The organism is Enterobacter sp. 22499 (assembly GCF_052044815.1).
Taxonomy (GTDB): domain Bacteria; phylum Pseudomonadota; class Gammaproteobacteria; order Enterobacterales; family Enterobacteriaceae; genus Enterobacter; species Enterobacter bugandensis.
Genome location: NZ_JBQENR010000002.1, coordinates 574388 through 689730, shown reverse-complemented (window position 1 = coordinate 689730; position 115343 = coordinate 574388). Strand labels below are relative to the sequence as shown.

General features: G+C 57.2%; 103 protein-coding genes and 1 pseudogene (2 of these 104 running past the window's edge). 78 read left to right on the top strand and 26 right to left on the bottom strand.

Annotated elements, in window-relative coordinates; all coding sequences use genetic code 11:
* The 6 genes from lepB to acpS all read left to right on the top strand — a co-directional run.
* Nucleotides 1-850, top strand: the 3' portion of a protein-coding gene (lepB, locus tag ACTJI7_RS11085; protein WP_136431148.1) for a signal peptidase I. It extends 125 nt beyond the left edge of the window; only the last 850 of its 975 coding nucleotides appear in the window; its start codon lies off the left edge, out of view; the stop codon is at nt 848-850.
* Between the two features lie 222 nt (nt 851-1072).
* Nucleotides 1073-1753 carry a ribonuclease III gene (gene rnc, locus ACTJI7_RS11080; RefSeq protein WP_003860711.1) on the top strand — a complete coding sequence of 227 codons (681 nt, stop codon included), beginning with the start codon at nt 1073-1075 and terminating at the stop codon, nt 1751-1753.
* The gene (era, locus tag ACTJI7_RS11075) at nt 1750-2655 is read left to right on the top strand and encodes a GTPase Era (protein ID WP_028014097.1); all 906 of its coding nucleotides are present in this window, start codon (nt 1750-1752) and stop codon (nt 2653-2655) included. Before rnc ends, era begins: the two co-directional genes overlap by 4 nt.
* Nucleotides 2656-2673: 18 nt before the next feature.
* Nucleotides 2674-3381, top strand: a complete 708-nt coding sequence (gene recO / locus ACTJI7_RS11070; protein WP_028014096.1) for a DNA repair protein RecO — start codon at nt 2674-2676, stop codon at nt 3379-3381.
* A gap of 33 nt (nt 3382-3414) precedes the next feature.
* Nucleotides 3415-4146 (top strand): pyridoxine 5'-phosphate synthase, encoded by a 732-nt coding sequence (pdxJ, locus tag ACTJI7_RS11065; protein WP_041908673.1) that lies wholly within the window; start codon nt 3415-3417, stop codon nt 4144-4146.
* Nucleotides 4146-4526, top strand: coding sequence for a holo-ACP synthase (gene acpS / locus ACTJI7_RS11060; RefSeq protein ID WP_023294331.1), 381 nt, complete (start codon nt 4146-4148; stop codon nt 4524-4526). Before pdxJ ends, acpS begins: the two co-directional genes overlap by 1 nt.
* Here acpS and ACTJI7_RS11055 read toward each other — a convergent pair.
* Together ACTJI7_RS11055 and ACTJI7_RS11050 are read right to left on the bottom strand one after the other, a co-directional pair.
* Entirely contained in the window at nt 4523-4783 is a 261-nt protein-coding gene (locus ACTJI7_RS11055) for a YfhL family 4Fe-4S dicluster ferredoxin (RefSeq protein WP_028014093.1), read from the bottom strand. The two genes, acpS and ACTJI7_RS11055, sit on opposite strands and share 4 nt — an antisense overlap.
* 46 nt (nt 4784-4829) lie before the next feature.
* Complete coding sequence (locus tag ACTJI7_RS11050; protein WP_028014092.1) at nt 4830-5678, bottom strand: MurR/RpiR family transcriptional regulator; 849 nt, start codon at nt 5676-5678, stop codon at nt 4830-4832.
* A 118-nt stretch (nt 5679-5796) separates the two neighbouring features.
* Between ACTJI7_RS11050 and murQ the strand changes: the two genes are divergently transcribed.
* The 4 genes from murQ to tadA are packed head-to-tail and all read left to right on the top strand — an operon-like array spanning nt 5797 to nt 9266.
* Entirely contained in the window at nt 5797-6690 is an 894-nt protein-coding gene (murQ, locus tag ACTJI7_RS11045; RefSeq protein WP_047364180.1) for an N-acetylmuramic acid 6-phosphate etherase, read from the top strand.
* An 11-nt stretch (nt 6691-6701) separates the two neighbouring features.
* Nucleotides 6702-8063 (top strand): PTS transporter subunit EIIC, encoded by a 1362-nt coding sequence (locus ACTJI7_RS11040; RefSeq protein WP_028014090.1) that lies wholly within the window; start codon nt 6702-6704, stop codon nt 8061-8063.
* 3 nt (nt 8064-8066) lie between these two features.
* A complete protein-coding gene (gene yfhb, locus ACTJI7_RS11035; protein WP_028014089.1) occupies nt 8067-8702 on the top strand; it encodes a phosphatidylglycerophosphatase C in 636 nt (211 codons plus the stop codon).
* Between the two features lie 24 nt (nt 8703-8726).
* A complete protein-coding gene (gene tadA / locus ACTJI7_RS11030) occupies nt 8727-9266 on the top strand; it encodes a tRNA adenosine(34) deaminase TadA (protein ID WP_048338854.1) in 540 nt (179 codons plus the stop codon).
* On the opposite strand, the gene mltF is transcribed toward tadA, so the two are convergent.
* The gene (mltF, locus tag ACTJI7_RS11025; protein ID WP_028014088.1) at nt 9154-10704 is read right to left on the bottom strand and encodes a membrane-bound lytic murein transglycosylase MltF; all 1551 of its coding nucleotides are present in this window, start codon (nt 10702-10704) and stop codon (nt 9154-9156) included. The genes tadA and mltF overlap by 113 nt on opposite strands.
* 267 nt (nt 10705-10971) lie before the next feature.
* On the opposite strand from mltF, the gene purL reads away from it, so the two are divergent.
* The 5 genes from purL (at nt 10972) to glnB (ending at nt 19287) form a co-directional block, all read left to right on the top strand.
* The gene (gene purL, locus ACTJI7_RS11020) at nt 10972-14859 is read left to right on the top strand and encodes a phosphoribosylformylglycinamidine synthase (protein ID WP_440670071.1); all 3888 of its coding nucleotides are present in this window, start codon (nt 10972-10974) and stop codon (nt 14857-14859) included.
* Nucleotides 14860-15392: 533 nt separating this feature from the next.
* Complete coding sequence (qseE, locus tag ACTJI7_RS11015) at nt 15393-16817, top strand: two component system sensor histidine kinase QseE/GlrK (protein ID WP_120247354.1); 1425 nt, start codon at nt 15393-15395, stop codon at nt 16815-16817.
* Nucleotides 16818-16821: 4 nt separating this feature from the next.
* Complete coding sequence (qseG, locus tag ACTJI7_RS11010; protein ID WP_440670074.1) at nt 16822-17559, top strand: two-component system QseEF-associated lipoprotein QseG; 738 nt, start codon at nt 16822-16824, stop codon at nt 17557-17559.
* Nucleotides 17546-18883 (top strand): two-component system response regulator GlrR, encoded by a 1338-nt coding sequence (glrR, locus tag ACTJI7_RS11005; RefSeq protein WP_028014084.1) that lies wholly within the window; start codon nt 17546-17548, stop codon nt 18881-18883. Before qseG ends, glrR begins: the two co-directional genes overlap by 14 nt.
* A gap of 65 nt (nt 18884-18948) precedes the next feature.
* Nucleotides 18949-19287 carry a nitrogen regulatory protein P-II gene (gene glnB, locus ACTJI7_RS11000; RefSeq protein ID WP_003860685.1) on the top strand — a complete coding sequence of 113 codons (339 nt, stop codon included), beginning with the start codon at nt 18949-18951 and terminating at the stop codon, nt 19285-19287.
* 50 nt (nt 19288-19337) lie between these two features.
* Here glnB and hmpA read toward each other — a convergent pair whose 3' ends face one another.
* The gene (hmpA, locus tag ACTJI7_RS10995) at nt 19338-20528 is read right to left on the bottom strand and encodes an NO-inducible flavohemoprotein (protein ID WP_063155426.1); all 1191 of its coding nucleotides are present in this window, start codon (nt 20526-20528) and stop codon (nt 19338-19340) included.
* 303 nt (nt 20529-20831) lie between these two features.
* Between hmpA and glyA the strand changes: the two genes are divergently transcribed.
* Nucleotides 20832-22085, top strand: coding sequence for a serine hydroxymethyltransferase (glyA, locus tag ACTJI7_RS10990; RefSeq protein WP_047364176.1), 1254 nt, complete (start codon nt 20832-20834; stop codon nt 22083-22085).
* Between the two features lie 54 nt (nt 22086-22139).
* Here glyA and ACTJI7_RS10985 read toward each other — a convergent pair whose 3' ends face one another.
* The gene (locus tag ACTJI7_RS10985) at nt 22140-22562 is read right to left on the bottom strand and encodes a DoxX family protein (protein ID WP_028014082.1); all 423 of its coding nucleotides are present in this window, start codon (nt 22560-22562) and stop codon (nt 22140-22142) included.
* Nucleotides 22563-22734: 172 nt separating this feature from the next.
* Between ACTJI7_RS10985 and ACTJI7_RS10980 the strand changes: the two genes are divergently transcribed.
* Nucleotides 22735-23874, top strand: a complete 1140-nt coding sequence (locus tag ACTJI7_RS10980; protein ID WP_192979371.1) for a 3-phenylpropionate MFS transporter — start codon at nt 22735-22737, stop codon at nt 23872-23874.
* Here ACTJI7_RS10980 and csiE read toward each other — a convergent pair whose 3' ends face one another.
* Entirely contained in the window at nt 23875-25152 is a 1278-nt protein-coding gene (csiE, locus tag ACTJI7_RS10975) for a stationary phase inducible protein CsiE (protein WP_045260175.1), read from the bottom strand.
* Nucleotides 25153-25277: 125 nt separating this feature from the next.
* Between csiE and ACTJI7_RS10970 the strand changes: the two genes are divergently transcribed.
* Entirely contained in the window at nt 25278-25916 is a 639-nt protein-coding gene (locus ACTJI7_RS10970; protein WP_028014079.1) for a DUF1007 family protein, read from the top strand.
* Nucleotides 25907-26899 (top strand): nickel/cobalt transporter, encoded by a 993-nt coding sequence (locus tag ACTJI7_RS10965; RefSeq protein ID WP_028014078.1) that lies wholly within the window; start codon nt 25907-25909, stop codon nt 26897-26899. The genes ACTJI7_RS10970 and ACTJI7_RS10965 overlap by 10 nt, the downstream gene beginning before the upstream one ends.
* Before the next feature lie 5 nt (nt 26900-26904).
* Here ACTJI7_RS10965 and suhB read toward each other — a convergent pair whose 3' ends face one another.
* Nucleotides 26905-27708, bottom strand: coding sequence for an inositol-1-monophosphatase (gene suhB / locus ACTJI7_RS10960; RefSeq protein ID WP_028014077.1), 804 nt, complete (start codon nt 27706-27708; stop codon nt 26905-26907).
* A 132-nt stretch (nt 27709-27840) separates the two neighbouring features.
* Between suhB and trmJ the strand changes: the two genes are divergently transcribed.
* The 11 genes from trmJ to sseB all read left to right on the top strand — a co-directional run bounded on the left by trmJ (nt 27841) and on the right by sseB (nt 36562).
* Entirely contained in the window at nt 27841-28566 is a 726-nt protein-coding gene (gene trmJ, locus ACTJI7_RS10955) for a tRNA (cytosine(32)/uridine(32)-2'-O)-methyltransferase TrmJ (protein WP_028014076.1), read from the top strand.
* Nucleotides 28567-28782: 216 nt separating this feature from the next.
* Nucleotides 28783-29274, top strand: a complete 492-nt coding sequence (iscR, locus tag ACTJI7_RS10950) for a Fe-S cluster assembly transcriptional regulator IscR (RefSeq protein WP_008502158.1) — start codon at nt 28783-28785, stop codon at nt 29272-29274.
* A 116-nt stretch (nt 29275-29390) separates the two neighbouring features.
* Nucleotides 29391-30605 (top strand): cysteine desulfurase, encoded by a 1215-nt coding sequence (gene iscS / locus ACTJI7_RS10945; RefSeq protein ID WP_003860663.1) that lies wholly within the window; start codon nt 29391-29393, stop codon nt 30603-30605.
* 24 nt (nt 30606-30629) lie between these two features.
* On the top strand, nt 30630-31016 hold the full coding sequence (gene iscU, locus ACTJI7_RS10940; RefSeq protein WP_003860661.1) for a Fe-S cluster assembly scaffold IscU: 387 nt from the start codon (nt 30630-30632) through the stop codon (nt 31014-31016).
* A 13-nt stretch (nt 31017-31029) separates the two neighbouring features.
* On the top strand, nt 31030-31353 hold the full coding sequence (iscA, locus tag ACTJI7_RS10935) for an iron-sulfur cluster assembly protein IscA (RefSeq protein WP_003860659.1): 324 nt from the start codon (nt 31030-31032) through the stop codon (nt 31351-31353).
* A 76-nt stretch (nt 31354-31429) separates the two neighbouring features.
* The gene (gene hscB, locus ACTJI7_RS10930) at nt 31430-31945 is read left to right on the top strand and encodes a co-chaperone HscB (RefSeq protein WP_045260178.1); all 516 of its coding nucleotides are present in this window, start codon (nt 31430-31432) and stop codon (nt 31943-31945) included.
* 14 nt (nt 31946-31959) lie between these two features.
* The gene (gene hscA / locus ACTJI7_RS10925; RefSeq protein ID WP_045260179.1) at nt 31960-33810 is read left to right on the top strand and encodes a Fe-S protein assembly chaperone HscA; all 1851 of its coding nucleotides are present in this window, start codon (nt 31960-31962) and stop codon (nt 33808-33810) included.
* Between the two features lies 1 nt (nt 33811).
* A complete protein-coding gene (fdx, locus tag ACTJI7_RS10920) occupies nt 33812-34147 on the top strand; it encodes an ISC system 2Fe-2S type ferredoxin (protein WP_003860652.1) in 336 nt (111 codons plus the stop codon).
* A 1-nt stretch (nt 34148) separates the two neighbouring features.
* Nucleotides 34149-34349 carry a Fe-S cluster assembly protein IscX gene (gene iscX / locus ACTJI7_RS10915; protein ID WP_248203866.1) on the top strand — a complete coding sequence of 67 codons (201 nt, stop codon included), beginning with the start codon at nt 34149-34151 and terminating at the stop codon, nt 34347-34349.
* Nucleotides 34350-34402: 53 nt separating this feature from the next.
* Nucleotides 34403-35689 carry an aminopeptidase PepB gene (gene pepB / locus ACTJI7_RS10910; RefSeq protein ID WP_041908707.1) on the top strand — a complete coding sequence of 429 codons (1287 nt, stop codon included), beginning with the start codon at nt 34403-34405 and terminating at the stop codon, nt 35687-35689.
* Nucleotides 35690-35785: 96 nt separating this feature from the next.
* Nucleotides 35786-36562 (top strand): enhanced serine sensitivity protein SseB, encoded by a 777-nt coding sequence (sseB, locus tag ACTJI7_RS10905; RefSeq protein ID WP_045260181.1) that lies wholly within the window; start codon nt 35786-35788, stop codon nt 36560-36562.
* 17 nt (nt 36563-36579) lie between these two features.
* Here sseB and ACTJI7_RS10900 read toward each other — a convergent pair whose 3' ends face one another.
* The 4 genes from ACTJI7_RS10900 to ACTJI7_RS10885 all read right to left on the bottom strand — a co-directional run bounded on the left by ACTJI7_RS10900 (nt 36580) and on the right by ACTJI7_RS10885 (nt 41209).
* A complete protein-coding gene (locus ACTJI7_RS10900; RefSeq protein WP_028014071.1) occupies nt 36580-37350 on the bottom strand; it encodes a MurR/RpiR family transcriptional regulator in 771 nt (256 codons plus the stop codon).
* Nucleotides 37350-38195, bottom strand: a complete 846-nt coding sequence (gene sseA, locus ACTJI7_RS10895) for a 3-mercaptopyruvate sulfurtransferase (protein ID WP_069733425.1) — start codon at nt 38193-38195, stop codon at nt 37350-37352. Before sseA ends, ACTJI7_RS10900 begins: the two co-directional genes overlap by 1 nt.
* A gap of 89 nt (nt 38196-38284) precedes the next feature.
* Nucleotides 38285-39652 (bottom strand): 6-phospho-alpha-glucosidase, encoded by a 1368-nt coding sequence (locus tag ACTJI7_RS10890; RefSeq protein WP_041908712.1) that lies wholly within the window; start codon nt 39650-39652, stop codon nt 38285-38287.
* A gap of 12 nt (nt 39653-39664) precedes the next feature.
* The gene (locus ACTJI7_RS10885; protein ID WP_063943553.1) at nt 39665-41209 is read right to left on the bottom strand and encodes a PTS transporter subunit EIIC; all 1545 of its coding nucleotides are present in this window, start codon (nt 41207-41209) and stop codon (nt 39665-39667) included.
* Nucleotides 41210-41496: 287 nt separating this feature from the next.
* Between ACTJI7_RS10885 and ACTJI7_RS10880 the strand changes: the two genes are divergently transcribed.
* The 27 genes and pseudogenes from ACTJI7_RS10880 to ACTJI7_RS10750 all read left to right on the top strand — a co-directional run bounded on the left by ACTJI7_RS10880 (nt 41497) and on the right by ACTJI7_RS10750 (nt 72130).
* Entirely contained in the window at nt 41497-46449 is a 4953-nt protein-coding gene (locus tag ACTJI7_RS10880; RefSeq protein ID WP_440670080.1) for an alpha-2-macroglobulin family protein, read from the top strand.
* Between the two features lies 1 nt (nt 46450).
* Entirely contained in the window at nt 46451-48778 is a 2328-nt protein-coding gene (gene pbpC, locus ACTJI7_RS10875; RefSeq protein ID WP_045630989.1) for a peptidoglycan glycosyltransferase PbpC, read from the top strand.
* Nucleotides 48779-48866: 88 nt separating this feature from the next.
* On the top strand, nt 48867-51245 hold the full coding sequence (locus ACTJI7_RS10870) for a DMSO/selenate family reductase complex A subunit (RefSeq protein ID WP_440670082.1): 2379 nt from the start codon (nt 48867-48869) through the stop codon (nt 51243-51245).
* Nucleotides 51242-51871 carry a DMSO/selenate family reductase complex B subunit gene (locus ACTJI7_RS10865; RefSeq protein WP_003860631.1) on the top strand — a complete coding sequence of 210 codons (630 nt, stop codon included), beginning with the start codon at nt 51242-51244 and terminating at the stop codon, nt 51869-51871. The genes ACTJI7_RS10870 and ACTJI7_RS10865 overlap by 4 nt, the downstream gene beginning before the upstream one ends.
* Nucleotides 51864-52652: a dimethyl sulfoxide reductase anchor subunit family protein gene (locus ACTJI7_RS10860; RefSeq protein ID WP_063155431.1), complete on the top strand. Its 789-nt coding sequence runs from the start codon at nt 51864-51866 to the stop codon at nt 52650-52652. Before ACTJI7_RS10865 ends, ACTJI7_RS10860 begins: the two co-directional genes overlap by 8 nt.
* Nucleotides 52652-53527, top strand: coding sequence for a 4Fe-4S dicluster domain-containing protein (locus ACTJI7_RS10855; protein ID WP_028014063.1), 876 nt, complete (start codon nt 52652-52654; stop codon nt 53525-53527). The genes ACTJI7_RS10860 and ACTJI7_RS10855 overlap by 1 nt, the downstream gene beginning before the upstream one ends.
* Before the next feature lie 123 nt (nt 53528-53650).
* Nucleotides 53651-54082: a nucleoside-diphosphate kinase gene (gene ndk, locus ACTJI7_RS10850; RefSeq protein ID WP_003860625.1), complete on the top strand. Its 432-nt coding sequence runs from the start codon at nt 53651-53653 to the stop codon at nt 54080-54082.
* A 148-nt stretch (nt 54083-54230) separates the two neighbouring features.
* Entirely contained in the window at nt 54231-55397 is a 1167-nt protein-coding gene (locus ACTJI7_RS10845; protein ID WP_063155432.1) for a bifunctional tRNA (adenosine(37)-C2)-methyltransferase TrmG/ribosomal RNA large subunit methyltransferase RlmN, read from the top strand.
* 291 nt (nt 55398-55688) lie between these two features.
* A complete protein-coding gene (gene rodZ / locus ACTJI7_RS10840) occupies nt 55689-56696 on the top strand; it encodes a cytoskeleton protein RodZ (protein ID WP_047368095.1) in 1008 nt (335 codons plus the stop codon).
* 26 nt (nt 56697-56722) lie between these two features.
* On the top strand, nt 56723-57841 hold the full coding sequence (gene ispG / locus ACTJI7_RS10835) for a flavodoxin-dependent (E)-4-hydroxy-3-methylbut-2-enyl-diphosphate synthase (RefSeq protein WP_025757688.1): 1119 nt from the start codon (nt 56723-56725) through the stop codon (nt 57839-57841).
* 80 nt (nt 57842-57921) lie between these two features.
* Nucleotides 57922-59196, top strand: coding sequence for a histidine--tRNA ligase (hisS, locus tag ACTJI7_RS10830; protein ID WP_028014060.1), 1275 nt, complete (start codon nt 57922-57924; stop codon nt 59194-59196).
* Nucleotides 59197-59209: 13 nt separating this feature from the next.
* A complete protein-coding gene (locus ACTJI7_RS10825) occupies nt 59210-59830 on the top strand; it encodes a YfgM family protein (RefSeq protein ID WP_028014059.1) in 621 nt (206 codons plus the stop codon).
* 10 nt (nt 59831-59840) lie between these two features.
* Nucleotides 59841-61019 (top strand): outer membrane protein assembly factor BamB, encoded by a 1179-nt coding sequence (gene bamB, locus ACTJI7_RS10820; RefSeq protein ID WP_028014058.1) that lies wholly within the window; start codon nt 59841-59843, stop codon nt 61017-61019.
* A 112-nt stretch (nt 61020-61131) separates the two neighbouring features.
* Nucleotides 61132-62607 (top strand): ribosome biogenesis GTPase Der, encoded by a 1476-nt coding sequence (der, locus tag ACTJI7_RS10815; protein WP_028014057.1) that lies wholly within the window; start codon nt 61132-61134, stop codon nt 62605-62607.
* 213 nt (nt 62608-62820) lie between these two features.
* On the top strand, nt 62821-64044 hold the full coding sequence (locus ACTJI7_RS10810; RefSeq protein ID WP_440670086.1) for a tyrosine-type recombinase/integrase: 1224 nt from the start codon (nt 62821-62823) through the stop codon (nt 64042-64044).
* A 35-nt stretch (nt 64045-64079) separates the two neighbouring features.
* On the top strand, nt 64080-64730 hold the full coding sequence (locus tag ACTJI7_RS10805) for a hypothetical protein (RefSeq protein WP_095455412.1): 651 nt from the start codon (nt 64080-64082) through the stop codon (nt 64728-64730).
* A gap of 655 nt (nt 64731-65385) precedes the next feature.
* Complete coding sequence (locus ACTJI7_RS10800; protein WP_440670088.1) at nt 65386-65601, top strand: helix-turn-helix transcriptional regulator; 216 nt, start codon at nt 65386-65388, stop codon at nt 65599-65601.
* A gap of 40 nt (nt 65602-65641) precedes the next feature.
* Nucleotides 65642-66268, top strand: coding sequence for a BRO-N domain-containing protein (locus ACTJI7_RS10795; RefSeq protein ID WP_023325058.1), 627 nt, complete (start codon nt 65642-65644; stop codon nt 66266-66268).
* Nucleotides 66269-66348: 80 nt separating this feature from the next.
* Nucleotides 66349-66672, top strand: a pseudogene (locus ACTJI7_RS10790) (ash family protein); the annotation flags it as partial.
* Between the two features lie 47 nt (nt 66673-66719).
* A complete protein-coding gene (locus ACTJI7_RS10785; RefSeq protein WP_246949015.1) occupies nt 66720-66965 on the top strand; it encodes a host cell division inhibitor Icd-like protein in 246 nt (81 codons plus the stop codon).
* Entirely contained in the window at nt 66958-67833 is an 876-nt protein-coding gene (locus ACTJI7_RS10780) for a tyrosine-type recombinase/integrase (RefSeq protein ID WP_440670273.1), read from the top strand. The genes ACTJI7_RS10785 and ACTJI7_RS10780 overlap by 8 nt, the downstream gene beginning before the upstream one ends.
* 115 nt (nt 67834-67948) lie before the next feature.
* Entirely contained in the window at nt 67949-68152 is a 204-nt protein-coding gene (locus ACTJI7_RS10775) for a hypothetical protein (RefSeq protein WP_020686326.1), read from the top strand.
* A 10-nt stretch (nt 68153-68162) separates the two neighbouring features.
* The gene (locus ACTJI7_RS10770; protein WP_440670091.1) at nt 68163-68477 is read left to right on the top strand and encodes a DUF4222 domain-containing protein; all 315 of its coding nucleotides are present in this window, start codon (nt 68163-68165) and stop codon (nt 68475-68477) included.
* A complete protein-coding gene (locus ACTJI7_RS10765; RefSeq protein WP_440670093.1) occupies nt 68474-70237 on the top strand; it encodes a DNA primase family protein in 1764 nt (587 codons plus the stop codon). The genes ACTJI7_RS10770 and ACTJI7_RS10765 overlap by 4 nt, the downstream gene beginning before the upstream one ends.
* A gap of 411 nt (nt 70238-70648) precedes the next feature.
* Nucleotides 70649-70822: a hypothetical protein gene (locus ACTJI7_RS10760; protein WP_014830800.1), complete on the top strand. Its 174-nt coding sequence runs from the start codon at nt 70649-70651 to the stop codon at nt 70820-70822.
* The gene (locus ACTJI7_RS10755) at nt 70819-71604 is read left to right on the top strand and encodes a hypothetical protein (RefSeq protein ID WP_025912442.1); all 786 of its coding nucleotides are present in this window, start codon (nt 70819-70821) and stop codon (nt 71602-71604) included. Before ACTJI7_RS10760 ends, ACTJI7_RS10755 begins: the two co-directional genes overlap by 4 nt.
* A gap of 34 nt (nt 71605-71638) precedes the next feature.
* Complete coding sequence (locus ACTJI7_RS10750) at nt 71639-72130, top strand: helix-turn-helix domain-containing protein (RefSeq protein ID WP_233171368.1); 492 nt, start codon at nt 71639-71641, stop codon at nt 72128-72130.
* A 468-nt stretch (nt 72131-72598) separates the two neighbouring features.
* On the opposite strand, the gene ACTJI7_RS10745 is transcribed toward ACTJI7_RS10750, so the two are convergent.
* Nucleotides 72599-72940 carry a hypothetical protein gene (locus ACTJI7_RS10745; protein ID WP_440670096.1) on the bottom strand — a complete coding sequence of 114 codons (342 nt, stop codon included), beginning with the start codon at nt 72938-72940 and terminating at the stop codon, nt 72599-72601.
* A 144-nt stretch (nt 72941-73084) separates the two neighbouring features.
* The gene (locus ACTJI7_RS10740) at nt 73085-73651 is read right to left on the bottom strand and encodes a hypothetical protein (RefSeq protein ID WP_440670097.1); all 567 of its coding nucleotides are present in this window, start codon (nt 73649-73651) and stop codon (nt 73085-73087) included.
* A gap of 571 nt (nt 73652-74222) precedes the next feature.
* Here ACTJI7_RS10740 and ACTJI7_RS10735 point away from each other — a divergent pair.
* The 3 genes from ACTJI7_RS10735 to ACTJI7_RS10725 are packed head-to-tail and all read left to right on the top strand — an operon-like array spanning nt 74223 to nt 77129.
* Entirely contained in the window at nt 74223-75767 is a 1545-nt protein-coding gene (locus ACTJI7_RS10735) for a peptide MFS transporter (protein WP_045630992.1), read from the top strand.
* A gap of 58 nt (nt 75768-75825) precedes the next feature.
* Entirely contained in the window at nt 75826-76860 is a 1035-nt protein-coding gene (locus ACTJI7_RS10730; RefSeq protein ID WP_063155433.1) for a hypothetical protein, read from the top strand.
* A gap of 47 nt (nt 76861-76907) precedes the next feature.
* Nucleotides 76908-77129, top strand: coding sequence for a zinc ribbon domain-containing protein (locus tag ACTJI7_RS10725; RefSeq protein ID WP_028014054.1), 222 nt, complete (start codon nt 76908-76910; stop codon nt 77127-77129).
* On the opposite strand, the gene ACTJI7_RS10720 is transcribed toward ACTJI7_RS10725, so the two are convergent.
* From ACTJI7_RS10720 to xseA, 3 genes are read right to left on the bottom strand one after another with little or no spacing between them, the layout of a single operon-like run.
* Nucleotides 77126-77476: a protealysin inhibitor emfourin gene (locus ACTJI7_RS10720; RefSeq protein ID WP_028014053.1), complete on the bottom strand. Its 351-nt coding sequence runs from the start codon at nt 77474-77476 to the stop codon at nt 77126-77128. The genes ACTJI7_RS10725 and ACTJI7_RS10720 overlap by 4 nt on opposite strands.
* Complete coding sequence (locus ACTJI7_RS10715; RefSeq protein ID WP_028014052.1) at nt 77477-78496, bottom strand: M4 family metallopeptidase; 1020 nt, start codon at nt 78494-78496, stop codon at nt 77477-77479.
* A gap of 58 nt (nt 78497-78554) precedes the next feature.
* Nucleotides 78555-79928, bottom strand: coding sequence for an exodeoxyribonuclease VII large subunit (gene xseA / locus ACTJI7_RS10710; protein WP_063155434.1), 1374 nt, complete (start codon nt 79926-79928; stop codon nt 78555-78557).
* Between the two features lie 158 nt (nt 79929-80086).
* Here xseA and guaB point away from each other — a divergent pair, with 158 nt between their 5' ends.
* The gene (guaB, locus tag ACTJI7_RS10705; RefSeq protein ID WP_014884799.1) at nt 80087-81553 is read left to right on the top strand and encodes an IMP dehydrogenase; all 1467 of its coding nucleotides are present in this window, start codon (nt 80087-80089) and stop codon (nt 81551-81553) included.
* Between the two features lie 66 nt (nt 81554-81619).
* The gene (gene guaA, locus ACTJI7_RS10700) at nt 81620-83197 is read left to right on the top strand and encodes a glutamine-hydrolyzing GMP synthase (protein WP_003860599.1); all 1578 of its coding nucleotides are present in this window, start codon (nt 81620-81622) and stop codon (nt 83195-83197) included.
* A gap of 56 nt (nt 83198-83253) precedes the next feature.
* Here the strand turns inward: guaA and ACTJI7_RS10695 are convergent, their stop codons facing one another.
* A complete protein-coding gene (locus ACTJI7_RS10695) occupies nt 83254-84084 on the bottom strand; it encodes a MurR/RpiR family transcriptional regulator (protein WP_008502123.1) in 831 nt (276 codons plus the stop codon).
* 292 nt (nt 84085-84376) lie between these two features.
* Between ACTJI7_RS10695 and ACTJI7_RS10690 the strand changes: the two genes are divergently transcribed.
* From ACTJI7_RS10690 to iolB, 10 genes are all read left to right on the top strand, one after another.
* A complete protein-coding gene (locus ACTJI7_RS10690) occupies nt 84377-85882 on the top strand; it encodes a CoA-acylating methylmalonate-semialdehyde dehydrogenase (protein ID WP_045630997.1) in 1506 nt (501 codons plus the stop codon).
* 11 nt (nt 85883-85893) lie between these two features.
* Complete coding sequence (gene iolD, locus ACTJI7_RS10685; protein WP_440670100.1) at nt 85894-87819, top strand: 3D-(3,5/4)-trihydroxycyclohexane-1,2-dione acylhydrolase (decyclizing); 1926 nt, start codon at nt 85894-85896, stop codon at nt 87817-87819.
* A 305-nt stretch (nt 87820-88124) separates the two neighbouring features.
* Nucleotides 88125-89111 carry an inositol 2-dehydrogenase gene (gene iolG / locus ACTJI7_RS10680; RefSeq protein WP_047368086.1) on the top strand — a complete coding sequence of 329 codons (987 nt, stop codon included), beginning with the start codon at nt 88125-88127 and terminating at the stop codon, nt 89109-89111.
* 31 nt (nt 89112-89142) lie between these two features.
* Nucleotides 89143-90072 carry a sugar ABC transporter substrate-binding protein gene (locus tag ACTJI7_RS10675; protein WP_041908742.1) on the top strand — a complete coding sequence of 310 codons (930 nt, stop codon included), beginning with the start codon at nt 89143-89145 and terminating at the stop codon, nt 90070-90072.
* Between the two features lie 48 nt (nt 90073-90120).
* Nucleotides 90121-91668, top strand: coding sequence for a sugar ABC transporter ATP-binding protein (locus tag ACTJI7_RS10670; protein WP_028014046.1), 1548 nt, complete (start codon nt 90121-90123; stop codon nt 91666-91668).
* Between the two features lie 11 nt (nt 91669-91679).
* Nucleotides 91680-92708, top strand: a complete 1029-nt coding sequence (locus tag ACTJI7_RS10665) for an ABC transporter permease (protein WP_028014045.1) — start codon at nt 91680-91682, stop codon at nt 92706-92708.
* 8 nt (nt 92709-92716) lie between these two features.
* Complete coding sequence (locus ACTJI7_RS10660; RefSeq protein ID WP_063155437.1) at nt 92717-93850, top strand: Gfo/Idh/MocA family protein; 1134 nt, start codon at nt 92717-92719, stop codon at nt 93848-93850.
* 12 nt (nt 93851-93862) lie between these two features.
* The gene (locus ACTJI7_RS10655) at nt 93863-95767 is read left to right on the top strand and encodes a bifunctional 5-dehydro-2-deoxygluconokinase/5-dehydro-2-deoxyphosphogluconate aldolase (protein WP_063155438.1); all 1905 of its coding nucleotides are present in this window, start codon (nt 93863-93865) and stop codon (nt 95765-95767) included.
* Between the two features lie 11 nt (nt 95768-95778).
* A complete protein-coding gene (gene iolE, locus ACTJI7_RS10650) occupies nt 95779-96669 on the top strand; it encodes a myo-inosose-2 dehydratase (RefSeq protein WP_063155439.1) in 891 nt (296 codons plus the stop codon).
* Between the two features lie 9 nt (nt 96670-96678).
* Entirely contained in the window at nt 96679-97554 is an 876-nt protein-coding gene (gene iolB / locus ACTJI7_RS10645) for a 5-deoxy-glucuronate isomerase (protein WP_063155440.1), read from the top strand.
* A gap of 36 nt (nt 97555-97590) precedes the next feature.
* Here iolB and ACTJI7_RS10640 read toward each other — a convergent pair whose 3' ends face one another.
* From ACTJI7_RS10640 to ACTJI7_RS10630, 3 genes are read right to left on the bottom strand one after another with little or no spacing between them, the layout of a single operon-like run.
* On the bottom strand, nt 97591-98334 hold the full coding sequence (locus ACTJI7_RS10640; RefSeq protein ID WP_063155441.1) for an alpha/beta fold hydrolase: 744 nt from the start codon (nt 98332-98334) through the stop codon (nt 97591-97593).
* An 11-nt stretch (nt 98335-98345) separates the two neighbouring features.
* Nucleotides 98346-98813, bottom strand: a complete 468-nt coding sequence (locus tag ACTJI7_RS10635; protein ID WP_047368080.1) for a DUF6130 family protein — start codon at nt 98811-98813, stop codon at nt 98346-98348.
* Nucleotides 98814-98862: 49 nt separating this feature from the next.
* Nucleotides 98863-100092 (bottom strand): MFS transporter, encoded by a 1230-nt coding sequence (locus ACTJI7_RS10630; RefSeq protein WP_440670104.1) that lies wholly within the window; start codon nt 100090-100092, stop codon nt 98863-98865.
* A 97-nt stretch (nt 100093-100189) separates the two neighbouring features.
* Between ACTJI7_RS10630 and ACTJI7_RS10625 the strand changes: the two genes are divergently transcribed.
* Nucleotides 100190-101080, top strand: coding sequence for a LysR family transcriptional regulator (locus ACTJI7_RS10625; protein ID WP_045631007.1), 891 nt, complete (start codon nt 100190-100192; stop codon nt 101078-101080).
* Here ACTJI7_RS10625 and ACTJI7_RS10620 read toward each other — a convergent pair.
* Entirely contained in the window at nt 101077-101247 is a 171-nt protein-coding gene (locus tag ACTJI7_RS10620; protein WP_252015917.1) for a YfgG family protein, read from the bottom strand. The genes ACTJI7_RS10625 and ACTJI7_RS10620 overlap by 4 nt on opposite strands.
* A 371-nt stretch (nt 101248-101618) precedes the next feature.
* Between ACTJI7_RS10620 and ACTJI7_RS10615 the strand changes: the two genes are divergently transcribed.
* Nucleotides 101619-103859: an EAL domain-containing protein gene (locus ACTJI7_RS10615; protein WP_192986434.1), complete on the top strand. Its 2241-nt coding sequence runs from the start codon at nt 101619-101621 to the stop codon at nt 103857-103859.
* Nucleotides 103860-103863: 4 nt separating this feature from the next.
* Here ACTJI7_RS10615 and ppx read toward each other — a convergent pair whose 3' ends face one another.
* From ppx to purM, 4 genes are all read right to left on the bottom strand, one after another.
* A complete protein-coding gene (ppx, locus tag ACTJI7_RS10610) occupies nt 103864-105402 on the bottom strand; it encodes an exopolyphosphatase (protein ID WP_028014034.1) in 1539 nt (512 codons plus the stop codon).
* A 3-nt stretch (nt 105403-105405) separates the two neighbouring features.
* The gene (gene ppk1, locus ACTJI7_RS10605; RefSeq protein WP_028014033.1) at nt 105406-107466 is read right to left on the bottom strand and encodes a polyphosphate kinase 1; all 2061 of its coding nucleotides are present in this window, start codon (nt 107464-107466) and stop codon (nt 105406-105408) included.
* A gap of 182 nt (nt 107467-107648) precedes the next feature.
* Entirely contained in the window at nt 107649-108290 is a 642-nt protein-coding gene (purN, locus tag ACTJI7_RS10600) for a phosphoribosylglycinamide formyltransferase (protein WP_028014032.1), read from the bottom strand.
* Nucleotides 108287-109324, bottom strand: a complete 1038-nt coding sequence (gene purM, locus ACTJI7_RS10595; protein ID WP_008501643.1) for a phosphoribosylformylglycinamidine cyclo-ligase — start codon at nt 109322-109324, stop codon at nt 108287-108289. The genes purN and purM overlap by 4 nt, the downstream gene beginning before the upstream one ends.
* Before the next feature lie 266 nt (nt 109325-109590).
* On the opposite strand from purM, the gene ACTJI7_RS10590 reads away from it, so the two are divergent.
* The 4 genes from ACTJI7_RS10590 to ACTJI7_RS10575 all read left to right on the top strand — a co-directional run bounded on the left by ACTJI7_RS10590 (nt 109591) and on the right by ACTJI7_RS10575 (nt 114035).
* The gene (locus ACTJI7_RS10590) at nt 109591-111021 is read left to right on the top strand and encodes a 6-phospho-beta-glucosidase (RefSeq protein WP_028014031.1); all 1431 of its coding nucleotides are present in this window, start codon (nt 109591-109593) and stop codon (nt 111019-111021) included.
* 217 nt (nt 111022-111238) lie between these two features.
* A complete protein-coding gene (gene upp, locus ACTJI7_RS10585; RefSeq protein ID WP_008501641.1) occupies nt 111239-111865 on the top strand; it encodes a uracil phosphoribosyltransferase in 627 nt (208 codons plus the stop codon).
* A gap of 82 nt (nt 111866-111947) precedes the next feature.
* Nucleotides 111948-113237: a uracil permease gene (gene uraA / locus ACTJI7_RS10580; protein ID WP_017692944.1), complete on the top strand. Its 1290-nt coding sequence runs from the start codon at nt 111948-111950 to the stop codon at nt 113235-113237.
* A gap of 96 nt (nt 113238-113333) precedes the next feature.
* Nucleotides 113334-114035 carry a DnaA inactivator Hda gene (locus tag ACTJI7_RS10575; protein WP_211438414.1) on the top strand — a complete coding sequence of 234 codons (702 nt, stop codon included), beginning with the start codon at nt 113334-113336 and terminating at the stop codon, nt 114033-114035.
* Nucleotides 114036-114111: 76 nt separating this feature from the next.
* On the opposite strand, the gene ACTJI7_RS10570 is transcribed toward ACTJI7_RS10575, so the two are convergent.
* Nucleotides 114112-115343: the 3' portion of a leucyl aminopeptidase family protein gene (locus ACTJI7_RS10570; RefSeq protein ID WP_440670275.1), read on the bottom strand. It continues 187 nt past the right edge of the window; 1232 of the gene's 1419 nt are visible here — the last part of the coding sequence; the start codon falls outside the window, past its right edge; it ends in the stop codon at nt 114112-114114.

The window sequence follows — 115343 nt, the reverse complement described above, 5'->3', positions numbered from 1 at the left end:
TGGCGATGCGCTTGACGCGAAAACCCTGAAGAAAGTTGGCCCGAAACCGGGCTGGCTGGAAACGGGCGCGTCGGTGTTCCCGGTGCTGGCGATTGTGCTGGTGGTACGTTCGTTTATTTATGAGCCGTTCCAGATCCCATCGGGATCAATGATGCCAACGCTGCTGATCGGTGATTTTATTCTGGTTGAGAAGTTTGCCTACGGCATCAAAGATCCGATTTACCAGAAAACGCTGATCGAAACGGGGCATCCGAAACGTGGCGACATCGTGGTGTTTAAATATCCGGAGGATCCGCGTCTGGATTATATTAAGCGCGCGGTGGGTCTGCCGGGTGATAAAGTGACCTACGATCCGGTTGCGAAGGAAGTCACCGTTCAGCCGGGCTGCAGCTCCGGTACCGCGTGTGAAAACGCGCTGCCAATCACCTACTCAAACGTTGAGCCAAGTGATTTCGTGCAGACTTTCGCCCGTCGTAACGGCGGTGAAGCGACCAGCGGGTTCTTCCAGGTGCCAAAAGGCGAAACCAAAGAGAACGGCATTCGTCTGGTTGAGCGCAAAGAGGCGCTGGGCGATGTCTCTCACCGCATTCTGACCGTGCCAATCGCGCAGGACCAGGTGGGGATGTATTACAAACAGCCGGGTCAGCAGCTGGCCAGCTGGATCGTACCGCCGGGACACTACTTCATGATGGGCGATAACCGCGATAACTCCGCGGACAGCCGTTACTGGGGCTTTGTGCCGGAAGCGAATCTGGTGGGTAAAGCAACCGCGATCTGGATGAGTTTTGAGAAGCAGGAAGGCGAGTGGCCGACCGGCGTGCGCCTGAATCGTATTGGCGGAATCCATTAATTCTCAGGAAAAGAACACGTAGCCGCGTTATTTCGCGGCTACGTGAATTATTTCCTCGATAAATCTCTTTGAACTAACGACATCCCCTGTCGTTGTGTATAGAATATTCCCCCGAAGTTTAAGGTTGGCCCTGCAAGGGTGCCACGGCACACGAAACCGCGTTGGTTTTCTCAGGTCGGTTTCGTGTGCTGCATTTTTGACGCATTCATTTATTGGTATCGCATGAACCCCATCGTAATTAATCGGCTTCAACGGAAGCTGGGCTACACTTTTCATCATCAGGAGTTGTTGCAACAGGCATTAACCCATCGCAGTGCCAGCAGCAAACATAATGAGCGTCTCGAGTTTCTGGGTGACTCTATTTTAAGTTTCGTGATTGCGAATGCGCTTTATCATCGTTTCCCGCGCGTGGACGAAGGTGATATGAGCCGCATGCGCGCCACGCTGGTGCGCGGCAACACCCTCGCTGAAATCGCGCGCGAATTTGAACTGGGCGAATGTCTGCGTCTTGGGCCGGGTGAACTGAAAAGCGGCGGCTTCCGTCGTGAATCTATTCTTGCCGATACGGTCGAAGCATTAATTGGTGGCGTGTTCCTGGACAGCGATATCCAGACCGTAGAAAAGCTGATCCTTAACTGGTATCAGACCCGTCTGGACGAAATTAGCCCGGGCGATAAACAAAAAGATCCGAAAACGCGCCTGCAGGAATATTTGCAGGGCCGTCATCTGCCGCTGCCATCCTATCTGGTGGTGCAGGTTCGTGGCGAAGCGCACGATCAGGAATTTACCATCCATTGCCAGGTCAGTGGCCTGAGTGAACCGGTGGTGGGCACAGGTTCGAGCCGCCGTAAGGCTGAACAGGCTGCCGCCGAACAGGCGTTAAAAATGCTGGAGCTGGAATGAGCGAAGAAAAAACCTATTGCGGATTTATTGCCATCGTCGGACGTCCGAACGTCGGCAAATCCACCCTGCTGAATAATCTGCTTGGGCAGAAGATTTCCATCACCTCGCGTAAGGCGCAGACCACGCGTCACCGCATCGTCGGCATCCATACTGAAGGCGCGTATCAGGCGATCTACGTCGATACCCCTGGCCTGCACATGGAAGAGAAGCGTGCCATTAACCGTCTGATGAACAAGGCGGCGAGCAGCTCCATCGGCGACGTAGAACTGGTGATTTTTGTTGTGGAAGGCACCCGCTGGACGCCGGACGACGAAATGGTACTGAACAAGCTGCGTGACGGCAAAACGCCGGTGATCCTCGCGGTCAACAAAGTTGACAACGTGCAGGAAAAAGCTGACCTGCTGCCGCACCTGCAGTGGCTGGGCAGCCAGATGAACTTCCTCGATATCGTTCCGCTGTCTGCTGAGACCGGCCTGAACGTCGATACCATCGCGGGCATCGTACGTAAGCACTTGCCGGAAGCGATTCACCACTTCCCGGAAGACTACATCACCGATCGCTCTCAGCGCTTTATGGCATCTGAAATCATCCGTGAAAAGCTGATGCGTTTCCTGGGCGCCGAGCTGCCGTACTCTGTGACGGTGGAGATCGAGCGTTTCCAGAGCAACGAGCGCGGTGGCTACGACATTAATGGCCTGATCCTCGTCGAGCGTGAAGGGCAGAAGAAGATGGTGATCGGCAACAAAGGCGCCAAGATCAAAACCATCGGTATCGAAGCCCGTAAAGACATGCAGGAGATGTTCGAAGCGCCAGTTCATCTGGAACTGTGGGTGAAGGTGAAATCTGGCTGGGCCGATGATGAGCGTGCTCTGCGCAGCCTCGGTTACGGCGAAGATCAGTAACTCAAGACGACGAGTATAATGGAAGGTTGGCAGCGCGCCTTCGTTCTCCATAGTCGTCCCTGGAGCGAAACCAGCCTGATGCTGGACGTCTTCACGGAAGAGTCGGGCCGCGTGCGCCTTGTTGCGAAAGGCGCACGTTCCAAACGTTCTAATCTGAAGGGTGCCCTACAGCCTTTTACGCCGCTGCTGGTTCGCTTTGGCGGGCGAGGGGAAGTCAAAACCTTGCGCAGCGCTGAAGCCGTCTCTCTGGCGCTTCCCCTTTCTGGCATCACGCTCTACAGCGGTCTGTATGTCAACGAGCTCATCTCCCGCGTCCTTGAACATGAGACTCGCTTCTCGGAACTTTTCTTCGATTATCTGCACTGTATCCAGGCACTGGCGGGTGCGACCGGCACGCCCGAACCCGCCCTGCGTCGTTTCGAACTGGCGCTGCTGGGCCACCTCGGGTACGGCGTGGATTTTCTGCACTGCGCAGGCAGCGGTGATGAGGTGGAAGACACCATGACCTACCGCTACCGCGAAGAAAAAGGCTTTATTGCCAGCGTCGTCGTTGATAACAGTACTTTTACCGGACGCCAGCTCAGAGCACTTTATGAACGCGAGTTTCCGGACGCCGATACCCTGCGCGCAGCAAAACGCTTTACCCGGATTGCCCTCAAGCCGTATCTTGGCGGCAAGCCCTTAAAGAGCCGCGAATTATTCAGGCAGTTTATGCCCAAACGTTAGACCACAGCATCAGAAAGAAAACCGAGGATTGTCATGGCTGAATTACTGTTAGGCGTCAACATCGACCACATCGCCACCCTGCGCAACGCGCGCGGCACGGCGTATCCCGATCCGGTTCAGGCGGCGTTTATCGCTGAACAGGCTGGTGCAGACGGCATTACCGTTCACCTGCGTGAAGACCGCCGCCACATTACCGACCGCGACGTGCGCATTCTTCGTCAGACGCTGGACACCCGTATGAATCTGGAGATGGCGGTCACCGAAGAGATGCTGACCATTGCCTGCGAGACCAAACCGCACTTTTGCTGCCTGGTGCCGGAAAAACGCCAGGAAGTGACCACCGAAGGCGGGCTGGACGTGGCGGGGCAGCAGGACAAAATGCGCGATGCCTGCAAGCGCCTGGCGGATGCCGGTATCCTGGTTTCTCTGTTTATCGACGCCGATTTCGCGCAGATTAAAGCGGCAGCCGACGTGGGCGCGCCATATATCGAAATTCACACCGGCTGCTATGCCGATGCTAAAAACGATGCCGAGCAGGCCAAAGAGCTGGAGCGTATCGCCAAAGCGGCCACCTACGCCGCGAGCCTGGGACTGAAGGTTAATGCCGGTCACGGCCTGACCTACCACAACGTGAAGGCCATTGCCGCCCTGCCGGAAATGCACGAGCTGAACATCGGCCACGCCATTATTGGCCGCGCGGTGATGAGCGGCCTGAAAGAGGCGGTATCAGAGATGAAACGCCTGATGCTGGAAGCGCGTCAGTAATGGCCATTTTGGGCTTAGGCACCGATATCGTCGAAATAGCCCGCATTGAAGCGGTGATCGCCCGGAGCGGCGATCGCCTGGCAAGGCGCGTGCTGAGCGATAACGAATGGGCCATCTGGGAAGCGCACCAGCAGCCGGTGCGTTTTCTGGCAAAGCGCTTTGCTGTAAAAGAGGCGGCAGCCAAAGCGTTCGGGACCGGCATTCGTAACGGCCTGGCATTTAACCAGTTCGAAGTTTTTAATGATGAGCTGGGCAAACCGAGCCTGCGTCTGTGGGGTGAAGCGCAAAAGCTGGCGGAGAAGCTGGGGGTGAATCATATGCACGTGACGATCGCAGATGAACGCCACTATGCCAGCGCGACGGTGATTATCGAAAGCTAAATTTTGTCCGCGTGGTGCATCAGGACAAATTTATCCCACAGCTGCTCTTCGCTCTCGACGTGTGTCGGATCCTTCAGAATAGTGTTGGGGATCGGGCACACCTTCTGACAGGTCGGCGTCTCATAGTGGCCGACGCATTCCGTGCAGCGGTCGCTGTTAATCTCGTAAATGCTGTCGCCCATCGAAATCGCCTGATTCGGGCATTCGGGTTCGCACATATCGCAATTGATGCATTTTTTGGTAATTAACAGCGCCATCAGGAAATTCTCAGAAACAACACAAACTGGGCGGGCATTATACGCGTCAAACCAGTTTCTTTACCAGTTCTTCGCTGTGACGAATGCGCTCAGGCGCGCGCTCCAGATCCTGCTGTACCAGCGCCATAAACAGCAGATCCGTCAGCATCATTTGTGCGCTGGTGGACGAAATTGCCGCGCTGCGCGTGGCCTGCTCTTCGGCAATGGTATACAAACAGCGCGTTGCCCGCTGCTGCAGCGCATTTGGCGTAAAGCCGGTGATCGCCAGAATTTTGCCGCCGACGCGCAGGGCTTCGTCGGTCGCCATGTTGATCTCGCGGCGTTCACCGGAGTAGGAGATGGCCAGCAGCAGATCGTCAGGATCCATCGCCTGCACGGTCGCCAGCAGGGCGTGCATATCCTGCTCGACGATGGCGTTAAAACCGATTTTAGTCAGCTTCCAGCCAAAATTACGCGCCACCAGACCGGACGCGCCAATACCGGTCAAAATAATACGCCGCGCCGCCCGCAGCATCGCCACGCTTTCCAGTAATTTCTCTTCGGTATTCACGTCCAGCGTGGCGTGCATGGCCGCCACGTTCTCCTTGATCAGCTTTTCCCCAACCAGACGCATCGGGTCATCGCCGCGGATCTGGTTATGCACCGGCATGGACTGCGGATTCGGGTTACTCACCAGCGCTTCGCTGATTGCCAGCTTAAGAGCGGGAAAACCCTTAAACCCGATCTTCTGGGCAAATTTCACCACGCTTGACTGGCTCACTCCAGCTTCGCTTGCCAGCTGCTGTGAGCTGAGGTGGCGGGCGCGATCGGGCTGAGAAAGCAGAAAATCCGCCAGCTTTTTGTCGCTTTGAGCAAAGCCGGCGTAACGCTGGCGAATGCGAATTAAACAGTTCATGAGTACTCCCGGCGGAAATGTGATTGTCTGCGCAAAAACAAATTCTGCTCGCCTGAATGAATTTTATATTCCATTATAGTGTGATTATTATGAATTAAAAATTCTTGAGGTACAAAAAATGAATCTTGGCTCACTTGTTTCTGAAACGCGTAACCCGCAAACCATGGATCTGGATGCGCTCTCCACCCTGGAGCTGGTTAACCGCTTTAATCAACAGGATACGCTGGTCGCGCAGGCAGTGAAAGAGACATTGCCAGAGGTGGCGAAAGCGGTCGATGCGGCGGCGGAAGCTCTTAAGGCCGGTGGTCGCATTATCTATATGGGGGCCGGTACCAGCGGGCGTCTCGGGGTGCTGGATGCCTCGGAATGTCCGCCCACCTTTGGCGTTCCGCACGGCCTGGTGGTTGGCCTGATTGCAGGTGGTCCCGGCGCGCTGCTGAAGGCTGTTGAAGGGGCGGAGGACAACAAACAGCTGGGTGAGGATGACCTGAAGGATCTGAACCTGACGGCGAACGATCTGGTGGTCGGCCTGGCGGCATCCGGGCGCACGCCGTACGTCATTGGCGGCCTGGAATACGCCAATCGGACCGGCTGCACGACGGTCGCCATCTCCTGCAACCCCGGCTCGCCGATTGCGCAGGTGGCCGCTATCGCCATCTCTCCGGTCGTTGGGCCGGAAGCGCTCACCGGCTCCACGCGCCTGAAATCAGGGACCGCGCAAAAGCTGGTGCTCAATATGATCTCCACCGGTGCGATGGTGAAGTTCGGCAAGGTCTACCAGAACCTGATGGTCGATATGCAGGCCACCAACGTCAAGCTGGTGGACAGAGCCTGCCGCATGGTGATGGAGGCGACAGGCGCGGGCCGTGAAGAGGCAGAAGCGGTGCTCAGGCAGACCGATCACGACGTTAAACCGGCCATTTTAATGATCTTAAGCGGGCTGGACGCGGCGGCCGCGCGAGCCAAACTCGACGCGCATAACGGCTTCTTACGGGCGGCATTAGAAAACTAGCAGAGGCGTTTATGGACAAAACAGCAGCGCTCGCCAGCGATATCCTGCAGGGGATAGGCGGGGAACAAAATATTCAGCGTCTGGAAAACTGCATGACGCGCGTGCGCGTCGAGGTGCATAACGATGACCAGCTTGACGTGCCGGGCCTGAAGAAGCTGTCCGGCGTCAGTGGCTACGTGAAACAGGGGCAGCAACACCAGCTGATCGTCGGGCCGGGCAAGGCGGCGCAGGTTGTCGATGCCATGCGCGCGCTGATGGTCGGCGGTGCAAGCGTGACGGTTGACGACGCTGAACGCACCAAAGCGCAGGCGAAGGCCAAATACAAAGCTCCCATGAGCGATGCGCTGCGACAGCTGGCAAACGTCTTTATCCCGCTGATCCCGGCGTTTATAGCTTCCGGCTTGATCACCGGGATCATCAACATCCTTAAGCGGCCAGATATCGTCGGGGATTTTGCCACGCAGTATCCGAACCTGCTGGGCATTCTCGGGATCTTCGGCAGCGCGGTGTTTGCCATTATGAACATCCTGGTCGGGGTCAATACCGCGAAGGTGTTTGGCGGCTCGCTGGCCATGGGCGGCGTAATGGCAGGGATCTTGTCCAGCCCGCAGCTGGCGCAAATCACGCTGTTTGGCGAGGCGCTCCAGCCTGGTCGCGGCGGGGTGATTGCCGTGCTGCTGGTGGTTATTCTTATGTGCTGGATCGAGAAAAAGCTACGCGCGGTTCTGCCTGGCTCGATTGAGCTGATCCTCAACCCGCTGCTGACCACGTTAATTACCGGTAGCGTCGCGATTGTGGTCCTTCAGCCACTAGGCGGGTGGATCTCTGACGCCATCGCCCACGGCGCGTCTCTGGCTATCGACCGCGGCGGCCTGCTGGTGGGGGCGGTGCTGTCAGGTACCTTCCTGCCGCTGGTGCTGACCGGCCTGCATCAGGGGCTGGTGCCGATCCACGTCGAGCTGGTGCAGGCGCACGGTTATAACGCGCTGCTGCCTATTCTCTCGATGGCGGGCGTCGGGCAGGTGGGGGCAGCGATTGCCGTCCTGATGAAAACCCGCAACGCGCGCCTGAAAAAAGTGATTAAAGGGGCGCTGCCGGTCGGGCTGCTCGGCATTGGCGAGCCGCTGATATTCGGCGTCACGCTGCCGCTGGGTAAACCGTTCCTTGCGGCCTGTCTGGGGGGCGCGGTAGGCGGGGCACTCATCAGCTACTGGAAAGTCGCCACCGTTATCACCTTTGGTCTCTCCGGTTTACCGCTGGCATTAACCATCGTGACCGGAAAAGTCATGCTCTATCTGTTAGGCTATTTAGTAGCGGTGATCGCCGGGTTCCTGTTTACCTGGCTGTTAGGATTCAACGACCCAGAGGAGTAAGGTTTGGCCAATCACGAGCGTCGCGTTGTCTTTTTCGATCTGGATGGAACGCTGCATCAGCAGGATATGTTTGGTACGTTTATGCGCTACCTGCTGCGGCGTCAGCCTCTGAACGCGCTGCTCGTCTTACCGCTCTTACCCCTCATTGGCATCGCGCTGTTGGTAAAAGGCCGGGCGGCGCGCTGGCCGATGAGCCTGCTGCTGTGGGGATGTACGTTTGGCCACAGCGAAGCGCGGCTCAAACAGCTCGAAAAGGAGTTCGCTCTCTGGTTCCGCGGCCACGTTGCCGCGTTTCCCGTGGTGCAGGCGCGCCTGACCAGCTATCTTGACGCCAACGATGCCGATATCTGGCTGATTACCGGCTCCCCGCAGACGCTGGTGGAGCAGGTCTACTTTGATACCCCCTGGCTGCCGCGCGTAAACCTTATCGCCACGCAAATTTCCCGCGGCTACGGCGGCTGGGTCCTGACGATGCGCTGTCTGGGGCATGAAAAAGTGGTCCAGCTGGAAAAACGCATCGGCACGCCGCTGCGCCTTTACAGCGGCTACAGCGACAGCAAGCAGGACAACCCGCTGCTCTATTTTTGCCAGCACCGCTGGCGCGTTACTCCCCTCGGTGAACTTCAGCAACTCGAATAGTCTTATCTATAAGGGCTGTGTATAATGCCGCCCGCTTTTAGACTGGAGTATCAGCCCTTGTCCACCTCAGAACACAATCATGAATACTGGATGCGCCACGCGCTGGCGCTGGCTCAACGGGCCTGGGACGAGGGTGAAGTGCCCGTGGGCGCGGTGCTGGTTCATAACAACCGGGTGATTGGGGAAGGGTGGAACCGTCCTATTGGCCGCCACGATCCTACCGCGCACGCCGAAATTATGGCGCTTCGTCAGGGCGGGCTGGTGCTGCAAAACTATCGTCTGCTTGATACCACCCTGTACGTCACCCTTGAACCCTGCGTGATGTGCTCCGGGGCGATGGTGCACAGCCGAATCGGTACCCTGGTGTTTGGAGCGCGAGATGAAAAAACCGGTGCGGCCGGTTCACTGATGGACGTGCTGGGTCATCCAGGAATGAATCATCAGGTGCAGACTATCGGTGGGGTACTTGCACCAGAGTGTTCGGGGCTATTAAGCGATTTCTTTCGAATGCGCCGTCAGCAGAAAAAGCAACAAAAGGCAGAATTGAAGTTGTCGGATGATTAAGCTCGTCCGGCGCTACAACCGGATAACTTTCCGCCAGCTGTTTTGCCTCTGTTGCCTCTTTCTCTTTCTCCAGCAGATAGCCGACCAGGCTAATCTGATACTTACGTATATTTTCCACGTAGGCGTAGGCTTCATGTCCGCGCGCGTAGCCATACGTCAGCTTGTTGTACCATGGCTTCTGGCTCAGCAGCGGCAGGCGCTGTTTTACGTCTGACCAGCTGTCCGGGTTTCCCTTCGTTTTCGCCGTCAGAGCCCGCGCGTCAAGCATGTGCGCGTAGCCCATGTTGTAGGCCGCCAGCGCAAACCAGATCCGTTCCTCTTCCGGCACGGTTTCCGGGACTTTAGCCATCATATCCTGCAGGTAGCGCGCCCCGCCGCTGATGCTCTGTTCCGCATCGGTACGGTCGTTAACGCCCAGGCTCAGCGCGGTATTTTTGGTTAACATCATCAGTCCGCGTACGCCCGTTGGCGACGTGGCCTGGGTGTCCCAGTGGGACTCCTGGTACGAGATAGCCGCCAGCAGTTTCCAGTCAATCTCCTGGGCATATTTTTCGAAAAGCGGCTGCAGGTCAGGCAGGACGCTGTCAACCGCGCGCAGGAAGCTGCGGGTGTCAACGTAGTCAAAGTCATCCCCGTGGCCGAGGTACTTCTCCTCAAGTCGCGCCAGCGTGCCGTCTTCATTGATGGTGTTATAAAAATCCAGCATGGCCGCCGAGAGGGTCTGGTCATCATCCAGATGGGTAAACCAGGTCACCGGCTGTTCGTCCGTCACGTCCAGCGCCACGGCGATTTCAGGATGCACCCGCTGGAACAGGCTGATCGCCACCGAATCGGCGATGGTGTAGGGCAGTTTCTGATCTTTGACCTGCTCCAGCAGCTCCGTCGTGCCGAGTTTAGGGTCAACCGTCCAGCTCAGATCCGGGTATTTTTTCTCTTTTAACTCACGCAGGTCGTCAATCACTACGTGGCCGGGAGCAATCGTCAGCTGTTGCGCGTTGATCGAGGCAAGCGTACGCGGGCGCAGGCTCCCGACGCGATAAACCAGCTGCTGGGAAACGGAGTAGTAGGTCGGGCCCGGCTGGTAGTTCTTGCTGCGCTCGCTGTTATAGACCAGCCCGGCAGCGAGGATATCGGCGTTGTTGTTGTCCAGGTCGTCAAACAGCTGGTTGATGTTCTGGCGGACGGTAATTTTAAGCTTCACGCCCAGATAATCGGCAAACTGCTGCGCCAGCTCATAATCCAGACCAATAATTTTGCCGTTGATGTCGCTGTAAATCAGCGGAGAGTTGAGGGTACTGACGCGCAGTTCCCCCCGCTCCTGAATGGCGGCGATACGATTTTCGGCTTTGCCGAACCAGGGGATGGAAGGCCAGAGGGCCACTGCCAGCAGCAACGTTACAATGCCGATGAGCAGATAATTAATCTTTAATTTTTTCAATTAGTTAATTCTCTGCGACGCCGGTTGCCTCAGTCTGCTGTAGCCATGTTAATCATAAGGTTTGTCATTGAATGAGCGGCATTTTGCGTAAACTTGCGCCACTTGGCAACCAATTAGAGAGACAGGTCACATCTATTGTTAAACGCTGAAGTCAATTTTATTTCGACGCAAACGGTTTCGTCGGCGCTCAGGATTCTCTATAATGACGCCCGTTTTCCCCCCTTGCGCACACTGTAAGCGCCCCGGCGCTTCGAAGACGAGAGACTTATGATGGAAATTCTGCGTGGTTCGCCTGCACTGTCTGCCTTCCGTATTACCAAACTGCTGGCACGTTTTCAGGCGGCCGACCTTCCGGTAAGCAATATTTACGCTGAGTATGTCCATTTTGCTGACCTGAATGCCCCCCTGAATGCAGAGGAGCGCGTACAGCTGGAACGCCTGCTCAAGTATGGCCCAAATCTGAGCAGCCATACGCCAACCGGCAAACTGATCCTTGCGACGCCGCGTCCGGGCACCATCTCCCCCTGGTCTTCCAAAGCCACCGACATTGCCCACAACTGCGGCCTGAGCCAGATTAACCGTCTGGAGCGCGGCGTAGCGTACTACGTCGAAGCCTCTACCCTGAGCGACGCGCAGTGGCAGGCGGTTGCGGCTGAATTGCACGACCGCATGATGGAGAGCGTGTTTGCCTCTCTTGATGACGCACAGAAGCTTTTCTCCCATCATCAGCCTGCGCCGGTACAGAGCGTGGACCTGCTGGGGCAGGGCCGCCAGGCGCTGATTGACGCCAACCTGCGTCTCGGCCTGGCGCTGGCAGAAGACGAAATTGACTACCTGCAGGACGCGTTCGTTAAGCTCAACCGCAACCCGAACGACATCGAACTCTACATGTTCGCGCAGGCCAACTCTGAGCACTGCCGCCATAAGATTTTCAATGCCGACTGGATTATCGACGGCGAACAGCAGCCGAAGTCGCTGTTCAAAATGATCAAAAACACCATGGAACAAACCCCTGACCACGTGCTGTCTGCCTATAAAGACAACGCCGCGGTGATGGAAGGTTCCGAGGTGGGCCGCTTCTTCGCCGATCGCGAAGCAGGGCGCTATGACTTCCATCAGGAGCCTGCGCATATTCTGATGAAAGTGGAAACCCACAACCACCCGACGGCCATTTCTCCGTGGCCGGGTGCGGCGACCGGCTCCGGCGGCGAAATCCGTGACGAAGGGGCGACCGGTCGTGGGGCGAAACCAAAAGCGGGTCTGGTCGGCTTTTCCGTTTCTAACCTGCGCATCCCTGGCTTTGAACAGCCTTGGGAAGAAGATTTCGGCAAGCCAGAGCGCATCGTGACCGCGCTGGATATCATGACCGAAGGTCCGCTGGGCGGCGCGGCGTTTAACAACGAATTTGGTCGTCCGGCGCTGAACGGTTACTTCCGTACCTACGAAGAGAAGGTGGACAGCCACAACGGCGAAGAGCTGCGCGGCTACCACAAACCGATCATGCTGGCGGGCGGGATCGGCAACATCCGTGCCGATCACGTGCAGAAAGGCGAGATCGTCGTCGGCGCGAAGCTGATCGTGCTGGGCGGCCCGGCGATGAACATCGGTCTGGGAGGCGGCGCGGCCTCCTCTATGGCCTCCGGCCAGTCTGATGCGGATCTCGACTTCGCGTCCGTGCAGCGTGACAACCCAGAGATGGAGCGTCGCTGCCAGGAAGTGATCGACCGCTGCTGGCAGCTGGGCGATGCTAACCCGATTCTGTTCATCCACGACGTGGGCGCGGGCGGCCTGTCCAACGCCATGCCGGAGCTGGTGAGCGACGGCGGTCGCGGTGGCCGTTTCAACCTGCGCGATATCCTGAGCGATGAGCCGGGCATGAGCCCGCTGGAAATCTGGTGTAACGAATCCCAGGAGCGCTATGTGCTGGCGGTTGCGGCCGATCAGCTGCCGCTGTTTGACGAGCTGTGCCGCCGCGAGCGCGCGCCGTATGCCGTCATCGGTGAAGCGACCGAAGAGCAGCACCTGACTCTGAGCGACACCCATTTCGACAACCAGCCTATCGATCTGCCGCTGGACGTGCTGCTCGGTAAAACGCCGAAGATGACCCGCGATGTGCAGACCCGTAAAGCGGCGGGCAAAGCGCTGGATCGCCAGGGCATTACCGTGGCAGAAGCCGTTAATCGCGTGCTGCACCTGCCGGCGGTGGCAGAGAAAACCTTCCTGGTCACCATTGGCGACCGTACCGTGACCGGTATGGTGTCGCGCGATCAGATGGTTGGCCCGTGGCAGATCCCGGTGGCGAACTGCGCCGTGACCACCGCGAGCCTCGACAGCTACTACGGCGAAGCGATGGCGCTGGGTGAACGCACCCCGGTCGCGCTGCTGGACTTCGCCGCCTCTGCACGACTGGCGGTTGGTGAAGCGCTGACCAACATCGCGGCGACGCAGATTGGCGACATCAAACGTATCAAACTTTCCGCGAACTGGATGGCGGCAGCCGGTCACCCTGGTGAAGACGCTGGCCTTTATGAAGCCGTGAAAGCGGTGGGTGAGGAACTGTGCCCAGCCCTCGGCCTGACTATTCCGGTGGGTAAAGACTCCATGTCGATGAAAACCCGCTGGCAGGAGGGTAACGAGCAGCGCGAGATGACGTCTCCGCTGTCGCTGGTGATCACCGCGTTTGCCCGCGTGGAAGACGTGCGCCATACCGTTACGCCGCAGCTGGCGACCGAAGATAACGCCCTGCTGTTGATTGACCTGGGTAAGGGCCACAACGCGCTGGGCGCCACCGCACTGGCGCAGGTTTACCGTCAACTTGGCGACAAGCCAGCCGACGTGCGCGACGTGACGCAGCTAAAAGGCTTCTACGACGCAATTCAGGCGCTGGTGGCACAGCGCAAGCTGCTGGCCTACCACGACCGTTCCGACGGCGGCCTGCTGGTGACCCTGGCAGAGATGGCCTTCACCGGCCACTGCGGCGTGGAAGCGAACATTGCAACGCTTGGCGAAGACCGCCTGGCGGCGCTGTTTAACGAAGAGCTGGGTGCGGTGATTCAGATTCGCGCCGCAGACCGCGAGGCGGTGGAAGCGATTCTGGCGAAGCACGGTCTGGCAGACTGCGTCCACTATCTGGGGAAAGCCGTTCAGGGCGACCGCTTCGTCATTGAGGCCGACGGTCACGCCGTGTTCAGCGAAAGCCGCACCACGCTGCGCATGTGGTGGGCAGAAACTACATGGCAGATGCAGCGCCTGCGCGATAACCCGGAATGTGCCGATCAGGAGCATAACGCCAAGGCTAACGACAACGATCCAGGCCTGAACGTGAAGCTCTCCTTCGACATCAACGAAGATATCGCTGCGCCGTACATTGCGACCGGCGCGCGTCCGAAAGTGGCCGTGCTGCGCGAGCAGGGCGTTAACTCCCACGTTGAGATGGCTGCGGCCTTCCACCGCGCGGGCTTTGACGCTATCGATGTCCACATGAGCGACCTGCTGGCCGGGCGTATCGGTCTGGAAGATTTCCATGCGCTGGTGGCGTGCGGCGGTTTCTCCTACGGCGACGTGCTGGGCGCAGGCGAAGGCTGGGCGAAGTCCATTCTGTTTAACAGCCGCGTGCGCGACGAGTTCGAGACCTTCTTCCATCGTCCGCAAACCCTGGCGCTGGGCGTGTGCAACGGCTGCCAGATGATGTCTAACCTGCGCGAGCTGATCCCGGGCAGCGAAGCCTGGCCACGCTTTGTGCGCAACCAGTCCGACCGCTTCGAAGCGCGCTTCAGTCTGGTTGAAGTGACTCAGAGCCCGTCTCTGCTGCTGCAGGGGATGGTTGGCTCTCAGATGCCAATCGCCGTTTCCCACGGCGAAGGTCAGGTAGAAGTGCGCGATGCGGCCCATCTGGCGCAGCTCGAGAACAAAGGCCTGGTGGCGCTGCGCTTTGTCGATAACTTCGGCAAGGTCACGGAAACCTATCCGGCGAACCCGAACGGCTCCGTCAATGGTATTACGGCGGTGACCAGCGAAAGCGGTCGCGCGACCATCATGATGCCGCACCCTGAACGCGTGTTCCGTACCGTGAGCAACTCCTGGCACCCGGAAAACTGGGGCGAGGACAGCCCGTGGATGCGTATCTTCCGCAACGCGCGTAAACAGCTGGGTTAAGATGTAAAGCAGGTACTTTGTAGGCCCGGTGAGCGTAGCGCCACCGGGTTTTTTTATGCGTGTCGCAAAATTGCGACAAAGATGGTATAGGGGTGTCTCCAAATGGAGACGTTTAACTCATTGATTTATATATGGCAGGAAAGGTTCCCGTTAAGGTGTTGCTTAATAGCGACACTTAGCCTGGAAATCATTCAGCGCACAACAAATAGATTAAACGAATAAAAGATATATATTTCAATGTGTTAATATTTTGTTTTGCATTCTGGCATGGGTGTTGCATAATATTAACCAGTGGCTCATTCACCTTCTTATGTCAGCCCCTTCGGGACGTGCTACATAAACTTCGAATGACGCACAAAAAGGTGCCTGCCGTCCAACTACTGATCATAGCGATGCTTTATCAGGCCAGGGCGAAACGTCGAGTTAGGCACCGCCTTATTCCATAACAAAGCCGGGTTTTTACCCGGCTTTGTTGTATCTGAAGGGCAGACTCAGTTACGCTCTCCGTAAACCCCCATGAAGAGAGTAATGCGTTGAAACGCTGGCCCGTTTTTCCCCGCTCCCTGCGACAGCTCGTGATGATGGCCTTTCTGCTGATCCTGCTGCCGCTGCTGATCCTCGCCTGGCAGGCATGGCAGAGCCTCAACGCGCTGAGTGCCCAGGCGGCGCTGACGAACCGCACCACGCTTATCGATGCCAGACGCAGTGAAGCGATGACCAACGCCGCGCTGGAGATGGAGCGTAGCTATCGTCAGTACTGCGTGCTCGACGATCGGACGCTGGAGAAGGTCTACCAGAGCCAGCGCAAGCGCTACAGCGAAATGCTGGATGCCCACGCGGGCGTGCTGCCGGACGACAGGCTGTATCAGGCGTTACGTCAGGATCTGAACGATCTCGCGCAGCTGCAGTGCCAGAACAGCGGCCCGGATGCGGCTGCCGCCGCGCGCCTTGAGGCATTCGCCGCCGCCAATACCGAAATGGTGCAGTCAACGCGCACGGTCATTTTCTCTCGCGGCCAGCAGCTGCAGCAGGAGATTGCCGAGCGCGGCCAGTTCTTTGGCTGGCAGGCGCTGGTGCTGTTCCTGGTGAGCCTCGGGCTGGTGCTGCTCTTTACCCGCATGATCATCGGCCCGGTAAAGGGTATTCAGCGTATGATCAACCGCCTGGGGGAGGGGAAATCGCTCGGGGATACGGTTGCCTTTAAAGGCCCGCGCGAGCTGCGATCCGTCGGTCAGCGCATTATCTGGCTATCCGAGCGCCTGGCGTGGCTGGAATCCCAGCGTCATCAGTTCCTTCGCCATATTTCCCATGAGCTGAAAACCCCGCTGGCCAGCATGCGTGAAGGAACGGAGCTGCTGGCGGACGAGGTGGCAGGGCCACTTACGCCGGAGCAGAAAGAGATTGTCGAAATTCTGGACGCCAGCAGCCGCAATTTGCAAAAGCTGATCGAGCAGCTTCTGGATTATAACCGCAAGCTGGCTGACGGGACGGTGGTACTGGAAGAGGTGGAGATTGAGCCACTGGTGGATATGGTGATCTCCGCCCATAGCTTGCCGGCAAGAGCTAAAATGATGCATACCGGGGTGGAGCTGAATGCGCAGACCTGCCTGGCTGAACCCATGCTATTAATGAGCGTTCTGGATAATCTTTACTCCAATGCGGTGCACTATGGTACTGAATCCGGTAACATTTATATCCGAAGTTATACGAAGGGCTCCCGGGTGTTTATTGACGTCGCAAACACCGGCACCCCGATCCCCGATGACGAAAAAACTATGATCTTCGAACCCTTTTTCCAGGGGAGTCATCAGCGGAAAGGCGCGGTAAAAGGAAGCGGTCTGGGATTAAGCATTGCCCGGGACTGCATACGACGCATGCAGGGTGAGCTAAACATTGCCACGGACGAACGTTCAGATGTTTGCTTCCGTATTGAACTGCCCCTGAGCCGGAAAAATTAATAAAATGAATCTATATCTGGTGAGTATGTCACACCTCTTTTTCCGCGCCATACGCGCGGTGTTTTCCAGCAAAGCGGGTCGCCTGAGTCTGCCCTGTTTAGTTCTGGCGGGGTGCGTTTCCCATGCGCCGCAAAGTGCGATAAGCGGTAAACAGGAAGACAAATGGCCCGATAACCAGCTGGCGGATTTCCTCTCTACCCGCTGTGAGGATATCTGGAATCTGTCAGGGCATGATGTCGAAAATAACCCGCTGTTCTGGCTGCGCGGAATAGATTGCGCCCAGCGGCTTGCGCCGGTAGACGCCCGCATGAAGGCGGCGATGCTGGATGAAGACACCTGGCAGGACGCGTTCAAGCGTGGGATTTTACTGGCCGATGCGAAAATTACCCCCGTTGAACGTCGGGCCAACGTGACCCGCCTGGACACGTTTGTGATCAATCTTCCCGCACAGGTGCGCCCGGTATACCAGCTCTGGCGGGATGGGCAGACGTTACAGCTGCAGCTGTCTGAAGAGCGCTCCCGCTACAGCAAGCTACAGCAGTCAACCGACAGCGAGCTGGATACGCTGCGCCAACAGCAACAGCATTTACGTACTCAGCTGGATACCACGACGCGAAAGCTGGAAAACCTGACCGATATCGAAAGACAGCTCTCGTCGCGTAAATATCAGCCTGGTAGTTCATCTGCTGCACCGGACAGCGATATGCCGAAACAAGAGGATGTGAAGCATGACGAGCCGTAAACCAGCCCATCTTTTACTGGTGGATGACGATCCCGGCCTGTTAAAGCTGCTGGGGATGCGTCTGGTCAGTGAAGGCTACACCGTGGTGACCGCGGAAAGCGGGCAGGAGGGGCTTAAAGTCCTCAGCCGCGAAAAGATTGACCTGGTGATCAGCGACCTGCGGATGGACGAAATGGATGGCATGCAGCTGTTCGCCGAAATCCAGAAGCAGCAGCCTGGCATGCCGGTCATTATCCTGACGGCGCACGGGTCAATCCCGGATGCCGTCGCCGCAACCCAGCAGGGCGTGTTCAGCTTCCTCACCAAGCCGGTAGATAAAGACGCGCTCTACAAAGCTATCGACAGCGCGCTGGAGCACGCCGCGCCCTCCGGAGACGACGCATGGCGTGAATCTATCGTCACCCGCAGCCCGATAATGCTGCGTCTGCTTGAGCAGGCGCGAATGGTCGCACAGTCAGACGTCAGCGTGTTGATTAACGGCCAGAGCGGAACCGGGAAAGAGATCCTGGCGCAGGCGATCCACAACGCCAGCCCGCGCAGTAAAAATGCCTTTATCGCCATTAACTGCGGTGCCCTCCCAGAGCAGCTTCTTGAGTCTGAACTTTTTGGCCATGCCCGCGGCGCATTTACCGGCGCGGTAAGCAGCCGGGAAGGGCTCTTCCAGGCCGCGGAAGGCGGCACGCTGTTCCTCGACGAAATTGGCGACATGCCTGCGCCGCTGCAGGTCAAACTGTTGCGCGTACTTCAGGAGCGCAAAGTGCGCCCGTTGGGTAGCAACCGCGATATTGATATTAACGTGCGAATCATTTCCGCTACCCACCGCGACTTGCCCAAAGTGATGGCCCGCAACGAGTTCCGTGAAGATCTCTACTACCGTCTGAACGTGGTGAACCTGAAGATCCCGGCGCTGGCGGAGCGTGCGGAAGATATTCCGCTGCTGGCGAATCACCTCCTGCGCCAGGCGGCAGATCGGCATAAACCGTTCGTGCGCGCCTTTTCGACTGATGCGATGAAACGGCTGATGGCCGCCAGTTGGCCGGGTAACGTGCGCCAGTTGGTGAACGTGATTGAGCAGTGCGTGGCGCTAACGTCCTCGCCCGTTATCAGCGACGCGCTGGTGGAACAGGCGCTGGAAGGGGAGAACACGGCCTTGCCGACGTTTGCGGAAGCGCGTAACCAGTTCGAGCTGAACTATCTGCGCAAGCTGCTGCAGATCACCAAAGGCAACGTGACCCACGCGGCGCGGATGGCCGGACGCAACCGCACCGAGTTCTATAAGCTGCTCTCACGCCACGAGCTGGAAGCAAACGATTTTAAAGAGTAATGCCGTATGGTACTGTGAGCAATCGATTACGAGGCAGCTTACAGGCAAGAGTTTAAGGACCCACCATGAAAAAGATTGATGCGATTATTAAACCTTTCAAACTGGATGATGTACGTGAAGCGCTGGCGGAAGTAGGCATCACCGGGATGACCGTGACGGAAGTGAAAGGTTTTGGTCGTCAGAAGGGCCACACCGAGCTTTATCGTGGCGCAGAGTACATGGTCGACTTTCTGCCGAAAGTGAAAATTGAAATCGTGGTCAGCGACGATATCGTCGATACCTGCGTGGATACCATTATCCGCACGGCGCAGACGGGCAAAATTGGCGACGGGAAAATCTTCGTCTTTGATGTGGCGCGCGTGATCCGTATCCGTACCGGCGAAGAAGACGACGCCGCGATTTAACCATTCGCCACCCGGCGAAAAAAAGCCCCTCGAACGAGGGGCTTTTTGCGTTACAGCACCTTATGCGGCCCGAAACATTCGTAATGAATGTTGTCTTTATTCACGCCCAGCTCAACCAGCTGCTTCGCGGCATACTGCATAAACGCCACGGGTCCACAGACGTAGAACTGCATTTCCGGCGCGCTAAACGCCCCTTCCATCTGGCTTAAATTCATCAGTCCTTCGCTGTCAAAGCGTGCGGCAGTGCGGTCTGCCTCCGTCGGCAGGCGATACCAGGTATGCGCGGTGAAACGCGGCAGGGTCGCTCCCAGCGCTTTCACTTCATCCGCAAAGGCGTGGACGTCGCCGTTCTCCGCTGCGTGGAACCAGTTAACCTGCGCGCTGTGGTTTGCTTTCGCCAGCGTATCCAGCATCGCCAGCATTGGCGTTTGGCCCACGCCCGCGGAGATCAGCGTGACCGGGATATTGTTTTCAATGGCCATAAAGAAGTCGCCCGCCGGCGCGGCCAGATGGATCACGTCGCCCACGCTCGCTTCGTTATGCAGCCAGTTGGATACCTGACCGCCGTCCTCGCGCTTCACCGCAATGCGGTAGCCTTTGCCGTTTGGTTTGCGGGTCAGAGAGTACTGGCGGATCTCCTGATGCGGGAAGCCTTCAGGCTTCAGCCATACGCCCAGATACTGGCCCGGCTGGTAATCGGCCACCGGCTGGCCGTCAACCGGCTCAAATTCAAAACTGGTGATAAGCGCGCTGCGCGGCGTTTTCTCGACGATACGGAAGGCGCGCGTTCCTTCCCAGCCACCGTTCTTGCTGGCGTTTTCGCTGTAGATCTGCGCTTCACGGTTGATAAACACGTTTGCCAGCACGCCGTAGGCTTTACCCCAGGCGTCCAGCACCTCCTGGCCCGGGCTGAACATTTCGTCCAGCGTTGCCAGCAGGTGAGTGCCGACGATGTTGTACTGCTCGGGTTGGATCTGGAAGCTGGTGTGCTTCTGCGCGATTTTTTCCACCGCAGGCAGCAACGCCGCCAGGTTTTCGATATTGCTGGCGTAGGCCGCGATGGCGTTGAAAAGCGCTTCACGCTGATCGCCGTTACGCTGGTTGCTCATATTGAAAATCTCTTTGAGCTCCGGATTGTGCGTGAACATGCGATCGTAGAAATGGGCGGTAAGTTTAGGACCGGTTTCCACCAGCAGGGGAATGGTGGCTTTAACGGTAGCGATGGTTTGAGCGTCGAGCATGGCAGCTTCCTTCTGATATTACCTAATGATGTATTTTAAATGCATCTTATAAAAAATACCCATGCTTTGTAAATGGTTCTTTGCAAGATGAAAAATACGCATCACAAACCTAAAAAGAAATCCGCTGGAAATAGTGAGATCTTTATTCCTCAAACCCTTGCGTGGCGTGAAGGGAAACGTTTGCGTAAAATCGTTTGTCAAGACCTGTTATCACAGAACTATTCAGTTATACTGTTGCCCGTCGTCCAACAGGACTGCCTTTTCAGGCCAAAATTTACTTGTTAGCTGAGTCAGGAGATGCGGATGTTAAAGCGTGAAATGAACATTGCCGATTATGATGCCGAACTGTGGCAGGCTATGGAGCAGGAAAAAGTACGTCAGGAAGAGCACATCGAACTGATCGCCTCCGAAAACTACACCAGCCCGCGCGTGATGCAGGCGCAGGGCTCTCAGCTGACCAACAAATACGCTGAAGGTTACCCGGGCAAGCGCTACTACGGCGGTTGCGAGTACGTTGATATCGTTGAGCAGCTGGCTATCGACCGTGCGAAAGCACTCTTCGGCGCTGACTACGCGAACGTCCAGCCGCACTCCGGCTCTCAGGCTAACTTCGCTGTTTACACCGCGCTGCTGCAGCCGGGCGATACCGTTCTGGGTATGAACCTGGCGCAGGGCGGCCACCTGACTCACGGCTCCCCGGTTAACTTCTCCGGCAAACTGTACAACATCATTCCTTACGGTATTGATGAGTCCGGTAAAATTGACTACGAAGACATGGCTAAGCAGGCCAAAGAGCACAAGCCGAAGATGATCATCGGTGGCTTCTCTGCTTACTCCGGTATCGTTGACTGGGCAAAAATGCGTGAAATCGCAGACAGCATCGGCGCGTACCTGTTCGTTGACATGGCGCACGTTGCGGGCCTTATTGCCGCAGGCGTTTACCCGAACCCGGTTCCTCACGCTCACGTTGTGACCACCACTACTCACAAAACCCTGGCGGGTCCACGCGGTGGCCTGATCCTGGCGAAAGGCGGTGACGAAGATCTGTACAAAAAACTGAACTCTGCCGTGTTCCCAAGCGCGCAGGGCGGCCCGCTGATGCACGTTATCGCCGCAAAAGCGGTCGCGCTGAAAGAAGCGATGGAGCCAGAGTTCAAGGTGTATCAGCAGCAGGTTGCTAAGAACGCCAAAGCGATGGTGGAAGTGTTCCTGAACCGTGGCTACAAAGTGGTATCCGGCGGGACTGAAAACCACCTGTTCCTGCTGGACCTGGTTGATAAGAACCTGACCGGTAAAGAAGCTGACGCTGCCCTGGGCCGCGCCAACATCACCGTGAACAAAAACAGCGTGCCAAACGATCCGAAGAGCCCGTTCGTGACCTCCGGTATCCGTATCGGTTCTCCGGCCGTGACGCGTCGCGGCTTTAAAGAAGCGGAAGTGAAAGAGCTGGCTGGCTGGATGTGTGACGTTCTGGACAACATCAATGACGAAGCGGTTATCGAGCGCGTCAAAGGTAAAGTTCTGGATATCTGCGCACGCTTCCCGGTATACGCATAATTCCTCTGCTTTGCAGAAATAAAAAAGGCCGCGCTTGCGGCCTTTTTTTATGGCTTAACGTCGGTCCAGGGAAATGGCCCCCGGTCCCACAATCGCCAGCAAAATAAACGCGCCAGCAATACTGACGTTCTTGTAGAAATTAATCATATTCGGCACAACCGCATCTCCGGTCATATCCCAGTAGTGGTGACCGATAATCGCCGTGCCCAGCGTATAGAAGACAAAGAGCACTGCGAGGGGGCGGGTGAAAAAGCCGAGCACGATCAGGATAGCGGCGGGAACCTCCATTACGACGGCGATAATGGCCGCCAGCATCGGCATGGGGGCGCCGAGCGACGTCATATACTGAACGGTGCCGCTAAACCCCGTCAGCTTGGGATAGCCAAAAATAATAAACAGGACAACGATGGCAATACGGGCAATCAATAGCAGGAAGGAGCGTGAGGAGCCGAAATCGAAATAACGTAAGCTGTTCATGGCAAACGACCTCTTCAGGCGATGTCTTTTAAACGTAATACAATTTTGCCGCTCACGCCATACGCCGACCGGCTGTCCAGGACGTTAATTTATCGTTAATTTATAGCGCGCTAACGACTTGCTAAAGTGCAGGATAAACGCCAGACTATCGCCTCCATTTCGGGAGGGATTCATGGTCTTGCATTCCACGCGCTGGCTGGCGCTCAGCTACTTCACCTACTTCTTTAGCTACGGTATTTTTCTGCCTTTCTGGAGCGTCTGGCTCAAGGGAATTGGTTTGACGCCAGAAACCATTGGCATCCTGCTGGGCGCGGGGCTGGTGGCGCGTTTCCTCGGAAGCCTGCTGATTGCCCCCCGCGTCAGCGATCCCTCCTTACTGATTAAAGCGGTGCGCATTCTGGCCCTGCTGACGCTGGTCTTCGCGGCCTGCTTCTGGGTCAGCCATCAGTTTGCCTGGCTGATGGTGGTGATGGTTGGCTTTAATCTGTTCTTCTCCCCGCTGGTACCCCTGACGGATGCGCTGGCGAACACCTGGCAAAAGCAGATCACCATGGACTATGGTCGCGTGCGCCTCTGGGGATCGATTGCCTTCGTGATCGGCTCTGCGCTGGTGGGGAAACTGGTCAGCCTTTACGACTATCGCGCGATTCTGGCGCTGCTGAGTATCGGTATTGCCTCGATGCTGCTGGGCATGCTGCTGCGCCCGTCGGTGATGCCGCAAGGGGAGAGTCGCCATCAGGAGAGCGCCGGCTGGCCCGCCTGGCGGAGCCTGGTGGCCCTGAGCTGGCGTTTTCTGGCGTGCGTCTGTCTGCTTCAGGGGGCGCATGCGGCGTACTATGGCTTCAGCGCCATCTACTGGCAGGGGGCGGGCTACTCGGCCTCTGCTGTCGGTTACCTGTGGTCGCTGGGGGTGGTGGCAGAAGTCATTATTTTCGCCCTGAGCAAAAAGCTGTTCCGCCGCTTCGGCGCGCGCGATCTGCTGCTGCTTTCCGCGGTCTGCGGCGTGGCGCGCTGGGGGATTATGGGCTGGACGACCGAACTGCCGTGGCTGATTGTGGCGCAGATCCTTCACTGCGGCACCTTCACCGTGTGCCACCTGGCGGCGATGCGCTATATCGCGGCGCGCGAGGGCGGGGACGTGATCCGTCTGCAGGCGGTCTACTCTGCGGTGGCGATGGGCGGCAGCATTGCGGTGATGACGGTCTTTGCGGGCTTTCTGTATCAGCATCTGGGACACGGCGTGTTCTGGGTCATGGCGCTGGTGGCGCTTCCGGCGATGTTTGTTCGACCGAAAGTGGCCGCACGGGCGTAGCTACGATTCCAGCATGGCGCGAATATGTTCCTGCTGCTGCGTGTTAAGTGATTCAACCGCGTGGATCAGCGGCGGCGAGAACAGCGGCAGCACGGTAGGATAGGGGGTGATAACCAGCGCGGCTTCGCGCGGTGCCCCCTCTTTCTGGAACGCCTGCAGCGTCAGATAGCGAATGTTGAGCGGCAGCAGGGTTAATTCGCGCAGCTGCTGTTCAATCACCTCCTCACAGGATTTGTCCTCCCCGGTCAGCAGCACTACCTGTTTTTCATGCAGATCGGTCTCCTGCATCAGCCAGGCGCCGAAAATAACCGCTACCAGTGCCATCTCTTCATCGGAGAACCGCAGCCCAAATTCGGCTTCCAGCTCAAAGAGTGCCTCTTTCGTGGTGCGTAACAGCCGGGGATAGAGACGGTGAATTTCCTCGGGCAGGCTATTGTCGATACCGATCTCAAACAGCGAGCGGTCCAGCGCCTGAGCCAGATGGATATACAGCTGATCGGTCAGCCCCTGCTCATCGCTGAAGTTCATCCCGGTCTGGGAGCGGAAACGGGCCACCATGCGCACAATGGCGCGGCGGAGGCGCTGATCCTGCTGGTGTTTATCAAGCACCGGATCGGGCGTGCGGAGCATCATAAACAGCAGCGCCAGAAACAGCTGCTCGTCCACGTGCGCGCCCTGCGGCACGCGCCGCTTCCAGTGACGAACAATCTCCTGCGCCGTAAAATACTCTCCCCGCGACTGGGTCCAGCTGCGCTGCGCGTGGGAAAACTGCGGCGTATTCCCTAAGTGGTGCTGGATGAGGCAGTATTGCAAGTAGAGCTGTAAGAACTGGACGTCCCGGCATTCAAACTGACGCTGCAGCTTGCGTGAGCAGAAGCCGATCAGCGCCCGCAGGTTAGCATCGTCGTAAAGCGGCCGCGCGATGCCGTGCTGTTTAAGCGCGGTTTTTAAGGCTGGGGTAAACTGGTGCGAGACAAACTGCGGACAAAGGCGGAGCGCCCTGCGCAGCCAGTGCAGCAGACATAAACGCTGATTCAGGGCAGTGCCTTCAATTCGGTAGCTGCCGTCATGGTGCGTGACGATATCCAGCCGATGATAGCGCTGGATTTCATCGCGCGTCTCGGCTATATCTTGCCGTGCCATGACCTCGTCCACGCCGTTGGCAGCGATTATGCTCTGTGCGGTGACGGCAGCATCGGGCAGGTAAAGCATCAAAAGCACCTGGCAGCGGCGCTGCGAACTGGAAAGCACAGATGGAATTTCAAGCGTCGTCATCATCTGTCGGGTATCCAGTGTGAATGTTTGATAAGAATAGCTAAAGGATGGGCGCTGAAAAGCGCGCCGGCAGGCCTTTCACTCAGGATTGCTGGGGAACATCACAGAATTTTTGACGTGAGGAATTGATGCAGACAGTTAAACAAAATGCGATGGCGTTATTTTTGGCGGTTATCACCTTTACCGCCAGCGCACATCCTCACAGTTTTATCAGCCTGAAAACCGAGCTGGTCACCGACGGCACGCAGCTGAGCGGCCTGAAAATGCGCTGGACGATGGATGAAATCACCTCGGCGGATCTGCTTTATGATGCGGGTAACGCGAAGCCCGGCGACGAAATCTGGAAAAAGCTGGCGGCAGAAGTGATGGCCAACGTGCTCGGGCAGCACTACTTCACCGAGTTCTGGCATAACGGACAAAAGGTGAAGTTCCTCAATCGCCCGACAGAATACGGCATGTCCCGCGACGGACATCAGGCGGTGCTGACGTTCGTGCTCCCACTGGCGCATCCGCAGCCGCTGGCAGGACAAACCTATACGTTTTCTACCTTTGACCCAACGTACTACGTCGATATGAGCTACGCCGAGGACAGCGACGTGCAGCTTCCTGCGTCGTTGCAAAAAACCTGCAACATTACGGTTCACACCCCGAAGCCCAGCGAAGAGACGCTGAATTTTGCTGTCTCTCTTGATAAAGAGGATGCCCCTCCGGAGGACATGGAACTGGGTAAACAGTTTGCGCAGAAGGTGACGTTACAATGTCAGTGATCTCCTCTCCGGTACGAAAGCCGCGCCGCTGGCTGCACCTCTGGCCGCTGGCGCTTTTTCTACTGCTCGCCGTTTGCGGTTCGCTCTGGCTGTGGCAGGCCTGGCCGCAGGTGATGATGAAAAGCATCATCTGGCAGCGTGAGGTCAACCAGCAGATGAGCGGGCTGCTGAAGGCGGTGGCGGAGAATCCGACCAAAGCGGGCGGTTCCCTGCTGGCGTTCAGCTTTATCTATGGCGTGCTGCACGCGCTGGGGCCGGGGCACGGCAAAATCGTCATCACCACCTGGCTTGCCACCCATCCGTCGAAGCTGAAATCAAGCATTGGCCTGACGCTGGCCTCTTCGCTGCTTCAGGGGGGCGTGGCGATTGCGCTGGTGGTGGTTGTGCTTTCGCTATTACAGCTTCCCGCGCGCCAGCTGCACCTGAGCAGCTTCTGGCTGGAGAAGGGCAGCTATGCGCTGGTCGGCGTGCTGGGGCTGATCCTCTGCTGGCGGGCACTGAAAAAGCTGCGCGCGCTGCTGCAAAAGCCCAAATTCAAAACTTTTACGCCGCACCACGTTCATGATGAACACTGCGGCTGCGGGCATCAGCATCTGCCGACGCAGGAACAATTACAGAGCGGTGACGACTGGCGCGCGCGGCTGATGATAGTTCTCTCTATGGGGATGCGCCCGTGCTCGGGGGCAATCATGGTGCTGCTGTTCAGTAAAGTGATTGGCGTGTTCGGCTGGGGCATGCTCTCGGCGCTGGCAATGGCGGCAGGAACCTCTCTCACCATTTCGTCTTTGGCGTTGCTGGTTCACAGCTTCCGTCAGCTTGCGGTAAAACTCAGTGGCAATAAAACGCCGGTACTGTGGCGACAAGTAGGATGGACAACGCTCGCGCTGGCGGGGGGAGTGATTCTGCTGGTGGCGGCGGTAACGATGTGGATGAGCGCGGCGCCGTTTAGCACCCTCTCCCCTTTGGGGAGAGGGCTGAGATGAGGAGATTAACGCTTCAGCGCATCGCTCAGCTCGTCACGCATGTTGGCCAGCATGGCTTTAACAACGCGTGGGTTACCCGCAACGATGTTGCCGGTGGTCATGTAGTTGTGGCCGCCGGTGAAGTCGCAAACAATCGCGCCTGCTTCACGTGCAATCAGCTCGCCCGCAGCGAAGTCCCACGGCTTCAGTGACAGTTCGAAGTAACCGTCAACGCGGCCGGTAGCAACGTAGGCCAGATCCAGCGCAGCAGAGCCGGTGCGACGGAAGTCCGCGCATTCGGTGAACAGCTTGCCCAGGATATTCATATAGGTAGTTGCGTGCTGCTTCGCCTTGAATGGGAAGCCGGTCGCCAGGATGGTGCCGTCCAGGTCGCGTGCATTGCTGCAGCGCAGACGGTAGCCGTTCAGCTGCGCGCCCTGACCGCGGGTCGCGGTGAACAGTTCGTTACGCATTGGATCGTAAACAACGGCGACTTCAGTACGGCCTTTAATACGTACTGCGATTGACACAGAGAAGTGTGGCAGGCGTTTAACGAAGTTGGTGGTGCCATCCAGTGGATCGATAACCCATTGAACATCCTGATCGGTACCTTCATGTTCACCGCTTTCTTCGGTGATGATGGTGTGCTGCGGGTAAGATTTGCGGATCGTTTCGATAATAATCGCTTCTGCGGCTTTATCGACGTTAGTCACGAAATCATTGCTGCCTTTCTGGCTGGTTTCTACGGAGTCTGGCGTTTCGTAGTGTTTGGCAATTACATTACCCGCCTTGCGCGCTGCGCGCACGGCGATGGTCAGCATCGGATGCATCGGTCTCTCTCACTGGATGTTAAAGAACAGGAAAATCGGCGCAGAGTATAGCAGCGGGATCGGATTATGTCTCCCGTTTATGATAATATGCCCGAATATTCTTCAGACACTGAACCCAGACATCTAAAAATTATGCTGCAAAACATTCGAATCGTGCTGGTCGAAACATCGCACACCGGCAACATGGGCTCTGTGGCCCGCGCTATGAAAACCATGGGCTTAACGAACCTGTGGCTGGTTAATCCGCTGGTGAAACCAGACTCTCAGGCTATCGCCCTGGCGGCAGGGGCCAGCGACGTTATCGGTAATGCGCAGATCGTTGATACCCTCGACGAAGCGCTGGCCGGTTGCAGCCTGGTGGTGGGCACCAGCGCGCGCTCACGCACGCTGCCGTGGCCGATGCTGGATCCGCGCGAATGCGGCCTGAAAAGCGTCTCAGAAGCAGAGCAGGCGCCGGTTGCGCTGGTGTTTGGCCGCGAGCGCGTTGGCCTGACCAACGACGAACTGCAGAAGTGCCACTACCACGTGGCGATTGCAGCCAACCCGGAATACAGCTCGCTGAACCTGGCAATGGCGGTGCAGGTAATCGCCTACGAAGTGCGCATGGCCTGGCTGGCGACGCAGGAGAAGCAGGCAGAACCGAAAGAAGAGACGGCCTACCCGCTGGTGGACGACCTTGAGCGTTTCTACGGTCACCTGGAGCAGACGCTGCTCGCTACCGGCTTCATCCGTGAAGGCCACCCTGGCCAGGTGATGAATAAGCTGCGCCGCATGTTTACCCGCGCGCGTCCGGAAAGCCAGGAGCTGAACATCCTGCGCGGGATTCTGGCGTCGATTGAGCAGAAGAATAAAGAGTAGTGCCGATTTCCCCCTCTCCCCGTGGGAGAGGGTTGGGGTGAGGGCATCAGGTCGCACCTATATTATGAAGGCACAGAAGGTTAAATACCTGACTAAAACAGTCAAGTAAATAGTTGACCATTTTAGTCAGGAATGTCAGACTTGGCCCTGCTATGCAATACCCCCATTTTACAATAAAAAACCCCGGGCAGGGGCGAGTTTGAGGTTAAGTAAGACATGAGACTGACATCTAAAGGGCGTTATGCCGTGACCGCGATGCTGGACGTTGCGCTCAACTCCGAAGCGGGCCCGGTTCCGTTGGCTGATATTTCTGAACGACAAGGGATCTCCCTCTCTTACCTGGAACAGCTGTTCTCCAGACTGCGTAAAAATGGACTGGTGTCCAGCGTTCGTGGCCCGGGCGGCGGTTATCTGCTGGGTAAAGACGCGGGCAGTATTGCGGTTGGCGAAGTGATTAGCGCGGTGGATGAATCCGTTGACGCAACCCGTTGCCAGGGTAAAGGCGGCTGCCAGGGCGGCGATAAGTGCCTGACCCACGCGCTGTGGCGCGATCTGAGCGACCGTCTGACCGGCTTCCTGAACAACATCACCCTCGGTGAACTGGTCAATAACCAGGAAGTTCTGGACGTATCAGGCCGTCAGCACAGCCATGATTCACAACGCAGCACCCGCGCGCAGGACGCTATCGACGTCAAATTACGCGCGTAATAAAACGATAAGTATTTCAGAATCAGGCCGGGGTGGTCACACCCCGCTACTCGGTCGTACATCCAGCCGGTTGCCTGATTCCTTGCATTGAAGCGATGTACGGAGTTTATAGAGCAATGAAATTACCGATTTATCTCGACTACTCCGCAACCACGCCGGTGGACCCGCGTGTTGCCGAGAAAATGATGCAGTGTCTGACCCTGGACGGAAACTTTGGTAACCCAGCTTCCCGTTCACACCGTTTTGGCTGGCATGCTGAAGAGGCGGTGGATATCGCCCGTAATCAGATTGCTGACCTGGTGGGTGCCGACCCGCGTGAGATTGTTTTCACCTCCGGTGCGACCGAATCCGACAACCTGGCGATCAAAGGTGCAGCCAACTTTTATCAGAAAAAAGGCAAGCACATCATCACCAGCAAAACCGAACACAAAGCCGTGCTGGACACCTGCCGCCAGCTGGAGCGTGAAGGGTTCGAAGTGACCTATCTGGCGCCGCAGAGCAACGGTATTATTGACCTGAAAGAGCTCGAAGCGGCGATGCGTGACGACACCATCCTGGTCTCCATCATGCACGTTAATAACGAAATCGGCGTCGTTCAGGACATCGCCACCATCGGCGAAATGTGCCGCGCGCGCGGTATCATCTACCACGTGGACGCGACCCAGAGCGTGGGCAAACTGCCTATCGACCTGAGCCAGCTGAAAGTAGACCTGATGTCCTTCTCCGGCCACAAAATCTATGGCCCGAAAGGGATCGGCGCGCTGTACGTTCGTCGTAAGCCACGTATCCGCATCGAAGCACAGATGCACGGCGGCGGTCACGAGCGCGGCATGCGTTCCGGTACGCTGCCTGTTCACCAGATCGTGGGCATGGGCGAAGCGTACCGCATTGCGAAAGAAGAGATGGAAACCGAGATGGCACGCCTGCGCACGCTACGTAACCGTCTGTGGGACGGCGTGAAAGATATGGAAGAAGTGTATCTGAACGGCGATCTCGAGCAGGGCGCGCCGAACATCCTCAACGTCAGCTTCAACTATGTTGAAGGCGAATCGCTGATCATGGCGCTGAAAGACCTGGCCGTTTCTTCCGGTTCTGCCTGTACGTCTGCAAGCCTGGAGCCATCCTACGTGCTGCGCGCGCTGGGTATGACTGACGAGCTGGCACACAGCTCTATCCGTTTCTCTTTAGGTCGTTTCACTACCGAAGAAGAGATTGACTACACCATCAAGCTGGTTCGTAACTCCATTGGCCGTCTGCGCGACCTTTCTCCACTGTGGGAAATGTTCAAGCAGGGCGTGGATCTGAACAGCATTGAATGGTCACATCACTAATCGGTATATAAGGAGAATTCAATCATGGCATACAGCGAAAAAGTTATCGATCATTACGAGAACCCGCGCAACGTTGGCTCTTTTGACAACAGCGATGAATCTGTCGGTAGCGGCATGGTTGGTGCGCCGGCGTGTGGCGACGTAATGAAGTTGCAGATTAAAGTCAACAATGAAGGTATCATTGAAGACGCGCGCTTCAAGACCTACGGCTGCGGTTCTGCAATTGCGTCCAGCTCCCTGGTCACCGAGTGGGTGAAGGGCAAGTCTCTGGACGAAGCACAGGCAATTAAGAACACGGATATTGCTGAAGAACTCGAACTGCCGCCGGTGAAAATTCACTGTTCAATTCTGGCAGAAGACGCGATCAAAGCCGCCATTGCGGATTACAAAAGCAAACGTGAAGCAAAATAATTGAGGTTTGAGTATGTCGATTACCCTTAGCGACAGCGCTGCCGCGCGAGTAAGCTCTTTTCTGGCGAACCGTGGTAAAGGCTTTGGCCTGCGACTGGGCGTACGTACCTCCGGCTGTTCTGGTATGGCTTACGTACTGGAGTTTGTTGACGAGCCGGCGTCTGATGACACCGTGTTTGAAGACAAGGGCGTGAAGGTGGTGGTCGATGGCAAAAGCCTGCAATTTCTCAACGGCACTCAGCTGGACTTCGTAAAAGAAGGCCTGAACGAAGGGTTCAAATTTACGAACCCGAACGTCAAAGACGAGTGTGGTTGCGGCGAAAGCTTCCACGTTTAACCGCGCGTCATCCGAAACCCCACCGTGGCTTTGCTGCGCGTGGGGTTTGTTCTAACAGGCTACCCCTGAGATTGTTATGGATTACTTCACTCTCTTCGGACTACCCGCTCAATACCCGATCGATCTTCAGGCACTGACGGTCCGTTTTCAGGATCTGCAGCGTCAGTATCATCCGGATAAATTCGCCAGCGGGACGCAGGCAGAGCAGCTGGCTGCGGTATCGCACTCCGCGACCATCAACCAGGCCTGGCAGACGCTGCGCCATCCGCTGGCGCGTGCAGAATATCTGCTCTCGCTCCACGGCTTTGATCTGGCGAGCGAACAGCACACCGTGCGCGACACCGCGTTTCTGATGGAACAGCTGGAGCTGCGCGAAGAACTGGATGAGATTGAACAGGCCAAAGACGAAGCGCGTCTGGAACGTTTTATCACGCGCGTGAAGGGCATGTTCGATACCCGCCATCAGCAGATGGTGGAGCAACTGAACAACGAGACCTGGGACGTGGCGGCAGACACTGTGCGCAAACTCCGTTTTCTCGATAAACTGCGAAGCAGCGCTGAACAACTCGAAGAAAAGCTGCTCGATTTTTAATTTCGGAAGCAATTATGGCCTTATTACAAATTAGTGAGCCTGGCTTAAGCGCCGCACCGCACCAGCGTCGTCTGGCGGTCGGTATTGACCTGGGCACCACCAATTCCCTCGTGGCGACCGTGCGCAGCGGCCAGGCGGAAACGCTGGCCGACGAACAGGGCCGCCATCTGCTGCCTTCCGTGGTCCACTACCAGCAGCAGGGTCACGCGGTCGGCTATGACGCCCGCGCCAACGCCGCGCGCGATCCGGCCAACACCATCAGCTCCGTAAAGCGCATGATGGGCCGCTCGCTGGCTGATATCCAGACCCGCTACCCGCACCTGCCGTATCAGCTGCAGGCCAGTGAAAACGGTCTGCCGATGATTGCCACGGCGGCCGGTTTGCTGAACCCAATTCGCGTGTCTGCTGACATCCTCAAAGCGCTGGCGGCGCGCGCGACGGCGACGCTCGGCGGCGATCTGGACGGCGTAGTGATCACCGTTCCGGCCTATTTTGACGACGCACAGCGTCAGGGCACCAAAGACGCCGCGCGTCTGGCGGGCCTGCACGTGCTGCGCCTGCTGAACGAACCGACGGCGGCGGCGATTGCCTACGGCCTCGACTCCGGTCAGGAAGGGGTGATTGCGGTTTACGACCTCGGCGGCGGTACCTTTGATATTTCTATCCTGCGCCTGAGCCGCGGCGTGTTTGAAGTGCTGGCGACCGGCGGGGATTCCGCGCTCGGCGGCGATGATTTCGACCATCTGCTGGCGGACTACATCCGCGATCAGGCGGGCATCAGCGATCGCAGCGATGCGCGCGTTCAGCGCGAACTGCTGGATGCGGCCATCGACGCCAAAATTGCGCTGAGCGATGCGCAGTCGGTCAGCGTTAATGTCGCAGGCTGGCAGGGTGAAATCACCCGCGACCAGTTCAGCGAGCTGATTGCGCCTCTGGTTAAACGCACCCTGCTGGCCTGCCGTCGCGCATTGAAGGATGCGGGCGTGGAGGCTGACGAGGTGCTGGAAGTGGTCATGGTGGGCGGCTCAACGCGCGTGCCGCTGGTGCGCGAGCGCGTGGGCGAATTCTTTGGCCGCACGCCGCTGACCTCCATCGACCCGGACAAAGTGGTTGCCGTCGGCGCCGCTATCCAGGCCGATATTCTGGTTGGCAACAAGCCGGACAGCGAAATGCTGCTGCTGGATGTCATCCCGCTGTCTCTCGGTTTAGAAACCATGGGCGGCCTGGTGGAGAAAGTGATCCCGCGTAACACTACCATTCCGGTGGCGCGTGCGCAGGAGTTCACCACCTTCAAAGACGGCCAGACCGCGATGTCCATCCACGTGATGCAGGGCGAGCGCGAACTGGTGCAGGACTGCCGCTCTCTGGCGCGCTTTGCGCTGCGGGGCATCCCGGCGCTGCCTGCTGGCGGGGCGCATATCCGCGTGACCTTCCAGGTAGATGCGGACGGCCTGCTGAGCGTGACGGCGATGGAAAAATCCACCGGCGTGGAATCATCCATCCAGGTGAAGCCGTCCTACGGCCTGACCGATGGCGAAATCGCCTCCATGATCCAGGATTCAATGAGCTACGCCGAGCAGGATGTGAAGGCGCGTATGCTGGCTGAACAGAAAGTTGAAGCCGCACGTGTGCTGGAAAGTCTGAACGGGGCGCTCGCTGCCGATGCCGCGCTGTTAAGCGCCGCCGAGCGTCAGGTGATTGACGAGGCTGCCGCGCGCTTACGCGCAGTCGCCGAAGGCAATGACGCTGACGCAATAGAAGAAGCCATTAAAAACGTTGATAAACAAACCCAGGACTTCGCTGCTCGCCGCATGGACAAATCTGTCCGCGTCGCGCTGAAAGGCCAGTCCGTGGACGAGGTTTAATATGCCAAAGATTGTTATTTTGCCTCATGCGGACCTCTGTCCGGATGGCGCTGTTCTGGAAGCGAAGACCGGTGAAACCATTCTCGATGTTGCCCTGCGTGCAGGTATCGAAGTGGAACACGCCTGTGAAAAATCCTGTGCCTGCACCACCTGCCACTGCATCGTGCGTGAAGGTTTTGACTCTCTCGCCGAGAGCACCGAAGACGAAGACGACATGCTGGATAAAGCATGGGGTCTGGAGCCAGACAGCCGCCTGAGCTGCCAGGCCGCGGTGACCGATGAAGATCTGGTCGTGGAATTCCCACGCTACACCATCAACCACGCACGCGAGCATTAATATGGGACTGAAGTGGACAGACAGCCGTGAAATCGGCGAAGCGCTCTACGACGCGAAACCGGATCTCGATCCCAAAACCGTACGATTCACCGACATGCACCAGTGGATCTGCGATTTAGAGGATTTCGACGACGATCCAAACGCATCCAATGAAAAAATTCTGGAGGCGATTCTGTTAGTCTGGTTAGATGAAGCAGAGTAAATCACTTAACGGGCTGCCTTCAGGCGGCCCGTTTGCTAATAAGGATAAATAAAATGACCGAAGCGATGAAGATTACGCTCTCTACGCAGCCCGCCGACGCGCGCTGGGGCGAGAAAGCCAGCTACAGCATCAACAACGACGGTATCACCCTGCACCTGACGGGCAAAGATGATTTAGGTCTGATCCAGCGCGCCGCGCGTAAAATTGACGGCCTGGGCATTAAGCATGTCTCGCTGGAAGGCGAAGGTTGGGATACTGACCGCAGCTGGGCGTTCTGGGCGGGCTACAAAGGCCCGAAAGGCACCCGTAAAATTGAGTGGGCGAACCTCGATGAAGCCGGTCAGAAAGAACTGGAAAGCCGCCTGAAAATTATCGACTGGGTGCGCGACACCATTAACGCCCCGGCGGAGGAGTTAGGCCCTGAGCAACTGGCGCAGCGTGCGGTTGACCTGCTGTGCGGCGTGGCGGGGGATAACATGTCCTACCGCATCACCAAAGGTGAAGATCTGCGCGAGCAGAACTACATGGGCATTCATACCGTGGGCCGTGGTTCTGAGCGTCCTCCGGTCCTGCTGGCGCTGGATTACAACCCAACCGGCGATAAAGAAGCGCCGGTTTTTGCCTGCCTGGTCGGTAAAGGCATTACCTTCGACACCGGCGGCTACAGCCTGAAGCAGAGCGCGTTCATGGATTCCATGAAGTCCGACATGGGCGGCGCGGCAACCATCACCGGCGCGCTGGCATTCGCTATCACCCGCGGTCTGAACAAGCGCGTGAAGCTCTACCTGTGCTGCGCGGACAACATGGTGAGCGGCAACGCCTTCAAGCTGGGCGACATCATTCGCTACCGCAACGGTAAAAATGTCGAAGTGATGAACACCGATGCCGAAGGCCGTCTGGTGCTGGCCGATGGCCTCATCGACGCCTCTGCCCAGAAGCCAGAGCTGATTATCGACATGGCGACCCTGACCGGCGCGGCGAAAACCGCCCTGGGCAACGACTACCACGCGCTGTTCAGCTTTGACGACAAGCTGGCCGCTCGCCTGCTGGCAAGCGCGGCTGCGGAAAACGAACCGTTCTGGCGTCTGCCGCTGGCCGAGTTCCACCGCAGCCAGCTGCCGTCTAACTTTGCCGAGCTGAATAACACCGCGAGCGCGGCTTACCCGGCGGGGGCAAGTACCGCAGCAGGCTTCCTGTCGCACTTCGTTGAGAACTATCACGAAGGCTGGCTGCACATCGACTGCTCCGCAACCTACCGTAAGGCGGCAGTTGAGCAGTGGTCCGCGGGTGCGACCGGTCTGGGCGTGCGTACCGTGGCGAACCTGCTGACGGCTGAGTGATCTTTTTTGCCCGGCGGCGCTGCGCTTGCACGGGCCTGTGGTTTTGTAGGCCGGGTAAGCAAAGCGCCACCCGGCGTTTATTGAAGTAGCCAAACTATGTCAGATACCAAAAACGAATTAGAAACCCTGCTGGAACAGGCGGCGACCGAGCCCGCCCACCGTCCGGCATTTTTCCGCACGCTACTGGAATCCACCGTCTGGGTACCGGGCACCGCGGCGGAAGGTGAGCAGGTTGTCGAAGACAGCGCGCTGGATCTGCTGCACTGGGAGAAAGATGACGGCACGTCGGTTATCCCGTTCTTCACTTCATTGGAAGCGTTGCAGGAAGCGGTAGAAGATGAACAGGCGTTCGTGGTGATGCCGGTGCGCACGCTGTTCGAAATGACGCTGGGCCAGACGCTGTTCCTTAACGCTAAGCTGCCAACCGGGAAAGAGTTCACCCCGCGCGAGATCAGCCACCTGATTGGTGAAGAGGGTAACCCGCTTAGCACCCAGGAGGTGCTGGAAGGGGGCGAAACGCTGCTGCTGTCTGAGGTGGCCGAGCCGCCTGCGCAGATGATCGATTCCCTGACGACGCTGTTCAAAACTCTGAAACCGGTAAGACGCGCGTTCCTCTGCTCTATCAAAGAGAGCGCTGACGAAAAGCCTGTTCTGCTGATTGGGATTGAAGCCGACGGCGATATCGACGACATCATTCAGGCGGCGGGAAGCGTGGCCACCGACACGCTGCCGGGCGATGAGCCGATCGATATCTGTCAGGTGAAAAACGGTGAGAAGGGCATCAGCCATTTTATTACCGAGCACATCACGCCGTTCTATGAGCGTCGCTGGGGCGGCTTCCTGCGCGATCTCAAGACCAACCGCATCATCTGATTACGGCGGGGTGAATGTCACCCCGTTGCCTCCAGCAGCAGTAAATCCATCAGCAGCACCAGATTCGACTCAAACGACGTCACGCCCGCGGCTTCGGCAGCGAAGTGCACCGCCTCGTCATACAGCGCAAAGTGCACGTCCGCCATGCCCGCCAGCGTATTGGCCGAGGCGCGGGTAAAGGCGACGACCGTCATGCCGACGTTTTTGGCAATCCGCGCCTTATCCAGCACCTGTTCCGTTTCGCCGCTTCGCGAAACGGCGATAAATACCTGATAACGCGCGGCGTTGCTGAGAAAAATGTTTCGGCTGTCCCCCGGTCCGGAGATGAACGCCGTTTTGCCCAGCACCTGCAGCTTCTTGGTCAGGTATTCGGCAAAGAGATAGGAAAACCCGGCCCCGTAGAGAAAAAAGCTCTCTTTCTGCCGCAGCAGGTCGGCGAACTGCTGGCGCTTCTCCTGCGTGATCCACTGGAAGGTGTGCTGATAGTTAGCGATAAACTGATTAAACAGCGCCGGGAGCTCAGGAAGAGATTGCGCCTGAGCGGCAATATGCGGCGTGTCGGAGAGCAGCTGCTTGCAGTGCCAGATAAACTCGCTAAAGCCGCTAAACCCCAGCTTCTGACACAGCCGCATAATGGTGGCGGTAGAAACAAACGTCGCCTGCGCCAGCTCGCGCACCGTAATGTTGCCCACCAGCAGCGGATGCTCCGTCAGGTGGGCGAGGACGCGATACTCCGCGCGGGTCAGGGACGCCCCGCGCGTTAACAGCGTGGCCAGGCGGTTATCCATTATTTCGCCGGTTCAACTGGCAGATCGTCACGCGCCCCCCATTCGCTCCAGGCGCCGTCGTAGAGCGTAACGTCGTTGACGCCGAGGGTGGCAAGCGCCAGGATCACCACGCAGGCCGTCACGCCGGAGCCGCAGCTGGCAATAATCGGGCGATGTAAATCCACGCCCGCGCGGTCAAAAATGGCACGCAGCTCGTCGGTAGTTTTCAGCTCGCCCTCAAACACCAGGTCGCCCCACGGCACGTTCAGCGCACCTGGAATATGGCCTCGTCTCAGCCCTGGACGTGGTTCATCCGCTTCAGCGTTAAAGCGTGGTGCAGGGCGCGCATCGACGATTTGCGCCGTCTTTTCATGGCTCGCGACCAGTACGTCGGTCAGGCGCTTCACCACGTTGACGTCGAACGTCGCGTCGAACTCGCCTTCCGGCAGCGTCACGTCGCCCTGCTGGAGCGGCAGCTCGTCACGCTTCCAGCCCGCCAGACCGCCCGCCAGAATCGAGACTTTTTCCACGCCAAACTGTTTCAGCATCCACCATGCGCGCGGCGCGGAGAACAGATTGCCTTCATCGTAAACAACAAGATGTTTGTCTTTGCTGACGCCCAGCTCGCGCATCGCCACGGAAAACGCTTCCGGGCGCGGCAGCATGTGCGGCAGGGGAGAGGTATGATCGGAGAGGGCTTCGATATCAAAAAATACCGCGCCAGGCAGATGCCCGGCGCGGTATTCACCGGGAACGTCACGATGTTCCTGGCCCGGCGGGGCCATACGCGCGTCAATAATCTGGACTTCCGGATCGTCGCCGTGCTCAATCAGCCAGTCGGCGGCGACAAAATATGAGGTGGACATGGTTGCCTCCATTCTTTTCCGTAAAAAAGGATTGTCGGTGTTTTTTCTGACACCGACAAGCAAACCACGTTCAACTCGCGAGCAAGCCCCTATTTTTTCACCGTTTCGCCGTCCTGCCAGGCTTTTTGCAGCGCAGGCCAGTAGTCGCGGTTGGCTTCTATCATCTCATCCAGAATCGCTTTTGCGTGCTCCATGGTGGGCACGGTGCGGTTGAGGGTGAACGCCTGAAGCGCTTTCTCATAGCTGCCTTCGATGGTCGCCTCTACCAGCAGTTGTTCAGATGCCAGCTGCTGTTGCAGCAGGGTCTGGTGGAACAGCGGTACCAGCCCCACGCGCACAGGCTCCGGCCCTTCGGAGGTGATGTAGGCGGGTACTTCCACCACCGCATCATAAGGTAGGTTGGTAATCGCCCCGCGGTTTTCGACCATCACCAGATGACGCTGGCGCAGGTTGAACGCCAGCGAGCAGGCGACATCGACGATAAACTCGCCGTGAACGCCCACGTGGAAGGCATCCGGTAAAATCCCGGTGCGCTTGTACTCTTCAGCAGCAGCAAAAAGTTTTTTCTCACGCCCGTTCATCACTTCATTGGCGCGGGTATAGTCGGGGTTCTGATGCTCCACAATCTGGTTCGGCATCAGGTAGTACTGCAGGTACGGGTTCGGCAGGTACTCCGGGAAGTTATCCATAATCGGCTTGATGTTGCGCCAGGTTTTAACCCACGAAGGATCCGAGTGCTGCGGATCGGTTTTGGCCGCATCTTCCGTCAGCAGGCCAAACTTCGCGATATGTTTACGCAGCTCCGGTAATTTGTCCTCGCCGTCCACCAGCACGCGGGTAAACCAGCCGAAGTGGTTCAGGCCAAAGTAGTCCACCTCCAGTTTGCGACGATCGACACCCAGAATGGCCCCCATATTACGCATCGCCGCGACCGGCATATCGCAGATGTTCAGCACGCGAGCATTTGGTCGCAGGCGTCGCACGCCCTCCGCGACGATCGCCGCAGGGTTGGAGTAGTTCACGATCCAGGCTTTCTCATGCGCGTAACGATCCACCAGATCGATAAGCTCGACCATCGGCAGGATCGTGCGCAGTCCGTAGGCCAGCCCGCCGGGGCCGCAGGTCTCCTGGCCGACCACGCCGTGACGCAGCGGGATCTTCTCATCCTGCTCGCGCATTTTGTACTGGCCGACGCGCATCTGGGCGAAAACGAAATGCGCGCCGCTGAAGGCCACTTCCGGGTCACTGGTGACGGTAAATTTGATGCTCTGGCTGTGGTCGCGAATCACTTTCTCAACCACCGGCGCAATGGTGTTCTGACGTGCCTCGTCGATGTCATAGAGGCGGATTTCGGCCAGCGGAAAATCCTGCAGGCGCACCATCAAGCTTTTCACAATACCCGGCGTGTAAGTGCTGCCGCCGCCGGCAATCGACAGAATGAATGGGGGTGTAAACATCTTTAGCTCCTTTCAGAGAAACGTCTCAACGGCTTCTCGCATTTTTTTGACGTGCAGCCCGTAGACCACCTGAACGTTGTTACCTTGTTTGATAACCCCTTTCGCGCCGGTCGCCTTCAGGCGCGGCTCGTCGATGATGGCGACATCCTTCACCGTGACGCGTAAGCGGGTGTAGCAGTTATCCACAACCTCAATATTTTCCCGGCCGCCCAGGCCCACCACGATGGACTCGCCCAGCCCGTCGTTATTGCCTTTCGCCTGGTACTCCTGCTTGCTGTAGAGGCGTGTCTCCTGATCTTCATCCTCACGGCCCGGCGTTTTCATGTTGAAACGCAGGATAAGGAAGCGGAACACCACGAAGTAGAGGGCAAACATGATCAGCCCAACCACGATGTACATCGGCCAGTTGGATTTCTCGGTGCCGAGCGGCAGGTTGTAGAGAATGAAATCGATAATCCCGTTGGCACCGATGGCATGAACGCCCAGCAGCGAGAACAGCATCATGCCAATACCGGTCAGGACCGCATGCACCACGAACAGTAGCGGGGCGACGAACAGGAAGGAGAATTCAATCGGTTCGGTCACGCCGACCAGCAGCGAGGTCAGCGCTGCCGGGATCAGAATGGCTTTCGCAACGGCTTTACGCTCCGGCTTCGCGGTCATGTACATCGCCAGCGCGGCGGCGGGCAGGCCGAACATCTTGCTGATGCCGCGCGCGTCCCACACTACCGTGCTGCTGAGCTGCTTCACGTCCGGGCAGGCCATCTCGGCGAAGTAGATATTGCGCGCCCCCTGGTAAGCCGTGCCGCACACCTCCTGCGTGCCCCCCAGTTCGGTATACAGGAATGGCGTATAAACCAGATGGTGCAGGCCGGTCGGCACCAGAATGCGCTCAAGGAAACCGTAGATCGCCACCCCGAACGGGCCGGAGCCTTTAATTGCCAGCGCCAGGGCGCTAATCCCATGCTGCGCGTACGGCCAGAGTTCGCTCATTACCACGCCGAGCAGCATAGAGACGGGCAACATGACAATGGCGACAAAACAGTGGCCGGAGTAAATCGCCATCGCGCCGTTAAACTGTACGCCGGAGTATTTGTTATACAGGTAACCGGAGAGCGCCCCGGTCAGGATCCCGGCGAAAACGCCCATCTCCAGCACCTGAACGCCCAGCACCATGCTTTGCCCGGCGGCTTTCATCTGCTCAGCAGGGGCCAGCTCGCCCTGCAGCTGCAGCGTCACGTTCATGGCGTTGATAAACACCACGAAAGTCACCAGCCCAATCAGCGCCGCGTAGCCTTTATCGCGCGTCGCCAGACCAATCGGGATCCCGACGGCAAACACCAGCGCCAGGTTGACCAGCACCGACACGGCAGATTTGGCGATCAGCTGGCCGATACTCTGGATAAGCGGATGACCAAGGAACGGCAGGTATTCGGCCAGGTTACCGTTGCCCAGCACATTGCCAAAGGCGATAAACAGACCGACAATCGGTAAGATAAGTACCGGTCCGTATAATGATTTTCCGAAATTTTGTAGGGCGTTCACGGCTCGTTTCATGGCTTTCTCTCTTTTTGAACCGCGCACTCGGGGTGCGTCATGGTCATAAAACTAGCAGGCTCTGAGCGAACATATCCAGCTATCTTCTTGTTTTAAAAACAAATGACGTAAAAGGTAACATGTGACGTTATGCGCTGTGATCGCGGTTCCATCCCGGTGTAGCGGCGTGATGCCATTCTGCGAGGCGCTTTCCAGATTCTTAAATTGGACTTTTTGTATTAACGAAACTTGCGGATAATACTTATCCGGACGACGACCAACAGGCCCCCTCAGGCCAGGGACACAGGATGAAACCGTTTCGCTTAGCCGCGATCTCTCTCGCGCTGCTCACCACCTTTACGCTTGTCGGCTGTGATAACAGCGACGATAAACCTCAGGCTGCGGCTCCCGCAGCATCCACCGCATCAACACCGAAAGCCGCGGAAAAGCCCGACGCTGAAAAGCTGGCTAAAATGGCCGCCCAGAGTCAGGGAAAAGCGTTGACTCTGCTTGATGCGTCTGAAGTGCAACTGGACGGCGCCGCTACGCTGGTGCTGACCTTCTCTGTCCCGCTGGATCCGGAACAGGATTTCGCGAAGACGGTTCACGTCGTGGATAAGAAAAGCGGCAAAGTTGACGGGGCGTGGGAACTTGCGCCTAACCTGAAAGAGCTGCGCCTGCGCCATCTGGAGCCTAACCGTAATCTGGTTATCACCGTGGATCGTGGCCTGGTGGCGCTGAACAAAGCGACCTTTGGCATTGATTATGAAAAAGCCCTGACCACGCGAGATATAGAGCCGTCGGTCGGTTTCGCCAGCCGCGGCTCGCTGCTGCCGGGCAAAGTGGTGGAAGGGCTGCCGGTGATGGCGCTTAACGTCAACAATGTGGACGTCAATTTCTACCGCGTGAAGCCGGAATCGCTGGCCTCGTTTGTCAGCCAGTGGGAGTACCGCAACTCGCTGACCAACTGGGAATCTGACAATCTGCTGAAGATGGCGGAACTGGTCTATACCGGTCGTTTTGACCTCAACCCGGCGCGCAACACGCGTGAAAAACTGCTCCTGCCGCTTAAAGATATCAAGCCGCTTCAGCAGTCCGGCGTTTATATCGCCGTCATGAACCAGGCAGGGCACTACAACTACAGCAATGCCGCAACGCTCTTTACCCTGAGCGATATCGGTTTGTCTGCTCACCGGTATCATAACCGGCTGGACATTTTCACCCAGAGCCTGGAAAACGGTGCGGCGCAGTCCGGCGTCACCGTCACGCTGCTGAATGATAAAGGTCAGACGCTCGCCGAAGCCAGCAGCGACGCCGACGGCCATGCGAAGCTTGAAACAGACAAAGAAGCCGCGCTGATCCTCGCCAGCAAAGACGGCCAGACTACGCTGCTCGATCTCAAGCTCCCAGCGCTCGACCTGGCAGAGTTCGACATCGCCGGTAGCCCCGGCTTCAGCAAGCAATTCTTTATGTTTGGCCCACGCGATCTCTATCGTCCGGGTGAAACGGTGATCCTTAACGGCCTGCTGCGCGACAGCGACGGAAAACCGCTTCCCGATCAGCCCGTGAAGCTTGACGTGCTGCGCCCGGACGGGCAGGTGGCACGCACGATCGTTGTTCAGCCTGAGAACGGCCTCTACCGCTTCAATTACGCGCTGGATAGCGGTGCCCAGACAGGCATGTGGCATATTCGCGCGAATATCGGTGATAACCAGCAGCGCCTGTGGGATTTCCACGTCGAAGATTTTATGCCCGAGCGTATGGCGCTCAATCTGACGGGACAAAAAGCACCGGTTTCCCCTCAGGATGAGGTGGACTTCAACATCGTGGGCTATTACCTGTATGGCGCTCCGGCCAACGGCAATTCTCTTCAGGGCCAGCTTTTCCTGCGTCCGCTGCGTGAGGCCGTTGCTGCGCTGCCCGGCTTCCAGTTTGGTGATATTGCGGAAGAAAACCTGAGCCGCAGTCTGGATGAAGTGCAGCTTACGCTGGATGAGCAGGGGCGCGGGCAGGTGACCACCGAAAGCCAGTGGAAAGAGGTACACTCGCCGCTGCAGCTGATCCTGCAGGCGAGCCTGCTGGAATCAGGCGGTCGTCCGGTGACGCGCCGCGCGGAGCAGGCTATCTGGCCGGCGGCGCAACTGCCGGGTATCCGTCCGCAGTTCGCCAGTAAGGCGGTCTACGACTACCGTACCGATACCACCGTCAACCAACCGATCGTCGACGAGAACGGCAACGCCAGCTTTGACATCGTCTATGCCGATGCCAGCGGCGCGAAAAAAGCGGTATCCGGCTTACAGGTACGCCTGATCCGTGAACGCCGTGACTATTTCTGGAACTGGTCCGAGAGCGAAGGCTGGCAGTCTCAGTTTGATCAAAAAGAGCTGATTGAGGGCGAGCAGGAGCTTAGCCTTAAGGCCGATGAAACCGGCAAAGTCACCTTCCCGGTGGAGTGGGGCTCATACCGTCTGGAAGTGAAAGCGCCTGATGATGTGGTCAGCAGCGTGCGCTTCTGGGCAGGTTACAGCTGGCAGGATAACAGCGACGGCACGGGTGCGGTGCGCCCTGACCGCGTGACCCTGAAACTGGATAAACCGGCCTATCAGCCAGGCGATACCATCCAGCTGCACATAGCAGCGCCAGCCGCAGGCAAGGGCTATGCGATGATCGAGTCCAGCGAAGGGCCGCTGTGGTGGAAAGAGATCGACGTACCGGCAAACGGGCTCGATCTTTCCATTCCGGTGGATAAAGCCTGGAAACGTCACGATCTCTATCTCAGTACGCTGGTGGTGCGTCCTGGCGATAAATCCAAATCCGCCACGCCGAAGCGCGCGGTTGGTCTGCTGCATCTGCCGATGGGCGACGAAAATCGCCGCCTGAACATTGCGCTGGATAACCCGCAGAAAATGCGTCCAAACCAGACGCTCTCTGTGAAAGTGAAAGCCAGCGTAAAAGAGGGGGCGGTTCCGCAGAAAGTGAACGTGCTGGTGTCGGCGGTGGACAGCGGCGTGCTGAACATTACCGATTACGTTACGCCAGATCCATGGCAGGCCTTCTTCGGCCAGAAGCGTTACGGCGCCGATATCTATGATATCTACGGCCAGGTCATTGAAGGGCAGGGCCGCATGGCCGCGCTGCGTTTCGGTGGTGACGGCGATGAACTCAAGCGCGGCGGTAAACCGCCGGTGAACCACGTCACCATTATTGCCCAACAGGCTCAGCCGGTTACGCTGGATGCCAACGGAGAAGGCACCGTTACGCTGCCGATTGGTGATTTCAACGGCGAACTGCGTCTGATGGCGCAGGCGTGGACGGAAGATGATTTCGGCAGCAGCGAAAGCAAGGTTGTGGTGGCCGCGCCGGTTATTACCGAGCTTAATACTCCGCGCTTCCTGGCAAGTGGAGATACCTCACGGCTGACGTTGGATCTCACTAACCTGACCGACAAACCGCAATCGCTGAACGTCGCCCTGAGCGCGACAGGAAAAGTGTCGCTGGAAGGTGCACAGCCGCAGCCGGTTCAGTTGCCGCCGGGCGCGCGCAGTACCCTGTTTATTCCGGTGCGTGCGCTGGAGGGTTATGGCGACGGTGAGGTGACGGCGCAGGTTACCGGCCTGGAGCTTCCGGGCGAAACCTTTGCCCCGCAGCAGAAGAGCTGGAAAATTGGCGTACGTCCGGCATTCCCGGCGCAGACGGTCAATACCGGTGCCATGCTGAACCCCGGCGAGTCCTGGACCGCACCGGCGCAGCACAGCAACGGTTTCTCTCCTGCCACCCTGCAGGGGCAACTGCTGCTGAGCGGCAAACCACCGCTCAACCTGGCGCGCTATATTCGTGAACTGCAGGCGTATCCGTATGGCTGCCTGGAGCAGACCACCAGCGGCCTGTTCCCGTCACTCTATACCAACGCCGCGCAGCTTACCGCGCTTGGTATAAAAGGAGATACCGATGACCAGCGCCGTGCTGCCATTGATATTGGGATCTCCCGTCTGCTGCAGATGCAGCGTGACGATGGCGGTTTTGCCTTGTGGGATAAAAATGGCCCTGAAGAGTACTGGCTGACCGCCTATGTGACTGACTTCCTGGTGCGCGCGGGCGAGCAAGGTTATAGCGTACCTGCCGATGCGGTGAACAACGCCAACAACCGTCTGCTGCGCTACCTGCAGGATCCGGGCATGATGTCTATCCGCTACAGCGACGACGCCAAGGCCAGCAAATTTGCCGTGCAGGCGTATGCCTCGCTGGTGCTGGCGCGTCAGCAAAAAGCCCCGCTGGGCGCGCTGCGTGAAATCTGGGAGCGCCACGGGCAGGCGGCTTCCGGGCTGCCGCTGATGCAGCTGGGCATGGCGCTCAAACTGATGGGCGATGCGCCGCGCAGCCAGCAGGCGCTGGATCTGGCGCTCAAAACACCGCGTAACGACAGAAAAACATGGATGGCCGATTACGGCAGCCCGCTTCGCGATAACGCGCTGATGCTCTCCCTTCTGGAGGAGTATAAATTGCTGCCGGATGCGCAAAATACGCTGCTGAATGCTCTTTCTGAACAGGCATTCAGCCAGCGCTGGCTATCCACCCAGGAGAGCAATGCGCTGTTCCTGGCCGGACGTTCGCTGCAAACCCTGTCAGGCGCATGGCAGGCGAAAACCACGTTGTCTGATACCGCATCAGGCGGCGATAGGGCGCAGGTACAAAACGTAAGCGGCGACCAGCTTGGTGCGCTTCAGGTAACCAATACCGGCACGGCACCGCTGTGGGTACGTCTGGACAGCACCGGCTATCCGGAATATGCGCCTCAGCCGAGTTCCAACGTGCTGCAGGTTGAACGTCATATCCTGGCAACCGATGGCAGCAGCAAATCGCTCTCTTCGCTGAAAAGCGGTGAACTGGTGCTGGTCTGGCTTGAAGTGAAAGCCAGCCAGAACGTGCCGGATGCGCTGGTTGTGGATCTCCTCCCTGCTGGTCTGGAGCTGGAAAACCAGAACCTGGCGAGCAGCAGCGCAAGCCTGCAGGACAGCGGCAGCGAAGTGCAGAACCTGCTCAGCCAGATGCAGCAGGCGGACATTCAGCACATGGAGTTCCGCGACGACCGCTTTGTGGCCGCCGTGCCGGTAAACGAAGGTCAGCCGGTTACGCTGGTTTATCTGGCCCGTGCCGTAACGCCGGGCACCTACCAGGTGCCGGTTCCGATGGTGGAGTCTATGTACTTTCCGCAGTGGCGGGCAACGGGTGCGGCCAGCGGCCCGCTGATTGTTGTTCCGTGATATGTTGATAGCGCGTCTGACACGCTCCCGCTGGCTTTGGCTGGCGGGAGCGCTTCTCGTTTTAGGGGGGCTGATTGTCGCCGCCGACCGCCTGTGGCCGCTGCCTCTGAAAGAGGTTAACCCCGCGCGAGTTGTGGTGGACGAGAAGGGCGCGCCGCTCTGGCGTTTTGCCGACAGCGAAGGCATCTGGCGCTACCCGGTGACCATTGAAGAGGTTTCTCCCCGTTATCTTGAGGCTCTGATCCAGTACGAAGATCGCTGGTTCTGGGAGCATCCGGGCGTAAACCCGCTCTCTGTCCTGCGCGCCGCCTGGCAGGATCTCAGTTCCGGAAGAGTGGTTTCGGGAGGAAGCACGCTTACCATGCAGGTGGCACGCCTGCTGGATCCGCATCCGCGCACCTTTGGCGGCAAAATTCGCCAGCTCTGGCGGGCGATGCAGCTGGAATGGCACCTCTCTAAGCGTGACATTCTTACGCTCTATCTCAATCGTGCTCCGTTTGGTGGCACGCTGCAGGGCGTGGGAGCAGCAAGCTGGACCTACCTTGGGAAACCCCCGTCGCAGCTGAGCTACTCCGACGCGGCGTTGTTGGCGGTACTGCCGCAGGCACCCAGCCGTCTGCGCCCGGATCGCTGGCCCGAGCGGGCCGAAGCGGCACGCAACAAAGTGCTCGATCGCATGATGATTCAGGGCGTCTGGTCAGCAAAGCAGGTGAAGGAGTCCCGTGAAGAGCCTGTATGGCTGGCTCCCCGGCAGATGCCGCAACTGGCGCCGCTCTTTGCACGTATGATGCTCGGCAAAAGCCGCGACACAAAAATTGTCACTACGCTGGATGCCGGACTGCAACGGCAGCTGGAAGAGCTGGCGATGAACTGGAAATCCCGCCTGCCGGCACGCAGTTCGCTGGCGATGATCGTGGTCGATCATACCGACATGAAGGTGCGCGGCTGGGTCGGCTCGGTGGATATCAACGATGACACGCGTTTCAGCCATGTGGATATGGTTAACGCGATCCGATCCCCGGGATCGGTATTGAAACCGTTTATCTACGGTATGGCGCTGGATGATGGCCTGATCCATCCCGCCTCGCTGCTTCAGGACGTGCCCAGAAAAACCGGTGATTATCGCCCGGGAAATTTTGACAGCGGGTTCCACGGGCCGGTCAGCATGAGTGAAGCGCTGGTGCGCTCGCTCAACCTGCCAGCCGTCCAGGTGCTGGAAGCCTACGGTCCCAAACGGTTTGCCGGGATGCTGAGTAACGCAGGCCTGCCGCTGATCCTGCCTGCCGGAGCGCAGCCGAATCTGTCGCTGATCCTGGGTGGCGCAGGCGCGAGGCTGGCGGATATCGCCGCCGCGTACAGCGCCTTTGCAAGGCATGGCAAGGCGGGCCGGCTGCGCTTACAGCCGGGCGACCCGCTAACTGAACGCCCGCTGTTATCGCCAGGTTCGGCGTGGATTATTCGCCGTATTCTGGCGAATGAAGCGCAGCCGCTGCCGGACAGTGCGCTGCCGCAAATTGCGCCGTTGGCGTGGAAAACGGGCACCAGCTATGGCTACCGCGATGCCTGGGCCATCGGTCTCAATGCCCGGTATGTAATAGGTATCTGGACAGGGCGACCTGACGGCACGCCGGTAGCGGGGCAGTTTGGTTTTGCCAGCGCGGTTCCGCTATTAAACCAGGTGAATAACCTGCTTCAGTCACGCTCGACAATAGACGAGGCCCGCCTGCCGCGCGATCCGCGCCCGGAAAGCGTTGGGCGGGGCGTGATCTGCTGGCCGGGCGGCCAGTCGCTGCCGGAAGGCAGTGAAAACTGTCGGCGTCGTCTTTCGACCTGGCTGCTGGAAGGGAGTGAACCACCCACGCTGCTGCTGCCGGAACAGGAAGGCATTCGCGGCATTCGTTTCCCGGTCTGGCTGGATAAAACGGGCAAGCGTGTGGCGGCAGATTGCCCTGATGCCACAGAAAAAGTTCTCGACGTCTGGCCGCTGCCGCTGGAGCCGTGGCTGCCCGCAGCGGAAAAAAGGGCTGCGCGTCTTCCTGCGAGATCGACGCTCTGCCCGCCGCTGGATAATAACAATGCAGCACCGCTTATGATTTCGGGTATCAGAGAGGGGGCTGTTATTAAGCGACTCCCTGGTGAAGGGAACGTGACGCTATCTGTTATTACGACTGGAGGAGAAGGTGGGCGCTGGTGGTTTTTAAATGGAGAACCGTTAGAAGGCCGCAATAATACTCATTCATTAAAATTATATTTGCCTGGCGAATATCAATTACTTGTAATGGATGACTCAGGACAAACGGCGACGGTGAATTTTGAATTAGACCGTTAAGTGTTACCCCCGAAGAGTTAGTTTGATAATTATCAATATTCGTTCCTGAAAAAAAACGAGAATGCGTTTTTATTTTAAGGAACGAGCAATGAAGAAAAATAAAAATCAGGGAGAGGGGCTTATTCCCGCGCTATCCCGGCGTCATTTTATTCAGGCAGGGTCGGCGCTCGCCGCCCTTCCTTTTGTAGCGACAACAGGTAAAGCACAGGCACAGAGTACGGCGGCAACACACGCGACGCCTGAAGAAAAAGTGGTGCAAACCTGCAGCACGTTTGACTGCGGCGGTAAATGTGATATTCGCGCTCACGTTAGTGAGGGCGTTGTTACCCGAATTTCAACGCGTCCGGACAATGCGTTAGATCCGCAGATGCCGATAATGCGCGCCTGCGTTCGTGGCCGCGCTTATCGGAAATTTGTTTATCATCCCGATCGGCTTAAATATCCAATGAAACGCGTGGGTAAACGTGGCGAAGGAAAATTCGAGCGTATTACCTGGGATGAAGCCACCACGCTTATTGCGAATCAATTAAAAACGATTACACAAAAATACGGCGCTGCCTCACGCTATGTGCATGTGGGCACTGCGGTATCCGGCGGAACGTTTTCCGGCGATAAAATGGTTCGTCGTCTGCTCAACTTAACCGGCGGCTATCTTGAAAGCTATCACTCGGTCAGTATGGGCAACACGGCGGCAGCCACGCCGTATACCTACGGCACCGCCGCCAGCGGCAGCTCTCTGGACACGCTGCTGGATACCAAACTGGTCATCCTCTGGGGGCATAACCCGACGGAGACGATCTTTGGTCACAGCAACTACTTCTATCAGAAGATGAAGCAAAACGGCACGCGCTTTATCGTTGTCGATCCGCGCTATTCCGATACGGTTTCCTCCCTGGCTGACCAGTGGATCCCGCTGCTTCCCACAACAGACAACGCCCTGATGGACGCCATGATGTACACGATCGTCACGGAGAATCTGCACGATCGCGACTTCATTCAGCGCTATACCCTGGGCTTTGACGAAGCATCCATGCCGGAAGGCGTTCCGGCCAATGAATCCCTGATGGCTTATCTGAGCGGCGCAAAAGATGGCGTGGCGAAAACGCCCGAGTGGGCAGAGAAAATCACCCACGTGCCTGCGCAGACCATTCGTCAGCTGGCGCGCGACTACGCAACCACCAAACCCGCCGCGCTGATTCAGGGCTGGGGACCGCAGCGCCATAACTGCGGCGAGCGCACCGCGCGCGGCTCGACGTTACTGGCAACGCTGACGGGTAACGTTGGGGTGAAGGGCGGCTGGGCGGCAGGCTATGGCGGCTGCGCTAATCGTAAATTTGCTACCGGGCCGGAGATGCCGGATAACCCGGTAAAAGCCAAAATATCGGTGATGAACTGGGTGCAGGCCGCCGATGATGCTTCTAAGGTAACGGCGGAAGACGGCCTGAAGGATGCAGAGAAGCTGGACAGCAATATCCGCATCCTCTTCTCGCTGGCGGGAAATTATCTGGCTAACCAGAACCCGGATCTGCATCAGGCGACGCGCGTGCTGGAAGACGAGTCGAAAATCGAGTTTATCGTCGCAAGTGATCTGTTTATGACGCCGAGCGCCAGATACGCCGATCTTCTCCTGCCGGAAACCAGCTTTATGGAACGCTGGAATATCGGCGAAACCTGGGGCACGGCAAGCTATCTGATCCTGTCGGAAAAGCTGATTGAACCTGAATTCGAACGCCGTTCAGACTACGACTGGCTGCGGGAAGTTGCTGCTAAGCTTGGCGTCGAACCTGCATTCAGCGAGGGCCGTGACGAAAAAGCGTGGATTGAGCACATCTGGGAGCAGACGCGCCTCTCCATGCCAGATGAAAACCTGCCGGACTTCGCGACGTTACAAAAGACGCGCCAGCATCTTTTCAAAAGCGCGCCGTTCGTCGCTTTTGAAGACAATATTCGCGATCCGCAAAATCATCCGTTCCCGACGCCGTCCGGGAAAATTGAGATCTTCTCGAAGCGTCTGTACGACATGCAGCACCCGGAGATTCCGGCGCTGTCGCACTACGTGCCCGCCCACGAAGGGCCGGAGGACGAACTGGCGAAAACCTTCCCGCTGCAGCTGATCACCTGGAAAGGGAAAAACCGTGCTAACTCAACCCAGTACGCCAACCCGTGGCTGATTGAGGCGCAGCAGCAAAAGCTGTGGATCAACCCGCAGGACGCGCAAAAGCGCGGCATTTCCCAGGGGGATACCGTGCGCATTCATAACGCGCGCGGCATATGTGAAATTCCGGCTGAGGTCACGCCGCGCATCATTCCGGGCGTTGTTGCCATGCAGGCAGGCGCCTGGTGGCAGCCGGACGAACAGGGCGTCGATAAAGGCGGCTGCGCGAACGTGCTCAGCTCTGCCCGTATTACCGCGCTTGCGAAAGGGAATTCCCATCAAACCATGCTGGTGGAGGTAGCTAAAGCATGAGTCAGTTTAAACACTACGCGCCGGTGAGCGATAAACAGCTGGGTTTCTATATTGACTCTTCCCGCTGCTCGGGCTGCAAGGCATGCCAGGTGGCGTGCAAAGACAAAAACAACCTTGAGGTCGGACGTCGTTTCCGTCGCGTATACGAAGTCAACGGCGGGAATTTCATCCCAACCGGGCAGGGCGGCGTTAGCAACAACGTTTTTGCCTACACGCTCTCTATTTCCTGTAACCACTGTGCGGACCCGATCTGCACCAAAAACTGTCCGACCACCGCAATGCACAAGCGTCCGGGCGACGGCATCGTGCGCGTTGATACGGACAAGTGCGTTGGCTGCGGCTACTGCGCGTGGTCTTGCCCTTACGGCGCGCCACAGCTCAACGAGCAGACCGGGCAGATGTCCAAATGCGATTTTTGCGTGGATCTGCAGGCGAAGGGCGAGCAGCCCGTCTGCGTGGCAACCTGTCCGCTTGAGGCGATCAAATTTGGGCCTATTGATGAACTTCGGGCGAAATACGGTGCGGTATGCGATGTGAAGGGCTTGCCTGATTCCTCGATTACAAAACCAAACCTGGTGATCAAAGCGCATCAGGGCGCAGAGAAAGAGGGGAAACGTCATGCATGAGTTACCGCTGCTGATTTTTACGCTGTTCCTGCAGGGATCGGTTGGCGTGACGCTCTGGCTGGCGTTCGGAGGGGCGCATACTACACCGCGTAGCGCGCTGCTGCCTGCCGCTGGGGCGTTTGTGCTGGCGAGCCTGGGGCTGCTCGCCTCAGCGCTGCATATGGGCTATCCGCTCAACGCCCTGAACGCGCTACGCCACGTCTCCAGCTCGTGGCTGAGCCGCGAGATTATCTTCGCCAGCCTTTACCTGGCGGCGCTTGGCCTCGCCGTGCTGCTGATGTTTTCCAATAAGCCAGGCTGGAAGCTGCTTTTGGCCGTGGCGGGTCTTGTCGGGCTGGTGGACGTGTTCTGCATGGCACAAATCTACATGCACGCGTCCGTGGTGACCTGGCAGCACATTAACACGCTGGTACTGTTTATCGGCTCGGTGGGTATCATCGGTTCAGCCTGCATGGCAGTTGGGATGCGTTCCCAGACTACCCTGCGTGCGGCGGTTGTCATTATCACGCTGGTGGTGCTTGTGCGTCTGGTGATGCAGCCCGTCTGGCTGGCAGACATCACTGCCATGGACAATACCGTGGTGACGTTCCCTCACGCACCGCTACGGATGCTCGAACAACTGCGCGCGGTACATCTGCTGAGCTGGTGCGTTTCTGTTGCGGGTCTGCTGTGCTTTGCTGCGGGTGGCCTGAAAGCGGCGCGCGGCACGCTGCTGCTGGGCAGCGCCTTGCTGATTGTGGGTGAGCTGATGCTGCGCTTCGTTTTCTTCAGTATTGGCTGATGGGCAGATTGACGTTTGCCCCGGCGATGGACGTGACGCATGCGTGCGTCCGTCGCCGTTTTCGCCACGCTTCCTGCTGCGCCTGCGCGGACGTTTGTCCAGCGCAGGCTTTTTCTTTTACGGAAACCGGCGTCTCGGTTGATGAAAATCGCTGTATTGAATGCGGTGACTGCCTGTTCGTCTGCCCCTCCGGGGCCATTACCGGCATCGCGCCGCGAAAGCGATTTCTGCGTGGAGATACCCTTGTTGGGCCTTTTACTGAACGCGCACCTGGGGTGAATGAGCTGCTGCTGTGGCACGCGCAACGCCAGGTTCGTTTTATCAGTATCGACGCAGAGCAATACCCTGACTGGCTGCTGGCGCTTGCCCGGCTTAATCTTGCGCTTCGTCGCCGTGGTGAAGCGGAGTGGGGGTTTAAGCTCATACCGATCGGCGAGGTGAATATCGCTCGTCGTGCGCTGATGCACGTTCCCCGCGAGGATGTAAAAGCCTGTCGCGTTTCCCCAGGGCCGCGGGAGCTGCGCAGGGCATTCTCGACGTTTAGCGAGTCAGACATCGCACTCGATATTAATAAGTGCGTGCTGTGCGGTGCGTGCTGGCGAAGCTGCCCGGAAAACGCGATTCGGTTTGAGAACGCCGCGCTGGTGGTGGAGACCGGGCGCTGTACCGGTTGCGGTGGCTGTGAAGCAGTATGTCAGCACGAGGCCATAAACGTCGCAGAAACAGATGGACCGGCAAAAAACGTGGCCACTCCCGCATATAAAGCAGTTTGCCTGACGTGCCAGCGCCAGTTCTGGTCATTTACGCCTGATGAAAAGCAGTGCCCGCTCTGTTTACGCCATCAACACGGTATGCGAAATCCGGCCTGTTGCTAATCTTCGTCTCATTTTAAAAAAATGTTATGCAGAACCATAGGCAATGGCGCTATTGCTCTTTATAATCCGCGCCACACCATACTCAGGTATGCAAAACAACAGAACATTTTACAGAGGTTATCAATGGCTATTGAACGTACTTTTTCCATCATCAAACCAAACGCGGTGGCAAAAAACGTTATTGGCAGCATCTTCGCTCGCTTTGAATCAGCAGGGTTTAAGATCGTTGGCACCAAAATGCTGCACCTGACCGTTGAGCAGGCTCGCGGTTTCTACGCTGAGCACGAAGGTCGTCCATTCTTTGACGGCCTGGTGGAGTTCATGACCTCCGGTCCAATCGTGGTCTCCGTGCTGGAAGGCGAAAACGCAGTACAGCGTCACCGCGATCTGCTGGGTGCAACCAACCCGGACAACGCGCTGGCAGGTACCCTGCGCGCTGACTACGCGGACAGCTTCACCGAGAACGGCACCCACGGTTCCGACTCCGTTGAGTCTGCCGCGCGCGAAATCGCGTTCTTCTTCGCTGAAGGCGAAGTGTGCCCGCGCACTCGCTAATAATTTCGTAAATGCCGCGTGCAAACGTGGCATCCCTGCGCCAGACTTTGTACAATGCAACGCCCCGGACGAGCAGACTGCTTACCGGGGCGTTTCTATTCAACCCTCCACGGGCCACAACGTGTAACAACGAGGCCGGAAAAAAATTATGTCTGAACTAGTGAATACCTCCGAAGTCGCCATTCCTGCGGTTCCCAATAAAAATGGAAAAATTAACCTGCTGGACCTGAACCGTCAGCAGATGCGCGAGTTCTTTAAAGATATGGGTGAGAAGCCGTTTCGTGCCGATCAGGTAATGAAATGGATGTACCACTACTGCAGCGACAACTTTGATGAGATGACCGACATCAACAAAGTGCTGCGCAACAAGCTCAAAGAAGTGGCTGAAATCCGCGCGCCGGAAGTGGTGGAAGAGCAGCGCTCGGCAGACGGCACCATCAAATGGGCGATTGCCGTAGGCGATCAGCGCGTTGAAACCGTCTACATCCCGGAAGACGATCGTGCCACGCTGTGCGTCTCTTCTCAGGTGGGCTGTGCGCTGGAGTGCAAATTCTGCTCTACGGCTCAGCAAGGTTTTAACCGTAACCTTCGCGTGTCTGAAATCATCGGTCAGGTCTGGCGCGCCGCGAAAATCGTGGGTGCAGCAAAAGTGACCGGCACGCGTCCGATCACCAACGTGGTAATGATGGGGATGGGCGAACCGCTGCTGAACCTGACCAACGTGGTGCCGGCGATGGAAATCATGCTGGATGACTTCGGTTTTGGCCTGTCCAAGCGCCGCGTGACGCTGTCTACCTCAGGCGTTGTGCCTGCGCTGGATAAGCTCGGCGACATGATTGACGTTGCGCTGGCTATCTCCCTGCACGCGCCAAACGATGAAATTCGTGACGAAATTGTACCGATTAACAAAAAGTACAATATCGAAACCTTCCTCGCTGCCGTGCGTCGCTACCTGGATAAATCCAACGCAAACCAGGGCCGCGTCACCATCGAGTACGTGATGCTGGACCACGTCAACGACGGTACTGAGCACGCTCATCAGCTGGCTGAACTGCTGAAGGATACGCCATGCAAAATCAACCTGATCCCATGGAACCCGTTCCCGGGCGCGCCGTATGGCCGTAGCTCGAACAGCCGTATCGACCGTTTCTCCAAGGTGCTGATGGAGTATGGTTTCACCACCATCGTGCGTAAAACCCGCGGTGATGATATTGATGCTGCATGCGGACAGTTGGCCGGTGACGTCATTGACCGTACCAAACGTACCCTGCGTAAACGCATGCAGGGCGAGACCATTGCGGTTAAAGCTGTTTGATTATTATGCATCACGGCGCATTATCTACGCTGTGATGCATAATCTGACTGAATAATCAGTCAGATTCGTGACGTTTGATTAATAATTACGGTGCGTTTCATATGAGTTTCGGGCAGTATGTAACGACGTAACAACAGTTTAGCCACGCGGGCAGAGCTGCACTGTCATCTACCGGCTGACAGTCTTATACTGTCTGTTCAAGGTTAACTGACCTGAAGTTTCGCGGTGCGGGCGGCATTGTGACTCACCGGCACCTGAACCCTTTTTTTCACGTACCAGTAGTTGTAGCGAATGAATACTGAAGCCACTCACGACCAACATGAAGCACTCTCCACTGGCGTTCGTCTTCGCAACGCCCGTGAACAACTCGGACTCAGCCAGCAAGCTGTTGCAGAACGCTTGTGCCTGAAAGTTTCCACGGTTCGCGATATTGAAGAAGATAAGGCGCCTGCCGATCTGGCTTCAACATTTCTGCGCGGCTATATCCGCTCTTACGCAAAACTGGTGCACATCCCCGAAAACGAATTACTGCCAATGATGGAGAAGCAGGCACCGGTTCGTGCAGCAAAAGTTGCCCCGATGCAAACTTTCTCCCTGGGGAAACGTCGTAAAAAACGTGATGGCTGGCTGATGAGCTTTACCTGGCTGGTGCTGTTTGTTGTTGTCGGCCTGACCGGAGCATGGTGGTGGCAAAACCACAAGGCGCAGCAGGAAGAGATCACCACTATGGCCGATCAATCCTCCGCTGAACTCAATCAGGCGAGCAATGGTGGTGCCCAGAGCGTTCCGCTGAACACCGACGGTGCGGCGGCCTCAAGCGAGCCGCAAACAACGGCTCCGGCAACCGATGCAGCACAGGCTCCGGCCGCAACGGCGAACACCGCTGCGCCTCAGGCTCAGGATCAAAACGCGGTCGTCGCCCCTTCTCAGGCAAATGTCGATACTGCGGCGAACGTCCCTGCAGCGACTCAGCCGGCGAACAACGCCGCGGCGTCCCTGCCGACCGACCCGGCGGCAACCGCCGCGCCAGCCGCCGATCCAAATGCGCTGGTGATGAACTTCACGGCTGACTGTTGGCTGGAAGTGACTGACGCGACAGGTAAAAAACTGTTCAGCGGCCTGCAGCGGAAAGATGGCACGTTAAACCTAACGGGTCAGGCACCTTACAAACTTAAAATCGGCGCTCCGGCAGCGGTACAGATCCAGTATCAAGGAAAACCTGTCGACCTGAGCCGCTTTATCAGAACTAACCAGGTTGCACGTCTTACCGTTAATGCCGAACAATCAGCAGCACAGTAACAGACGGGCAACGCGGGAGATTTTTCATGCATAACCAGGCTCCGATTCAACGTAGAAAATCGAAACGGATTTACGTTGGGAATGTGCCAGTCGGCGATGGGGCACCTATCGCCGTCCAGTCGATGACCAATACGCGCACCACGGATGTGGAAGCAACGGTCAACCAAATCAAAGCATTAGAGCGTGTAGGCGCGGACATTGTTCGCGTCTCAGTGCCCACGATGGATGCCGCTGAGGCGTTCAAGCTGATCAAACAGCAGGTCAGCGTGCCGCTGGTTGCAGATATCCACTTCGACTACCGTATCGCGCTGAAAGTTGCTGAATACGGCGTTGATTGCCTGCGTATTAACCCAGGCAACATCGGCAATGAAGAACGCATTCGCATGGTGGTTGACTGCGCCCGCGACAAAAACATTCCAATCCGTATCGGCGTGAACGCCGGCTCTCTGGAAAAAGATCTGCAGGAAAAATATGGCGAGCCAACGCCGCAGGCGCTGCTTGAATCCGCCATGCGTCACGTCGATCATCTGGATCGTCTTAACTTCGATCAGTTCAAGGTCAGCGTAAAAGCCTCTGACGTTTTCCTGGCCGTTGAATCGTATCGCCTGCTGGCAAAACAGATCGACCAGCCTCTGCATCTCGGGATCACCGAAGCGGGCGGCCTGCGTAGCGGTTCGGTGAAGTCTGCGATCGGCCTGGGCCTGCTGCTCTCCGAAGGGATCGGCGACACCCTGCGCGTCTCTCTGGCGGCGGATCCGGTAGAAGAGATCAAGGTCGGTTTCGATATTCTGAAATCGCTGCGTATCCGCTCGCGTGGGATCAACTTCATTGCCTGCCCAACCTGTTCGCGTCAGGAATTTGACGTGATCGGCACGGTGAATGCCCTGGAGCAGCGTCTGGAAGACATCATCACCCCGATGGACGTCTCCATCATCGGCTGTGTCGTGAACGGTCCGGGTGAAGCGCTGGTCTCAACCCTGGGCGTAACCGGCGGTAACAAGAAAAGTGGTCTCTATGAAGATGGCGTTCGTAAAGATCGTCTGGATAATAGCGACATGATTGACCAGCTTGAAGCCCGCATCCGCGCCAAAGCCGCGATGATGGACGAGACACAGCGCATCAGCGTTCAGCAGGTTGAAAAATAACGTGATGGGAAGCGTGCCGCTTCCCATGTATGATTGAACCCATTCTTTGGGTTTTTTTTGTATATAGAAAGAGAATAAACGTGGCAAAAAACATTCAAGCCATCCGCGGCATGAACGATTACCTGCCTGGCGAAACCGCCATCTGGCAGCGCATTGAAGGCACGCTGAAGCAGGTGCTCGGCAGCTACGGTTACAGCGAAATCCGTTTGCCGATTGTAGAGCAGACCCCGTTATTCAAACGCGCGATCGGTGAAGTAACCGACGTGGTTGAAAAAGAGATGTACACCTTTGAGGACCGCAACGGCGACAGCCTGACCCTGCGTCCGGAAGGTACGGCGGGCTGCGTACGCGCCGGCATCGAACATGGTCTTCTGTACAATCAGGAGCAGCGCCTGTGGTATATCGGCCCGATGTTCCGCCACGAACGTCCGCAGAAAGGTCGTTATCGCCAGTTTAACCAGCTGGGTGTGGAAGTCTTTGGCCTGCAGGGCCCGGACATCGATGCCGAACTGATTATGCTGACCGCTCGCTGGTGGCGCGCCCTCGGTATCTCTGAGCACGTTTCGCTGGAACTGAACTCAATCGGTTCTCTGGAAGCGCGCGCTAACTACCGCGATGCGCTGGTGGCGTTCCTGGAGCAGCATAAAGAGAAGCTGGACGAAGACTGCAAACGTCGCATGTACAGCAACCCGCTGCGCGTGCTGGATTCCAAAAACCCTGATGTTCAGGCGCTGCTGAACGATGCCCCTGCGCTGGGTGACTACCTGGACGACGAGTCTCGCGAACACTTTACCGGCCTGTGCAAGCTGCTCGAAGCGGCGGGCATTGCCTACACAGTGAACCAGCGTCTGGTGCGCGGTCTGGACTACTACAACCGCACCGTATTTGAGTGGGTAACTACCAGCCTCGGTTCTCAGGGCACCGTGTGTGCCGGCGGCCGTTATGACGGTCTGGTTGAGCAACTGGGTGGTCGTGCGGCGCCTGCGGTTGGCTTCGCGATGGGTCTTGAGCGACTTGTTTTGCTGGTTCAGGCAGTTAATCCGGAATTTAAAGCAGATTCCGTTGTCGATATATACCTGGTGGCTTCAGGCGCGGAAACGCAGTCTGCGGCGATGCAGCTTGCCGAACGCGTGCGCGATGCGCTGCCGGGCGTTAAGCTGATGACCAACCATGGCGGCGGCAACTTCAAAAAACAGTTTGCTCGTGCCGATAAGTGGGGCGCAAGTATTGCACTGGTGCTGGGCGAGTCCGAAGTGGCTAACGGCGAAGTGGTAGTAAAAGACCTGCGCTCTGGTGAGCAGACAACGGTAACGCAGGACGGCGTTGCGGCGCACTTGCGCACTCTATTGGGCTAAGGAGAAAGACGGCGTGGAAATGTACGAGAACGAACACGATCAGGTCGACGCGATTAAACGCTTCTTTGCTGAAAACGGCAAAGCGCTGGTTGTTGGGGTTATTTTAGGTGTGGGTGCGCTGGTGGGCTGGCGTTACTGGAACAACCATCAGGCGGATTCCGCGCGCGGCGCGTCCCTGTCCTATGAAAATACCGTTAGCGCGATTCGTGCCGACCAGCCGCAAACGCTGGCTGCGGCAGAGAAATTTGCCGCTGACAACAAAAACACCTACGGTGCACTGGCAGCGCTGGAAGTGGCTCAGCAGTACGTTGATAAAAACGAACTGGATAAAGCCGCTGCTCAGCTGTCTCAGGGCCTTGCTGCTGCCAGCGATGAAAACCTGAAAGCGGTGATCAATCTGCGCCTGGCACGTATTCAGGTTCAGCAGAAAAAAGCTGACGACGCGCTGAAAACGCTCGATACCATCAAAGGCGAAGGTTTTGCTGCCATCGTTGCCGATCTGCGCGGTGAAGCACTGCTGAGCAAAGGTGACAAAGCGGGCGCGCGTAAAGCGTGGCAAGCTGGCGTAGAGAGCAAAGCGTCACCTGCGCTGAGCGAAATGATGCAGATGAAAATAAATAATTTGTCCGTCTGAGAGGGACCCGATGCAATTGCGTAAATTACTTCTGCCAGGACTGCTTTCTGTTACGTTATTAAGTGGTTGTTCACTGTTCAGTGGCGAAGAAGACGTTGTGAAAATGTCCCCACTGCCGACGGTTGAAAACCAGTTTACCCCATCCACCGCGTGGGATGTCTCCGTGGGCAGTGGGATTGGTGATTTCTATTCCAACCTTCATCCTGCGTATGCAGACAGCGTTGTCTATGCCGCTGACCGCAAAGGTACCGTGAAAGCGGTGAACGCCGATGACGGGAAAGAAGTGTGGTCCGTTAACCTGGCGGAAAAAGACGGCTGGTTCTCCCGTAAACCTGCACTGCTGTCTGGCGGCCTGACCGTTTCCGGTGGGCATGTCTACGTGGGCAGCGAAAAAGCGCAGGTTTACGCGCTGAATGCCAGCGATGGTTCTGTTGCATGGCAGACCGCCGTAGCCGGTGAATCCTTGTCACGTCCGGTCGTGAGCGACGGGCTGGTGCTGATCCATACCAGCAACGGCCAGCTGCAGGCGCTGAACGAAGCGGACGGTCTGGTGAAATGGACCGTTAACCTGGATATGCCTGCGCTGTCTCTGCGCGGTGAATCCGCACCTGCAACCGCATTTGGCGCTGCCATTGTGGGCGGTGACAACGGTCGCGTGAGTGCCGTGCTGATGCAGCAGGGCCAGATGATCTGGCAGCAGCGTATCTCGCAGGCCACTGGCTCAACGGAAATCGACCGCCTGAGCGACGTAGACACTACCCCGGTTATCGTTGACGGTGTGGTTTACGCCCTGGCCTATAACGGCAACCTGACCGCGCTGGACCTGCGCAGCGGCCAGATCATGTGGAAACGTGAGCTGGGCTCTGTGAATGATTTCATCGTTGACGGTAACCGCATCTATATGGTTGACCAGAACGATCGCCTGCTGGCGCTGAGCACCGAAGGCGGCGTGACGCTGTGGACGCAAAGCGATCTGCTGCACCGTCTGCTGACCGCGCCAGTGCTGTACAACGGTAGCCTGGTGGTTGGCGACAGCGAAGGCTATATGCACTGGGTTGATCCAGAGAATGGCCGCTTCGTGGCGCAGCAGAAAGTGGACGGTTCAGGCTTCCTGACCGACCCGGTTGTGGCTGACGGCAAACTGCTTATTCAGGCAAAAGACGGCACGCTGTACGCGATCACGCGTTAATTACCCGGCGGTTGTAGTATACTAAACGGCTCCTGTTCACTCAGGAGCCGTTTTGACATTTTTAAAAACGCCGCGAATGCGACGTTTATTTGAATTTTATGAGGCTTCAAACATGGTACCTGTGGTCGCGCTTGTCGGGCGCCCTAACGTTGGAAAATCCACTCTTTTTAACCGTTTAACACGCACCCGTGATGCGCTGGTTGCGGATTTCCCGGGGCTGACGCGTGACCGTAAGTACGGTCGTGCAGAGGTGGAAGGACGCGAGTTCATCTGTATTGATACCGGCGGTATTGATGGCACAGAAGACGGCGTTGAAACCCGCATGGCGGAACAGTCCTTGCTGGCGATTGAAGAAGCGGATGTCGTGCTGTTCATGGTAGATGCGCGCGCTGGCCTGATGCCGGCGGACTCCGCAATCGCTAAGCACCTGCGTTCTCGCGAAAAGCCAACTTTCCTGGTGGCGAACAAAACTGACGGCATCGATGCCGATCAGGCTATCGCGGACTTCTGGTCTCTGGGCATGGGGGATATCCACCCGATTGCGGCATCGCATGGTCGCGGTGTGACCAGCCTGCTGGAAACCGTTCTGCTGCCGTGGGTGGACGAAGTGAACCCGCCGGAAGAGGTGGACGAAGACGCCGCATACTGGGCGCAGTTCGAAGACGGTGAAGAGGGCGAAGAAGAAGAGCCTGAGGATGACTTCAACCCGCAGGATCTGCCGATCAAGCTGGCTATCGTCGGTCGTCCAAACGTAGGTAAGTCTACGCTTACTAACCGTATTCTGGGTGAAGAGCGCGTGGTGGTTTACGACATGCCGGGCACTACGCGTGACAGCATCTACATCCCGATGCAGCGTGATGAACGTGAGTATGTCCTCATCGACACCGCCGGTGTACGTAAGCGCGGAAAAATCACCGACGTGGTGGAAAAATTCTCCGTTATCAAAACCCTGCAGGCGATTGAAGATGCCAACGTGGTGCTGCTGGTCATCGACGCGCGCGAAGGTATCTCCGATCAGGATCTCTCTCTGCTCGGCTTTATCCTCAATAGTGGGCGCTCACTGGTCATAGTCGTCAACAAGTGGGACGGCCTGAGCAATGAAGTGCGCGAGCAGGTGAAAGAGACCCTGGACTTCCGTCTGGGCTTTATCGACTTTGCCCGCGTGCACTTTATCTCTGCACTGCACGGCAGCGGCGTCGGTAACCTGTTCGAATCCGTGCGTGAAGCCTACGACAGCTCCACCCGTCGTCAGAGCACCGCCATGCTGACCCGTATCATGAATATGGCAGCGGAAGACCACCAGCCGCCGCTGGTGCGCGGTCGTCGCGTGAAGCTGAAATATGCCCACGCCGGTGGCTATAACCCGCCAATCGTGGTGATTCACGGCAACCAGGTGAAAGACCTGCCGGATTCCTACAAGCGCTACCTGATGAACTACTTCCGTAAATCGCTGGACGTGATGGGCACGCCTATTCGTATCCAGTTCAAGGAAGGGGAAAACCCGTTCGCCAACAAGCGCAACACCCTGACGCCGAACCAGATGCGTAAGCGTAAGCGTTTGATTAAGCACATTAAGAAAAGCAAATAAGCTTTCATGGTGAATTGCTAGCTATCATGAGCACCCTAAAGCCCGAATATTTCGGGCTTTTTTGTTTTTAGGGGCTATCATAAGAGTACAAGAAAGTGCATCCTCTAGGTGTACACAGAGGTGTACCCAGCATGCTGTTATGTCGTTTTGGGTACACCTTTACGCTTTTGGGTACACTTTAAGATGTACCAGTAGATTGCTAGGTATACGTGCATGCCAAAACTTACCGATATGCAGATCCGAGCGTGGATCAAGAGTGGCGAACGATTCGAGGGTAGGTCCGATGGCGAAGGACTTTATCTCCGCTTTCGCAAAGAAGACAAAACTCCATTCTGGCGTTTTCGATACAAACTAGCCGGCAAGCCTCGGACCTTGATGATTGGTTCTTATTCTGTTATCCCGCTTGCTAAAGCAAGGGAGATTGCTAAACAACTTGCAGCCCGTGTTGCTCTTGGGCATGACGTGGCTGCAGAGAAGCAGCAACGCAAGGCTGAGGCGATAGCAAAAATTGAAGCTGAAAAGAACGCTATCCACGTTTCAGAACTTGCAGCGGAGTATTACTATCGTCAGATCGAGCCTACCTACAAGCATCCTGAGCTTTTCCTCGCTAGCCTTCAAAAGAATATTGTGGCTCTAATTGGAAAAATGAAGGTCGAAGAAGTTCGCCCACGCCACGTTGATAGTGTTCTTCAAGACGTTCTTAAGCGTGGGTCGCCAACAGTCGCTAATGACGTTCTCCGTATGCTCAAACGCCTGTTTGACTTCGCGGTCGTTCGAGGCATGATTGATGTTAATCCTGCTATATCATTCGGCTCAAAAGATGCGGGTGGAAAGGAGAAGGGAAGAAAGCGGGCATTGAGTCGTGATGAGTTAGTAATGTTCTTTAAAGCGCTGCGTAGTGGGCAAGGAATCAGCAGGGAAAATGAGCTAGTTTTTAAACTTATTTTGGCGCTGGGTGTGCGCAAAATGGAGTTATGTGCTGCTGAATGGGCTGAGTTCGATCTTGAGAATGGCGTCTGGCATCTTCCCGGCTCAAGAGCAAAGAATGGCGATGACATTGATATACCATTGGCGCCGCCGGTGATCGAGTGGATAAAAGAAATAAGACTTTTCGCTGGAAACAGCCGTTGGTTTATACCGGGCAGGAGAGCCAGTAGCACAACTCACATTAGCCGAGCAACGCTCAATATGGTCTTGCCGTCTGTGCTGAGGGAAATGCATGGAATCGAGCCGTTCAGTATTCATGACTTGCGCCGTACTATGCGCACTCAAATGGCGGCGTTAGGCATTGATCCTTTGATAGCCGAGCGTTGCTTAAATCATAAAATCCCCGGCGTTGAAGGTATCTATAACCGGCACCAGTACTTCGAAGAGAGAAAGGCTGCCTTATCGTGTTGGGCCGAATTAATGGTGACGTTGGAAAGAGGGGATAAATGAGGAGTTATGACATCTAAAGTGAAAGGGAGTAAAGCATGAAAGATATCTTGAGGAAATCACCCATTGAGAGGTTATGTGCTTCTGTATCCATAACGCCACAGGAAATGGCATTGGCACTCGCCGGTTTGAATCCACTAATGCGTCTCAGTGATGTACCCCCTGAGCACTCTGACTATGTAGATCTTACTCGTAAATCAATTGCGAGGGCGCTAAAAGTTCACAGGGATAAAAAAATAACCACAGATGAAGCTTGTAACGCCTTAGACATCTTTTTAGCTGCCTTCCCGTTCGTTGAAGAAAGTACACCTGAAGTAATCGCTCAAAAAGTGAAAGAAGCTATTGATGATTTGCGCGGCACTAAAGGATGGGAGGAGAAGGCTCGTAATTTAGGTGGGCTGCAGCTTATTAATTACATAAAAGAAACAAACAGAAGTGGACGTGGCCAGCACCGTAAACAAGATGAACAGGAAGGAACGATGAAGATGATGGGGGTTCTCATTCATCTCTTAGTTAAAAAATCCGGGGCATCCTCCTATCTTAACTCGGGAAAGCCCAATATAAGTGCAATTTATAGTGACGTATTGGAATTGTTAGAATCTGAAGGTTTATCAACGAAAGGCATAAGCCGAGCAGCATTTGCAGCAAAGGCAAAACAGGCGCTATTAGCGATGTATGCTGCAGAATAGAGTTTAGTTTGAGTGCCCGTTGCGTACTTGCACGAAGACAAAATGGGCATCTTATCGGTTTTCAACACTCAATATTTATCCGCTTTACTTGGCTGTTCCGCATCAACAAAACCAATTCATTTCCTGATCTCCTCCTTGATATCCACTTTCCCCTTTTATGTCATGCTTAGTCCCCTGTATTGCTTAGCGCACTTTTATGCAGTTTTGTGCAGTTTTATGATGTTGTGGGCTATTGAATATTGTTGGATGACGTTGAGTGATGTTGAGTGATACGACGTTATCCATTTGTACGTACAATTTTCTCATATAACCTCACTGCAAGTCATAGCTGGGCATTAGCGGCCAATAACGGTCATTAACAGCCAATGTAACCCATTGAGTTACCTGTGATGAGCATACATACCAAAAGATACCTAGAGATACCTAGACCTACAAAAAGATGTAAAGCGTTGATAACTCATCATGTTTGTATGACTTGTAATGTCTTGTTTTATAAGAGTGATCGACTTTCCGGCAGTCACCTTATTTTTCAAAAGATCTCAATTATTTCAAAAGAAACCTATTTTCTTTCAAAAGAATCTATTTATGCTGGAAATGCTGCGTAAGGAATCATTAAACTTCATCTAACCTTACCAGCTATCACAGGAGCATAAAAATGTTGGAAAAACAGGAGGTTTACTCAGCTATTCCTACTGAAGGTTACATACGTCGTTTCCGTATGCCTGCGTTGCTTGGGGTATCCATGCCCACAATTGATCGTTGGGTCAAAAATGGAATCTTGCCACGTCCCGTCAAGCTGAGTGACAACGTGACTGCTTTTGATGCACAGGAGATTAATCGCTGGCTACAAGAGCGGCGCAAAGCTAACTGAGTCAGATCTTCACTTCTGTAAATTAGATTCGAGGAAAAGTATGAAATCAAATAATGGCCTTAATGGTCAGGGCTTCCCTCACCCTGAAAACTGTAGTGATGATATTTCCGTTATCAATTTTGAGGGGCTAAAAGTTCGCATTGTTAAGCTCAATGGTGAACCGTGGTTCGTTGCAAAGGATGTTTGCGCGGCGCTGGAATTATCCAATTCGCGTATGGCGTTGCAGGCTCTGGATGATGACGAGAGAAATACCGTAACTTTAACTTACGGTATTCGTGGAAACCCAAATCATAGTGCTGTCTCTGAATCTGGTTTCTACAAACTGATCGCCCGTAGCCGCAAAGCTACTACGGCAGGCACATTCGCCCATCGTTTCAGTAATTGGGTATTTCGCGAGGTGATTCCCTCAATCCGCAAAACTGGCTCTTATGGCGTGCCGTTCGTGTTCCTGAACGATTTTAGCCGGCGTATGGCAGCCTATCAGCAGGAGGCCAGTAAACGCGGTTATAAGTTGCAGCAATGTAAGGGTGCTAAAGAGGCTCTTGAGCGCGAGGAGATTCAACTGTGGCGTAAGTATCAGCCTGAGCTGTTAGGTGAAGATGTTCACGAGCCGTTCACTGAGGTTCGCCCAGCTACGGATGGAAACAACAATCGGGTTCATGAATAACTTGCGTGCTCTTGCGATGTAGAGCTCTCAAAATAAGTTTGTCGCGACAGCTCACTAAACAATTCAAAAAGGTTAATGCCATGAAGAAAATTTATGCCCATCTGGGGCAGGGCTTCGCTCACCCCAAAAACTCCTTGCCTTGTTATTCCGCTGAAGGGTATGCTTTAAAAGCACCGGCAAAATCTGGTGTCAGGATTGGCGTCCTGAATGACTGTATGGCGACACATGACGCGCCAAGCGTCTTTTTTTGTGCCGTTGATCCGTCTCACCTATTTTCACGCGTTGTGGTTCAAAACCGCTCTGCTAGCAAAATTATGGTGGGCTGGGTGGGGGCGGAGAAATCCGCGCCGGAGTCCATACAGTCCGGTTACGCCAACCCTGCTCAGTCCACCACCAGTGAAATTGGCGTTTCCGGTGGTGGTTATCTAGACCACTGTATGGAGGCTGCCACATGGCTACTACCCCAACCCAAAAACTACCCAAATTCACCTGGCTTTTCCTCGGTACGCCGAAAGGCCAAACGTGCCCTCCCGTTGTTATCCGCATTGTTGCCGATAGTGAGCAAGAAGCCCGCGAGTGGTATTCCCGCTGGGATCTTATCTTTGCCGCTAAAATTCGCTCTGAATGTTCGCTTTATCAGTACAGCAGCGGCGCGTTTGAACTGGATGTTGCGAAATTGGGGGGTAGCCATGTTTAACCTCCAGACCCTGACAGCTAAAGCCCGCGAGCTGCGCGGCAACGTGGTAAAAGCCACTACCACGAAAGGCACTCGCACCATGACCCCTGTTTATGAACGGGAAGAGCAGCGCAAACTGCGCGAACGCATCCAGCAGACCCAGCCGGACTGGGTTTTACTCTGGTGGGATATTGCGACTGTTACCGGCTGGCGTACCAGCGACGTGTGCAACTTCCGTTACTCCTGCATCAACTGGGAAACCGGCATTGCAACAATCATCGTAGCGAAGCAGACCAAAGCAGCGGAAGCCAGAGCGACCCGGAAGGGGATCGAGATTGTTCGCCATCAGCGCAAGGACGCCGCCCGGCTTGCTGGCGATCACATTGCCTACATGCACTGGGATAGCGTGAGCTGCGATGAACTGGCCGCCGGCATGACGGAAGAAGAACAGGCGATCGTGTTTGAGCTGGTGGCAAAGGCTGAAGTTAAGCACGATACCAAACAGCTGCCGCCGGGCATCATCAAGCGTCTGCGTGAACGCATGGAGCGCAATCTTATCGGTGACGACCTGGTATTTTCCCGCAGCCAGATTGAAAGTAACCGTTGCCAGTCTCTGGAAGGTAGCGTGAGCCGCCAGACAATCTGGAAGAAACTGCACAACGTAATGCTGTGGTTTACGCGCGTCGTAAACACGCGTCTGCGCCTGAGCGCCTATTCCAGCCGCAAAATTGCCGCCTTTAATCTTATGTCCGCCGGCGGCGAACAGGGTTTGCTGGTCGCCTATGAAATGCTCGGTCACAGTAACCCGGCAATCACCCGAACTTACCTCCAGTTAGGCAGTAAGGCCTCCGCCATTCAATCCCGTCTGGCCATGGAGGTTTCTGTATGAAAATGGTTATCCAATTTTGCCGTCTCGGCGCTTTTGCCGATCACGTATATGAGCAATTAAATAGTGCGCGATATTGTTTTGCCAGCCAGTCATTAAGGGACGGGGAGGGGAAATTATGACTCCTGTTTACGATCTGGTTCGCCGGGCCGATGGCAAAAACGTTTTCAGTTTCCCGGCCGGCGGTCGCTATCTGGTGGACACGTCAAATGGTCTTCAGTCGATGCGCCCCCTTATGGACGACGAGATCATTTTTACGGTGGAGAGTGCCGCGCGCTTTCTGAGGAAAATTGGTTATCAGGTAATCCCGCCAGCGGCGTGAGGTAAAAAATATGACGATTAAAAATTCCGGCTTAGCTGCTGGTGGCCGCGCTCACCCTGAAATCAGGCCGGGCGATAAATGGAAGGACGGTCGGGGCAACATCGTAATTATCGAAAGTTACCGATTCGACAGAGTGACATATTGCCGCGAGGGGTACAGCTCACCGTGTTTTTGCACGCCAGAAAGACTGGTGCGGGAATTTGAATTTGTTTCTTCCGCGCCGGGCACCGGTGGAAGAGATATCGATCGGATTATGCGGGTGCAGGGCATCGAACGAATTCGGGTTATGCGGGAAATCATCAGGAAGCGAGGGAACAGAAAATGAAGAATGCACCAAACCTTAAAAAGCAGCCGGCGGATCTCATGGAGGAGTCAATCATCTTTGCCGGCGCCGATGCCTGGACGTTCGCCAAAGCATGGCAGGAAATGAACCCGATTGGCGATACGGTGCCGCCGGTTGTGCTGGATAAAAAGCAGCTGGCAGAGCTGGAGAATATCCGGATTGTGGATGATGGCCGGCTCTATGCCCGGGTTTGCCGTGGCGGGCATCTGACCGAACGGCAGATAACCATTCTCGCCACAAAGCTGGCGGTGGCCGGCGTGGAGCGCGCGCAATTCTACTCTGAAGGTTATCAGCTTCTGGAGGACTGGACGCCGCAGCTGCCGCGCCTCAAAGCCGATGCGGAAGCCGGCAAAAACATGGTGATCGGCAAACCGCTGACGGATGTAAACCTCCGCGACCTGGCTGATAACGAGAAGGCGCTCATACTGGCCGCGCGTTACACCGGCATTGCGATAAATGAAAACAGCGAGGGCGTATACGTCTACCGTGCCGGCATCTGGGAGAAAACGTCTCTGCTCGAGCTGAGCCGCGAAATGGTGGCTATCTACAACGAGAACAAAACCAACTTCAGCAAGCGCGCGATCAACAACGTTATCGACGCCCTGAAAATTGTTATCCCGGTAATGGGGGAGCCGCGGCGCAGCCTGATCCCCTTTGCAAACGGCGTCTACGATATGGAAACCGGCGTTTTCTCCGAACACAGCCAGGATAACTGGCTGACCAACCACAACGGCGTGACCTACACGCCGGCGGTGCCGGGCGAAAACCTCCGCGACCACGCGCCGAACTTCCATAAGTGGCTAAGTTACGCATCAGATAGAGACGCAATTAAGATGCAACGCATCGCTGCAGCGCTCTTTATGGTACTGGCGAACCGGTACGACTGGCAGCTGTTCCTCGAGATAACCGGGGAGGGCGGCAGCGGGAAAAGCGTCTTCACCCATATCGCGACGATGCTGGCCGGCGTGCATAACACCGCCAGCGGGAACATGGCGGCGCTCGACAGTGCACGCGGGCGGGCGCAGTTCGTCGGCAAGAGCATGATAACGCTTCCTGATCAGCCCAAATATTCAGGTGAGGGCACCGGGATAAAGGCAATCACCGGCGGGGATGCGGTGGAGATCGACCCGAAACACGAGCACCAGTACACCGCCGTTCTGCGGGCGGTGGTTGTGGCCACGAACAACACGCCGATGATTTTCACCGAACGCGCCGGCGGCGTTTCCCGGCGCCGCGTAATTTTCCAGTTTAACCGGCGCGTCAGCGAAGAGGATAAGGATCCCGACCTGGCAGAAAAGATATCCGCTGAAATTCCGGTGGTTGTTCGCCGGCTGCTGGCGAACTTCTCGAACCCGGAAAAAGCGCGGGCGCTGCTGCTGGAACAGCGGAACAGCGAAGAGGCATTAGAGGTGAAACAGAAAACGGATCCGCTTTATGCCTTCTGCGCGCATCTTGAGCGGCTGGCTGATTGTGCGGGAATGATGGTAGGAAACCGTAATCCGCCTCACTATCCGCGAATTTATCTCTATCACGCTTACCTGGCATTCCTGGAGGCCAACGGTTTCGACAAGCCGCTGACGCTGAATAAATTCGCAGAGGGGATGGAAAGCGCGATGAGGGAGTTTAATCACGAGTACCGTAAGGAACGTAGAGCCCGTGGCATGGTAACTAACGTTGAACTTTCGGAAAGTGCGGAAGACTGGTTACCTCAGACGCATCCTGTAGCCGGTCATAAAGAATGAAGTTCAGATAAATATGGAGAAAGGTATACATGGTATACATCGAGAGAATAATTTATATATAAATCAGTGAAATAAACCATGTATACCTTGTTTTCAGGTATACACAGGGTGTACATGGTGTTCATTCTCTCATTAATCATCTGATGGTTTATTAAACAGAATGATGTATACCGTGTAGACCTGAAATCCCAAAATGTAGGCTGGGGTTCATAGGTTAATATATTGTTTTATAGGTAATTTATTGCCTTAATGAACACCATGTATACCTTGAGGGCAAATTCTTTAAAACGCATCCACTCTTTTAGCGTTGTACACCCCTGCAATTTCATTAACATCGTTTCATAAATCGCAACTGATTATTCGATTGTTGCGATTTATGGAATTTTAACGGTTACTATTACAGGGGGCATCATGAGCAAGGTTAACGTTAAGCCCGTCCTGCTGAACGGGGAGCAGATTCAGGCTCTGAAAACCATTCAGGAGAGGGAGCGCCAGAAGTCGGGCATGGGGATCGCGCCGTCAATCCATGCTGTTGCGCGCAAAGTATTTGATGCAGGGCTATCAAAAATGGAGGCTGGCCAGTGAGCTACTCAATCAAAATTGGGAAACACAGCATCGAGCTGGCGGGTTATGCCGGTAAGGTTGTTGCGCCAAATACTCAGATGGCCGCTTTATTTCGTGGCATGGCGGGCGAACTCACCAGCCTGAGGACAACGGCGCAGCAGGCCGAAGCTGAGGCGGATTTGCTGGACGTTATCCGCAACGATCCGGATCTGAACGAACAGGCAAAAAACCGCAGGGCAGGTGAAGCCCGGAACCCGGACACGCTCAAAGACTTTACCCGCGGCGTCGCAGCCGTAAGCGAGCAGGCCGCAAACATTCTCGATTACCTGAAGAACAAGCTCGCTCCGGTTAATCCCCTGGCATCTGATGATGTACAGGGATTCATGCGTGACAGTGAAATGCGTCAGGCATTCGCCCGACTGGATCGCCGCAGCCAGGAAAAAATGCTGCTGTCGATGCACAGTGGAAAACATCAGGAGCTGGCGGACGCCTTACTAAGGGCGCACGCTGTGTGTTCGGGACTCGATACGGAACAGCTAAAACGTCTCGGCTTCTCCCGTATTGCATCAGAGAACGGGCAGGTGATTAACGCGGTTGCCGATCTGGTCGACGCGGTAAGGAAGGACGTCGCACAAATTACAGCTGTCCGAACCTGGTATAACAATCTCGTGTACGGGAAGAACGACGATCCATCAGAAGTTCTGCCCCGCATGACCGGTCTTGATCAGTTAAGCGAACATGTCAGCGCGATGCTCAAAGGCAGCCAGCGGCAGACACATTCAGAAGAGAAGCAGGCCGCCTGAGGGCGGCTTTTTTCTGCCCGGAGGGAAACACAGGATGCTGTTAAGTAAATCAGCCTACGCCAGGCATATGGGCGTTAGCCGGCAAACTGTTTACGGCTGGATAGCGCGAGGTGAAATTGTAATTTCAGGCGATAAAGTGGATGTTGACGCATCGCAGGCTAAACAAAATTCTGCTGGTGTTGGCGAACACCAGACTGAAATGACGTGGGCGCAGGCCGCCGCATGGGTATGGGGGCATGACGGCGGGAAAGAGCTGCCGGCTGATATTGATGCTGGCCAGCGAATAGAGGCAGCAGCCGCTGAACTGGGTTTTGAAGTTCAGCACGAGCCCGATGAACAACTGCTGATTCTCTTCCGGCTGGATGAAGAAACCCACAGCTTCTATGGCAAAGATCACATGTCTGGTGGTCTGCGTTTCCTGCGTTCCGAGCTGGCCTATGTGGCCGCAATGCATCCCGACACCCAGGATGACTGGAGCGAAACAGGATTAAAGGCACTCTGTCTGCTGGCAGGTGAAAAACTGTAAACCCCCGGCCAAACCTAACTCCTCTAACTTGACACTTTTTCGTGAAAAACAGGGAAAAGTGTCAACCCAACCTAACGGATCCTAACGCTCACGCACAACAGCTGCAGCCAACGTGTAAAGGGCTGATACGAAGCACGGCAGGTGTCAGCCTGTTATGGTTTGTTATGCCTTACTAGGGAAAACTAGGGGTAAAGTGTCAACCGCTACCGCTTTAGAAAACTTCAGGTACACGAACTCGTGAAGGGGAGGTGTTAAGCACTCCCCCTTTGCAACCATCCTCGAGCCTCTTTCAGATCGCTGTTCTGGTTTGCCCGGACACTGGCGTTCAGATTGAGTTGTCAAAAGTTGTCACCCACCGGCAGCGCCAGTGGGGATTTTTGGCAGAACGCGCTCTAAGTTACAGTTGCTTCAAGGTGTAAAAAGGGATTGAGTAGAACTTGCTGCTGTTCAGTTAATTTGATCCTATGTTCATGCGCCTGGTTTATCTAACACGATCAACTCAGGAGAAACTTTAATATTTTTAATAACAATTCGGCCATTATTATATACATAAGTGCGATGGGTTTTTTTCTCCATATCGTCCCAATAGCATGGATTTGAATCTAAGTCTTTCCAGCCCATATTGCAGTCCAGCCCAAAGACATGCATACGAGTAATGTAATCGTTTTTAGGAAGGCCAAAGCGATTCTCAATATCATTCATGATTATCTTCATAATAGATACTGCCTCTTCTCTGTTACTTGCAGGAGGATGCTCTTGGAGTTCGGAAATGAAAAGTTTGAAACGGAAGTATTTAGAAGGAGGGGTCATATTGAAGTTCCATTAAAATAATTTTTTAATTTATTAAAATCGAATAAACATTACAACTCACAATTCTGGTAGTGCATAGCTGCATTTCAAAAGGTTTTTCCATTATCCATGCAACTCTTTGTTTTTAAATTATATCTATGATGCCTATTCAATTGCGTCAGGTATGATTATTTTTGAGTTTGGATGAAGTTTTGAAGGAGGATTTAAATAAGCTATTCCATGAATACAACCAAGATATCCCAACAAACTAAAAATCAACCTAATTAGATTGCTTGATAAGTTTTTATCTAATAAATTGCTTTCTTCAGTAATTTTAAATTTTACTTCTTGATTTATCAATTGATAACAAGATGAGATAAATGTATTTAACTTTAAAATGGCTTTGGGAGAGTCAATTTGATGGGCTAAAGCGTTTCTCAACTGATTAAGATGTTCTAAAGTTGGCCATATTTTCTCTGGATATTGGAAGTCTGAAAAATGAGAGCCAAACAACGCCTGTGATAGTTTCAATTTATGGTGGAAACTGAGTTGAATATTTTCAATAGGTGAACTGTCTCGACAATGTAATTTTAAGATTTCCATTAATAATTCCTCAGCGAAAAGATGTCCTTTAAGTATGATAGATGTGATATCTAATCCCTGATAGAGGTGTTTTCTGTATCGCTGAAAATTGCTGTTATGTAAAAGCTTCAACTCTTCCTGTGTGTGCATTTTAATAGCCTCAATTTTTAATGTGTTTTTGAAGCAGTCTATCACTTTCTGAACAAGGCTGACATTTACAAAATTAGTTTCATTCTATACCTCACCTAAAGATGGTTGGTTAACTAAAACTTCAGCCCAGCATGCTTAACAAGTAGGCTATAACAATGGTTGAAAAGTGTGTACCCAAGGGTGTACCCAAAGTGCGTGTTTTTATTTAAAAAAACAATAATATCAATGTGTTGAGTTATTTATTTTTATTCACATTAAGAAAAGCAAATAATCATTGCCGATCTCACAAAGGCCCGCGTTTATCGCGGGCTTTTTTTTGGCCCAATCATACCGGCGGTTCTCTCTGTGTGATGTCAATCACTATTCACTCCCAACCATCTTTAAATCCAGAAAAGTAGACAATCGTCGAATTTTCATCTTAAAGTCCCTGGTCCGGTACTAGACAAAACTAGCGACTGGTTATCAAATGGTTAACTAACTTTTCGCCGCATGTAAAAAATCGGTCAGATACGTAACTGGCCGGCGTACCTGCTGGTGTTTACAAGCACGACACATACCTTTCGGGAGAATTATGCAATCCTCTGTTAATCACAAAGAGAGCCGAACCTTCTTCGGCCATCCTTATCCGCTCGGTTCGCTGTTCTTTACCGAGATGTGGGAGCGTTTCTCGTTCTACGGCATTCGCCCGCTGCTGATCCTTTTTATGGCCGCCACCGTCTATGACGGCGGGATGGGGCTGGCGCGCGAAAACGCCTCGGCGATTGTCGGTATTTTTGCCGGCACCATGTACCTGGCCGCGCTGCCGGGCGGCTGGCTGGCGGATAACTGGCTCGGCCAGCAGAGAGCCGTCTGGTACGGTTCGATTCTGATCGCGCTCGGCCACCTGTCGATTGCGCTGTCGGCCATCATGGGCAACAACCTGTTCTTTATCGGCCTGATGTTCATCGTGCTCGGCTCTGGCCTGTTCAAAACCTGTATCTCGGTAATGGTCGGCACCCTGTATAAAAAAGGCGATGCACGTCGTGACGGCGGTTTCTCGCTGTTCTACATGGGCATTAATATGGGCTCGTTCATCGCCCCGCTGATTTCCGGCTGGCTGATAAAAACCCACGGCTGGCACTGGGGCTTTGGTATTGGCGGCATCGGGATGCTGGTGGCGCTGATTATCTTCCGCGTGTTTGCGGTTCCGGCGATGAAGCGCTACGACAGCGAAGTCGGTCTGGACTCCACATGGAACAGCCCGGTGGTGAAGCGCAACGGCGTGGGCGTCTGGCTGCTGGCGCTGGCGGCAGGCGTGGCAACGCTCGTGACGCTGATCGCGCAGGGCGTGATTGTCATTAACCCGGTCGCGGTAGCCAGCGTGCTGGTCTACGTAATTGCGGCGTCCGTTGCCCTCTACTTCATCTACCTGTTCATCTTCGCGGGCCTGAACCGTAAAGAGCGCGCCAGGCTGCTGGTCTGCTTTATTCTGCTGGTCTCCGCCGCGTTCTTCTGGTCCGCGTTTGAGCAGAAGCCAACCTCGTTCAACCTGTTTGCCAACGACTACACTAACCGCATGATCGGTGATTTTGAAATTCCGGCGGTATGGTTCCAGTCGATCAACGCCCTGTTCATCATCCTGCTGGCCCCGGTGTTCAGCTGGGCATGGCCAAAGCTCGCGAGCATGAACATTCGCCCGAGCAGCATCACCAAGTTTGTTATCGGTATTCTGTGTGCGGCAGCGGGCTTTGGCCTGATGATGCTGGCGGCACAGAACGTGCTGAGCAACGGCGGGGCGGGCGTATCGCCGTTCTGGCTGGTGGGCAGTATCTTGATGCTGACGCTGGGTGAGCTGTGCCTGAGCCCGATCGGTCTGGCGACCATGACCCTGCTGGCGCCGGAGAGAATGCGCGGCCAGATGATGGGGCTGTGGTTCTGCGCCAGCGCGCTGGGTAACCTGGCGGCGGGCCTGATTGGCGGTCACGTGAAGGCCGACCAGCTGGATATGCTGCCGGATCTCTTCGCGCGCTGCTCCATCGCGCTGCTGATTTGTGCCGCAGTGCTGATCGTCCTCATTGTTCCGGTGCGCCGCATGCTGGAAAATGCGCAAACTAAACCGGCAGCTAGCGCCTCATAAACCTCAGTGTGCCGGGGCAGGCGTTATGCCCCGGCACTGTACTTCCTGAGGTGAAACCATGCAGTTAGGATTTGTTGGTCTTGGTGCGGTAGTGGAAACAGCGTATCTGCCCGCACTACGTAATCTGTTCGATGGCGCTGTTCGTTGTTTCGGCTTTGATGTTCTCCCCGCAAAGCACCCTGAAGGCGTTACGCGCTGCGCCTCGCTTGCTGCGCTTTTAGCCACCCCGCTGGATACCCTTTTTATTACCACCGCATCGCTGCACCACCTTGAGGTGCTTGAGCTGGCGATTGCCTCGCCGGTTCCGCGGATTGTGATTGAAAAACCGATTGTCGCCACGCTTCCTCAAATCGAAAAACTCAACGCGCTGCTGGCACCGCCCGGCGTGGCGTCCCGCGTGCTGGCGCTCGACCACTGGATGGCGCGCATCGAAACGGTGAAGCGGTCGCTGGTCGGCCATATATCTGACATTGCCAGAATCGAAGGTTTTTTGCAGGAGCCGAGCGGATATAACGCCGCAGGGGAACCCATCGCGCTCAATTTCGCGACCGGAGAACCGGATACCAGAACGCTTCGCCACCCGGACGGCGTGATTCTGGATATCGGAACGCACGTGCTGGCGATGCTGCGTGAAACGCTGCGCTATCTGGGCGGTCAGGACGATATGACGCTGCAGATGGTAACGGCTAAAGACCGCCTGGGCCACGATATCGCAAAGGGTGACCTGACCACCGCAGAAGGCGAGGCGCACTTGCAGGGAACCATCAGCGGCGTGCCGGTGGATATCTGGCTTAATAAATACGCGGGACCCGCGGGCGGGCAAAAGGGCCTGCGTCTCTATTTACGCGACGGCCGCATTATCAACTACGACCGACGCGGCGCGGAAGATGTGCTGGAGCTAGTTAAAGGTAAGACTATTCAGCGCTGGCATATCCCCGGCACGATCTACGAACGCTGTCTTGCCGGTCATATTCTTGGCGCAAACAGTCTGTTTGAGCGCGATCCACAGGAGGTGAGCCGCACAACGCGCCGCAGGATCGATGAGGTGGCGCTGCTGCTGACCTTGCAGCAACAGTTGCGTGGCCCGCACTGAAGACGTGGTAAAATTATCGCAGACCTGAACGCCCTGAAGGAGACACCATGACCATTACCTGCCCGGATTGCCAGGCACAGCTTGAACCCCTGAACGGAGCGGCGCACTGCGACAGCTGTAATAAAGATATTGCGCTCGAAGCCCGCTGCCCGGAGTGCCATCAGCCACTCCAGGTCTTAAAGGCCTGCGGGGCGGTGGACTATTTCTGCCAGAACGGCCACGGCTTAATTTCTAAAAAGCGCGTGGAGTTTGTTCCGGCCGAAGATTAATCGCACACGCAGTCTTCGCCTTTTTTCCACAGCTCGACCAGCGACTCGGGCGCTTCCTGCTCAGGTACCAGCACGATGATATCGGCATAGTGCGCCTGATTTTGGCCGGTCCAGATAATCTGGATGCGGAAATAGCGCTGGTCACCGCTGCCGGGTGACGACGTCTGACCCGGCGGCTGACCGCGTGGAAAGGCCTGCTCCAGGATGCTCACCAGGCGCTGGCGCTGGGCCTCATTAAGCGAGGAGAGCGCGATGGTACGCTGGCCGCTCAGCTTAGGAATAAAAGCGACGCCGCCTTCCCGGGCCAGCTCAACCACGGCGTCATCCGTCAGTTCCGGAACCTGCATTTACAGCACTCCCACCTGTTCCCAGGCCTGTTTTATCGCCGCCCCGACGTCGCTACCGGAGCGTTTCTCTCCGTGCGCTATCGTCAGTTTTGCGAAGGCATCAAAATCCGCATCCTGCGCCAGATTGCGATCGCAAACCGTGTCGTACCAGGCATAACCGGCTTTTTCCCAGGCGTAACCGCCGATCGCCGTCGCGGCCAGGTAAAACGCCCGGTTGGGGATGCCGGAGTTAAGATGGACGCCGCCGTTATCCTCGCGCGTTTTGATGAAATCTTTCATGTGCGCGGGCTGCGGGTCTTTGCCGAGCAGGGGATCGTCGTAGGCGGTGCCGGGTTCAGACATGGAGCGCAGCCCTTTGCCGTTAATGCCCGCGGCCAGCAGCCCTTCACCAATCAACCAGTCTGCTTTATCGGCGGTTTGCTTGAGATGGTACTGTTTCACCAGAGAACCAAACACGTCTGACAGGGACTCATTCAGCGCGCCTGACTGTTCGAAATAAATTAGCCCGGCTTCGGTCTCGGTGACGCCGTGGCTCAGCTCGTGTGCCACCACGTCGATGGCAATCGTAAAGCGGTTAAAGATCTCCCCGTCGCCGTCGCCAAACACCATCTGCTGACCGTTCCAGAAGGCGTTCTGATATTCCCGGCCATAGTGAACGGTGCCGGTCAAAATCAGCCCCTTATTATCGAGCGAATCACGCTGATATTCTTTCCAGAAGAAATCATGGGTGATACCCAAATAATCGTACGCCTCGTCCACTGCCACATCGCCATTCGACGGCTGGCCCTCGTAACGCACCTGGGTACCCGGCAGCTCCTGGGTCTGTTTCGCATCGTAGATATCGCGCTCAAGCTGACCGGCTTTATTCACGTGCGGCGCGGCGGGTTTGCCCGGCATATGCGCCATCAGCGTCTGGACGTGGGTTAAGGTCTGACGGGCATAGCGCTGCTGCGGTTCGGAACCGCTTTCGATAATACGACGAAGAATATAAGGGGGAATAACGCTACGAAGATGGGACATGCTGCTCTCCTTATTAAAAAAGGGAATAGCAGCAGTATAGTAAGTAACCGGCGAAGAATTATCCGGTTTTGCGCTGACGCGTCTTTTTCACCGGTTTAATTGATTTCACTTCGCTTTCCACCCAGCCGTCAGACAGGCGGGTGGTAAGAACGTCACCGGTGTTCACCTGCTTGGTTTGCTTCAGCACTTTGCCGTCCGCTGCTGTCGTTACGCTATAGCCGCGCGCCAGCGTGGAGAGGGGGCTGACGGCTTCCAGATGGGTCACCGCGTTGCCAAAACGCTCACGTGTGGTGCTCAGGCGCGCCCGGAGAGTCTCCGCCAGACGATATTCCAGCTGCTGAATGCGCGTTTGCGCACGATAGATTTTCGGCTGCGGATTCTGCTGGTTCAGGCGCTGGGTCACACGCTGCTGGCGCGTCACCGCGCGTTTAAGCTGATTATCAAGCGCAAAGTTCATGCGCTGACGCAGGCGTTCCAGCACGGTCTGCTGACGCGCCAGACGAAGCTGCGGGTGCTGCTGCTGGAGACGGTGATGAAGCTGGGTAAAGCGGCGGGTACGGTTGGCAAGGAAGTAGTCCATCGCCATCTCAAGACGCTGCTGGCCGTTCTGAAGCTGACGCAGCAGCTCCAGCTGGTTACGGCTCACCACTTCCGCCGCCGCGGACGGCGTAGGCGCACGCAGATCCGCAACAAAATCCGCGATTGTCACGTCCGTTTCATGCCCGACGGCGCTCACCACGGGGATCTCGCTTGCAAAGATTGCCCGCGCCACGCGCTCGTCGTTAAAGCTCCACAGGTCTTCCAGCGAGCCGCCGCCGCGCCCGACGATCAACACGTCACACTCCTTACGCGCATTTGCCAGTTCAATGGCGCGTACAATCTGGCCTGGCGCATCGTCACCCTGAACGGCGGTCGGGTAGATAATGACGGGCAGGGAAGGATCGCGACGCTTCAGTACGTGCAAAATGTCGTGCAGGGCGGCACCGGTTTTCGAGGTGATGACACCCACGCAGTGGGCAGGTGAGGGCAGCGGCTTTTTGAACTGTTGGTCGAAAAGTCCCTCTTCGGAGAGCTTCGCCTTTAACTGTTCATACTTTTGCTGCAGCAGGCCTTCGCCCGCGGGCTGCATGCTTTCAACGATGATTTGATAATCGCCGCGCGGCTCATACAGGGTGATATTGGCGCGAACCAGAACCTGCTGGCCGTGCTGAGGACGGAACGTCACGCGACGGTTGCTGTTGCGGAACATCGCGCAGCGCACCTGGGCGGTATCGTCTTTTAAGGTAAAGTACCAGTGTCCGGAAGACGGTTGCGTGAAGTTTGAGATTTCACCGCTGATCCAGACCTGCCCCATTTCCCGCTCAAGCAGCAAACGCACCGTCTGATTAAGGCGGCTGACAGTATAAATTGAGGGGGATTGAGAGGATAACATGTGAGCGGGATCAAATTCTAAATCAGCAAGTTATTCAGTCGATAGTAACCTGCTGAGAGGCATTCGCAAGCATTTTTTCAAAAAAGTGTAGATGCAATCGGTTACGCTCTGTATAATGCCACGGCAATATTTAACCACCCAGGTCAGAGATATTGCCCATGCTACGTATCGCTAAAGAAGCACTGACGTTTGACGACGTCCTCCTCGTTCCCGCTCATTCCACCGTTCTGCCGAATACTGCCGACCTCAGCACGCAGTTGACGAAAACCATTCGTCTGAACATTCCTATGCTCTCCGCGGCAATGGACACCGTGACTGAAGCGCGCCTGGCTATCGCCCTGGCACAGGAAGGCGGCATTGGCTTTATCCACAAAAACATGTCTATCGAGCGTCAGGCGGAAGAAGTTCGCCGCGTGAAGAAGCATGAGTCCGGCATCGTGTCCGACCCTCAGACCGTTCTGCCAACCACTACCCTGCACGAAGTGAAAGCCCTGACCGAACGTAACGGCTTTGCCGGCTACCCGGTAGTGACCGAAGACAATGAACTGGTGGGCATCATCACCGGTCGTGACGTGCGCTTTGTGACTGACCTGAACCAGCCTGTCAGCGTCTACATGACGCCAAAAGAGCGTCTGGTGACCGTCCGCGAAGGCGAAACTCGCGACGTGGTGCTGGCGAAAATGCACGAAAAACGCGTTGAGAAAGCGCTGGTTGTGGATGCGAACTTCCACCTGCGCGGCATGATCACCGTTAAAGATTTCCAGAAAGCAGAGCGTAAACCGAACGCCTGTAAAGACGAGCATGGCCGTCTGCGCGTCGGCGCTGCCGTAGGCGCGGGTGCAGGTAACGAAGAGCGCGTTGACGCGCTGGTGGCGGCGGGCGTTGATGTCCTGCTGATTGACTCCTCTCACGGCCACTCCGAAGGCGTGCTGCAGCGTATTCGCGACACCCGTGCAAAATACCCTGACCTGCAGATCATTGGCGGCAACGTGGCGACGGGCGCAGGCGCTCGCGCGCTGGCTGACGCCGGCTGCAGCGCGGTGAAAGTGGGTATCGGCCCTGGCTCTATCTGTACCACCCGTATCGTGACCGGCGTGGGCGTTCCGCAGATCACCGCGGTTTCTGACGCGGTTGAAGCGCTGGAAGGCACCGGTATTCCGGTTATCGCTGACGGCGGTATCCGCTTCTCTGGCGACATTGCTAAAGCCATCGCCGCGGGCGCTGCTGCCGTAATGGTTGGCTCCATGCTCGCTGGTACCGAAGAATCCCCGGGCGAAATCGAACTCTACCAGGGCCGTTCTTACAAATCTTACCGTGGGATGGGCTCCCTGGGCGCGATGTCCAAAGGTTCCTCTGACCGTTACTTCCAGACCGATAACGCTGCTGACAAACTGGTACCGGAAGGTATCGAAGGCCGCGTGGCCTATAAAGGCCGTCTGAAAGAGATCATTCACCAGCAGATGGGCGGCCTGCGTTCCTGTATGGGGCTGACCGGCTGTGGTACCATTGACCTGCTGCGTACCAAAGCGGAATTCGTACGCATCAGCGGTGCGGGTATCCAGGAGAGCCACGTTCACGACGTGACGATCACCAAAGAGTCCCCGAACTACCGTCTGGGCTCCTGATAAGTTTCCGCGCCCGGCTTCTGCCGGGCGCTTTGTTTTGTTTCACTTGCCTCGGAATTAGCGTCAATGACGGAAAACATTCATAAACATCGCATTCTCATCCTGGACTTCGGTTCTCAGTACACTCAGCTGGTGGCGCGTCGCGTACGTGAACTGGGCGTTTACTGTGAGCTGTGGGCGTGGGATGTCACGGAAGCACAGATTCGCGAATTCAATCCAAGCGGCATCATCCTGTCCGGCGGCCCGGAAAGCACCACCGAAGAGAACAGCCCGCGCGCGCCGCAGTACGTGTTCGAAGCGGGCGTACCGGTATTCGGCGTCTGCTACGGCATGCAGACCATGGCGATGCAGCTGGGCGGCCACGTAGAAGGCTCTAACGAGCGTGAGTTTGGCTACGCGCAGGTTGAAGTTGTCACCGACAGCGCGCTGGTGCGCGGTATCGAAGACTCCCTGACCGCAGACGGCAAGCCGCTGCTGGACGTGTGGATGAGCCACGGCGACAAAGTCACCGCCATCCCGTCCGACTTCGTGACCGTTGCCAGCACCGAAAGCTGCCCGTTCGCCATCATGGCGAACGAAGAAAAACGCTTCTACGGCGTGCAGTTCCACCCGGAAGTGACCCACACCCGTCAGGGTATGCGCATGCTGGAGCGCTTCGTGCGTGACATCTGCCAGTGTGAAGCCCTGTGGACCCCGGCAAAAATCATCGACGACGCCGTTGAGCGTATCCGCCAGCAGGTTGGCGATGACAAAGTGATCCTCGGCCTCTCCGGCGGCGTGGACTCCTCCGTCACCGCGATGCTGCTGCACCGTGCCATCGGCAAAAACCTGACCTGCGTCTTCGTGGACAACGGTCTGCTGCGTCTGAACGAAGCGAAGCAGGTCATGGACATGTTCGGCGACCACTTCGGTCTGAACATCGTTCACGTGGAAGGCGAGCAGCGCTTCCTGGACGCGCTGAAAGGCGAAAACGATCCGGAAGCGAAACGTAAGATCATCGGCCGCGTCTTCGTGGAAGTGTTCGACGAAGAAGCGCTGAAGCTGGAAGACGTGAAGTGGCTGGCGCAGGGTACCATCTACCCGGACGTGATCGAGTCTGCGGCCTCCGCAACCGGTAAAGCGCACGTCATCAAATCTCACCACAACGTGGGCGGCCTGCCGAAAGAGATGAAGATGGGTCTGGTTGAACCGCTGCGCGAGCTGTTCAAAGACGAAGTGCGTAAGATCGGTCTGGAACTGGGTCTGCCGTACGACATGCTCTACCGTCACCCGTTCCCGGGTCCGGGTCTGGGCGTGCGCGTGCTGGGCGAAGTGAAGAAAGAGTACTGCGACCTGCTGCGTCGCGCGGACGCGATCTTCATCGAGGAGCTGCACAAAGCTGACCTGTACAACAAAGTGAGCCAGGCGTTCACCGTGTTCCTGCCGGTTCGCTCCGTCGGGGTAATGGGCGATGGCCGTAAGTACGACTGGGTTGTTTCCCTGCGTGCGGTGGAAACCATCGACTTCATGACCGCGCATTGGGCGCATCTGCCGTATGACTTCTTAGGCCGCGTGTCTAACAGAATAATCAACGAAGTCAATGGGATATCGCGAGTCGTATATGACATCAGCGGTAAGCCACCGGCTACGATTGAGTGGGAATGATTTCCTTCTGAATTAACACCCAAACCCTCTGCCTGCGCAGGGGGTTTTTTATTGCCTTATTTCCCTTCACCCAACCTATACGCCAGCGCCACCACCAGCGACTGCACCAGGCACAGCGTCGCCGACTGAGACCGGAACGCATCCACCTGCGCCTCCTTCACCACAAAGCAGAGATCGCTGAACGTTGCCAGCGGGCTTATCTGACTGTCCGTAATCACGATCTGCCGGGCGCCGACGCTGGCAGCGGTTTCGCTGACCATCACCGTCTCTTCCGCGTACGGCGAGAAGCTGATCGACACCACGATGTCGCGCGCCTTAATGCGGCTGATTTGCTCGCGCAGCATCCCGCCCATGCCGTCGAGCAGGATAGGGCGGCACTCCAGGTGGCTCAGGGCATAGGTGAGGTAGGCCGCGACGCTAAACGAGCGGCGCAGTCCGGCGATGTAGATAGTGTCGGCGTCGGCCAGCAGCTGTACCGCGCGCTCCAGCATTTCCGGCTCGGCGCGGGCGGCCAGCTGCTGCAGCGCCTGCGCGTTCGAGCGGGCGAACTCCTGCAGAATATCGAGCGGCGTTTCCGGCACAGCCTCGCTCTCCATTTCGCGGAACAGTCGCGCGCGGTCGCTGTAGCTGGCCGTCTCCTCCACCAGGTTCATGCGAAACAGCTGTTTCATTTCGTTGAAGCCGGTGAAGTCAAAGGCGTTAGCAAAGCGGATCAGCGTCGAAGGCGGCACGTCGGCGCGCTCGGCAATGACGGCAACCGTATCAAAGGCCACGCTGTTGGTGTTATCCAGCACGTAGCGGGAGACCTGCTGCAGCCTCTTGCTCAGGCTATCGTAGCGATCGCGGATTTGCTGCTGCAGTTCGTTCAGGCTGGTTGCTGTCGTCATGTTATCCCCCAAATACAGTCTGATGATTCTAAACGCAAAACCGCGTCTTTTAAATGTCGGCCATCCATCTGGCAGCAAAAATGAAACAGAAGCTTCAGTCATTTCCTCGCCCGAAATCCCTTAATAGCGCACGCAGCGTCAGTGTTGCTGGCTGTTAACATAAAAATCCATCCTTGATCACAATAATCATCATTTATTTTATTTCAACTTAAAACGGAATAATTGTTTCATATATAGTGTCCAGTACACAGCGTTCAGGTAACAGTCACGTATCAACAGCGAGAGGTTAAGGATGGAGACGGTAGCGAATTTTATTCACGGCGAATGTGTCACCGGTTCAGGCCAGCGCGTTCAGGCGATCTTCAACCCGGCCACCGGCGAGCAGATCCGCCAGGTGGTGATGAGTACGGCACAGGAAACGGAGCAGGCGATTGCCGCCGCGCAGCAGGCGTTTCCCGCGTGGGCGCGCCAGGCTCCGCTTAAGCGCGCGCGCGTGATGTTCCGCTTCAAGGCGCTGCTGGAAGAGAACATGACGCGCCTGGCCCGCATCATCAGCGAAGAGCACGGCAAGGTCTTCTCCGACGCGGTGGGCGAACTGACCCGCGGCCTGGAAGTGGTGGAATTTGCCTGCGGTATCCCGCATCTGCAAAAGGGTGAACACTCTGCGAACGTCGGTACCGGCGTCGACAGCCACTCGCTGATGCAGCCGCTCGGCGTCTGCGCCGGGATCACGCCGTTTAACTTCCCGGCGATGGTGCCGATGTGGATGTTCCCCATTGCGCTGGCGACCGGGAATACCTTCGTGCTGAAGCCGTCGGAAAAAGACCCTTCTCTCGCGCTCGCGCTGGCGCAGCTGCTAAAAGAGGCAGGCTTGCCGGACGGCGTCTTCAACGTGGTGCAGGGGGATAAAGAGTCCGTTGACGTGCTCCTGACCGACCCGCGCGTGCAGGCGGTGAGCTTTGTCGGCTCCACGCCGATTGCCGAATACATTTACCAGACCGCCTCCGCCCACGGTAAGCGCTGTCAGGCGCTGGGCGGCGCGAAAAACCACTGCATTTTAATGCCGGATGCCGACATGGAGATGGCGACCAACGCCATCATGGGCGCGGCCTACGGCGCGGCGGGGGAACGCTGCATGGCGCTTTCAGTGGTACTGGCGGTGGGGGATAAAACCGCCGATGACCTCTGCACCCGGCTGGAAAAACAGATTGAAGCGCTGCGCGTCGGGCCGGGGCTGGACCAGACACCGGAAAACGAAATGGGGCCGCTTATCTCCTCCGCGCACCGCAGCAAGGTGCTGGGCTATATCGACAGCGGGGAAGCGCAGGGGGCGAAACTGCGCGTGGACGGGCGCGGCTTCAGCGTGAAGGGCCACGAGCAGGGCTACTTCGTCGGGCCGACGCTGTTCGATAACGTCACACCGGAGATGACCATCTATAAAGAAGAGATTTTTGGCCCGGTGCTTTCTGTGGTGCGCGTAGCAGATTACGCCAGCGCGGTGGACCTCATTAACCGCCATGAATATGGTAATGGCTCGGCGATCTTCACCCGAGACGGCGGCTGCGCGCGCCGCTTCTGCGAAGAGGTGCAGGCGGGCATGGTGGGGGTCAACGTGCCGATCCCGGTGCCGATGGCATTCCACAGTTTCGGTGGCTGGAAGCGTTCCATCTTTGGCGCGCTCAACGTACACGGCAACGACGGCGTGCGTTTCTACACCCGAATGAAAACCATCACCGCGCGCTGGCCGGAAATGCAGCAGGAGACAGGCGCTGCGTTCTCCATGCCGACGCTGGGCTAACAGGAGGCATTATGCAAACCGAACGTATGACCATGGCCCAGGCGCTGGTCCGGTTCCTGAATCAACAGTACGTCAGCGTTGACGGCAACGAAACGCCCTTCGTGGAGGGCGTGGCGACGATCTTTGGGCACGGCAACGTGCTGGGTATTGGCCAGGCGCTGGAGCAGGATCCCGGTCATCTGAAAATCATGCAGGGGTGCAACGAGCAGGGCATTGCCCACATGGCGACGGGATTCGCCAAACAGCACCGCCGCCAGCGCATTTTTGCCGTCACCTCCTCAGTCGGGCCGGGCGCCGCCAATATGGTCACGGCAGCGGCCACCGCCACGGCGAACCGCATCCCGCTTTTACTGCTGCCGGGCGATATCTACGCCAGCCGCCAGCCGGACCCGGTGCTGCAGCAGATCGAGCAGTATCACGATCTCAGCATCAGCACCAACGACTGCCTCCGTCCGGTTTCCCGCTACTGGGACCGCGTCAACCGCCCCGAGCAGCTCATGAGCGCCATGCTAAGCGCGATGCGAACGCTTACTGACCCCGCAGATACCGGAGCGGTGACCCTCTGTCTGCCGCAGGACGTGCAAGGGGAAGCGTGGGACTACCCGCTAAGCTTCTTCGCGCGTCGGATGCACCACATCGAACGCCGTCCGCCCGATCCGCAGCGACTGGCGCAGGCGCGGGCGCTGATCGCCCGCAAGCGCCGTCCGCTGGTGGTGTGCGGCGGCGGCGTGCGTTACTCCGGCGCGCATGAGGCGTTTCGCGAATTTGTCGAGACGCTGCAGCTGCCGTTTGCCGAAACGCAGGCCGGGAAGGGGGCGCTGGTAAGTGACCACCCACTTAACCTCGGCGGCGTAGGAGTGACGGGCGGAATGGCCGCCAACCAGCTCGCGCCACAGGCTGACTTAGTGATTGGCGTCGGCACGCGCCTGACCGACTTTACCACCGGCTCCAAGGCGCTCTTTTCCCACCCGGACGTCGAATTCCTGCTGCTGAACGTGGCCGAGTTTGACGCCCTGAAGCTGGACGCCACCGCGCTGATTGCCGATGCCCAAACCGGGCTCCAGGCTTTAACCCACGCGCTCGGCGATTACCGCAGCGGCTGGGGAGAGGCGATCGCCCAGGCGAAATCCGCGTGGCGCGATGAGTGCCGCCGCCTGTGGGATCGCCAGTGGCATCCGGACGACGCGCCCGAAGTGGCGGGGCATCTGGACGCGCAGCTGGCGGAATACGGCGAGACGCTCAATACCCGCCTGACCCAGACGCGGGTGCTGGGGCTGATCAATCAGCATGTGGAAGATAACGCCATCGTGGTGGGCGCGGCCGGTTCGCTGCCGGGAGATTTACAGCGCCTCTGGCAGGTCAAAACGCCGGACAGCTATCACCTGGAGTACGGCTACTCCTGCATGGGCTACGAGATTGCGGCGGCCATCGGCGCGAAGCTCGCCCGCCCCGAGCAGCCGGTTTACGCCATGGTGGGGGATGGCTCCTACATGATGCTGCACTCCGAGCTGCAAACCGCCGTACAGGAGGGCATTAAGGTCACCGTTCTGCTGTTTGATAACGCCAGCTTCGGCTGCATCAACAACCTGCAGATGGGGCACGGCATGGGCAGCTTCGGCACGGAAAACCGCCATCGCAGCCCGGAAACCGGGCGGCTTGACGGGCCGCTGGTGAAAGTCGATTTTGCGCAAAATGCGGAAAGCTACGGCTGTCGCGCGTGGCGGGTGAACGACGAGCAGAGCCTGCTGGCGGCGCTTGAGGCGTCACGCGCCCATCCGGGCCCGACGCTGCTGGACATCAAGGTATTGCCGAAGACCATGACCCATGACTACGCCTCGTGGTGGCGAACCGGTGACGCGCAGGTGGCAGAGTCGTCTGCCGTGCGTGAGGCCGCGGAGCAAACGCTGGCGCAGGTGAAAAAAGCCCGTCAGTATTGAGTTTTCCTGTCTTAACGAAATTTTCATTTCATTTCATTTCCCCCTCACCCTAACCCTCTCCCAAAAGTGGAGAGGGGATGGGGTGGTGCACGCTTTTCTCCCTCGCTCCTTTGGGGAGAGGGCCGGAGTGAGGGGTGAGCAGTACCTTCTTTCATGTTGTGAGATTGATAACAAAAATTATCTCATACATCTCAAAAGTGTTAACCCGCACTCAAAAACATAATTTTCACTATTTATAAAAATGAAATAAATGTTTTATTTATAGGGTCGTTAGTTCACAGCATTCACCAACACCGGGAGCCGTTATGTTTAACATTGCTTTACTGGGCGCTGGCCGAATTGGTCAGGTACATGCAGCTAACATCGCCAGCCACGGCGCGACCACGCTCTGGTCCGTGGTTGACCCGAATCAGGAATTTGCCACCCGTCTCGCCGCACAGTATCAGGCCCGCCAGCAGAGCGTGGATGAGGCGATGACCGACCCTAACGTTCACGCCGTGCTGATCGCCTCCGCCACCGACACCCACGCGGATCTGATTGAAATGGCCGCCCGCCACGGCAAGGCTATCTTCTGCGAAAAGCCGGTACACCTCGACCTCGCCCGAGTGCGCGACTGCCTGAAAGTGGTTAAAGAGTACGACGTGCCGCTGTTCATCGGCTTTAACCGCCGCTTTGACCCGCAGTTCCGCCGCGTGAAAACCGATGCCCAGGCCGGGCGCATCGGCAAGCCGGAATCGTTGCTGATCATCTCCCGCGACCCGTCTCCGCCGCCCGCGGAGTACGTGCGCGTCTCCGGCGGCATGTTCCGCGATATGACCATTCACGACTTCGACATGGCCCGTTTCATCATGGGCGAAGAGCCGGTGTCGGTGTATGCCCAGGGCAGTAACCTGGTGGATCCGGCGATTGGCGAGGCGGGGGATATCGATACCGCGTTTATCGTTCTGAAATATGCCTCCGGCGCGATGGCGACCATCGTCAACAGCCGCCGCTCCTCTTACGGCTACGACCAGCGCCTGGAGCTGCACGGCTCCGAAGGGCTGCTGTGCGCCGGCAATATTCTGGAAAACCAGGTGCAGCACTACGGCAAACAGGGCTGCACCAGCGCACTGCCGGAACACTTCTTCCTGCAGCGCTACAAATCCGCTTACGCCGCGGAGTGGGAACACTTTGTTGCGGTCCTGCGCGGCGAAGCGGTGCCTGACTGCAGCGGCGATGATGGTGAACGTGCGCTGTACCTCGCGGATAAAGCGCTGGAGTCGCTGCGTAGCCAGCGCGAGATCGTCCTCTAAACACAACAACCCTACACAGAGAGACATAATAATGAAAAAACTGATCTTAGCCGCCCTCATCGCCATGACGTCCGGGGCCGCCCTCGCCGAAAACGAGCAGATTGTTTTCAGTACGCCAAACCTGGCCATGCCGTTTGAGGTTCACATGCAGCGTACGGCGGTGAAAGCCGCGAAAGAGATGGGCGTGAAGCTTCAGGTACTGGACGGGCAGGGCAGTTCACCCAAGCAGGTGGCTGACCTGGAAAACGCCATCACCCGCGGGGCGCAGGGCTTTATCGTCTCCCCGAACGACGTGAACGCGGTCTCCAGCGCGGTGGATGAAATTCAGGATGCGAAGCTGCCGGTGGTCACCCTAGACCGCTCCGTCGACAGCCAGAAGAAAGTGCCCCACTTTGGCGCCAACAACTACAAAGGCGGCCAGGCGATTGGCGACTTCGTCAAAACCAAATTCCCCGACGGGGCAGAGATCATCCTGCTCACCGGCCAGCCGGGTTCCTCTTCCAATATTGAACGCACCAAAGGGATCCGCGACAGCCTGAAGGCGGGCGGGGATAAGTACAAGATCGTCGCCGATCAGACCGGCAACTGGATGCGTTCTGAAGGGATGCGCATCGTCGAAAGCGTTCTGCCTTCGCTACCGAAACGCCCGCAGGTGATCCTCTCCGCCAACGACGATATGGCGCTGGGCGCGATTGAAGCCCTGCAGAGTCAGGGCGTGAAGCCGGGTGAAATCCTCGTGACCGGCTTTGATGCGGTGCCGGAAGCGCTGGCCCGCGTGCGCGACGGCTGGCTGGCGGTAACCGCCGATCAGCGTCCGGGCTTTGCGGTGCAGACGGCCATGAGCCAGCTGGTGGCCAACGTGCGCGAGAAGAAAGCCATCACCGGGGCCGACTACCCGCCAACGCTTATCACCAAAGAGAACCTGCAGCAGGCTGAGCGTATCGGTGAGGCCGGTAACTGATATGTCCCGAGCCGCCTCTGGCGGCTCAACATGAGGAGGAGCAGACCGATGTCGCAACCCTTACTGAAAGTGACCGACCTGGCAAAAAGCTTTTCCGGCGTCTGGGCGCTAAGCAGCGCCCAACTGACCGTCGGCGCGGGGGAGATCCACGCCCTGCTGGGGGAAAACGGAGCGGGAAAATCCACGCTGCTGAAGGCGCTTGCGGGCGCGCAGCCGCAAACCCGCGGGGATATCTGGTTCAACGGCGAAATGCTGCCGGTGGACGACTCCCCGGTGGAACGGCAGAACAAGGGCATTATCACCATCTATCAGGAATTCAACCTGCTGCCCAACATGACCGTCGCGGAAAACATGTTTCTCGGGCGCGAGCCGCGTAAACGGAACCTGATCGTCGACGAAAGGGCGGTAAACCAGGAGGCGCAGGTCATTCTCGATTACCTGCAGCTAAACGTTGCGCCGACCACGCCTGTCGCTCGTCTGAGCGTCGCCCAGCAGCAGATGGTGGAGATCGCCCGGGCGCTGACCCTCAACGCTCGCCTGATCATCATGGATGAACCTTCCGCCGCGCTGAGCGACAGCGAGGTGGAAAGCCTGCACCGCGTGGTGCGGGAGCTTAAAAACCGCGGCGTGAGCATTATTTACGTTACCCACCGCCTGCACGAAGTTTTCCAGCTCTGCGATCGCTTCACCGTATTTCAGGACGGCCGCTTCACCGGCACCGGCGCGGTGGCGGAGACCAACGTCGAACAGCTGATCCGCCTGATGGTCGGGCGCGACGTGGCCTTTAACCGTCGCCCCGCCAGCGAAACCCATCATCAAGACAAACCCGTCCGCCTGGCGGTGAAGGGGCTAAGCCGCGAAAAGCCGCCGCTGGATCCGCACGGCATCGCCCTGCACGACATCAGCTTCCACGTCCATGCCGGGGAGGTTCTGGGCATTGCCGGGCTGGTGGGCGCGGGACGCACCGAGGTGGCTCGCTGCCTGTTTGGCGCAGACGCCTTTACCTCCGGGAGCTTTGAGCTGGACGGCGTGCCATACCAGCCGCGCGACCCGCTGTATGCCCTCGACCAGGGCGTGGCGCTGGTGCCCGAAGACCGTAAAAAAGAGGGGGCGGTGCTCGGGCTGTCGATTCGCGACAACCTGTCGCTCTCGTGCCTCTCCTCGCTGCTGCAGTGGCGCTGGTTCGTGAACACCCGCAAAGAGGACGATCTGATTGAGTCCTACCGGCAGGCCCTGCAGATCAAAATGGTCAACAGCGCGCAGGAGGTGCGCAAGCTCTCTGGCGGTAACCAGCAGAAGGTGATCCTCGCGCGCTGCATGGCGCTCAACCCGCGGGTGCTGATCGTCGATGAGCCGACGCGCGGCATTGACGTGGGGACCAAATCGGAAGTGCACCAGGTGCTGTTTGACATGGCGAAAAAAGGCGTGGCGGTGATCGTGATCTCCTCCGATCTGCCTGAAGTGATGGCGGTGTCTGACCGGATCATCACCCTCAGCGAAGGCCGGGTGACCGGCGAGATCCACGGTGACGACGCTAACGAAGAACGGCTGATGACGATGATGGCCATCAACCACAACGCCCTGAACGCGGCATAACGGAGTTTCTCATGACGCAGATGATTTCTAAAACGCAGGCCCCGGTCAAACGCGCCGGACGCATCGATCCCATCGCCTTCTTCGAGCGCTTCGGGGTGCTGATTTTCATGATCCTGCTGCTGATCTTCTTCCAGTCGCAGAACAGTAACTTTTTCTCTGAACGCAACATTTTCAACATCCTGACCGAGGTGTCCATCTACGGGATCATGGCCGTGGGGATGACCTTCGTCATTCTGACCGCCGGGATCGACCTCTCCGTGGGCTCCATTCTGGCGGTGTGCGCCATGACCGCGGCGTACGTCATTAAGGGCGATAACTTCACCACCGTCGACCCGAACGCCTGGGGCGGCATGAGCTGGCTGATCGGGCTGGGGATTTGTCTGGCGATGGGCACGGCGATTGGCTTCCTGCACGGTCTGGGCGTCACCCGCCTGCGCCTGCCGCCGTTTATCGTCACCCTCGGCGGGATGACCATCTGGCGCGGCCTGACGCTGGTGATCAACGACGGCGCGCCGATTGCCGGTTTTGATCCTGGCTACCGCTGGTGGGGACGCGGCGAGCTGCTCGGCATCTCCATTCCGATCTGGATCTTCGCCATCGTCGCCGTCGGCGGCTATCTGGCGCTGCATAAAACCCGCTGGGGCCGCTTCGTCTACGCCATCGGCGGCAACCCGGAGGCGGCGCGCCTGGCGGGGGTTAACGTCAAGCGCGTGCTCGTCAGCGTCTACGTGCTGATCGGCTGTCTGGCCGGGCTGGCGGGCTTCATCCTGAGCGCGCGTCTTGGGAGCGCCGAGGCGGTGGCCGGCATCTCCTTTGAGTTACGCGTCATCGCCTCGGTGGTGATCGGCGGTACCTCGCTGATGGGCGGCTACGGGCGCATCGGCGGCACCATTATCGGCTCCATCATCATGGGTATTCTGATTAACGGTCTGGTGCTGATGAACGTCTCGGCCTACTACCAGCAGATTATCACCGGGTTAATTATCGTTCTGGCGGTGGCGTTCGATACCTACGCCAAGAGCCGTCGCGGCGCACTGTGAGGATCGTGATGAAAGAGGTTCGTATTGGATTGATTGGCACCGGGTATATCGGCAAGGCGCACGCTATCGCCTATGCCCAGGCTCCCACGGTGTTCAACCTGCGCGGCAGGCTGGTGCGCGAGATGGTGGCGGAAGTCACGCCGGAGCTGGCGGCAGAGCGCGCCCGGGCGTTTGGCTTTAACCGTTCAACGGGAGACTGGCGGGCTCTGGTGGCCGACCCGGCCATTGACGTGGTGGATATTTGCTCACCCAACCACCTGCATAAAGAGATGGCGCTGGAGGCGATCCGCCACGGCAAGCACGTCTACTCGGAGAAGCCGCTGGCGCTTAACGCCCACGACGCGCGCGAGATGGTCGACGCCGCGAAGCGGGCCGGGGTGAAAACGCTGGTGGGGTTCAACTACATGAAGAACCCGACGGCGCAGCTGGCGAAGGAGATTATCGCCCGCGGCGAGATTGGCGATGTGATCCACTTCTACGGCACCCACAACGAAGACTACATGGCCGACCCGCTGTCGCCCATCCACTGGCACTGCTTTAAAGAGACCGCCGGGCTGGGCGCGCTGGGCGACCTCGCGGCGCATATCGTCAATATGGCTCAGTACCTGGTGGGCGATATCGAGCAGGTCTGCGGCGATCTGAAGATCGTGGTCCCGGCGCGCCCGGCGAAGGCCGGATCGTCAGAGATGATTGCGGTGGAAAACGAGGATCAGGCCCACGCGATGGTGCGCTTCGCGGGCGGGGCGCAGGGTGTCATTGAAACCTCCCGCGTCGCCTGCGGCCGCAAGATGGGGCTCTCGTACGTGATCACCGGGACGAAGGGCGCCATCAGCTTCACCCAGGAGCGCATGGCGGAGCTAAAGCTCTATCTGCATGACGATCCGGTGAACCGTCAGGGGTTCCGCACGCTGCTCGTCGGCCCGGCGCACCCGGACTACGCTGCGTTCTGCATGGGCGCAGGCCACGGAATTGGCTTTAACGATCAAAAAACGGTGGAGGTGCGCGACCTGGTGGACGGGATTGCCGCCGACGCGCCGATGTGGCCGGACTTCGAAGAGGGCTGGAAGGTGTCGCGCGTGCTGGACGCGATTGCGCTCTCGCACCTGCAGGGCCGCTGGCTGAACGTGAACGACATTGTCTGATGAGGTATCAACGTGGAAAAGCAGTTTGATGTGATATGCATGGGCCGCGTGGCGGTAGACCTCTATAGTCAGCAGATTGGTGCCCGCCTGGAGGACGTGTCGAGCTTCGCCAAATACCTTGGCGGATCCTCCGGCAACGTGGCGTACGGCACCGCGCGCCAGGGCCTGCGCTCGTCGATGCTGGCGCGCGTCGGCGATGAACATATGGGCCGCTTCCTGCGCGAAGAGCTCAACCAGGTAGGCTGCGATACCAGCCATCTGATTACCGATAAAGAGCGCCTCACGGCGCTGGTGCTGCTCGGCATTAAAGACCGGGACACCTTTCCTCTGATTTTTTATCGCGATAACTGCGCGGATATGGCGATTACCGCCAGCGATGTGGATGAAAGCTACATTGCCTCCGCACGTTGTCTTGCCATCACCGGGACCCACCTTTCTCATCCGCAGACCCGCGAGGCGGTGCTGACGGCGCTGGGCTATGCCCGCCGTCACGGCGTGCGCACGGTGCTGGACATCGACTACCGTCCGGTGCTGTGGGGGCTCACCTCCTTAGGCGACGGTGAAACGCGCTTTATCGCCGCCGACCAGGTCACCCGCGAGCTGCAGGAGGTACTGCACCTCTTCGACGTCATTGTCGGCACCGAAGAGGAGTTCCACATTGCGGGCGGCAGCACGGATACGCTGCAGGCGCTGGGGCAGGTGCGCGCCGTCAGTGAAGCAACGCTGGTCTGCAAGCGCGGCGCGCTGGGCTGCTCGGTCTATACCGACGCCATTCCGCCCCGGCTGGACGACGGCCTGACGGTGACAGGCGTGCGCGTGGAAGTGCTGAACGTTCTCGGGGCGGGGGACGCGTTTATGTCCGGCCTGCTGCGCGGCTACCTGAACGACGAGGGCTGGGAGCAGGCGTGCCGCTACGCCAACGCCTGCGGCGCGCTGGTGGTCTCGCGCCACGGCTGCGCCCCGGCGATGCCGAGCAAAATCGAGCTGGATGACTATCTCTCCCGCGCTGCGGATGTGCCGCGCCCGGATCTTGACCCGCGTCTTAACCATCTCCACCGGGTGACCACCCGCCGCCGCGAATGGCCGGAGCTGTGCGTGATGGCCTTCGATCACCGCAGCCAGCTCGAGGATATGGCGATGCAGTGCGGTGCGTCGCTTAAGCGCATTCCGGCGCTGAAGCAACTGATCCTGCAGGCCAGCCGCGAGGCGGCGAGCCGCGCCGGGCTTGAGGGCAAAGCCGGCCTGCTGTGCGACGGCACCTTTGGTCAGGACGCGCTGAACGCGATCACCGGGGAAGGGTGGTGGATTGGTCGCCCCATTGAGCTGCCGGGCTCCCGCCCGCTGGAGATGGAGCACGGCAATATCGGCACCCAGCTTATCAGCTGGCCGCAGGAGCACGTGGTGAAGTGCCTGGTCTTCTTCCACCCGGAAGACGCTCATGGCCTGCGCCTGGAGCAGGAGCAGAAAATCGCTGAGGTGTACCACGCCTGCTGCCGGTCCGGGCACGAGCTGCTGCTGGAGGTGATCCTGCCCGCCAGCATGCCGCGCAGCGACGAGCTCTACCTGCGTGCCATTTCCCGCTTCTACAACCTGGGCATTTACCCGGACTGGTGGAAGCTGCCGCCGCTTTCCGCCGACGGCTGGACGGCGCTCGGCGAGATTATCGAACGCCGGGACCCGCACTGCCGCGGGGTGGTGATCCTCGGTCTGGACGCTCCGGCGGAACAGCTGCGCGCGGGCTTCAAGGCCGCAGCGGGGCAGCCGCTGGTTAAAGGCTTCGCCGTGGGGCGCACGCTGTTTGGCGACGCCTCCCGCGCGTGGCTGAAGCACGATATTGACGATGCGCAGCTGGTGGCGCGCATCCGGGACAACTACCTGCAGCTTATCGCCTGGTGGCGCGAGCGCGGACACGCATAATGGAGATAACAATGAGTGTGCAATTAGGCATTAACCCGCTGACGTGGACGAACGACGATCTTCCTTCCCTCGGCGCGGAAACCTCGCTGGAGACCTGCCTGAGCGAAGGGAAAGAGGCCGGTTTTGCTGGCTTTGAGCTGGGCAACAAATTCCCGCGCGAAGCGCGCCTGCTAGGCCCGATTTTGCAGCGCCACGACCTGCAGCTGGTCTCCGGCTGGTACTCCGGCCGCCTGCTGGAGCGCAGCGTGGAGGCGGAGATCGCCGCTGTTCAGCCGCACCTGACGCTGCTGCGCGAGCTGGGGGCGAAGGTGCTGGTCTTTGCGGAAGTGAGCGGCTGCATTCACGGCGAGCAGCAGACCCCGGTGCATCTGCGTCCGCGCTTCCCTCAGGCGCGCTGGAAGGAGTACGGCGAGAAGCTCACCGAATTTGCCCGCTACACGCAGCAGCAGGGAGTCCAGATTGCTTACCATCATCATATGGGCACGGTGATTGAGTCCGCCGACGACGTGGACAACCTGATGACCTACACCGGAGAGGCGGTGGGACTGCTTCTGGACACCGGTCACCTGACCTTTGCCGGGGCCGATCCGCTGGCGGTGGCGCAGTGCTGGGCGTCGCGCATCAACCACGTTCACTGCAAAGACGTGCGCGCCGACGTGCTGGCGGACGTGAAAAACCGCAAAACCAGCTTCCTCGATGCGGTGCTGAGCGGCGTGTTTACCGTGCCGGGCGACGGCTGCGTCGATTACCCGCCGATCATGAGTCTGCTGAAGGCGCAGGACTATCGCGGCTGGCTGGTAGTGGAGGCCGAGCAGGATCCGGCGATTGCCCATCCGCTGACCTACGCTCGTCTGGGGTATAACAACCTGAGCCGCCTGGCGCGCGACGCCGGTCTTATTTGAGGAGGTGACATGTCACGTCTGTTATCACGCTGGCAGCAGCCGAACGCGGAGGGGCGCACTCAGTCCGTCACCCCGGAACGCGCAGGGTGGGGGTACGTCGGGTTTGAGGCGTATGAGCTGCAGGAGGGGCAGACGCTGACGCTGCCCGCCGTCAGGGAAGAGCGCTGCCTGGTGCTGGTCGCCGGGCGCGCCTCTATCACCACTCCTTCCGCGCAGTTTAACGATATCGGCGAGCGGATGAGCCCCTTCGAGCGCATCAAACCGTGGGCAGTGTACGTTACCCCGCAGGAGACGGTGCAGGTGAAGGCGCTGACGGCGCTGGAGCTGGCGGTCTGCGCCGCGCCGGGCAAGGGCTCGTACCCGACGCGGCTGATTGCCCCGCAGGATATCGACGCTGAAGCGCGCGGCAAGGGGCACAACCAGCGCTACGTGCACAACATTCTGCCGGAAGACAAGCCCGCCGACAGCCTGCTGGTGGTGGAGGTCTGGACTAACGAGGGCTGTACCAGCTCGTACCCGAGCCACAAGCATGACACGGATAACCCGCCGCAGGAGACCTACCTGGAGGAGACCTACTATCATCGCCTCAACCCGGAGCAGGGGTTCTGCATGCAGCGCGTCTACACCGAAGACAGAACGCTGGATGAGTGTATGGCGGTCTACAACCGTGACGTGGTGATGGTGCCGAAGGGGTATCATCCGGTGGCGACGATGGCCGGGTATGACAGCTACTACCTCAACGTGATGGCCGGTCCGGTGCGCAAATGGATGTTCACCTGGGAAGAGGACCACGCGTGGATTAATCGCGATTATCCCGCAGAGGGGGGGCTGAGACGGCCTTTCTTGTCGGGTGGCGCTGCGCTTACCCGGCCTACGAAATCGTAGGTTCGTGCAAGCGTAGCGCCGCCGGGCGAATTGTCCTCAGTGCGTCCGCCTCGCCTGCTCAATCGTCCGGGCGATGGCCTCCGGCTGACTCACCATCGACACGTGGCTCGCGGCCACCTCGGTGGTTTTCGCATGTATTGCCTTCGCCATCGCACGTTCCAGGTCGGGGTTGATCATCCGGTCATGCTTGCTGACCACAAACCAGCTCGGTTTATCATGCCACGCCGCGTGAGTCACCTTTTCACCAAACGCATCGGCTTTAATCGGCCCCTGCGTGGCCGCGATAGCGTTTTGTTCACCCGGCTTCACGTCAGGCGCGAAGTCCTTCCTGACGGCTTCCGTCGGCAGGTATAAATAGCCGTCCGCCGTTTTAGCGATGCCCGCGCTGCCCGGCGGCGGAGGGAAGCTACCTGCCAGATCCGCTGTCGACTGGCCGGAATCCGGCGCGAACGCCGCCACATAGACCAGCGATTTTACCCGTGCATCGTTGCCCGCCTCGCTAATCACGGTGCCGCCCCAGGAGTGGCCTACCAGCACCACGTCGCCATGCGCCCGGGCGATGGCCCGTTTTGTGGCGGCAACATCATCCTTAAGCGAGGTGAGCGGGAGCTGGACGGCAATGACCTCTGCGTGTTGTTTCTGCAGAAGGGTTATCACCTTATTCCAGCTGCTGCCGTCGGCAAACGCGCCGTGCACCAGCACGACGCTGGTTTTATTTTCCGCGAAGGCGCTGGCAGAAAGCGCCAGCAGGCCCGCCTTCAGTACAGACAGTGCTTTCATGATCAGACTCCTTAAAAATGGTGGATCGCCGCGTGGGGCGGGACGGTGAATTCAATGGTTTTGTGGTCGAGCGGCTTGTGCGTCGGGTCAGCCAGGATGATCGTTACCTTGTGCTTGCCGGCGGGCAGCCCCACCAGGATCACCGGCTCGCCGCTGGCGTCAGCCCAGTGCCACGGCGCACCGTCCACCACCACGTGAATGTGCCCGATGCGCGGGGTCACCTTGAGCGCCTCGGGGCCGAATACCGGCTCGATGCGCAGGTTTTCGGCCCGGTACTGAATAAACACCGCGCCTTTGCTCAGCGGCCCGGCAAGCGGCGGATCGACGATCAGTTTTGCAGGCGGTTGCGGCTGCGCCAGCGGGGCAACGGCGGCGGGGCCGTTAACGTCCGCGGCGCTCAGGTTGTCCAGCGGCGTGGCCTGGGCATGTGTTACAGAGGCCAGGACGAGCAGGGGTAAAATTGCGTAACGACGAATCATGGTTCTCTCCTCATCAGTTCTGAATGACGACAGGAAAAGAAAACCATTTTTATGTATCGGAGATATTTGCCGGAGGGGGCGTTTTGTACCCGTTTGTCAGCGCGTCGCGCGGGATACAGTGCGATACAGTTTGCCTACCGGGATGGCGCACGATCGCTATCGCCAGCCCGGCAATCACCAGCGTTAACCCCGTCGACACTCCCATTGCACCCGCGATCCCCAGCGTTTTGTTCAGCCACGCATAGGCAAACGGTGCGGCTGCGGCCATCAACTGGCCCGGGATAAGCAGCATACCCGTGCGGCGGGCATAGCTTTCCGTGCTAAACAGCTCCAGTGGCAGCGTGGCTTTTACTATGGTGACCAGTCCGTTGATGGCGCCGTAGCCCAGCACAAACCCGGCCGCACACCAGACAAACAGGGTGCTGCTTATTCCAACAAGAAAACACAGCGGCATGGCAAGAGCGGTAAAAAGCGTAAGTTTGAAGGGGGTTAAGCGGCCGCCTGCCAGCACCTCCAGCGAGCGCGCGCCCGTCTGGCCGATCCCCCACAGCATGCCGATGGCGACTGGCAGGCCAAAGTGGGCAATAAACTCCGGCAGATGGGTGGAGGTGCCGTTAGAGACAAAGGTGATAAGGGCGATGAAGGCCGCATAAAGCCAGGCGTTACGCCGCTCGTTGCGCAGGGGCGGCGCGATGGCCTTTGTGTTTTCCATCAGCCGCTGCCGGGGAAGCGTGCGGATCAGCACTGCGCTCAGCAGACCAAGCAGGGCATAAATGCGTAACGCGTCCTGCCAGCTCATGATGTGAAGCAGGCCATCGCCCAGCGGCCAGAAGACGGCGGAGGCCAGCCCGCCCGCCAGCGTGACGCGTGAGATCGTTCTTCGCGCCTGCTGCCCGTAGAGGTTGACCAGCGCGGCGAACAGCGCATCGTACAGCGACAGACGCATCCCGATGCCGCACAGTAGCCAGGCGCCGTACCAGTCAGACAGCGTCCGGGTATACGCCATACCGGCGCAGCTTGCGGCAATCAGCAGCGTTCCGCCCATTACCACTTTCTGTCCGCCAAAGCGTGCCAGCAGACGGGCGACGAAAGGGGAGACCGCGGCCATCACCAGCATCGCCAGCGTCAGGCCGAGGTAAATCTGCGGCGCTGACCACCCCCGGTCGGCTGAAATTGCCCGCGCAAAGGTGCCGGGCAGATAAAACGAGATCCCCCAGTTGATAAGCTGATTACATCCGGCAGTAAGGGCAAGGCGACGAGGCAGGGCAGGTGTTTCCATTGTTTTTCATTCCGTTATGCAGTTGTCCTGAGCATAGCGAGCGCGGTATTGTGCTGGCAGGCCTGCAACCTTATGCGCTGTATAAGAGAAACTTTGAATGACGACGCTTAACCTTGGCTATCTCGCGACGTTCCGTCTGGTGATCCAGCGCGGCAGCTTTTCGGCGGCGGCGGATCTGCTGGGCATTTCCCAGCCCGCCGTTAGTCTGCAAATACGTCAGCTGGAGCAGTTTCTGCAAACGCGGCTGGTGGAGCGTACCGGGCGGGGCATTAAGGCCACGGCGGCAGGAGAGTCACTGCTGGTTCACGGAGAGCGCATTCAGCAGGTTGTGGACGAAACCCTGCGGTCCGTGAGCGCGTTCAGCCACGATGTCAGCGGGACCATTACTCTTGGTACGGGGGCGACGGCCTGTATCCACCTTCTGCCGCCCCTGCTGGAGCAACTGCGCCGCGACTATCCGCTCCTGCGGGTGGGCGTAACAACGGGCAACACCCTCGATATCGTCAGGGCCATCGAAGAGAACCGTCTCGATATGGGGCTGGTGACGCTGCCGGTCAGCGGCAGAGCGCTGGACGTTATGCCGGTGATGGACGAGGAGTTTGTTTTTATCGCGTCGCGGGAACAGCAGGATGCTTTCAGGGAGTTAACCCCGGAGGCGCTCCATGCTCAGCCGCTAATCGCCTTTGAGTCTGGCAGCGGTACCCGGGCGCTCATTGATGGCTGGTTTGCGGCCAATGGGTTAGCGATCGCGCCGGTGATGCAGCTTGGCAGCATTGAGGCGATTAAGCGTATGGTTCGGGTGGGGCTCGGCTACAGTATCGTTCCGCGAATGGCGGTTGAGCATGACGCTGACCGTGAAGGGCTCTGCGTCATGTCGCTCACGCCCGTGCTGCAGCGCCAGCTCGCCATCGTGATGCGGCAGGACAAGATCCTCAGCAAAGGGATCGCGGGGATTATTCGGCTGGTGCAAAACCCATCGCAGGGCTAGCGGTCAGCGGCGTCGATGTTCAGGCTGGACTGCTGCGACTGGATTTTGTCCTGATGGTGATACCAGGCGCCGATGGAAGAGTAAACGAAGCGGCCAAAGAAAAACAGAAAGCTGATGAGCAGTATAATGCGGGTCATCCGGGTGTTAAAACGGTGTCGTTTGCGCATACGCGTGGCCTGACTCACTCTTCTTTTTCCTGGGCATGCCCTTCTGGGCGACGGGGATATTAAGGCACAGCGGAAAGAGAGGGTCAATTCCGTCATGTGTAAATAACCGTCAACGTTTACATTAATTATTGTTATTGAAATTAATATTTGCATTTACCATATTGATAATATGAAGAAAATTATTTCAAAAAAACGCTGTGCAAAGCTTATTTGCGTAAAATAATTTGATTTATGTCAACGGATTTCCGGCCCTGATATTTAAAATCCCTCCTCCATACCGTTCGCCCCGCACGTCGCCGGGCTGCGCCAGGTCAGGTTGGATGCCTGTCATTATTTTCCTTCTGGAGAAAAAGGGGTTTAACCGGGCATCTATGAACATTTTTGCTTTCCTGAAAAAGAATCAACACCGCTGGTGGGTATTGCCGCTTATTTTACCGGTGGTTTTACTTCCCGTACTGAGCGTGGCGAATACGTTCACGCACCTGGGCGACGGGATAGCGGCACTTTATTATTTACCGCTCTCGTTTTTGCTTTCGCTGATGATGTTTTTTGGTCTGGAAGCCCTTCCCGGGATCGTGTTGTCGCTGTTTATCCGCTATTACCCGTCGGTCGGGATGTTTGAAACCGTCGCCGGCGTGCTCCATTTTATTGTCCCTATAGTGCTTAGCTGGGGCGGCTACCGGGTGTTTGCGCCCAGACGCAATATGACGGCGTACGGCGACGTACGGCTGATGGCGCAGCGCATCTTCTGGCAGGCCTTCTGCCCCGCGACGCTGTTTCTGCTGTTGTTCCAGTTTGCGGTGTATTTGGGCGTGTATGAGAGTCGCCAGAGCCTGGCAGGGCTTAACCCCCTCAACATTCGCACGCTGATCAACTATCAGGCCTTGCTGGTCAGCGGTCTGACGGGCGTGCCGTTAAGTTATCTGCTGATCCGCCTGATTCGTCATCCGCGCTATCTCAAAAGCCTCATCTCGCAGATCCGTACCCAGATAGACAAAAAGGTGACGCGCGCTGAGTTTCTGATTTGGGCCATTGCGCTTGCCGGGCTGCTTTCGCTCCTGCTGCTGCCGATGAATGAAAACAGTTCGATTTTCACCACTAACTACACCCTGTCGCTGCTGATGCCGGTGATGCTCTGGGGGGCGATGCGCTTTGGCTATAAGCTGATTTCGCTTATCTGGATCCCGATACTGCTGGTGTCTATTCACTATTTTTACCGCTATATCCCCGTGAACCAGGGGTACGACATTCAGCTGGCAATCACCTCTTCCAGCTATCTGGTCTTCTCGTTTGTGGTAATTTACATGTCGATGCTGGCGACCCGGCAGCGGGCGGTGAACAAACGCTCCCGCAGGCTGGCGCTGCTCGACCCGGTTCTGCATATGCCTAACCTGCGGGCGCTTTCGCGCGATCTGGCAAAAAACCCGTGGTCGGCGCTCTGTTTACTCCGCGTTCCGGAGCTTGAAATTCTGGGCCGTAACTATGGCGTGTTACTGCGCATTCAGTACAAACAGCAGCTGGCGCAATGGATTAACGGCACGCTCCAGCCCAATGAGCAGGTCTATCACCTGACGGGCTGTGACATGGCGGTTCGCCTTAACGCCGAATCGCACCAGCAGCGGATTGAAACCCTGGACGAGCACATCAAGCAGTTCCGCTTTGTCTGGGACGGCATGCCGCTGCAGCCGCAGGTGGGGGTGAGCTACTGCTATGTGCGTTCGCCGGTTAACCACCTCTATCTGGTGCTGGGTGAGCTGGGAGTGGTGGCCGATCTGTCGCTCTCCTCTAACCACCCGGAAAATCTTCAGCAGCGCGGCGCCGTCCATCTGCAGCGCAGCCTGAAGGATAAAGTCGCGGTGATGAGTCGCCTGCAGCGTGCGCTGGATAACAACGCATTCACGCTGCTCGTTCAGCCCGTACGCGGCCTGCGTGGCGATAGCTATCATGAGGTCTTGCTGCGGATGACTGATGCAAACGGACTGTTGATCTCCCCTGAACAATTCCTGCCGATAGCCCAGGAGTTTGGCCTCTCTTCGCGGGTGGATTTGTGGGTACTGGAGCATACGCTGCGCTTCCTCGCCGCGCATCGCGAACGGCTGCCTGGCCAGCGCTTTGCCATTAATCTGGCGCCTTCAACGGTGTGTCGGGTGCAGTTCCCGCTTGAGGTGAGTCGCCTGCTGGCGAAATATGCCATTGAGCCGTGGCAGCTGATCTTTGAAGTGACGGAGTGCAGCACCTTCTGCAACGCGGAGCAGGGGCTCCACATCCTTCGGCAGCTGCAGAAAATGGGGGTACGCATTGCGATCGATGATTTTGGTACCGGCTATGCGAGCTATGCGCGGCTGAAAAGCGTGGATGCGGACATTCTCAAAATCGACGGCGATTTCATCCGCAATATCGTCAACAACAGTCTGGATTACCAGATTGTGGCCTCTATCTGTCATCTGGCGCGCATGAAGAAGATGCTGGTGGTGGCGGAATATGTCGAGACCGAAGAGATACGTAGCGCGGTGCACGCGCTAGGCATTGATTATGTGCAGGGCTATCTGATTGGCAGACCGGCACCGCTTGAGTCACTGCTGGAAGCAGAGGCGTCCACGGCGGACGCCTGAGCCGTTACGCGGCGACGTCGGCGCTATCTTCCTCGATTTTGAGCATCCAGCCGGTGACCGCTTCCCAGTACTGCTGCTCTTTTTCCAGGTCCAGCAGGACCAGCGCGTTCTGGCTGAACCAGTCGTGCGGGAAGCTCAGCGTCCAGTGGTGATCGTCGGTTTTCAGCTTCAGCGTCGGCGGTGTGGTGGTGGCCTGACGCTGATTGTTCAGCAGCACGCCCAGGCGCAGCAGCTGAATAAGCGGCAGGAACTGCTTTTTCTTAAACAGCGTGAAGCGCGGCAGATCGTCGAGCTTGATGGCTTTACGGTGATAGCGCACCAGGGTCGCCATCATGGTTTGCTGCTCCTGGTTGAAGCCGGGCAGATCGCTGTTTTGCAGAATATACGCTGAATGGCGGTGCATCCCGCTGTGGTTGATGTTCAGCCCCACCTCGTGCAGCATCGCGGCCCATTTCAGCAGCGCGGCAAGCTGCGGGTGCGCCAGCTTGGGGTTCTGCTCCTGCCACTGCTCGTACATCTGCACCGTGGTTTCCAGCACGCGCTTCGCCTGCTCGCGGTCGATGTTGTACTGGTTGGCCAGGCTCTGCGCGGTGCGGCTGCGAATGTCCTGATGGCGGAAACGGCCCTCCATCTCATACAGCACCCCCTCACGCAGCGCGCCGTCGGAAAGGCGCAGCTCTTTAATCGCCAGGGCGTCAAACACGCCGCAGAGAATAGCCAGGCCCGGCACGAAGACTGCCTTACGCTCGTCGGAAAGCCCCGGCAGGCTTAGGGCGTCAAAACTTTTATGCTTCAGCACCTCTTCGGTCAGCAGGGTCAGGCGTTCAGGCGTGATAAAACCGTCTTTTTCACCCATCGCCAGCAGCACTTCATGCGCCGCCTTGATGGTGCCCGACGCGCCCAGCGCCACGTTCCAGCCCTGAATGCGGTACTGCCAGGCCAGATTCTCCAGCTTCTGGATCGCAGCCATTTTCGCCCGCTGGAAGTTTTCACGGGTAATGGTGCCGCCGGGGAAGTACATCTGCGCGAAGCTGACGCAGCCCATGCGACGGCTCTCCACCAGGCGCGGCTCAAAGTCTTCACCGATCACCAGCTCCGTAGAACCACCGCCGATGTCGATCACCAGCTTGCGCCCTTTTTCCGGCTGGGTATGTTCAACGCCCATGAAAATCAGACGCGCCTCCTCGTTACCGGAGATGATCTCAATCGGGTAGGGGATCACTTTTTCGGCCCGCTTGAGGAACTCCGGCGCGTTCAGCGCCTGGCGCAGCGTGTGGGTGCCCACGATGCAAACGCTGGAGGGCGAGAAGCCCTGCAGGCGTTCGGCAAACAGCGACAGGCAGTTTAAACCACGCTCCATCGCCTCTTCGCTGAGCATGCTGCGCTCATCAAGCCCATCCGCCAGGTGTACGCGCTGCTTCAGACGACCGATGATCTGCAGCGCGCCATCCACCTCACGGGCGATGACCATGTGAAAACTGTTAGAGCCAAGATCGACCGCGGCGTATTCCTGCGGGCGTGGGGTCTTATCATTTATCGGCATAGGTTAATCGGGTTGCTCGAGTGATTTGATATAGTCGTAAATCGCCAGCTGTGACCGCACTTTACGGCGGTTGCCGCGCGGTACGTAGCGGTTACTAAGTTCTTTGTCGATATAGCGCGCCTTCACCGTATCGCTGAACAGGATCTCGATAATATCGAGGATACGCTGCTTCAGACGCGGATCCAGCAGCGGCGTCGCGACTTCAATTCGATAGTCAATATTGCGCGTCATCCAGTCTGCCGAAGAGAGATAGACCTGTTTATCGCCCGCATTATCGAAAATATAGACCCTATCGTGCTCCAGGTAGCGGTCAACGATGCTGATAACGCGAATATTGTCGCTGATGCCTTCCAGTTCCGGAATAAGCGAGCACATGCCGCGGATCAGCAGGTTAACCGGCACGCCGGAGCTGGACGCCGCATACAGCCTGTCCACCAGCCCTTTATCGACCAGGTTGTTAAGCTTCAGCGTGATGCCGGACGACAAGCCTTTCTGGGCATTGGCGATCTCTTTATCGATCATATCGTACAGCAGGCGGCGTGAGTTCTGCGGTGAGACCAGCAGATAGTCGAAGCTCACCGGGCGGTACGGGTTTTCGATAAAGTTAAAGACCCGGCGCACTTCGTTGGTAATGCGGGCGTCAGCGGTTAAAAGCGAGTAGTCGGTATAAATCCGCGCAGTTTTTTCGTTAAAGTTCCCGGTGCCGATGTGGGCATAGCGCACCACGTCATCCCCCTCTTTACGCGAGATCAGGAACAGTTTGGCGTGAATTTTCAGACCCGGCGCGGAGAAGATCACGTGCACGCCCGCTTCCGTCAGGCGGCGCGCCCAGTGAATGTTCGCCTCTTCGTCGAAGCGCGCCTGCAGCTCAACCACCACGGTGACTTTTTTGCCGTTGTGTGCCGCGTGGATCATCGCGTCGATGATGCGGGAATCTTTTGCCACGCGGTAGATGTTGATTTTGATCGCCAGCACGTTCGGGTCGAACGAGGCCTGACGCAGCAGCTCCAGCACGTGTTCAAAGGTGTGGTACGGGTAGTAGAGCAGCACGTCGCGCTCGCGGATGGCGTCGAATCCGTTGCGGAACTTATCGAACCAGATATGACGCAGGCGCGGCAGCGGTTTGTTCACCAGATTGGCTTTGCCAACGTTCGGGAAGCCAATGAAGTCTTTAAAGTTGTGGTAACGGCCACCCGGCACGATGGAGTCATAGCGCGAAATGGTCAGCTTCTCGCGCAGCATTTCCACCATGGCGTCCGGCATATCGCGCTGATAGACAAAGCGCACCGGCTCGGCCGTCAGGCGCTGTTTCAGGCTGGAGGACATCAGCTCCATCAGGCTGGCTTCCATCTCGTGCACCAGGTCATATTCGGCGTCACGGGTCATCTTCATCGAGTAGGCGTTTAACGCATCGTAATCGAAGAAGCCTTTGAAAATGTCGTCCAGACAGTAGCGCAGGATGTTATCCAGCAGGATCATCGGCTTGCGTCTGCGCGGGGTTTCCGGCGGCAGGTTCACGAAGCGCGGCACCTTGTCGGACGGGATCTCCAGCAGGGCATAACGGATGGATTCACCGCGAATAATTTCCACCGCCAGGTAGGTGTAGTCATCCTTCAGGAACTGCACCAGATCGGTTTCGCGGTTGATGAGAATCGGGGTAATGTGCTGGCGCAGGTACTGTTTAAAGTAGTGGCGCAGCCAGTTTTGTTGGTTAACGGAAAGCTGACGTTCGTTAATCAGGAATATTTGATTGCGCGCCATCTCCAGCAGCAGTTCGTTATACAGGCCGTCAAATTCCTGATCGGCTTTCAGCACGCGGGACTGGATTTTGCCCAGCAGATGCCGCGAGTGCGAGTTTAAGCCCTGTTCTTCGCTGATGATGATGCGTCTTTTCAGCTCGGCAAAGCGAACCTTATAGAACTCATCCAGGTTGTTGGAATAAATGCCTAAAAAACGCATGCGTTCGATCAGCGGGTTACTTTTGTCTGCCGCTTCCTGGAGTACACGTTCGTTAAATGCTAACCAGCTTAGCTCTTTCTCGATATATAACTTTTCCTGACCCATTACAGCTCACACTCCAGTTCAATCACAGGACGTGGTAAATCCGTCTCGTCCTTATTATGGCGAGCATTTCCACGATATGTCCAACAGTGCCAGAAAAGTATGACAGTTATTTTTTTGTTGGGGAATTTAGCGGGTTGGGGGAGGGAATATCGGGTAAGCGAAGCGCCACCCGACATAGCAAGCTACTCTTCGGCCGCATAACCCTGCGGGGGCAACTTCACGCCGTCCAGCCAGGCTGCGCCGTCGCGCATCTCCAGACGCCCGTCGACAAACCAGCTTACCACCAGCGGGTAAATGGCGTGCTCCTGCGTCTGCACGCGTTCGGTCACGTCGTCTTCGTTGTCGCCGTCAAAGACCGGGACTTTCGCCTGCAGGATCACCGGGCCACCGTCCAGCTCGTCGGTCACGAAATGGACGGAGGTACCGTGCTCCTCGTCACCGTTTTCCAGCACCTGACGATGGGTATGCAGGCCGGGATATTTTGGCAGCAGGGAAGGGTGAATATTCAGCAGTCGACCGGCGTAGTGTTCGACGAAGGCCGGGCTCAGAATACGCATATAGCCCGCCAGCACCACGAGGTCGGGCGCGTAGGCGTCAATCTCCTGCACCAGCTCGCGGTCAAAGGCTTCACGTCCGGCGAACTGGCTGGCTTCCAGCGCGTGAGCGGGAATGTTCGCTTCCCGCGCGCGCTCAAGGCCGAACGCGTCGGCCTTGTTGCTGAAAACTGCCCGAATGGTGCCATTGATTTTCTTCTGTTTGCAGGCGTCTATGATGGCCTGCAAATTGCTTCCGTTGCCGGAAATAAGCACCACGATGTTTTTCATTCAATGACCACACGCTGTTCGGAATCGGAGGCTTTAATCGTACCGATTTTCCACGCGTTTTCACCTTTCTCGGTCAGCAGCTTAACCGCTTTATCCGCTTCGCTTGCCGGCAGGGCGATAACCATGCCCACGCCGCAGTTAAAGGTGCGGTACATTTCGTGAGAGCTCACGTTGCCTGCAGTCTGCAGCCAGTTAAAGACGGCTGGCCACTGCCATGAGGATTCGTCGATCACCGCCTGGGTGTTGTCCGGCAGCACGCGCGGGATGTTTTCCCAGAAGCCGCCGCCAGTCAGGTGAGCAATAGCGTGAACGTCAACGTTCTCGATAAGCTCCAGCACGTTTTTCACGTAGATGCGGGTTGGGGCCAGCAGGTGGTCGGCCAGCGGTTTACCGTCCAGCTCGGTGGTCAGCGGATCGCAGCCGCTTACTTCGAGGATTTTACGCACCAGAGAGTAGCCGTTAGAGTGCGGGCCGCTGGAGGCCAGCGCGATCAGCACATCGCCATCGGCCACTTTGCTGCCGTCGATAATTTCTGATTTTTCTACTACGCCGACGCAGAAGCCCGCGACGTCATAATCTTCGCCGTGGTACATGCCCGGCATTTCAGCGGTTTCACCGCCCACCAGCGCACAGCCGGACTGCAGACAGCCTTCGGCGATACCGTTAATGACGCTGGCTGCGGTATCCACATCCAGTTTGCCGGTCGCGTAGTAATCGAGGAAGAACAGCGGCTCTGCGCCCTGAACCACCAGGTCGTTCACACACATCGCAACCAGATCGATACCGATCGTGTCGTGACGTTTTAAATCCATCGCCAGGCGCAGCTTGGTGCCTACGCCGTCAGTACCCGAGACCAGAACAGGTTCACGATATTTTTGCGGCAGCGCGCACAGTGCGCCGAATCCACCCAGACCACCCATCACTTCCGGGCGGCGGGTTTTCTTCACCACACCTTTGATTCGGTCAACCAGCGCATTACCTGCGTCAATATCAACACCGGCATCTTTGTAGCTGAGAGAAGTTTTGTTGGTCACGGCTTAAATCCCCACGCGATTGCATAGCTAGTAAGAAAAATCGGCGCAATTCTAACAGTCCAGGCAAACGTTTGCGAGCCTATTCTGGACGTGGGGATCTTTTTTTCTGTATAGCCCGTAAATGCAGCCAAACTTGACTCCGTTCACGAAAATGAAACCGGTTTCGGCGATCTGCTTGCAACGAATATCCCCTTTGCACATCATCGAACTGAAACCGGTTTCTGTAATTGTTTTTGCAGAAAATAACGCAGAATGAGGGAAAGCGAATGTCAGGATTCAAAGCAGATTTTCTGTGGGGTGGGGCCGTTGCGGCGCACCAGCTTGAGGGCGGCTGGAAAGAGGGCGGTAAGGGCGTAAGCGTTGCCGACGTCATGACCGCGGGCGCGCACGGCGTGCCGCGTGAAATCACCAACGGCGTGCTGGAGGGGAAAAACTACCCTAACCATGAGGCTATCGATTTCTACCACCGTTATAAAGAAGACATCAAACTCTTTGCCGAGATGGGGTTCAAATGCTTCCGTACCTCCATCGCCTGGACGCGTATCTTCCCGAAAGGCGACGAGCTGGAGCCGAACGAGGCGGGCCTGAAATTCTATGACGATCTGTTCGACGAATGCCTGAAGTACGGCATTGAACCGGTTATCACGCTTTCCCACTTTGAGATGCCGTTCCACCTGGTGACGGAATACGGCGGCTGGCGCAACCGTAAGCTGATCGACTTCTTCGTGCGTTTTGCAAAGGTCGTTTTTGAGCGATACCAGCACAAGGTGAAGTACTGGATGACCTTTAACGAGATCAACAACCAGGCTAACTTCCACGAAGACTTTGCGCCATTTACCAACTCCGGGCTGAAGTACGCGCCTGGTGAAGACCGCGAGCCGGTGATGTTCCAGGCGGCGCATTACGAACTGGTGGCCAGCGCCCTGGCGGTGAAGGCGGGCCGCGAGATTAACCCGTCGCTGCAGATCGGCTGCATGATTGCCATGTGCCCCATCTACCCGCTGACCTGTGCGCCGGACGACATGATGATGGCGATGAACGCCATGCACCGTCGCTACTGGTTTACCGACGTGCACGTGCGCGGCAAATATCCGCAGCATCTGCTCAACTACTTCGAGCGTCGCGGCTTCGCGCTGGATATCACCGAAGAAGATAAGGCGGCGCTCACGCAGGGCTGCGTGGATTACATCGGGTTCAGCTACTACATGTCTTTCGCCACCAAAGCGACGGCAGATAACCCGGCGCTGGACTACGACGAGAGCAAGAGCCTGGTCTCCAACCCGTACGTGCAGAAATCCGACTGGGGCTGGCAGATTGATCCGGTCGGGCTGCGCTACTCCCTGAACTGGTTCTGGGATCACTACCAGCTGCCGCTGTTTATCGTTGAGAACGGCTTTGGCGCGATCGACGTGCAGGAGAGCGACGGCACGGTGAACGACCAGTACCGCATCGATTACCTTTCCGCACACATCCGCGAGATGAAAAAAGCGGTGGTGGAAGACGGCGTGGATCTGATGGGCTATACCCCGTGGGGCTGTATCGACCTGGTGTCTGCCGGAACGGGCGAAATGAAAAAACGCTACGGCTTTATCTTTGTCGATAAAGATAACGAAGGTAACGGCACCCTGAACCGCAGCAAGAAGAAATCGTTCGACTGGTATAAGCAGGTGATTGCGAGCAACGGCGACAACCTCTAATTGTCGGGTGGCGCTAACGCTTACCCGACCTACAATACACGTAGGCCCGCGTAAGCGCAGCGCCACCGGGCAAGACCCCGCACCCAAGCCGGAGCCCAGCCTCCGGTTTTTTTGTTTTTGATTGATATACGTCAAGCAAGTTGGGTATGGCGCAATCCGAAAAAAGCGGTATAATCCCGCGATTTTTTTGCGGATGCCACCTCAGAGGAGAAAGAGAATGAAGATTGTGGAAGTGAAACACCCACTCGTTAAACACAAGTTGGGCCTGATGCGTGAGCATGACATCAGCACGAAGCGTTTTCGCGAACTGGCTTCTGAAGTGGGCAGCCTGCTGACCTACGAAGCAACCTCCGATCTGGAAACAGAAAAAGTGACCATCGAAGGCTGGAACGGCCCGGTGCAGGTTGAGCAGATCAAAGGTAAGAAAATTACCGTAGTGCCTATCCTGCGTGCCGGTCTTGGCATGATGGAAGGCGTGCTGGAGCACGTACCGAGCGCGCGCATTAGCGTGGTCGGTATCTACCGTAACGAAGAGACGCTGGAGCCGGTACCTTACTTCCAGAAGCTGGTCTCTAACATCGACGAGCGCATGGCGCTGGTGGTTGACCCAATGCTGGCGACCGGCGGTTCAATGATCGCCACCATCGATCTGCTGAAAAAAGCGGGCTGCAGCAGCATTAAGGTGCTGGTTCTGGTTGCTGCTCCGGAAGGGATCGCGGCGCTGGAAAAAGCGCACCCGGACGTTGAGCTGTACACCGCCTCTATCGACCAGGGGCTGAACGAGCATGGGTACATCATCCCGGGGCTCGGCGATGCCGGCGATAAGATCTTTGGTACGAAATAATCGAATAACGATAAATAAGCCGACTTTGATAGTCGGCTTTTTTTTGAATAAAAACCAACAATACTACACAGAGGAAAACACTATGACGCGCCGTGCTATCGGGGTGAGTGAAAGACCGCCGCTTTTACAGACTATCCCGCTTAGTTTGCAGCACCTGTTCGCTATGTTTGGCGCAACCGTGCTGGTGCCAATCCTGTTTCACATTAACCCGGCTACCGTGCTGTTGTTCAACGGCATCGGTACGCTGCTGTACCTCTTTATCTGTAAAGGCAAAATCCCGGCGTATCTGGGGTCGAGCTTTGCTTTTATCTCGCCGGTGCTGCTGCTGCTGCCCCTTGGGTATGAAGTGGCGCTGGGCGGCTTTATCATGTGCGGCGTGCTGTTCTGCCTGGTTTCCTTCATCGTGAAGAAAGCCGGTACCGGCTGGCTGGACGTGATGTTCCCGCCTGCGGCGATGGGCGCCATCGTTGCCGTTATCGGCCTGGAGCTGGCGGGCGTGGCGGCGAATATGGCCGGCCTGCTGCCTGCGGACGGCCAGTCACCGGACTCCAAAACCATTATCATCTCGCTGGTGACGCTGGGCGTGACGGTATTTGGCTCCGTGCTGTTCCGCGGTTTTATGGCGATTATCCCGATCCTGATCGGCGTGCTGGCGGGCTACGCGCTCTCCTTCGTCATGGGCGTTGTGGATACCACCCCGATTGCCGAGGCGCACTGGTTCGCGCTGCCAACTTTCTACACCCCACGCTTTGAATGGTTCGCCATTTTCACCATTCTGCCTGCCGCGCTGGTGGTAATTGCGGAGCACGTTGGCCACCTGGTGGTGACGGCGAACATCGTGAAGCGCGACCTGATCCGCGACCCGGGTCTGCACCGCTCCATGTTTGCCAACGGTTTCTCCACCATCATCTCCGGTTTCTTCGGCTCCACGCCAAACACCACCTACGGTGAAAACATCGGCGTGATGGCGATTACCCGCGTCTACAGTACCTGGGTTATCGGCGGCGCGGCGATTATCGCCATTCTGCTCTCCTGCGTAGGCAAGCTGGCGGCAGCGATCCAGATTATCCCGGTCCCGGTAATGGGCGGCGTTTCTCTGCTGCTGTACGGCGTGATCGGTGCCTCCGGTATTCGCGTTCTGATTGAATCCAAAGTGGATTACAGCAAGGCGCAAAACCTGATCCTGACCTCCGTTATCCTGATCATCGGCGTGAGCGGCGCGAAGGTGCACATCGGTGCGGCCGAGCTGAAGGGCATGGCGCTGGCGACCATCGTGGGCGTGGGCCTGAGCCTGATTTTCAAGCTGATCTCGGTGATCCGCCCGGAAGAGGTGGTCCTGGACGCTGACGAAAGCGAAAAAGCCCCACACTGATCCATTAACTGGGCGAAGGATCGCCCGGTTCTCTCCTGGCGGGTTCCGTGTTAAACTCATCGCCGATTTTACGTAAGATCTCTGGTTGAGGTATTTCTGAACGGACCGGCACAGCTCTCTCTGCCACTCTATCTCCCTGACGACGAAACTTTTGCAAGTTTCTGGCCGGGTGATAACCCCTCTTTACTGGCTGCACTGCAAAACGTGCTGCGTCAGGATCACAGCGGATACATCTATATCTGGTCACGCGAAGGCGCGGGGCGCAGTCACCTGCTGCATGCCGCCTGTGCCGAGCTTTCGGCGCGCGGCGATGCGGTCGGCTACGTGCCGCTGGATAAACGTACCTGGTTTGTGCCTGAAGTGCTTGAGGGCATGGAACATCTCTCGCTGGTCTGCATCGATAATATCGAATGCGTGGCGGGGGACGAGCCGTGGGAAATGGCGATCTTTAACCTCTACAACCGCATTCTGGAGTCGGGCAAAACCCGGCTGCTGATCACCGGCGATCGTCCGCCGCGCCAGCTTAACCTTGGGCTGCCGGATCTGGCGTCTCGTCTGGACTGGGGGCAAATCTACAAGCTCCAGCCGCTATCAGATGAAGATAAGCTGCAGGCGTTACAGCTGCGAGCAAAGCAGCGCGGCTTTGAGCTGCCGGAAGACGTGGGCCGTTTCCTGCTCAAGCGTCTGGATCGTGAGATGCGCACCCTGTTTGATACGCTCGATCAGCTCGATCGCGCCTCCATTACCGCCCAGCGCAAGCTGACCATTCCGTTTGTGAAAGATATTCTTAAGCTGTAGTTATGCCGGGTGGCGGATGCGCCTTGCCCGGCCTACATATGGCGCCCGTAGGCCCGGTAAGCGCAGCGCCACCGGGCTAAAGATCCCCCAGCAAGTGCTCCACCAGCAGCGGAATCGGCCTTCCCGACGCCACGCTCCTGCCATTCTCGCGCCACAGCGCCGTGCCGCTGATGTCCAGATGCGCCCACGGGATCGTCTGCGGGCAAAAATGGTGCAGCAGCCACGCCGCCGACGCGCTGATTGCCGCATTGTTGGTTGGCGTGTTGCACAGATCGGCAATCGCGCTGTCGGTCTGCTTTTTCAGCCGCGCATCCAGCGGCAGGGACCACACTTCGTCACCGCTCCGTTTTCCCGCCTGCGTCAACGCGGCGCGCAGCGGTTCATCCTGCGTCATCAGCCCGCTCAGCTCATACCCCAGCGCTTTCACCACCGCACCGGTTAAGGTCGCCATATCAATGATATAGCGCGCCTGCGGATGGCGCTGGCTGGCCCAGGCGATGGCATCCGCCAGCACTAGTCGGCCTTCGGCATCGGTGTTGTTGATTTCAACCGTCATGCCGTTGCAGGCCGTTGCTACCGAGCCGGGCTGCATGGCGTCCGGGCCGATGGCGTTTTCCGCCAGCGCCAGCGCGCCCATGATGCGTACGGGCAGCGCCAGCTCTGCTACGGTCAGCATCAGCCCCAGCACGTTGGCCGCACCGCACATGTCGTATTTCATGGTGTACATGCCTGCGCCTTCCTTCAGCCACAGGCCGCCGGTATCGAAGGTAATGCCTTTACCTACGTAGCAGCGCACCGGGCCGTCAGAAACGCCGTCGTAATGAATAGCCAGCAGACGTGGCGGGCAGGTCGCCCCTTTGCCGACGGCGTTCAGCAGCCCAAGACCCTGCTCAACGATAGCCTTTTCGTTCAGCACCTCGCAGCACAGGGCAGGGTAGGCGGCACACAGTTTTTGCGCCTCTTCGACCATAAACTGCGGCGTACAGCGATCGGACGGTATATCCGCCAGGCGACGCGCCGCGACCATGCCGTGGGCGATGGCCTGCTGCTGGCGGAAAATTGTTTCCAGCTTCGCCTGCTGCTCCGGCAGGCAGAGGGCGGTGATGTGCTTAATACGAACGCACTCAATGGTTTTTTTCAGCTGTAAATCGCTCAGCCTGTGCGCCTGATTAAAGAGAAAACGCAGCACCTGCGCCAGCACTACCTCGTCGATATTTGTTGCGTCCAGCACGATATCTGCGCTGACGGGAGAGGCAAACAGCGGTCGCAGGGCGGCAAGCAGGCCTTCAGTGAGCGCGTCATGCCAGA

What these genes read in the sequence shown, in the direction of transcription:
- rnc (WP_003860711.1), top strand. Translation starts at nt 1,073, where the DNA reads ATGAACCCCATCGTAATTAATCGGCTTCAACGGAAGCTGGGCTACACT.
- era (WP_028014097.1), top strand. Translation starts at nt 1,750, where the DNA reads ATGAGCGAAGAAAAAACCTATTGCGGATTTATTGCCATCGTCGGACGT.
- recO (WP_028014096.1), top strand. Translation starts at nt 2,674, where the DNA reads ATGGAAGGTTGGCAGCGCGCCTTCGTTCTCCATAGTCGTCCCTGGAGC.
- pdxJ (WP_041908673.1), top strand. Translation starts at nt 3,415, where the DNA reads ATGGCTGAATTACTGTTAGGCGTCAACATCGACCACATCGCCACCCTG.
- acpS (WP_023294331.1), top strand. Translation starts at nt 4,146, where the DNA reads ATGGCCATTTTGGGCTTAGGCACCGATATCGTCGAAATAGCCCGCATT.
- ACTJI7_RS11055 (WP_028014093.1), bottom strand. Translation starts at nt 4,783, where the DNA reads ATGGCGCTGTTAATTACCAAAAAATGCATCAATTGCGATATGTGCGAA.
- ACTJI7_RS11050 (WP_028014092.1), bottom strand. Translation starts at nt 5,678, where the DNA reads ATGAACTGTTTAATTCGCATTCGCCAGCGTTACGCCGGCTTTGCTCAA.
- murQ (WP_047364180.1), top strand. Translation starts at nt 5,797, where the DNA reads ATGAATCTTGGCTCACTTGTTTCTGAAACGCGTAACCCGCAAACCATG.
- ACTJI7_RS11040 (WP_028014090.1), top strand. Translation starts at nt 6,702, where the DNA reads ATGGACAAAACAGCAGCGCTCGCCAGCGATATCCTGCAGGGGATAGGC.
- tadA (WP_048338854.1), top strand. Translation starts at nt 8,727, where the DNA reads ATGCCGCCCGCTTTTAGACTGGAGTATCAGCCCTTGTCCACCTCAGAA.
- purL (WP_440670071.1), top strand. Translation starts at nt 10,972, where the DNA reads ATGATGGAAATTCTGCGTGGTTCGCCTGCACTGTCTGCCTTCCGTATT.
- qseG (WP_440670074.1), top strand. Translation starts at nt 16,822, where the DNA reads ATGAATCTATATCTGGTGAGTATGTCACACCTCTTTTTCCGCGCCATA.
- glrR (WP_028014084.1), top strand. Translation starts at nt 17,546, where the DNA reads ATGACGAGCCGTAAACCAGCCCATCTTTTACTGGTGGATGACGATCCC.
- glnB (WP_003860685.1), top strand. Translation starts at nt 18,949, where the DNA reads ATGAAAAAGATTGATGCGATTATTAAACCTTTCAAACTGGATGATGTA.
- hmpA (WP_063155426.1), bottom strand. Translation starts at nt 20,528, where the DNA reads ATGCTCGACGCTCAAACCATCGCTACCGTTAAAGCCACCATTCCCCTG.
- glyA (WP_047364176.1), top strand. Translation starts at nt 20,832, where the DNA reads ATGTTAAAGCGTGAAATGAACATTGCCGATTATGATGCCGAACTGTGG.
- ACTJI7_RS10985 (WP_028014082.1), bottom strand. Translation starts at nt 22,562, where the DNA reads ATGAACAGCTTACGTTATTTCGATTTCGGCTCCTCACGCTCCTTCCTG.
- ACTJI7_RS10980 (WP_192979371.1), top strand. Translation starts at nt 22,735, where the DNA reads ATGGTCTTGCATTCCACGCGCTGGCTGGCGCTCAGCTACTTCACCTAC.
- csiE (WP_045260175.1), bottom strand. Translation starts at nt 25,152, where the DNA reads ATGATGACGACGCTTGAAATTCCATCTGTGCTTTCCAGTTCGCAGCGC.
- ACTJI7_RS10970 (WP_028014079.1), top strand. Translation starts at nt 25,278, where the DNA reads ATGCAGACAGTTAAACAAAATGCGATGGCGTTATTTTTGGCGGTTATC.
- ACTJI7_RS10965 (WP_028014078.1), top strand. Translation starts at nt 25,907, where the DNA reads ATGTCAGTGATCTCCTCTCCGGTACGAAAGCCGCGCCGCTGGCTGCAC.
- suhB (WP_028014077.1), bottom strand. Translation starts at nt 27,708, where the DNA reads ATGCATCCGATGCTGACCATCGCCGTGCGCGCAGCGCGCAAGGCGGGT.
- trmJ (WP_028014076.1), top strand. Translation starts at nt 27,841, where the DNA reads ATGCTGCAAAACATTCGAATCGTGCTGGTCGAAACATCGCACACCGGC.
- iscR (WP_008502158.1), top strand. Translation starts at nt 28,783, where the DNA reads ATGAGACTGACATCTAAAGGGCGTTATGCCGTGACCGCGATGCTGGAC.
- iscS (WP_003860663.1), top strand. Translation starts at nt 29,391, where the DNA reads ATGAAATTACCGATTTATCTCGACTACTCCGCAACCACGCCGGTGGAC.
- iscU (WP_003860661.1), top strand. Translation starts at nt 30,630, where the DNA reads ATGGCATACAGCGAAAAAGTTATCGATCATTACGAGAACCCGCGCAAC.
- iscA (WP_003860659.1), top strand. Translation starts at nt 31,030, where the DNA reads ATGTCGATTACCCTTAGCGACAGCGCTGCCGCGCGAGTAAGCTCTTTT.
- hscB (WP_045260178.1), top strand. Translation starts at nt 31,430, where the DNA reads ATGGATTACTTCACTCTCTTCGGACTACCCGCTCAATACCCGATCGAT.
- hscA (WP_045260179.1), top strand. Translation starts at nt 31,960, where the DNA reads ATGGCCTTATTACAAATTAGTGAGCCTGGCTTAAGCGCCGCACCGCAC.
- fdx (WP_003860652.1), top strand. Translation starts at nt 33,812, where the DNA reads ATGCCAAAGATTGTTATTTTGCCTCATGCGGACCTCTGTCCGGATGGC.
- iscX (WP_248203866.1), top strand. Translation starts at nt 34,149, where the DNA reads ATGGGACTGAAGTGGACAGACAGCCGTGAAATCGGCGAAGCGCTCTAC.
- pepB (WP_041908707.1), top strand. Translation starts at nt 34,403, where the DNA reads ATGACCGAAGCGATGAAGATTACGCTCTCTACGCAGCCCGCCGACGCG.
- sseB (WP_045260181.1), top strand. Translation starts at nt 35,786, where the DNA reads ATGTCAGATACCAAAAACGAATTAGAAACCCTGCTGGAACAGGCGGCG.
- ACTJI7_RS10900 (WP_028014071.1), bottom strand. Translation starts at nt 37,350, where the DNA reads ATGGATAACCGCCTGGCCACGCTGTTAACGCGCGGGGCGTCCCTGACC.
- sseA (WP_069733425.1), bottom strand. Translation starts at nt 38,195, where the DNA reads ATGTCCACCTCATATTTTGTCGCCGCCGACTGGCTGATTGAGCACGGC.
- ACTJI7_RS10890 (WP_041908712.1), bottom strand. Translation starts at nt 39,652, where the DNA reads ATGTTTACACCCCCATTCATTCTGTCGATTGCCGGCGGCGGCAGCACT.
- ACTJI7_RS10885 (WP_063943553.1), bottom strand. Translation starts at nt 41,209, where the DNA reads ATGAAACGAGCCGTGAACGCCCTACAAAATTTCGGAAAATCATTATAC.
- ACTJI7_RS10880 (WP_440670080.1), top strand. Translation starts at nt 41,497, where the DNA reads ATGAAACCGTTTCGCTTAGCCGCGATCTCTCTCGCGCTGCTCACCACC.
- pbpC (WP_045630989.1), top strand. Translation starts at nt 46,451, where the DNA reads ATGTTGATAGCGCGTCTGACACGCTCCCGCTGGCTTTGGCTGGCGGGA.
- ACTJI7_RS10870 (WP_440670082.1), top strand. Translation starts at nt 48,867, where the DNA reads ATGAAGAAAAATAAAAATCAGGGAGAGGGGCTTATTCCCGCGCTATCC.
- ACTJI7_RS10865 (WP_003860631.1), top strand. Translation starts at nt 51,242, where the DNA reads ATGAGTCAGTTTAAACACTACGCGCCGGTGAGCGATAAACAGCTGGGT.
- ACTJI7_RS10860 (WP_063155431.1), top strand. Translation starts at nt 51,864, where the DNA reads ATGCATGAGTTACCGCTGCTGATTTTTACGCTGTTCCTGCAGGGATCG.
- ACTJI7_RS10855 (WP_028014063.1), top strand. Translation starts at nt 52,652, where the DNA reads ATGGGCAGATTGACGTTTGCCCCGGCGATGGACGTGACGCATGCGTGC.
- ndk (WP_003860625.1), top strand. Translation starts at nt 53,651, where the DNA reads ATGGCTATTGAACGTACTTTTTCCATCATCAAACCAAACGCGGTGGCA.
- ACTJI7_RS10845 (WP_063155432.1), top strand. Translation starts at nt 54,231, where the DNA reads ATGTCTGAACTAGTGAATACCTCCGAAGTCGCCATTCCTGCGGTTCCC.
- rodZ (WP_047368095.1), top strand. Translation starts at nt 55,689, where the DNA reads ATGAATACTGAAGCCACTCACGACCAACATGAAGCACTCTCCACTGGC.
- ispG (WP_025757688.1), top strand. Translation starts at nt 56,723, where the DNA reads ATGCATAACCAGGCTCCGATTCAACGTAGAAAATCGAAACGGATTTAC.
- bamB (WP_028014058.1), top strand. Translation starts at nt 59,841, where the DNA reads ATGCAATTGCGTAAATTACTTCTGCCAGGACTGCTTTCTGTTACGTTA.
- der (WP_028014057.1), top strand. Translation starts at nt 61,132, where the DNA reads ATGGTACCTGTGGTCGCGCTTGTCGGGCGCCCTAACGTTGGAAAATCC.
- ACTJI7_RS10810 (WP_440670086.1), top strand. Translation starts at nt 62,821, where the DNA reads ATGCCAAAACTTACCGATATGCAGATCCGAGCGTGGATCAAGAGTGGC.
- ACTJI7_RS10805 (WP_095455412.1), top strand. Translation starts at nt 64,080, where the DNA reads ATGAAAGATATCTTGAGGAAATCACCCATTGAGAGGTTATGTGCTTCT.
- ACTJI7_RS10800 (WP_440670088.1), top strand. Translation starts at nt 65,386, where the DNA reads ATGTTGGAAAAACAGGAGGTTTACTCAGCTATTCCTACTGAAGGTTAC.
- ACTJI7_RS10795 (WP_023325058.1), top strand. Translation starts at nt 65,642, where the DNA reads ATGAAATCAAATAATGGCCTTAATGGTCAGGGCTTCCCTCACCCTGAA.
- ACTJI7_RS10785 (WP_246949015.1), top strand. Translation starts at nt 66,720, where the DNA reads ATGGCTACTACCCCAACCCAAAAACTACCCAAATTCACCTGGCTTTTC.
- ACTJI7_RS10780 (WP_440670273.1), top strand. Translation starts at nt 66,958, where the DNA reads ATGTTTAACCTCCAGACCCTGACAGCTAAAGCCCGCGAGCTGCGCGGC.
- ACTJI7_RS10775 (WP_020686326.1), top strand. Translation starts at nt 67,949, where the DNA reads ATGACTCCTGTTTACGATCTGGTTCGCCGGGCCGATGGCAAAAACGTT.
- ACTJI7_RS10770 (WP_440670091.1), top strand. Translation starts at nt 68,163, where the DNA reads ATGACGATTAAAAATTCCGGCTTAGCTGCTGGTGGCCGCGCTCACCCT.
- ACTJI7_RS10765 (WP_440670093.1), top strand. Translation starts at nt 68,474, where the DNA reads ATGAAGAATGCACCAAACCTTAAAAAGCAGCCGGCGGATCTCATGGAG.
- ACTJI7_RS10760 (WP_014830800.1), top strand. Translation starts at nt 70,649, where the DNA reads ATGAGCAAGGTTAACGTTAAGCCCGTCCTGCTGAACGGGGAGCAGATT.
- ACTJI7_RS10750 (WP_233171368.1), top strand. Translation starts at nt 71,639, where the DNA reads ATGCTGTTAAGTAAATCAGCCTACGCCAGGCATATGGGCGTTAGCCGG.
- ACTJI7_RS10745 (WP_440670096.1), bottom strand. Translation starts at nt 72,940, where the DNA reads ATGACCCCTCCTTCTAAATACTTCCGTTTCAAACTTTTCATTTCCGAA.
- ACTJI7_RS10740 (WP_440670097.1), bottom strand. Translation starts at nt 73,651, where the DNA reads ATGCACACACAGGAAGAGTTGAAGCTTTTACATAACAGCAATTTTCAG.
- ACTJI7_RS10735 (WP_045630992.1), top strand. Translation starts at nt 74,223, where the DNA reads ATGCAATCCTCTGTTAATCACAAAGAGAGCCGAACCTTCTTCGGCCAT.
- ACTJI7_RS10730 (WP_063155433.1), top strand. Translation starts at nt 75,826, where the DNA reads ATGCAGTTAGGATTTGTTGGTCTTGGTGCGGTAGTGGAAACAGCGTAT.
- ACTJI7_RS10725 (WP_028014054.1), top strand. Translation starts at nt 76,908, where the DNA reads ATGACCATTACCTGCCCGGATTGCCAGGCACAGCTTGAACCCCTGAAC.
- ACTJI7_RS10720 (WP_028014053.1), bottom strand. Translation starts at nt 77,476, where the DNA reads ATGCAGGTTCCGGAACTGACGGATGACGCCGTGGTTGAGCTGGCCCGG.
- ACTJI7_RS10715 (WP_028014052.1), bottom strand. Translation starts at nt 78,496, where the DNA reads ATGTCCCATCTTCGTAGCGTTATTCCCCCTTATATTCTTCGTCGTATT.
- xseA (WP_063155434.1), bottom strand. Translation starts at nt 79,928, where the DNA reads ATGTTATCCTCTCAATCCCCCTCAATTTATACTGTCAGCCGCCTTAAT.
- guaB (WP_014884799.1), top strand. Translation starts at nt 80,087, where the DNA reads ATGCTACGTATCGCTAAAGAAGCACTGACGTTTGACGACGTCCTCCTC.
- guaA (WP_003860599.1), top strand. Translation starts at nt 81,620, where the DNA reads ATGACGGAAAACATTCATAAACATCGCATTCTCATCCTGGACTTCGGT.
- ACTJI7_RS10695 (WP_008502123.1), bottom strand. Translation starts at nt 84,084, where the DNA reads ATGACGACAGCAACCAGCCTGAACGAACTGCAGCAGCAAATCCGCGAT.
- ACTJI7_RS10690 (WP_045630997.1), top strand. Translation starts at nt 84,377, where the DNA reads ATGGAGACGGTAGCGAATTTTATTCACGGCGAATGTGTCACCGGTTCA.
- iolD (WP_440670100.1), top strand. Translation starts at nt 85,894, where the DNA reads ATGCAAACCGAACGTATGACCATGGCCCAGGCGCTGGTCCGGTTCCTG.
- iolG (WP_047368086.1), top strand. Translation starts at nt 88,125, where the DNA reads ATGTTTAACATTGCTTTACTGGGCGCTGGCCGAATTGGTCAGGTACAT.
- ACTJI7_RS10675 (WP_041908742.1), top strand. Translation starts at nt 89,143, where the DNA reads ATGAAAAAACTGATCTTAGCCGCCCTCATCGCCATGACGTCCGGGGCC.
- ACTJI7_RS10670 (WP_028014046.1), top strand. Translation starts at nt 90,121, where the DNA reads ATGTCGCAACCCTTACTGAAAGTGACCGACCTGGCAAAAAGCTTTTCC.
- ACTJI7_RS10665 (WP_028014045.1), top strand. Translation starts at nt 91,680, where the DNA reads ATGACGCAGATGATTTCTAAAACGCAGGCCCCGGTCAAACGCGCCGGA.
- ACTJI7_RS10660 (WP_063155437.1), top strand. Translation starts at nt 92,717, where the DNA reads ATGAAAGAGGTTCGTATTGGATTGATTGGCACCGGGTATATCGGCAAG.
- iolE (WP_063155439.1), top strand. Translation starts at nt 95,779, where the DNA reads ATGAGTGTGCAATTAGGCATTAACCCGCTGACGTGGACGAACGACGAT.
- iolB (WP_063155440.1), top strand. Translation starts at nt 96,679, where the DNA reads ATGTCACGTCTGTTATCACGCTGGCAGCAGCCGAACGCGGAGGGGCGC.
- ACTJI7_RS10640 (WP_063155441.1), bottom strand. Translation starts at nt 98,334, where the DNA reads ATGAAAGCACTGTCTGTACTGAAGGCGGGCCTGCTGGCGCTTTCTGCC.
- ACTJI7_RS10635 (WP_047368080.1), bottom strand. Translation starts at nt 98,813, where the DNA reads ATGATTCGTCGTTACGCAATTTTACCCCTGCTCGTCCTGGCCTCTGTA.
- ACTJI7_RS10630 (WP_440670104.1), bottom strand. Translation starts at nt 100,092, where the DNA reads ATGGAAACACCTGCCCTGCCTCGTCGCCTTGCCCTTACTGCCGGATGT.
- ACTJI7_RS10625 (WP_045631007.1), top strand. Translation starts at nt 100,190, where the DNA reads ATGACGACGCTTAACCTTGGCTATCTCGCGACGTTCCGTCTGGTGATC.
- ACTJI7_RS10620 (WP_252015917.1), bottom strand. Translation starts at nt 101,247, where the DNA reads ATGCGCAAACGACACCGTTTTAACACCCGGATGACCCGCATTATACTG.
- ACTJI7_RS10615 (WP_192986434.1), top strand. Translation starts at nt 101,619, where the DNA reads ATGAACATTTTTGCTTTCCTGAAAAAGAATCAACACCGCTGGTGGGTA.
- ppx (WP_028014034.1), bottom strand. Translation starts at nt 105,402, where the DNA reads ATGCCGATAAATGATAAGACCCCACGCCCGCAGGAATACGCCGCGGTC.
- ppk1 (WP_028014033.1), bottom strand. Translation starts at nt 107,466, where the DNA reads ATGGGTCAGGAAAAGTTATATATCGAGAAAGAGCTAAGCTGGTTAGCA.
- purN (WP_028014032.1), bottom strand. Translation starts at nt 108,290, where the DNA reads ATGAAAAACATCGTGGTGCTTATTTCCGGCAACGGAAGCAATTTGCAG.
- ACTJI7_RS10590 (WP_028014031.1), top strand. Translation starts at nt 109,591, where the DNA reads ATGTCAGGATTCAAAGCAGATTTTCTGTGGGGTGGGGCCGTTGCGGCG.
- upp (WP_008501641.1), top strand. Translation starts at nt 111,239, where the DNA reads ATGAAGATTGTGGAAGTGAAACACCCACTCGTTAAACACAAGTTGGGC.
- uraA (WP_017692944.1), top strand. Translation starts at nt 111,948, where the DNA reads ATGACGCGCCGTGCTATCGGGGTGAGTGAAAGACCGCCGCTTTTACAG.